This is a genomic window from Pseudomonas sp. G34 (genome assembly GCF_031119625.1).
GTDB lineage: Bacteria > Pseudomonadota > Gammaproteobacteria > Pseudomonadales > Pseudomonadaceae > Aquipseudomonas.
Map to the genome: position 1 here is coordinate 1 of NZ_JAVHZV010000026.1, position 114,442 is coordinate 114,442.

The following is a 114,442-nucleotide window of genomic DNA, read 5'->3' on the forward strand; positions in this document are numbered from 1 at the left end:
TCACGCTGTTCAGTTAGACAGCGGCATTCGTCCTCCGGTCATCTAGAGGGAGTGCTGACGTAAAATCCCTTTAAGCCAACGGCAAAACTCTCGCGCCTCTAGAACATGCTTGCTATGGGCATTGACGTATGCGAGGTAGCTTGCACCTGAGGCAACTGCTTCATCGTCTGCGAGTACCAGCGTACCGCTGTTAAGTTGATCTCTGACAACTACTCGAGGTGCGATCAACAAGCCTGTACCCCCTATGGCTGCAGCGACCGCTAGAAAAAGGTGATCGTAAACGGCGCCTACGTTTAGTCGATCGACCGATATGTCCTTCGCTACCGCCCATACGGGTATGGCATCGGGTCTGGATTTGGCCGCTATCAAGGGCCAGTTGGGCAGTGTTTGGGCTTGCTGAGCTGCGACCATGGCCGGGGACCCAACGCATACTAATTCTTCTCTGATTAGCTCCCAGCTTTCGGTGTCTGGAAGGACTAGGTCGCGTGTAATCAGAACGTCGAATTCTTCCCGCGGCTGTGGGGGAGAAAGTGAGGTAATCAGATCGACCTGTAGCTTATGGCTCTCCATGAAAATGCCTAGCACTGGCACGACGACATTCATCGCGAAGCTTGGCATTGAAGTTCTCACGGTGAGTCGATCATGTTTGATCTGGCCTTGGATCATTTGCTGGGTTGCCAGCTCAATGGTCGCCACGGCATCTCTTACGGCTTCGTAGAACTGGGCGCCTGCCGGAGTGAAAGCGATCTGCGGGCCTCGCCGCTCGAAAAGCGCTACCCCTGTCAAGCCCTCCAGCGTAGCGATGTGTCTGCTCACTGCGCTTTGAGTGATACCCAGCGCCGCGCCTGCTCGGGTGAAATTTCCATACCGACCCGCCGCAGCCAGTACTCGGATGGCCACCATTGGTATGTCAGATTTTTCTACCATGACTTTTACTCATCATTGCACTGCGTAAAACGGGTGCTGGCCGAGTTCTGAAATCTTACGTTCACTTTATGCCTACTACCATCATGGCTCAATTCAGCGATGGGGTGCGGTATGGGCAAGCGCAGAGTTTTATCATGTTTAACACTCATCCTCGGATCAATGATGCAGATGTCAGCAAATGCCGCTGATGTAGTTTTGTATTCATCGAACGATGTGCAAACGGTCAGTGCACTCGTTGATCGGTTCGAACGGGAAAACCCCGATATTCAAGTCTCGGTTGTACGGGCAGGCACCGGCGCGCTGATGCAGCGAATCAAGGCCGAGGCAGCCAACCCGTTAGCCGACGTTTTCTGGTCTGGCGGTCTCTCAACCATCGGCGCCTACACGGAGCAGCTTGAGCCTTATCAATCTTCAGAGCGAGAGGCCGTGCCCAGTGAGTATCGGAGCCCTGAAGGTGTATTCCTCGGGACCAATATTCACGTAACCGTATTGATGGCCAATGACCGCCAGGTTCCTGGTGGCGAGCTGCCAAAGGGATGGGCAGAGCTGGCCGACGAGAAGTGGAAGGGCAAAATTGTCATTCCAGACCCTAAGTTCAGCAGCGCCTCCTATGTCGCCTTGTTTGGGCTGAAGGCGCTTGTAGGCGAAAAGGTCTACGCACGGATTGTGCGTAACGCGATCATCGTCGGCACCACATCTGCTGCCTACCAGGGCGTGGCTAATGGTGAGTTTGCCGTAGCCGTCACCATGGAATATGCCGCTTACCAATATGTGGCAGGCGGGCACCGCGACGTCCACCTGGTCTACCCCGACGAAGGCACCTTCCTTTCGCCTGAAGGGATGGCGCTGATAAAAGGCGGTAAGCATCCCGCTGAGGCCCGCAAGCTTTATGACTTTCTGGCGTCGGCTCCCGTGCAGACCGAGATTTTCAAAAGTGCCTTCCGCCGCCCCGTGCGCAACGACATCGATGTAAGCACGCTATCGAAGCTGCCATCGCTCGCGGACATCAAGATCATCACGCTTGACGACAAGCGGATGGAGGCCGAGCGCGCCGAGTTCCTTTCTCAATGGAGCGAACTGGTTTCCGCCCACTAATCCACTTGGCCAGGAATCGAACATGCAGATTTCATTCGAAGGTATCGACCAGAGCTATGGTGGGCATGCCTTGTTCAAGCAGTTGGATCTGATCATACCGAGCGGGCAGTTCTTTACGCTGCTTGGTCCGTCAGGATGTGGCAAAACGACGTTGCTGCGCATGCTCGCTGGATTCGTTCGAGCGGATCGAGGCCGCATTCTATTTGGCGAAGAAGACGTCTCTAACGTGCCGGTGCACCGGCGTGATGTAGGGATCGTGTTTCAGGACTACGCATTGTTCCCGGACCGCTCGGTCCTGGCCAATGTTGCATATGGTCTGGCTGCACGGGGCATCACCAAGGCGCAGGCAAATAACCGAGCGCTCGCCATGCTCAAGCGGGTAGGGCTCGAATCGCTTGCGGACCGCCCCCCGTCAGCGCTTTCCGGGGGCCAGAAGCAGCGCGTGGCGATGGCCCGCGCCTTGGTCATAGAGCCAAGACTGCTGCTACTTGACGAGCCGTTGTCTGCACTGGACGTCAAGCTGCGTGTCGAACTACGAAGCATGATCAGGGAGCTGCAGATCGAAGCGGGCATCACCACGGTGTTCGTTACGCACGATCAGGAGGAGGCACTCGCATTATCTGACCAGGTCGCCGTCATGGACCGCGGCAGGATCATACAAATAGGCGCTCCAGATGACATCTACGGCAAGCCCAACAGCGCGTTTGCGGCGGGCTTCGTAGGCAACGCGAACCTGATTCCTATCGTCAGGGAGCTCGACGCCGACAGCCAAGGCGACCGCTGTCTCGAAACGCCTGCGGGCCTCTTGTTCACTACGTGTAGCCGGCCTCTGAAACCCGGCGCATTTCTGGCTGTACGGGGTTCAGAGATCCGGCTGCTGAACCCTTCCCTGCCGAAACCCGGCGAACTCCCCGGCGTAATCGAGCATGTTGAATATCGTGGCAATACCATCGGTTACGTCGTAAAGACAGCGCTGGGTACGGTCAATGTCGACGCGTGGACATTTTCACAAACGTCAATCCGACGCAGGGGGGACGAGGTACTACTGGAATTGCCTCGCACATCACTGATCGTGGAGGCCGGCGCATGTTAGGCACCCTACGACGCGACCCTGTCTGGCTGGCTTTGGCGATTCTGTCGGTTTCGATACTGGCCTATTTCCTCCTGTGGCCGTTGGTGACGATGCTTGGCAGGTCTCTGGTTACGGAGGGTGGGCTCGATTTCAGTGGATACATACGCTTTTTCACCCAGCGCTCATATCGAGACGCGCTGACCAATACGCTTATTCTTGGCGCAGCCGTCACGATCTGCTCGATGATCGTGGGTGGCGGGCTCGCCATAGTGGCAGCGCGGTGCAGGTTCCCTTTTGCCGGTCTCGTCACGGTATTGCCGCTGGTCACACTGGTCATTCCAGACGTCGTCGTCGCAGCAGCATGGATTCTGGTGTTGGGCAAGCAGGGGCTAGTCAATAGCTGGTTGATGCCGCTCGGTATCGAACTGCCCAGCCTTTACTCCTGGTGGGGCCTGGTTTTCGTGATGACACTCAATAACTACGTGTATGCCTTCGTAGCGGTATTCGTCGGGCTGAAATCAATGGACCGCAATCTCGAAGAGGCCGCTCAGAGCTTGGGTCGTCCCATGGCAAGGGTGATCGCCGGCGTCACGCTGCCTATGTTGATGCCGTCGATTTTTGCTGGCGCGCTGATCGTGTTCACACACGTCATCGGCAGCTTCGGCGTGCCGGCCATTCTGGGGGCGCGCACGCCAGTGCTGGCCGTCAAGACGTACCACGAGTTCATCAGCGAAATGGGCGGCAACCCGCAGATGCAGACAACCATGGCTTCGCTGTTGGTGGTGCTCGGGGCAATAGCTTTATTGATCCAAAAGTGTGTTGTGGAGCGGCGCCAATTCCAGATGGAATCAGGGCGTGCACCGGCTCCTCTGGCTATTCGTGGCTGGCTTGCATCAGCGGCAACAGGCAGCGTGTTGCTGATCGTTGCCTTGTCGACTCTGCCGGCGCTGGTGGTAATCGTTACCGCTTTTACCCCCTCGTTCGGGCCTGTTCTGCAGTATGGCGATTTCACGTTCGACCACGTTCGGCACGTCCTGCTTCGCGCCCCTCAGCCGCTTTACAACTCATTAATGCTGGCTACAGCTGCAACGATAGCCGGCACCTTTTTCGCGGTGATTTGCGCTTACCTCATCGTTAAACGGCGCTCCGCACTGACCCACACTTTGGAGGTGCTGGTCACGCTGCCATTGACGATTGCAGGCACGGTTCTCGGTATAGCCCTGATCAACACATTCGGCAGCGGCACACTGGTACTGACAGGTACCTGGATGATCATGGCCCTGGCCTACTTCCTTAGGCGGGTGCCTACCAGCGTTCGTGCGGCGATCGGACCGTTGCACAACCTTCGGGACTCGATCGAGGAGGCCTCGATGAGCCTGGGGGTCAATCCGATCCGTACGTTCTTCAAAGTGGTTTTACCGGTCGTTTGGCCATCGGTTGCCGCCGCGGCGGTCCTTATGTGGGTCACCACGTTGTCCGAGCTGTCAGCCACGATCGTCCTGTATTTCGGGGGCATGAGCACCATGCCAATCGAAATTTTCCAGCAGGTCGACAGTGACCGAATGGGCCTCGCTTGCGCCTACAGCCTGCTTTTGCTTCTCATCATCTTCGTCCCGCTGGCCATCGCCAGGTGGGGCCTGCGCCTGAAAATAGGGAATATCGAATGACACTTTCCAGTACCGCTGACAGCGAGCGCGTTTTCCTTTCACAGCGAGTTCTTGGAGCGAAATCTTCCGCTACCAAAGAAATGACGCGTCTCGCGGGGCTAATGAGAGGGCAGGGTAAAGACATCATCACGCTGAGCCAGGGAGAGCCGGATTTCCCGACGCCTCGCCATATCTGCGAAGCGGCCAAGGCGGCGATTGACCGGAATGAATCACGTTATACGGAGGTGGCTGGAACCCTAGCGTTGCGGGAGGCGGTGGTTCGCAAGTTCCAGCGCGATAATGGGCTGACCTATACCCCGGATCAAATTCAGGTGGGCTGTGGCGCCAAGCAACTGCTGTACAACGCATTGCAGGCGACAATCGATCCTGGGGACGAAGTCGTAATTCCTACCCCGGCTTGGGTGTCATACCCGGAAATGGTTTCACTGGCGCAAGGTGTTCCAGTCATCGTGCGATGTGGGGCGTCGTCCGGTTTCAAAATCACGCCTGCTCAATTGGAGGACGCGATAACGCCGCGCAGCAAATGGCTGATGCTCAACTCGCCTTCCAATCCCAGCGGTGCGGTATATAGCCGGGCAGAGTTGGAGGCGCTGGGTGAAGTGTTACTTCGCCATCCTCATGTGTGGGTCATGTCAGACGACATCTACGAGAAGATCCGTTATGACTCGGAGCCATTCGCCACCCCGGCAGCAGTTGTCCCTGCACTGGCTGAGCGGACTTTGACGATCAATGGTGTCTCGAAGGCCTATGCGATGACCGGGTGGCGTGTCGGTTTCGGCGGCGGGCCTATCTCGTTGATCAAGGCAATGAATCTGATCCAGTCGCAATCTACTTCGCATACCAGTTCAATCAGCCAGGCTGCCGCCGTCGCCGCGCTCGATGGGCCGATGGACTTCCTGCCCACATTCATCGATGCATTTCGCAGGCGTCGTGACCTTGTCGTGCAGGCCCTGCGTGCGGTCCCGGGGCTCACATGCGACCTGCCCGAAGGCGCCTTCTACACCTTTCCCAGCTGCCATGGCCTGCTAGGCACCCGGGATCAGGTGGGCACTCTTATCGAAACAGATACCGATCTTGCGATGTACCTCCTTCGTTCTGCGGGCGTCGCCATCGTGCCTGGAAGTTCGTTCGGGCTACCCGGACATTTTCGAGTGTCGTACGCGGCCTCTGATGCCGAGCTGCAAGAGGCCATGACGCGGATAACGCGAGCATGCAAGCAACTGTGTTGATAGACGCAGCACCACGATTCCGGACTGGAGTTTCAAACCATGAATAAAAATCAGCTGTTTCGCCGTGCCCTTGAAAGTGGAACCCTCATGACCGCCATGGCCGCCCACAATCCGTTGGCCGCCAAATTGGCCGAGCAAGCGGGCTTCGATGCTGTTTGGGGCAGCGGCTTCGAGCTTTCTGCCAGCTATGCCGTACCAGATGCCAACATACTGTCTTCCGGGGTGCACCTAGGCATGATGCGCGCGATTGCATCGGTGGTATCCGTTCCACTCATTGCCGATATCGACACAGGCTTTGGTAACGCCGTCAACGTGAGCTATGTCGTGCCTCAATACGAGGCGGCGGGCGCGTCGGCGGTGGTGATGGAGGACAAAACCTTTCCCAAGGACACCAGTTTGCGTGCCGACGGACGCCAGGAGCTTGTCCGCATCGAAGAATTTCAAGGAAAGATTGGCGCCGCCGTGGATTCCCGGTGTGACAAGGATTTCGCGGTAATTGCTCGCACCGAAGCCCTGATTGCCGGGCTAGGCCAGGTGGAAGCGGTCAAGAGAGCCCTGGCATACGAAGAGGCGGGCGCCGACGCGATTCTGATTCACTCCAAGCAAAAGACGCCCGACGAAATCCTTGCTTTTATCAACGCATGGTCCGGGAAAATTCCATTAGTGCTCGTACCAACAGCCTACCCGCAGCTCACCGAAGCGGACATCGCCGCGCTGGGCAAGGTGAGTATCGTGATCTATGGAAACCATGCTGTCAGGGCTGCGGTGGGCGCTATGCGCCGGGTATTCGATCAAATAAGAAAAGACGGCGGCATTCGTGAAGTTGACAAAACTCTGCCTTCGGTGAGGAACATCATTTCTTTGCAAGGTGATGATGCCATGCGCCGTATCGAGGCGAACTATCTGCGCTGAGACGGCAGGAGAGCAATGCACCATTTAGTAGTTTGCCGGCACGTGCCAGCCTATGGAGATATGCAGTGAGTTCGGACAACACCATCAGCCTTGTCCCGCCAGCTGGGCCATTAATCGGCAGCGTAACTCTGCCGGGCTCCAAGTCGATCACCAATCGTGCCTTATTGCTGGCGGCCTTGGCCGATGGGCAGAGTCGGTTGACTGGCGCGCTTAAAAGTGATGACACGATGCATATGGCCGAAGCCCTTCGGCGGATGGGAGTAGGGATTGAGGAGCCTGACGATACGACTTATATGGTCACGGGAACGGGTGGATTAACTGTCCCCGACGGGCCGTTATTTCTAGGAAATGCTGGAACTGCCATGCGATTCCTGACCGCGGTATCCGTGCTTGCGCACGGCACAGTGGTGCTGACCGGAGATGCCTATATGCAGACCAGGCCTATCCAGGCATTGGTCGACGCGTTGGCTCACGCTGGCGTGACCATCACCGCTACGAACGGGAGCCCGCCCGTTCGCATCGAAGGGGCAGGGCGGTTGGACGTAAAACGTTTCGAAATTGACGGCCAGCTTTCCAGCCAGTTCGTCTCGGCGTTACTGATGCTGGCGGCGTGCGGGGAAGAACCGATCGAGGTCAGGCTCACAGGCAACGAGATTGGCGCTCGAGGCTATATTGATATTACGCTCGCCTGTATGCGTGCGTTCGGCGCTGAGGCCGTACAGGTGGCCAAGCAAACCTGGAGGGTTTCTCCCGGAGGTTATACCGCTGGCGACATCGTTATCGAACCTGATGCGTCCGCAGCGACCTACCTTTGGGCCATGGAAGCTCTCACAAGCGGGCATATAGCTCTTGGTAACCAAGCGCTCACTCAGCCCGACGCGGCGGCCTATCCACTAATCCGCAGTTTTCCGCAGATGCCACGCAGCATAAACGGTTCGCAAATGCAGGATGCGGTGCCAACCCTCGCTGTGCTTGCTGCTTTCAACGAGTGGCCGGTGCGGTTCACGGGCGTGGCCAACCTAAGGGTCAAAGAGTGTGATCGGTTGCAAGCACTCCACGCGGGTTTGAATGCCATCAGTCCAGGTCTGGCTACGTTAGAGAACGACGACTTGATTATTGATGCGCGCCCTCAACTAGCAGGAACGAGAGTTGGGACGCTGGTCGAAACCCATGGGGATCACCGTATGGCGATGAGCTTCGCGCTTGCAGGGCTACGCGTTGGGGGGGTGCTCATCCGCGATCCCGGGTGCGTCGCCAAAACTTTTCCCGGCTACTGGGATACTTTGGTCTCGCTGGGTGTTGAACTCGTTTGAGCCAGCTAAATATTTGCGCTTCCGGGCATGGTGACAGCTAGCGTCTTGCAGACATTGCGCGCTCCGCTAAGACGTGGCGATCAAGACTATGCGGATACAAAGACAATAAACGCCATAACCCATTCATGACGTGCCGCATTGATACCTTTGGCAGCCCGTATTGGTGGCACTAAAGTCCACGGCCCGAGCGGTGTCAGCTCCTGGCCGAAAGCTGTCCTTCATAACCAGCTGCTATCGGCCAAAATCGCCCGGAAGCCATTGACAACATAGGCTGCCGGCATCGCTCTGGCGTTAGCAGCAAAGACGGCGCTGCAGGCTTGAGGATGAGGGCGGCCCATACCTCTAAACATGCAATGGCACCGGTTCGTGACGGCAATACATCCCGCCAGCGCCAGGCGAGCGGCAAGCCCTGAGGGCCTGCTGCCGTTCAGTTGACTGCCGCCACCACTTACAGCGTTGCGATGGTGCCGCCGTCGATACGGTGCTCGGACCCCGCGATCGACGCGGCTCGGGGTGAGGCAAGGAAGACGATCAGATCGGCCACCTCCTGGGGCTTGGCCGGCCTGCCCAGTGGGATGCCGCCAATCGACTCCATGACGATTCGCTTGCCGCCTTCGTAGTCGGTTCCCGCTTGTTCGGCCAGCCGCTCTGCCAGTCTTACCGATGCCTCGGTCTCGATCCATCCAGGCGCGACGCTCAGCACACGCACGCCCTTAGGCGTCACCTCCCGTGCCAGGGCCTTGCTGTAGGTGGTGAGCGCGGCCTTGGCGGCGGCGTAGGCGGTGGTGGACTCCGGCAGCGGCAGCATGCGCTGGATCGAACTCACATGGATGATCACGCCCGCACCCTGGGCCAGCATGGCTGGCAACAGGGCGCGATCCAGGCGCACGGCAGGCATCAGGTTCACGTTCAGTTCTGCCAGCCACTGCTCGTCGCTGATGGCGGCAAAGCCACCACCGGGTGTGCTTGAACCGCCGAGTACGTTGATCACGATATCCACACCGCCCCAGCTATCGAGAACGGTCCGTGCGAGCCGAGCCACGCCTTGTGCGGTGGTCAGGTCGGCGCCGATATAGGTGACGCCGTCCACCTGTGGCGCTGATACGTCGCGCGCCGAGGTCGCCACCCGGGCGCCCGCGTCCACGAGGGTTTGCACCACTGCGGCGCCAAGGCCCTGGGTGCCGCCGGTGACGACGGCGCGCAGGCCATCGAGTTGCAGGTCGAAGCTCATGCCCTGATCTCCAGCGAGGCGATCAGGCCGCGTTCGAGGCGAAAGCGGTACGCCAGGACGGTCGGGCTGCCAGGGAAGTTGCCGGTGACGGTGGCGCGCACGAGCTGGCAGCCATCTTCGCGCTCGATGGCGAAGGGCACGCTGGTGGCGTTGTACCTGGCCGATGCCTCGGCCATGAAGGCCTTGATGGCCTCGATACCCGTGTAGGTGTGGCCGACGTCGTTCATCACCGCTTGCGGCGTGAAACACTGCGCCAGGGCTTGAGGATTGTGTTCGGCGGCGAAGTAGGCAGCAATCGGTTCGGGGAGGGTGAGGGCATGCATGGTGGTCGCTCCAAGGGGTCAGTGACAGCCCTAGGATGCGCAGCGGACAGAATTAAATTAATCCCCTAGAATCAGCATTGGCTATGTAGGTAAGAATGCATAATGCGTGGATCCGATTTTGCTGAGCTGAAAGCCTTCGTGGCCATCGTCGAGCGGCAAAGCTTCGCCCGCGCGGCAGAGCACCTGGGCCTCTCGCCCTCGGCTCTGAGCCAGACCATTCGGCAGCTCGAAGCGCGTCTTGGCACACGCCTGCTCAATCGCACCACCCGCAGCGTAGCCCCTTCGGCCAGTGGCGAGCGGCTCTACGGCCGAATCGCGCCCCTGTTTCGAGAGATGGCCGTTGCAGTGGCCGAAGCCAGTGAGGCGACGGGGCAGATAAGCGGCACCCTGCGCATCAATACGCCTGGGATCGCCGCCAGAACCCTGATCGCCCCGCGGTTGGCCCGCTTTCACCAGGCGCACCCTGAGGTGCTGCTCGACATCGTGGTCGACGACGGGCTGGCCGACATAGTGCTTGGCCGGTTTGACGCGGGCATCCGGGTGGGCGGCCGGCTCGAGAAGGACATGGTGGCCCTGCGCCTCACCCCGGACCTGAACATGGTCGCGGTGGCATCCGCGGACTACCTGGCACGGCGCGGCACGCCGCAGTCACCGGCCGAGTTGCAGGATCATGCCTGCATCAACTGGCGGTTGCAGATGGACGGCAGGCCCTATCGCTGGGAGTTTCAGGCGCGGGGGCAGCCACTGGACGTGGCGGTCGACGGCCCCGTCGTCACCAACCACCCGGACATCGGCATCGCGGCCGCCCTCCAGGGGCTCGGCATTGCCTACCACTTCGAAACAGAAGGGGTGGGTGAGCTCTTGGCCCAGGGGCGGCTGGTGCAAGTCCTGGCCGACTGGTCGATCTCGCGGCCGGGGCTGTTCCTCTATTACCCGAACCGCCAACACCGACCAGCCGCCTTGGGGGCGTTCATCGACTGCCTGCTGGATAGGCCACCGTTTGCTCGGCCCTGGGTCGAAAACCCCGTTGCTGAGTAAGCGGCAGGGGAGGTGAGGGCAACGACGAAGGCAAAAGCGGATTCGCGTGACGACGCGGCATGTAGGCCAGGCACCCGGCTCTTCACCCGCGGCGCTTCACTCGAGGCCGACGGCAATCAGCAGGGAAGGGTGGCCACGAACTCGGTGCCATGGGCGTCGTTCGAGGTCACCTCGAGGGTTCCACGGTGGCCTGCACATATTTGCTTGGCGATGTAGAGCCCCAGGCCCAGGCCTTCCTGGCGGCGGCCTACTTCGAGCCGTCGGAATGGATGAAACAGGGAGGGGAGCACGCCTTCGGGGATGGCGACGCCGCGGTTGTGCACGGACAGCACCAGGCTTTGGCCGACCGTGTGGATACGCACCTCCACCGGCTCGCCCTTCGCCCCATGGGTAATGGCATTGTCGACCAGGTTGGAGAGCAATTGCGCCAATCGTTCGGGGTCGCAATGCAGCCCGGATGGAATGCACAGCGTGTCGAGGATCACCGCGCGAGGGTGCACCACCCTGAGCTCCATAAGCACGGCCTCGAGCTGCTCCTGTAGATTGTCTGTCATCACAGGTCTGACGGGGATGCCGCCGCCCAATTCGCCACGGGCGAAATCGAGTACGTCCTCGATCAGAACGCCCATGCGTATCGCGCTCTGGCGTACCGCCCGAATCAACTTCAGGCTACTTGGCTCATCGACCCTGGTTTCGAGCAACTCGGCACTTAAACGCACCGCACTCAAAGGGGTACGCAGGTCGTGCCCCAGCACCGCCACGAACTGCTCGCGCAGTAAGCCCGCTTCATTGGCCTGCGCGAGCGCCTGTTCGGAGATCAGCAAGTCCTTGTGCAGATCAAGGTTCATGGCGATCAACTGGGCGTAGAGCTCCATGGTTTTCAGCACGCTGCTTTCATCGAAGCTGGCGGGCGTCGGGTCTATCGCGCAGAGCGTGCCGAAGAACTGTCCGCCCGGGGTGACGATGGGGATGGAGACGTAACTCTCGAGGCCATACAGCTTCGGGGTGTGGTGCACCGAGAAGAGCGGGTGGGTGCTCGCTTGGGTGAAGATCACCGGCTTTCGATTCTGGCGGATCTCATGACAAATCGTGGTTTCCAGGTCGAGCTGGCTGCCAGGCATCAAGCCGAAATCAATGGAGTCATCGACCGCGCATGTCACCCAATGCTTGTCGGTAACCCGCGCAACGGCTGCGAAACCCATGCCAGTCGTTCGTTTGACCATTTCGAGGATCAGCGGCACGCACTCGATTTTCTGAACTGCTGCAATAGCCGCCGAAAAGTCTGGCGCGTCCTGATGCGTTGGGAGGGGGTCGGTCACGGGTTTGTAATCGCTGTAGGAAGGCGCATCGAGGCGGAGAAGCTGCAGCTCCCGTAAGAAGCTCCAGGCAGGGCACAGCAAGGCTTAGGCTAAGCTGCGCTGCAGGTATTGTCCACTTCGGGCGACGGTGCGCATCGGGGGCTGCAACCTTCTCGGCCTACAGGCGATGGGCAAGACAGGATCGATCAAGGCTCAGTGCGATGACACGAAGGGCGAGGCGGTTCTCGGTGCCGGAAGTGCATAGGTCTGTTTCATCCACGCCACCTCCGCTATGGGGGTGCGTCCGAAGAGGCGTTTGAAGTCGCGGCTGAATTGCGAGGCGCTTTCATAACCGACCATAAAGGCCGATTTAGCCGCTGTCAGGTCGTTACGCAGCATCAGTAAGCGTGCTTGATGCAACCGCGTCGACTTGAGGTACTGCATGGGCGAAGAATCGGTCACCTTGCGAAAATGCAGATGAAAGTTGGGAACGCTCATCTGCGCTTCCTGGGCCAGGGTTTCTACATCCAGATGCTCGTGGTAGCAGCGGTGGATCTTGTGAATGGCGCGCGTCACCTTGCCGAACTGACCCTGCTGGGCGATGGCCGCGCGTAGAGTGGCGCCCTGATCGCCGGTGAGGATGCGGTAGTAGAGCTCGCGCACCATCGCCGGACCGAGAATTTGCGCGTCGGTGCGGTCGCCCATGACTTCCAGAAAACGCAGCGTCGACTGGCGCAGCGGTTCATCCATGGGTGAAGCGTACATGCCCATAGGCTGAGCCACGCTGATGTTGCAAACCTCATCCACCTGCTGAATCAGCTCGCCGGCCAGATTGAAATCCAGGCGCATGTACACCGCCAACATTGGCTCTGCCTCGCTGGCGTCGGTCTCCATGGTAAAGGGCACTGGCACCGACACCACGAGATAGTGCTGGGCGTCATAGACGTAAACGTCATCACCCAGATAGCCGCGCTTCTGCCCCTGGCAGAGGATGACGATGCCCGGTTCATATAAAACCGGAGTACGCGACAGCGGCCGGCTGCAACGCAGAAAACGCACATCGTCCAGCGGACTCAGGTTGTAACCCTCCTGCGGTGCAAGCTGGCCCATCAACTGCACCATTCGTGCGGTACTCGGGTCCTTGGATTTCGGCATCGATTCACGTCCTCCACGTTTCATGCTCAGCCGTCGGTAGAACAGCTAAGCGCTTCCCATTGCTCAATACTCTCCGCGGTTCGGCGCAGCTTTTCACGCACCAGAGCCAGGGCGTCGCTGCCAAGCAGCAGTTGAGCCGGTGGGTTGGGGCTGGCGATGATCGTCAGCATGGCGCGTGCGGCTTTCTGCGGGTCGCCCAGTTGATGGCCGCTTTTTTCCTCACGGGCTTTTCGCACCGGGTCGAAAGTCGCATCGTAGTCACTGATGCTGCGCGGCGTACGCTGCATCGACCGACCTGCCCAATCGGTTCGGAATGAGCCCGGCGCCACGGCCGTGACGAAAATATTGAAGGGTGCAAGCTCCTTGCTCAAGGTGTCGGAGATGCCCTCCAGCGCAAATTTGCTGCCGCAGTAATAAGCAATGCCCGGCATGGTGATATAGCCGCCCATGGACGTGATATTGAGGATATGCCCCGCCCGCCGCCGGCGGAAATACGGCACGAACGCCTTGGTCACCGCTACTGCGCCGAATACGTTGACGTCGAACTGGCGGCGCATTTCTGCCAACGACGACTCCTCGAAAATCCCCTCGTGGCCATAACCCGCATTGTTGACCAGCACATCCACCGGCCCGTACTGGTCCTCAACGGCGGCGACCACGGCGTCGATGGCATCGAAGTGGGTAACGTCCAGCACCACACCCTGGGCTCGCTCAGGCAAGAGCGCCTGAAAGCTTGCCAGAGCGGCTTCGCTGCGAACGGTGCCGATCACGCGATGGCCCTGAGCGAGAGCTTCCTTGGCCAAGGCCTGGCCGAAGCCGCTGCTGACGCCGGTGATGAAAAAGGTTTTCTCCGCACGCATGGGGTGCACTCCTGAACATACAAGGTGTGGCCATGCTAGGAAGGGGAGTGCTCGGTGGGTATGCCTGATCGGATTTTAGTATTGCCTGATCCTATCGGAGTGACGGGTGAGTACCCCCTGAAGTCCACTGGCAAATACCGAGGGCAAAGGAAGAAAGGCGACGCACTCATTTGGCCTGCGCTCGCTGCCACCGCGTCGGAGCTGGGTCGTTTTTTAGCTTGCTGAAACGTTTCATCAAGTTTATAAAAATGCCACAACTTCAAGAAAGGCACCCGTTATGACCCCGCTCAAACTCTTCGTTGCCCTCAGCGCACTGTCCGCTGCCTCCCACGCCATGGCCTGGGATTACGTGCTGCTCGACACCGACAAAGCCGCCGAGAACTGGCAGATCACCAGCCAGCAACTCGGACTGAAAACCGACAAACCCTTCAGCGTAACCCTGCGTACCTTGCACGGCGGACGGCAGGAGGGCGTCAGCATCGTCGACATCGATAACGGCACGATGAAGCTTTCCGTGGTGCCGACTCGCGGCATGAACGTCTTGCAGGCCTCGGTCGGCAACGTGCGCATGGGCTGGGATTCCCCGGTCAAGGAAGTGGTCAACCCGGCCTTCATCGAACTCAATGGCCGCGGTGGCCTGGGCTGGCTGGAAGGGTTCAATGAGCTGGTCACCCGCTGCGGCTACGAGTGGGTCGGCCACCCCGGCATGGACAACGGCGAATTGCTGACCCTGCACGGTCGCGCTGCCAACATCCCGGCAAGCAAAGTCACCCTGCATATCGATGAAAAGCCGCCCTACGCCATCACCCTGCGCGGCGAACTGAAAGAACAGGCGTTCAAGAAGGTCGACTTCTCGGTGGCCACCGAACTGGTCACCGAACCCGGCAGCGTGGTGTTCGCCCTCAACGACACCCTGACCAACAACGGCGACTACCCGAAGGAATACCAGGCGCTGTACCACAGCAACTTCAGCACCCCGTTTCTGGAGCAGGGCGCTCGTTTCGTCGCGCCGGTGAAACAGGTGTCGCCGTTCAACGACAAGGCCAAGGACGATCTGCCCGACTGGCAAACCTACCGCGCACCGACCCGGGACTACGATGAAACGGTCTACAACGTGGTGCCCTATGCCGATGCCAAGGGCGATACCTTGACCGTGCTGCATAACAAGGCCGGCAGCCTGGGCGTTTCGGTCGGCTTCAATACCCAGACACTGCCGGTGTTTTCCCTGTGGAAAAATACCGATACCCAAGGCCAGGGCTATGTCACGGGGCTGGAGCCGGGCACCAGTTTTTCCTACAACCGCCGCTATCAGCGGCCACTGAACCTGGTACCGACCATTGGGCCCAAGGAACACAAGCAGTTCCGCATCAGCTACAGCTTGTTGAAGGACAAGGCGGCGGTGGACAAGGCCTTGAAGCAGGTGAGCGAGATTCAGGATGGGCGGCAGACCGAGGTGCGGCAGACGCCGTTGGTTGACCTGACCAAAGGGTGACACCCGGCTAGAGCACCGTCGGCCGACATTGCAGCCCCTCGGCCACGTGCTCGCGTCTGATCCCGGCGGCGTGTTCAAGGCCCGCCAGCGAGCGTGCGACCTTGGGCAGCCGATGGGCTGCTCGCAATGACTGGGTCAGTGCCCGCTCTTGCTCGGTAGGCGCTGTTGTCGATGGCAGCTATCGGCCAGAAGCGGACATGGGAGCCTACAAAAACTGGGCGATTCACCCATACTCGCCACGAATATAGCCTGTCACAACCCACCACGAGCCTCCTCATGCGTATTCGAGAAAAGCTGTTTCCCTGGTCACTACTCCTCATCGTGCTGGGCTCCGAGGCGGCTACGCCCGGCTCGGTCGACAAAGCGGTGAACCTTTTTGAATCGGAGCAATATCAGGCATCTATCCAAGAGGCAAATCGGGTACTGGAGGAGCACCCTGATGACAGCCAGGCCCTGAATATCAAAGCTCTGTCAGTTTCCATTCTAGGCGATGACGAGACAGCAATCCGCCTTGTGTCCCAGGCCCTTGAAGCCTCCCGTAAGAATGAACAAGCAACAATTGCTCAGCAGTCTGATTACTGGAATAACCTTGGCTACTTCAGCGAGCGACAGCGCAACTTCGAGGCAGCGCTGGGCTACCACAAGAAATCACTGGAGATGCGACTGGCTGCTTTTGGCGACAAGGATCTGCGCACTGCCGATAGCTACAACAACATCGGCACAACGCTGAGCAGATTGGGACGCTATGACGAGGCGTTTGAATACTTGAACAAAAATCTGACCTTGAGGGAGCGTTTACTCGGGCCGAATGATCACGGGGTCGCGGTCGCAGTAAACAACCTGGGTAACGTCTATAATTTGAAGGGTGACTTTGAGCGCTCTCTGCCGCTTTTTGAGCAGGCGTTGGATATTGATCTGCGCCTGTATGAGCCAGATCACCCGATCATTGCCGCGCGCTGGAACAATGTGGGCGACGCCTTGCGCGGGCTGGGCAGGCACGATGAAGCGAAGCTATTTCTGAGCAAGGCACTGGAAAGTGACCTTGCCACGTTTGGTGAGAGCCATCCGAAAGTGGTGCTGCGCTACACCAACTTGGGACGAACCAATGAGGCTCGGGGTGATACGCTCGAGGCCAGCGCCGCCTATACAAAAGCCCTGCAGATATTGCGGAATTTCTACCCTGGGGATCTAGAGCAGATTGACTTCCTCGAGTCGAAGATCAAGACATTGAAGGCTACCTCCGGCTGACTGAGATGATCGTTTCTAAGATCATCCGCTACTCAAACTGAATCGGCCCAGCATCGGTAGATACTCGATGACCGCTTTTGGCCGCAAGCAGCCCTAGCCAGAGCCCTCAGCGATCATTTACGGCCCGTTCCACCCATCGCCGATCTGATGCTTACCCGGCACCTTTCTGAGAAACTGAAAGCCGACCATACTGCAAAGACAACGTCGCGCGACAACACCTCTTTTCTCACCTTCACGTGAACGAGACTGCGGACAAGATTCCGTGGCCGTCGGGAGATCCATTTGCTTACCGTTCCTGTGGATCTGCTGGGTGATGATCATCTGTCTCATGTGCTCGATGCCAGTGAGCGGCTGGCCGGGGCGGTATCGGTCGACGAGGTCGTCGCCATATTGCGGGACACCGCGCGCGCCATGGCGGGCGCCGAGGGTATCGCGGTGGTCATCGAAAACGATGGCTGCTGCGCCTATGTAGCCGAAGACGCGGTCGCACCGCTTTGGCAGGGCCAGCGCTTCCCGGCCGAGCAGTGTATTTCCGGCTGGTCGATGCATCACCGCGAGACGGTGGCGATCCGTGACGTTCGGCTCGACCCCCGCATTCCGCAGGCGGCTTATGCCAAGACCTTCGTGCGCAGCCTGGTGATGGTGCCCATTGGCAGGCCGGTGGCGATCGCCGCGCTGGGCGCTTATTGGTCCGATGTTCGCGATCACGCCGCCGATACCATCAAGCGCCTGGAAGCCCTGGCGCAATTGGCAACCATTGCCATCGAGAACGCGCGCCTGACTCAGGCGCGCAATCGTGAGGTCGCCATTGGCGCGGCGCAGAAAAGGATCCTCGAACTGGCGGTAGAGGAAACCGCGCTGAACGTCACTCTGGATGCGATCGTTCGCGAGGTGGACGGGCTGTCCATGTCGGGCTTGCTGGGCGGCATCCTGCTGATCAGCGAGGGTGGCGGGCACCTGGAGCATTGCGCCGGGCCGGGCCTGCCGCGCGCCTACAATGAGGCCAGCCAGGGCATCGCCATCGACCCGGGCGCCGTGACCGCGCTAGCCGACATCACCCATGACCCGAGCTGGGCCGCTTTACGCGACCTGGCCCGTGGCCACGGCCTGCACATTTGCTGTTCGATCCCGATCCGGTCGGCGCAGGCCACGCTGCTCGGCGCATTCGTGTTGTACCACCACGAGCGCCGCGAACCGTTGCCGGCGGATACCGAGATCATCGACTTCGTGGCGCACACGGTGGGGCTGATCGTGCACCGTGCGCGTGCGGATTCGGCGATTCGTATCAGCGAAGCGCGGCTGCGCCTGGCCGTCGATCACGCCGATGTAGGCTTCTGGGATGTGGATCTGGTCCATAACACCCTGGTTTGGCCGGCGCAGACCAAGGCCATGTTCGGTATCTCGGCGAACGTGGATGTGACCCTGCAGGACTTTTATGACGGCCTGCATCCCGAGGATCGCGAAGCAACGATCAGCGCCTTCACCGCCGCCGCCGACCCCGAGCGGCGTGCGCTCTACGACGTCGACTACCGTACCATCGGCCGCGAGGATGGCCTCGTGCGCTGGGTGGCGGCCAAGGGGCGTGGGGTGTTCGACGCGGCCGGCCGCTGTCTGCGCGTTACCGGCACGGCGATTGAAATCACCGCCCGCAAGGCGGCCGAAGAGGAGCTGCGCGAGCTCAACGACACCCTGGAAAGGCGAATCGCCGCAGCCATCGCCGAGCGCGAGGAAGTTCAGAAAGCGTTGCGCCAGAGCCAGAAGATGGAGGCCATGGGGCAGCTTACCGGCGGCGTCGCCCATGACTTCAATAACCTGCTCACGCCGATCGTCGGCACCCTCGACATGCTCCAGCGCCGCGGCGTGGGCGGCGAGCGAGAGCAACGGCTGATCTCCGGCGCCATGCAGTCGGCCGAGCGCGCCAAGACGCTGGTGCAGCGCCTGCTGGCCTTCGCGCGCCGCCAGCCGCTGCAGACGGTACCGGTCGACGTGGCCAAGCTGGTCGCTGACATGGGCGATCTGCTGGCCAGCACCACCGGGCCGCAAATCAAGGTGATCGTCGAGGCGCCGGAGAATCTGCCCGCCGCCATCGCCGACCAGAACCAGCTCGAGATGGCTTTGCTCAATCTCTCCGTGAACGCCCGTGACGCGATGCTCGAGGGCGGCACGATTCGTATCTCGGTGAGCACCGAGCCGGTTGCCGAGGGGCACCGCTCGAAGCTGCCTGCCGATCGCTATCTGTGCCTGTCCGTGGCGGACACCGGCACCGGGATGGACGCCGCGACGCTTGCCTGCGCGGTGGAGCCGTTCTTCTCGACCAAGGGCGTGGGCAAGGGGACCGGGCTCGGGCTTTCCATGGTGCACGGGCTGGCATCCCAGCTCAACGGCGCGCTGACCATCCAGAGCTCGCCCGGGCTCGGCACCAGCGTCGAGCTGTGGCTGCCGTGCAGTGCCTCCGAGCCGGCAGCGGCGTTGCGCATCGTCGAGGCCAGCGAGCCGCAACTGACGCGCGGCATCGCCCTGCTGGTCGATGACGAGGAACTGGTGCGCGCCAGCACCGCCTACATGCTGGCCGAGCTGGGCTATCGGGTGATCGAGGCCACCTGCGGCGAGGAGGCCATGCAGCTGGTGGCTAACGGGGAGCCCTTCGACCTGCTGGTCACCGACCACCTGATGCCGGGCATCAATGGCACCGACCTGGCCCGCATGGTGCGCACCTCGCGGCCTGGCATCGCCATCCTGCTGGTCTCCGGCTATGCGGAACGTGAGGGGCTCGACCCGGAGCTGCCACGCCTTACCAAGCCGTTCCGCAAGCGCGAACTGGCGGCGAGCCTTGCCCAGCTGCACGGCGAAACCCTGGACGAGGGCGCTGAGCGCTAGCGACCTGGGCGTTGTCGTGGCAAGCGCTGCAAATGGGCAGGGGGCAGGCCTCTGCCGGTGGCGAGCAATTGGTATCGGGCGGTCGATGCTCCATACTTCGCCCTCGTCTCTGTCAGTGGAATTGATCATGCAAAAGCCTGGGGCTGGTACCCGAGCTGCTCAGGCAGACCGCACCCGCACGGCCATTCTCAAAGCCGCGGTCAAGGTGTTCAGTCGCCAGGGCTATGCCGGCGCGCGCACCGAGCAGATCGCCAGCCAGGCGCAGTGCAACGAGCGGATGATCTATTACTACTTCGGCAGCAAGGACGAGCTGTTCGTCAGCGTGCTGGAGCATATCTACGCCCAGTTCAACCGCGCTGAGGCACGCCAGCGCTTCGACCTGGCGGATCCGCGGCAGGCGATCCGCGACCTGGTGGCCTTTACCTGGAACTACTACCTCAAGCACCCGGAGTTCATCACCATCCTGGGCACGGAGAACCTGTTGCAAGGCGCCCATGCGCGCAAGTCGAGCAACCTGCGGGCGCTCTCCGGAACGGCGGTGGGCATGCTCGAACCGATCGTCAGGGCGGGCCAGCAGCAGGGGCTGTTTCGTGAGGACATCGATATCCGCCACGTGTATCTGATGATCGCCTCGCTCTGCTACTTCTATAACTCGAACCTGCACACCCTGAGCTGCTTTCTCGACGATGCGCTGGCCTCGCCGAAGGAGAAGCAGCACTGGCTGGAGTTCATCAGCGACCTGGTACTGCGCGGGTTGGCGCGAGCGGGCGAGGGCGCCTAGCTCGCCTTCGCGTCGTCAGTGGCTGCCCGGGTTGGCGCGCACGTGGGCGACCTTTTCCGGCAGGTTTTTCCAGGCCGGTTGCTCGCCGGCGAAACGCTGGCGCAGGTAGCCGGCCAGGTCCGCCACCTGGCGGTCGCTGAGGTTGTCCTTGAATGCCGGCATGTAGCCCAGATCGGGCGTGGCCGGTTTGTCGATGCCATGCAGGATGACTTTCAACAGGTTGTCGGGGACGGCGCTGTGGACGTTGCTGTTGACCGCCATCGACGGGCTGACGCCGAACAGCTGCGGCCCCTTGCCGTCGCTGTGACAGGCCTGGCAGGCACCTTCGAAGATCCGCTGGCCACGATTGAGGGACAGGGTGTCGACGCTGCTGGCGGTGACCGCTGCGTTGCTCGCGCTGGCGCCGGTATCCAGTGACACCAGATAGTGGGCGATGGCCTCCACGTCAGCCTTCGGCAGCATGGCCAGTTCGCTGACCACCGGCCCCATGGGCCCGGCTGCCACGCCGTGCTGGCTGGAGAAACCGCTGCTCAGGTACTCGCTCAGCTCGGCCTCCGTCCAGGGTACGCCACTGCTGCTCAAGGCATTCAGGGCCGGCGCCTCCCAGCCGTCGACCACGCCGCCAGCCAGGAAGGATTTGCCGGTTTTCTCCGCACCCAGCAGGTTGCGCGGCGAGTGGCAGGCGGCGCAGTGGCCCAGGCCGTTGACCAGATAGGCGCCGCGGTTCCACTGCTCGGTGCGGCGGGTGTCGGCCTGGTATTCGCCGCGACCAAGGAACAACGCGTTCCAGCCGGCCATCAGGGGGCGGATATTGAACGGGAAGCTCATCTGGTTGGCGGGGGCGGCTTGCTGCACCGGCGCCTGGGACATCAGGTAGGCGTAGAGCGACTGCATGTCGGTGTCGCTGATATTGCGAAAGGCGGTGTAGGGAAAGGCCGGGTAAAGGTGGTGACCGTCGCGGCTGATGCCTTCGCGCATGGCGCGTTCGAAGGCGCCGAACGACCAGCTGCCTATACCGGTTTCCCGATCCGGGGTGATGTTGGTGCTGTACAGGGTGCCGAACGGCGTCTCCATGGCCAGGCCGCCGGCGTTGGTGGCGCCGCCCGGGGCCGTGTGGCACACCGCGCAATCACCGGCCGCTGCCAGCAGGCGGCCGCGCTCCAGGGTTGCCGTGGACCAGGTGCCCGGCGCGGCCGGTGCCACCGGGGCGATTTCGGCGCGCCAGGGCATGGCCGTGGCGAGCAGGCCCAGGGCGGTGCCGAATACACCGGCCAGGCCGCCCAGCCACCATTTGCTGCGTTTCTTGCCGGTTGTCGTGGCCGCTGCGTCTTCACCTGGGGATCCGCCATTGAGGGCGGCGCGCACCCGTTCGGCGGTGATCGGCAGTTCGCGAAAGCGCAGGCCGGTGGCGTCATAGATCGCATTGGCGATGGCTGCGGCGCTGGGTACCGAGGCCGACTCGCCACTGCCCATGGGCGGCTCGCTCTGGCGCGGCATCATCATCACGTCGATGGCCGGCACTTCCGGGAAGGTGAGGATCGGGTAGGTGCCCCATTCGCTGCTGGCGACCTTGGACTCCTCGAACTGCACCTGCTCCTTGAGCACCCGGCTGGTGGACTGCACCACGTTGCCGTGGATCTGGTGGCGTACGCCGTCGGGGTTGATCATCATGCCGGCGTCGTGGCCGATCACCACGCGGGTCACCGCCACTTCGCCGGTGCGCTTGTCCACCGCCACGTCGGCGACCCAGGCCGCCCAGGCCGCGCCGAAGCCGGGAAACTTGCTGTGGATGTAGCGCGCGTAGGCGAAGCCGCGACCGCGCAGCACGTCGCCCTCGGCGGGTGTCTGCTGCGGCTGGGTGTGGGGTTGCCAGTCGGCGCGCCTGGCGGTGGCTTCGATCAACTCCTTGGCGCGAGGATCTTCGAGGTGCTGCAGGCGGTATTGCACGGGGTCGACGCCAGCCGCGAAGGCCAGCTCATCGATATACGACTCATGGGCGAAGCTGTTGGGCAGCGCCGACACCCCGCGCATCCACGACGCACGCACCAGCGGCGCCATGTCGTTGATGGTCACGCGCATGTGTTGGTAGTCGTAGGGCGGGATCGAGGTGCGGTCGCCCATCTCGAACATCATCGGTAGCGGCTCGACCCGACCGGTCAGCAACAAGGCCAGGGTCGGCGCGCCGTTGGACGGGTAGCTGGTCTGGAAGTCATAGGCGCTGATGCTGCCATCGGCGTTCAGGCCGCCGTCCACTTCCATCAGCTGCGCGGTGCCCTTGGGCTCCCACACGTGTTCCTGTTCGCGGGTCAGCTGCACGCGCACCGGCTTGCCCACGGCGCGCGACAGCAGCAGCGCATCGGCACAGACGTCGTCGGCGCAGTTGCGGCCGTAGCAGCCCGAGGCCTCCATGCGAATGATCTCGATCTGGCGCTCGTCGCACTCCAGCAGCCAGGCCAGGTCGGCGCGCAGCAGGTGCGGATTCTGCGTGCCAGACCAGACCCGCGAATGCTGCTCGTTGTAGTCGGCCAGGGCGCAGGACGGGCCGATGGAGGCGTGCAGCTGGTAGGGCCACAGGTAGGTGCGGGTCAGGCGTTGGTCGGCATCCTTCAAGGCCTGTTCGACGTCGCCCTTGTCGAGCACGGTGCGGGCGATGCGCGGGTTGTCGCGAATCGCCTGGGCGACATCACGCAGGTCGGGCAACTTCTGCTGCCAGGGTTTCCACTCGATGCGCAGTTGTTGGGCGGCGCGAATGGCCTGCTCCTCGCGCTCGGCGACCACACCGACGAAGTCGCGGATCACCACCACGGCGACGATACCGGGAAGCTCGGCGATGGAGCTCTCATCCACCGAGAGCAGGCTGTTGCCGACGAAATCGCCGCTGTCGTAACCGGCATAGGGTGGGCGAATGACGCGGCCGTGGAGCATGCCGGGCAGGCGCATGTCGTGCACGTAGGTCAGCTCGCCGGTGGCCTTGGCCGGAATGTCGACCCGCGCTGCGCCCTGGCCGACCAGGCGGTATTCGCTGGCGGGTTTGAGCGGCGCCGCACCACTGATTTGCAGGCGAACATGCCCGCCGGTGACCAACTCACCGAAGCCGAGCTGGCGGCCATCGGGATGGCTGAACACACCGTCCTCCAGGCTCAGTTGTTCGCCCGGCGTCTGCCAGCGTTCGCTGGCAAGGTTGAGTAGATGACGGCGCGCTTCGGCGGCGGCGTTGCGCAAGGGCACGGCGCTGATCTGGATGGTCGCGCTGGCGATGGTGGCGCCCTGGTTGGGCGCGCGCTCGGTATCGCCCAGCACCATCTCGACCTGGTCCAGTTGCAGGTACAGCTCTTCGGCGACGATCTGCGCCAGGGAGGTGCGAATACCCGTGCCCAGGTCCACGTGGCCGTTGAAGGCGTACACCTTGCCGGCCCCGGTGATGGCCAGGAACAGGCCCAGCTCCTCTGGTTTGAGCGTGGCGCTCTGGCCCTTGGGCATCGGGCCGGACGGTGGCTGGATGGTGTCGACGACCAGCAATACGTCGGGCTGGGCCAGCCATTGCTCGAGGGTCAGCTGCATGGGGTGTCTCCGTACGGGGCGGCCGGGCGGCCAGCGGCGCGCAGGGCGGCGCGCATGATTTCGACGTGGGTGCCGCAGCGGCACAGGTTGGCGGACAGCTCGCGGCGCAGCTGGTCGTCACTGGGGTTGGGGTCGCGCAGTAGCAGGGCCTTGATGGTCATGATCATGCCGTTGAGGCAGTAACCGCATTGCGCTGCCTGCTCGGTGATGAAGGCTTGTTGCACCGGATCAGGGCATTGCCGACTGCCGAGGCCTTCCAGCGTGGTAACGCTGCGGCCTACGGCGCCGCCGACGGGGAATACGCACGAACGGGTAGCGCGGCCATCGACGATGACCGTACAGGCGCCGCATTCACCGAGGCCGCAGCCGTACTTGGGGCCATTGAGGGCCAGATCGTTGCGCAGGATGTACAGCAGTGGGGTCTGCGGTTCAGCGCTGAGCTGCACCGCCTGGCCATTCACCTGCAGGTTCAGGGTCTTTTCCATGGATGCCTTGCTGCCTTGTGTGCCCGATCCCGGCGTTACCGCAATACTCAGGAAATCGGCTTTTTGTTCGTTAAGTGCTTACTTCATGAAAAGTGCTTTGTGCTACGCAAGGAATGGGCCAGGAGGGTGGTTGCGGGGAAATCGGGGGGAGGGCGTCAGCTATATGCTGGGAGCTGCCTTGGGAGATTTGCGTGCAGTGGCTGCAAGGCAGGGGGTAGCGGCGGGCTCGCTATTGTGGGAGTGCGCCATGTGCACGAATCGCGGGCATGGCCCGCTCCCACAGGGATTGCTGTGCAGCTACCCGAAGGTGTGCGGCTGTAGGGTGGGGCGGGCGGCGATCCGCTTCAGCCCAGCAGAATCGAATGGACACCACCGCCTCACTATTGTCTCACCAGCAGGGGCGTGGACGGCCTGCAGCCTATTCGCCGCTGTCGTTCATCTTGCGCAGCAGGTAGAGAATGGCCACGCGTTCGCCGGGGTTGAGGCTGCCCATGGTCAGCTCGCTGATCTGCTGGGCGCAGGGGATCATGTCGGCGAGCAGCGCGCTGCCGGCGGCGGTGAGTTCGACGATGACCTTGCGCTTGTCGCTGGGGTCTGGCGACAGGGCGATCAGGTCGCGGGCCTTGAGGCGCTCGACGATGCCGCGAATGGTGGCCTGATCCACCGCCGTGGCCTTGATCAGTTCGGCTTGCGAACTGGGGCCATGGTCGCGCAGGGCGCACAGGGTGACGAACTGGATGGAGGTGAGCTGGGCGTCGCAGGCGTTCTGCTGGAAGATCGCGGTATGACGCTGGTAAGCCTTGCGCAGCAAGTGGCCGATCTGTTCGGTGACCTGATAGGTGTTGGCGGATGAATCGTCGATCGACATGGGCAGATTTCGCTTCCAGGCGCAGGGCGCCGAGTATAACCGCGCAAGCCGGCGAGGTGTTCGCCGCGCCGGCTTGCGGGCATGCAGGAGCGGCAGATGAGGCTGCCGTGGGGCGCTGTCAGCTGGCCATGGATTGCGGCGGGTAGACCACGTCGCCGGCCAGTACCACGGCCTGGTCATCGAGGTAGATGTCGCAGCCACGCAGCGGGATATCCAGATGGCATGGCGTCTTGCGGGTGCCACCGACTTCGGTGTTCGGCCCGGTGGAAAACAGGAAGTTGCCATAGAAGGCGCGGGCGTCCATGCACATGCCGTCGTTGCGGTCGTGCAGGCCCATGGCGGTCCATTGGGCGCGGGGCTGCAGGCCCCAGCCGATATGGGAAATGCCGTAGACCTCGGGGTCCTTGAAGTACTTCAGGTAGTCACGCAGGTACTCGGCCTCGAAACCGCCGTGGATGCCGGTGATAAAGCCCTTGTCGATCTCCAGGGTGATGCGCTCGCGGCAGTAGTTCTTGAACGGCAGCACGATGTCACCGACATCCAGCACCAGGGTGCCCTGGGCGGTTTCCTCGTTGGGCCAGCTGAACAGAAAGCCGCTGGGCCAGTGGTCCCAGCGCCCCGGCTCGTCGGCGAAGCCGTATTCGGTCACTGCCGGGTACTGCCCCAACTCGGCGTGGAAGTCGCTGCCCGCCGCCGAGCGCACGTGCAGGCTGCGCGCCTGCTTGAGCAGTGCCTCGCTGGCCAGCACACGGCGCTTGTCGTCCTCGGTCGGCAGCATGCGCGCCAGCACCTCGGGTGGCTCCACGGCCAGCAGGATGCGGGTGCCGGTCTTGAGGATCTGCTCCTGCTCGGGCGAGTGCAGCAGCATCATGGTGTCGACCACCAGGTCGGCCGCTTCCAGTGCGCGCTGCGCCGCCAGGTTGCCGGTCAGGGCGGTGTCGCCGCAGTAGGCCGTCATGTCGTTGCCCATCGCCCGCGGGTGATTGAAGGAGGGCAGCTCGACCGCATACACCTTGGCTTTCAGGCGTTGCGCGGCGTCCATCGCCGCACGCACGGTGCGCGGGTTCGAGTAATGGCTCTTGAGAATGGCCACGCTCTGGGTCTCGTCGACCCGCGAGAGGGTCAGCACCTGTTCGAACATCTGGGTCAGTTCACTATCGCTTACCGGCATGGCAGGTCTCCTGTCGCTCTGCGCTGGGTGTGCACCATCGTGGATCGGGCTGCTGAGCTTTGGTGCGCTTTTATAGAGTGTTCGCTCTATTTGCTTAGATAAAACCCTATGCGGAAGCGCTTGGCAATCTTTCTATTCAAGCGTTACCAATCTACACAAATGCCGTTTTGTATGGGATTTATAGGGTTTTTAGTCTTTTTTTGGATTTTACAAAATAGTTTTTGCGCCCTCTTCACATTACAAAAATATAGTGCATACACTGTAATTGTCCTGCGGGGTTACTCCCGTGTCGTAGCCAAGAAGAGGAGAGATGCCCATGGGCGCTCAACAGAAAATTGCCATCGTCGGTGCCGGGCTGGGTGGCGCCGCAGCCGCCACCTTGCTGCAGCAGGCTGGCTTCGAAGTGACCGTTTACGAACAGTCGCCGGAGTTCTCCCGCCTGGGGGCCGGTATCCATGTCGGCCCGAACGTGATGAAGATCTTCCGGCGCATGGGGCTGGAGCAGCCGCTGGAGCAGATGGGCTCGCACCCGGATTTCTGGCACAGCCGCGACGGCATCAGCGGCGACTACCTGTCGCGCATTCCCCTGGGTGAATTCGCCCGTCGCGAGTACGGCGCGGCCTACGTCACCGTGCACCGCGGCGACATGCACGATTTGCAGATCAACAGCATCGCGCCGGGCTCTGTGCAATTCGGCAAGAAGCTGGAGACCATCGTCGACGAGGGCGACCAGGTGCGCCTGACCTTCACCGATGGCAGCCAGGCCACGGCCGATATCGTGATCGGCGCCGACGGCATTCATTCGAAGATCCGCGAAGAGTTGTTGGGCGCCGAAGCGCCGATCTACAGCGGCTGGGTCGCGCACCGGGCGTTGATCCGTGGCGAGAGCCTGGTACGCCATGCCGACGTGTTCGAGCCCTGTGTGAAGTGGTGGACCGATGACCGCCACATGATGGTCTATCACACCACCGCCAAGCGTGATGAGTACTACTTCGTCACCGGTGTGCCCCACGAGGCCTGGGACTTCCAGGGCAACTACGTGGACAGCAGCCAGGAGGAAATGCTGGCGGCGTTCGAGGGCTATCACCCGACGGTGCAGAAGCTGATCCGCTGCACCGAAGACATCACCAAGTGGCCGCTGCGCAACCGCAACCCACTGCCGCTGTGGAGCCGTGGCCGGCTGGTGCTGCTGGGCGACGCCTGCCACCCGATGAAGCCGCACATGGCCCAGGGCGCCGGCATGGCCATCGAAGATGCGGCGATGCTCACCCGCTGCCTGCAGGAGACCGGGCTGACGGACTACCGCACCGCGTTCGAACTCTACGAGGCCAACCGCAAGGAGCGTGCGTCGCGGGTGCAGGCGGTGTCCAACGCCAACACCTTCCTGCGCACCCAGGAAGACCCGGCCTGGGTCTACGGTTATGACGTGTATGCCCAGCCGCTGAAAAGCGGGGTAGCGGCATGAGCACCCTGATTGGCGGCGGCAACGTGCAGGCCAACGGCATTCGCCAGCACTACCTGCGTTATGGCGGCAAGGGGCCGGTGCTGTTGCTGGTGCCCGGCATCACCAGCCCGGCGATCACCTGGGGGTTCGTCGGCGAGGTATTGGGCCGCCAGTTCGATACCTACATCCTCGATGTGCGCGGCCGTGGCTTGTCCTCCAGCGGGCCGCAACTGGCCTACGACACCGACACCTGCGCGGCGGATATCATCGCCTTCGCGGCCGCCCTGGGTTTCCAGCGCTACAGCCTGCTCGGCCACTCGATGGGTGCGCGCTTCGCCATCCGCGCTGCGGCAATGGGCGCCACTGGGCTGCAGCGCCTGGTGCTGATCGACCCGCCCGTGTCCGGGCCGGGCCGCCGCGCTTACCCGAGCAAGCTGCCCTGGTACGTCGACTCCATCCGCCAGGCGGAGCAGGGCATGGACGCCGAGGCGATGAAAGCCTTCTGCCCGAGCTGGACCCCCGAGCAACTGCAGTTGCGCGCCGAATGGCTGCACACCTGTTACGAGCCGGCCATTGTGCAGGCCTTCGAAGAGTTTCACAGCGTGGACATCCACCAGTACCTGCCCGCCGTGCAGCAGCCAGCGCTGCTGATGGTGGCCGGGCGCGGCGGGGTGATCGAGGCGGTCGACGAGGCCGAGCTGTGCGAGCTCAAGGCGGACTTGCAGATCGCTCGGGTCAGCGCTGCCGGGCACATGATTCCCTGGGACGACCTGGCTGGGTTCTTCGCCGCTTTCGGCGATTTCCTCGGCCAACCCATTCACCACGAGGTGCTGCCATGAACAGGCTCTATCGCATCGGCCAGATCGTGCCGAGCTCCAACACCACCATGGAAACCGAGATCCCGGCGATGCTCACCGCCCGCCAGGCCATCCGCCCGGAGCGCTTCACCTTTCACTCGGCGCGCATGCGCATGAAGCAGGTGAAGAAGGAAGAGCTGGCGGCCATGGATGCCGAGTCCGATCGCTGCGCGCTGGAACTGTCCGATGCCAAGGTCGACGTGCTCGGCTATGCCTGCCTGGTGGCGATCATGGCCATGGGCCTGGGCTACCATCGCCAGTCGGAAAAACGTCTGCGCCAGGTGACCGCCGACAACGACGCCAACTCGCCGGTGGTCACCAGTGCCGGTGCGCTGGTCGAGGCGCTCAAGGTGATGAAGGCCAAGCGCATCGCCATCGTCGCGCCCTACATGAAGCCGCTCACCGAACTGGTGGTCGACTACATCCGCGAGGAAGGTTTCGAGGTGGTCGACTGGCGGGCCCTGGAGATCCCCGACAATCTGCAGGTGGCGCGCCACGACCCGGCCAACCTGCCGGACATCGTCGCCGGCATGAACCTGGAGGGCGTCGATGTGGTGGTGCTGTCGGCCTGCGTGCAGATGCAGTCGCTGCAGGCGGTGGCCAAGGTCGAGGCGCTGACCGGCAAGCCGGTGGTCACGGCGGCCATCGCCACCACCTATTGCATGCTCAAGGCATTGGACCTGGAGCCGATCGTGCCCGGCGCCGGCGCGCTGTTGTCCGGCGCCTACTGAGGAGATCGCCATGAGCGGGCAGAGCCTTAGCGACAACTACCAGGGCGTTTGGGGCCAGCGTATCGGTTTCGGTGCGCGGCCGGCACTGCTGATGATCGACTTCATGCAGGGCTACACCACGCCGGGCGCGCCGCTGTATGCGCCGGGTGTGGTCAGCGCGGTGGAGCAGTCGGTGGCCTTGCTGGACGCGGCGCGCCAGCGGGGCATCACCCTGGTGCACAGCAATATCCGCTACCAGGCCGCCGATTGTGCCGACGGCGGCATGTGGGTGCGCAAGGCGCCGGTGATGAAGGACATGGTCGAGGGCAACCCGCTGGCCGAGTTCTGTGTGCCGGTCGCGCCGCTGCCGGGGGAGCAGGTGGTCACCAAGCAGTACGCCAGCGTGTTCTTCGGTACCAGCCTGGCTGCACAGTTGCATGCCCAGGGCATCGACACCCTGATCCTGGCCGGCTGCTCGACCAGTGGCTGCATTCGCGCCAGTGCGGTGGATGGCGTGCAGCATGGTTTTCGCACCATCGTCGTGCGCGAGTGCGTCGGGGATCGCCACCAGGCGCCCCACGAGGCCAACCTGTTCGATATCGACAGCAAGTACGGCGATGTCGTGAGCCTGCAGGAAACCCTCAGCTATCTGCAGGGGCTCGCCCGCTGATTCACCCATAAGGAGCTGGCGGTACGCTGCCTGCTCCATTGGTCGCTCCACAGAGGGCGATCGCCATGCATTGCATGGCACTGACGCTGCCTTGGGAAGTCGCCGCTGGCGACGCTCAACGCGTCGACAACTGCTGGCTTCAACAAAAACCACAAGTCACCGCCAGGAGACAACGCAATGCCTTACGTACCCGCTACCAGCACCGCCATGGGCAGTGCTGCCGACAGCTCCAACGAGCTGTACCGCAAAGTGACCTGGAAACTGATCCCCTTCCTGTGCTTCTGCTACCTCGCCGCTTACCTGGATCGCATCAACGTCGGGTTCGCCAAGTTGCAGATGCTCAGCGACCTGCAGTTCAGCGAGGCGGCCTACGGCTTCGGTGCCGGGCTGTTCTTCGTCGGTTACATCCTCTTCGAGGTGCCCAGCAACCTGGTGTTGGAAAAGGTCGGCGCCAAGGTGTGGATCGCCCGCATCATGATCACCTGGGGCCTGCTGTCGGCGTGCACCATGTTCGTCACCACCACCACCGAGTTCTACATCATCCGCTTCCTGCTCGGCGCCGCCGAAGCCGGCTTCCTGCCGGGCGTGCTGTACTACCTGACCACCTGGTACCCGACCTACCGACGCGGGCGCATCATCGCGCTGTTCATGATCGGCCTGCCGCTGTCCAGCGTGATCGGCGGGCCCATCTCCGGCTGGATCATGAACCACTTCGATCAGGTCAACGGCCTGCGTGGCTGGCAGTGGTTGTTCCTGCTCGAGGCGATCCCCAGCGTGCTGCTCGGCATCCTCACCTTCTGGGCGCTGCCCAACCACTTCAATCAGGCCAAGTGGCTGAGTACCGAGGAGAAGGCGCAGCTGGCCAGTGACCTGGCGGCCGATGACGCGGAAGGCAAGGACAGCAAGCACAGCTTTCGCGACGGCTTCTTCAACCTCAAGGTGTGGATGCTCGGCGGCATCGACTTCTCGATCCTGCTCAGCGCCTACGCCATGGGCTTCTGGATGCCGACCTTCATCCGCAACACCGGGGTGGTCGACACCTTTCATATCGGCCTGCTGACCGCCATTCCCAGCCTGGCGGCGCTGGCCGGCATGCTGCTGATCGGCGCCAGCTCGGATCGTCATCGCGAGCGGCGCTGGCACATCATCGTGCCGTTCATCGTCGGCGCTGCGGCGATGGCCAGCAGTACGCTGTTCAGCCATAACCTGGTGATGACCGTGACCCTGTTCGCCATCGCTTCGACGGCGATCATCGGCGCCGTGCCGGTGTTCTTCAGCCTGCCGGCGACCTTTCTCAAGGGCACGGCGGCGGCCACCGGTTTTGCGCTGGCCTGCTCGCTGGCCAATATCGCCGGCCTGGTGAGCAACTCGCTGATGGGCCTGGTCACCGACCTGACCGGCACCAGCCACGCGGCGCTGTGGTTCTTTGCCGGTTGCCTGCTGCTCAGCTGCTTCCTGGTCATCGCCCTGCCGGCCAAGCTGGTCAACCGCTAGCCGGAACCCCCTCCTGGCCCTGCCGGGGCGTGAGCTCTCACGCCTCGGCGCTGTTCATCACTGACCCCTTCGTCAGCGCTTCGAACGGCTAATCAACGCCCGCTCCTCGGCGTTTTTCCTGGTAAAGCGCTTCATTGGCACCTTCACTCGGGGCGGGCTGCTACATCTTGTACGTGGAGAGCAGGATGCTGGTTTCCGTGTGCTCGATATGGGGTATCGAGCGGATGCTGTTCAGCACCTTGTCGAAGGCCTCCAACGACTCGGCGCGCAGCTCTGCCAGCAGATCCCAGCGGCCGTTGGTCGTGTGAATCGCCACGACGTTGGGATGCCCGCGCAGCGCTCGCCTGACCTCTGCAGCATGGTGACCGCTGATTCCGATGCCGGTAATCGCGCGGACACCTTGCTCGATCGCATCAGATTGCAGACGCAGCGTGTATCCCATGATGACGCCTTGCGCCTCCAGCCTGGCGAGCCGGTTCTGTACGGTGGCGCGCGCAACTTTGAGTTTCCTGGCCAAGGTCATGACCGGAATTCGAGCGTTGTCACGCAGGAGGGAAATGAGTTCTCTGTCGACGTTATCCATGAGCATTTCAACCGTACTTATTGCCGTTTTTATTGATCAGATTGCGCAAAAAAGGCGCCAACTCGAACAATCTGTAGCCTTCAGGTTGCCTCCCCAGCCGGTCAGAATTTACCGGCGTTAAGGCTTCATATTCTGTGTGGGCCATTCGCCTGCTAATGACGGCACGCTTTCATAAGGGGAACACAATGACTCTTTTTATCGACGTTCCAACGATGTCGGATTTGGTTCACGGCATCGGCGTCGTTCCATTTCTTGGCGAGTTGGCCAGTGTGATTCGCGACGACTTCAAACGCTGGTCCGAGTTTGACAAATCGGCCCGTGTCGCCAGTCATTCGGATGTCGGGGTCATTGAATTGATGCCGGTGGCAGACACCAGCCGATACGCCTTCAAGTACGTAAACGGTCATCCCGCCAATACCTTCAAGAATCTCCACACCGTCATGGCCTTCGGGGTGCTGGCCAACGTCGAAACCGGCTACCCCATTCTGCTCTCCGAACTGACTATCGCGACCGCGCTGCGCACCGCAGCGACCTCGCTGATGGCGGCGCAAGCCTTGGCCCGGCCTGACTCGAAACGTATGGCATTGATCGGAAATGGCGCGCAAAGCGAATTCCAGGCGCTGGCGTTTCACAAGCACCTCGGTATTAACGAAATCGTTGCCTACGACGTTGATCCTCTCGCAACGGCGAAACTGATCCGCAATCTTCAGGAGTATCCCGAGCTGAAGATCATTCGTGCGTCGAGCGTGGCTGACGCAGTCCGCGGCGCTGACATCGTTACAACCGTTACGGCTGACAAAGCCTATGCAACGATCATCACGCCCGACATGCTTGAACCCGGCATGCACTTGAACGCTGTGGGAGGGGATTGCCCTGGCAAAACGGAACTGCATGCCGATGTGCTGCGCAACGCACGGGTGTTCGTAGAGTACGAGCCGCAAACCCGTATCGAGGGCGACATTCAGCAACTTGAGGCTGACTTCCCGGTGGTTGATCTGTGGCGCGTGCTGGTTGGCCAGCAGGAGGGCCGTCAGGGCCCGGAGCAAATCACCGTATTTGACTCGGTTGGTTTCGCGCTCGAGGACTATTCGGTGTTGCGCTATGTGCTGCAACAAGCCGAGGCGCGCCGGGCAGGCAGCAAAATCGACCTCGTCCCGCAGGTCGAGGACGACCCCAAGGACCTGTTCAGGCATACCCGCGGCAGCGGCGCCAGGAAGCGTATCCGACGCGTTGCGTGATCCCATACTGGCTCCCACCTCGGTAATCTGTGATGGCATTTTCAACCTGTCTCATTCAAGCGCCTGCGGCTGTGGTCATGGTCAGGCCGCACGCTTTTGCGCCAAACCCAGCAACGGCTGCGGACAACTCGTTCCAGCGCGCCAGCCCCGCTATCGCCGCGCAAACCCTGGCCACAGCTGCTCATGACGAGGTTACCCAGGCCGTGGCGCGGCTGGAGGCAGAGGGCATAAGGGTTCACCTCTTCGAGGACTTCGGCGAGTACGGCACCCCGGATTCGGTATTCCCGAACAACTGGTTCTCGACGCACGCCGGTGGGCATGTCGCGATCTACTCGATGTATTCGCCGAGCCGACGTCGGGAGAGGCGTCACGATGTCATCGAGATGCTCAAACAGGAGTACCGCGTTCAGGATGTGATCGACTACTCGGGGCTCGAACCAGACGAACTGTTCCTCGAAGGAACAGGCGCCATGGTGTTCGATCACCTGTCGCGGGTGGCTTACACGGCGCGATCCAATCGAGCCGACCCTATTGTCCTGGAGCGTTTCAGCACGCATTTCAACTTTGAACCCATGGTATTCGACACGGCGGATGAGAACGGCTTGCCGATCTACCACACCAACGTTTTGATGTGTGTGGCGACCGAGTTCGCACTGGTTGGTTTTGAGGCATTTACCAGCCAGGCACGGGCCAAGGACGTTCGTGTGCGTTTGATCGAGTCAGGCCGAGAGGTAATCGAGTTGTCCCCCCAACAGATCCGCGAGTTTGCTGGCAACGCCATCGAGCTTTCCGGCCGTGACGGGCGAATTCTGGCGCTATCGCGCAGAGCGCTTGCCAGCCTCACCGGGGAGCAGCGCGAGCGAATCGAACGGTCTGCCAGGCTGGTGGCGCTGGACGTGCCGACCATCGAAATGGCCGGAGGCTCGGTTCGCTGTATGATCGCCGGCATTCACCTGTCGCCACGAAAATAGCTGACCGTTCTCCTGCACCCCACGCGGATTGTGTGGGGCTTGTCCCTTAGCGAACCAGGCTGTCGTACCCCTGCAGCGTATTGACGGCATTGATGCCGATTTCGTCGACCATGTAGCCACCTTCCATCACGAACAGGGTCGCTATGGCAGCCCTGGCGATGGCTTCGCCCATCTGGATGAAGTTGTCGCTGGTCAGGCGGAAGTGGCTGATCGGATCATGCTCAAAGGTGTCCACGCCCAGGGAAATGATCAGAAAATCCGGCTTGTATGCCTGCACGCGCCTCAGCGCGTTTGCCAGGGCGATGCTGTACGTGTCCCATTGAGTGCCGGCTGGCAGCGGGTAGTTCGCGTTGTAGCCTGCACCTGCGCCGACCCCGGTCTCATGGGCGAAGCCTGCAAAGTAGGGATAGGAAACCGATGGGTCGCCATGGAGCGACACGAAGAGCACGTCACTGCGGTCGTAGAAGATGTTCTGCGTACCGTTGCCATGGTGGAAATCCACGTCGAGGATCGCAACCCGCTCGGCGCCACGGCTTAGGCAGCGCTCAGCGGCAATGGCCGCGTTGTTCAGGTAGCAGTAGCCGCCCATGTATTCGCGAGCCGCGTGATGCCCTGGTGGGCGGCACAGTGCGAAGGCACCCTTGGCACCGTCGATCACATGCTGGGCGCCCGTCAGCGCGACATCTGCGCTGCTGCGCACCGCCTCCCAGGTTCCGGGGGTGATGGGGGCGCCGGCATCCATCGCGTAGAAGCCAAGCTTGCCGTCAATGAAGTCTGGTTCCTGATCGATGGCCAGGTCGCGAACTGGCCAGACCAGCGGCAATGCGTCATGGGTCTTGCCGGTGGCAGCCCACTCCTGCCAGGCATTTTCCAGGAACGAAACGTAGCGTTCACTGTGCGCCGCCACATAGTTCGAGCGGTCGTAACGCTGCTGCGCAATGATATCGCCGAGCCCTTCGCTCCTGACCTGGGCCAGGACCGTGTCCGCCCGTTGCGGGTTCTCGAAGGAAGGCTTGAGGGAACCGTCTTTGAGTTCGGAGCCGTGGTGGAGCCGATGATTGGAGCTGAAGATGGTAAGCACGTCGTGGTTTTCTCGAGGCCGTGTTCGTCTCGAAAATCTTCCGCCTTCTGCATGAGAAATGCTTTGCTTTAGGGCCGCCAGATCAGGGCATGCATGGAAAGAAATATTCCCCAGGTTCTGATCGCTAGCAAGAATTTGCGCAAATGCCGCCAAGCGCAGGATGCTCTGCGCATGGCGCCTCCACCATTGAGCCTGGCGTCATGGTGGGCAATCGCTGCCAGTGCCTGCTGGCAAGGCCGCACGGCACACTTCGATGCTCCGCGGTCTCAACCCGAGCCGGTCGCTGCCAAACCGCTATTGCCGACTCGCTGGCGGCAGGCTGGGGAGCAGACGCTGAGCTGGCGTGTATTGCTCGATATGGGCCTTGAACGCGTCGAGGAACACTCTTTCCGCTGCAGTTCGGTGGGCATCCTCATGCCACAGCAGATAGAGATTGGCCGAACACACCCCTTCTTCCGGAGGCAGTCGCCACAACTTCCCTTCATCCAGGTCGTGCTGAACACTGTGTTCGGGCAAACAACCGATACCAAACCCGGCCACCAAAAGGCGCTTGACCTCATCGTGATGGGATGAGGTGGCCACCACCGTCCCGGAGAAGCCCCGCTGGTCACGAAAAATGGTTAGCGGCGACAGGCTGTCGCCTAGCGCATCACTGGTAAAGGACACGAAGTTCTCACCCAGCAGGTCGTCCATGGTGAGATCGGACTTCCCGAACAGCGAGTGATATTGGCCACAGAACAACGAGTACGTTTGTTGCAGAAAAAGGCTGTGTTCAAGGCGCTTGGGCATCTGCTTGCACAGCGCAATTCCGGCTGTGGCGCCCTTTTGTTGGATTATTTTCACAATCTCGCTGCTTGGCATCACTTCAAGCTCAACTTCGACCCGTGGGTGCGCGCGATGAAAGGTGGCCCAGAACGCATCGTAAACGGCTGAGTGAATCCGGCTGGCTACCAGCACATGGATTCGCCCCACGGTTTGTTCGTCGGCATCGGAGACGCTACTCGCCAGTTGAGCGACGTTGCCATAGATGGTGTCGGCGGCCGCCAGCACCTCCTCGCCAGCAGGGGTCAGGCAGAAACGACTGTGATGACGTTCTATCAATCTTCGCCCGAACTGCTCTTCCAGCCGGCGCAAGGCCTGGCTTACCGCCGACTGGGTGACATGCAGCTTCACAGCGGCGCCGCTGATGCTTTTCTCCTGCGCGATCACCAGGAAGGTTCGGAGAAGATTCCAGTCGAGGCGGTCACTTATGCGCTGAGTTTTTTCTTTCATGTGGCAGTTTTCGTGGCGTTCCGAGGAGAGAGGTTCTAGCAGAACCCATGCTGCGCCCATGGCGCAAGACATTAGGTGGATTAATGTCTTGATTAAGAATTGAGAAATTGACCGAATGTCGAGCGGGGCGCATAAATTTCCCGACAACTCTAAGAGGTGCTTCACCCATGACCGGGAAATCCCCTGCGCCGGCTGCGAAACAGCCGATCCGCGCCGCTACCGCAGCTTTCATTGGTACGACCATCGAGTGGTACGACTTTTACATCTATGCAACCGCTGCAGCCCTGGTATTCGGGAAGGTCTTTTTCCCGACCGGTGATGCGTTTCTGAGCACCATGGCCGCTTTCGGTACCTTCGCAGTTGGCTTCTTCGCTCGTCCGTTGGGCGGGTTCGTATTCGGTCACCTCGGCGACCGTGTGGGCCGCAAGAAGGCCCTGATGGCGACACTGGTGATCATGGGGGTCGCAACGGTGGGCATCGGCCTGCTGCCCAGCTACGAGCAGGCCGGTGTGCTGGCCCCCGTGCTGCTCATCGTCTTGCGCCTGGCCCAGGGCCTGGCCGTAGGGGGGGAGTGGGGCGGTGCGGTACTGATGGCGGGTGAACACGCCTCTGCCAAGCGCCGTACCTTCGCAGCCTCATTCGCGCAACTGGGTAGCCCTGCCGGGCTGATTCTCTCGCTATTGGCTTTTCGCCTGGTCACCTCCATGGATGAGGCCGACTTCCTCGCCTGGGGCTGGCGAATCCCTTTCCTGATCAGCGCGGTGCTGTTGCTGGTGGGCTATTTCATCCGCATTGGCGTGAGTGAGTCACCGGACTTCGCCAAGGTACTGGCCGACAAGCAAACCACCGACATCCCCGCCAAGGAGGTCTTTCGCACTTCCTGGCGCACCCTGCTGCTGTGCATGGGCGTGTGTACGGTTGCCATCGGCGGGATCTACTTTACCAACACCTTCATGCTGTCGTATGCCACCCAGACCCTGGGCCTCGATCGCCGAATGATCCTGGATTGCCTATTCGTGGTGGCGATCATCCAGTTCTTCATTCAGCCCCTGGCCGCATGGTTCGCCGAAACCATAGGAACGGCCCGGCTGCTGATCTTTGCCTCGGCAGCCTCGGTGGCCGCGCCGTATCCCATGTTCATCCTGGTCAGCAAAGGCACCAGCGCGAGCATCATTGCCGGCATCGCGATCGTGTTGGTGTTCATGGCGGCGATTTACTCAGCAATGGCGGGGTTCATCAGCTCTGCCTTTGCAACACGCATTCGCTACACCGGCATCTCGCTCTCCTACCAGTTTTGCGGGGCCTTGGCAGGAGGGCTCACTCCCCTGATTGGCACCTGGCTTACCCACATCTATCCCAACCAATGGTTGCCGCTGGCAGTTTTCTACTCGGTGCTTTCGACCATCACCCTGGTTTGCGTGATAGGCCTGGCGCTGCATAAAAGACGCCAGGAGTCGGCGCTCAGCGCCGTGACGGCACCCTAAGCCTGAGCCCGCCATTCTTGATAAAAACCCTGATTAGGAACAGACCATGACCAGTCATCTCGGCCAGAACCAACTGACGCCTGAACACATCCAGCGTGTTCTCCAGGCAGTCGATGACAACTTCGAAGCCCAGTTGCGATTCACCCAGGATTTAGTGCGTATCCCTTCGCTCCGCGAGCAGGAGCACACCGCCCAGGACTTCCTTTACGAGGCGATGCACAAGCGCGGCTTGTCGATGGATCGATGGAAGATCGATGTCGAGGACATCAAGTCCCACCCGGGCTTCGGCCCTGTTACCGTCTCTTACGAGAACGCTTTCAACGTGGTGGGTACCTATCGGCCAGAACGGCAGACCGGGCGTTCGCTGATCCTCAACGGGCATATCGACGTGGTGCCGACCGGCCCTGTCGAGAGGTGGACGCGCTCGCCCTGGGACCCAGCCATCGTTGACGGTTGGCTGTATGGCCGTGGCTCTGCCGACATGAAAGCCGGGCTGGTGGCCAACCTGTTCGCATTCGATGCGATCAAGGCTGCCGGCTACGCGCCCGGTGCTCCGATCTACTTCCAGTCCGTGGTCGAGGAAGAGTGCACGGGCAATGGTGCCCTGGCCGCTCTGCTACGTGGCTACAAGGCAGACGCAGTGATCATTCCGGAGCCGGAAGAAAACATGCTGGTTCGCGCCAACGTCGGCGTGCTCTGGTTCAAAGTCAAAGTACAGGGCCGGCCAACCCATAACCGCGAGATGGAAACGGGGATCAACGCGATCGATGCGGCCTACGCTGCCATGCAAGCGCTGCGTAAAATCGAAGCGAAATGGAATGGCCAGCACCAGTGTCACCGGCACTTCGAACACCTCGAGCATCCCATCAACTTCAACATTGGCAAGATCGTTGGCGGGGATTGGCCGTCGACGGTACCGCCATGGTGCGAATTCGAGGTGCGGGCCGCGATCTATCCCGGCACCACGGCGGACCAAGCACGGGCCGAAATCGAGGCTTGCCTGGCCGAGGCCGCAGCGGATCCTCGCCTCGGCGGTATGCCTGTCCAGGTTGAATTTACCGGCTTCTACGCCGAGGGCTACGTGCTTGAAGAGGGCTCCGATGCGGAAAACACCCTGCGCGATTGCCACCGCATTGCGTTCGAAAGCGAGCTGCAGTCGTTCACGACTCCCGGCTACCTCGACGCTCGCGTTTTCGTGATTTACGGCGATATGCCGACATTGGTATATGGGCCTAAATCACTGGACATCCACGGGTTTGACGAAAGGGTGCACATCGAGTCGCTGCGCTTGATCACCAAGAGCATCGCGCTGTTCATCGCCCAGTGGTGCAACTTGCAGGCAGCCGTGAAGTAAGCGGAACACGCAGCCTCACAAAAGCCATCTGACTTTCCCGACCGGCCAGCGGCCTGTCGGGTTTTTCAATGCAGACATTCTGAGCGGGCTGTGATGCAGAGGCTGCCCACCAACTGTGCTCTGCCCACATGCAAGTCATCGAGGCTCGTTACGGGGGCTCAGCATGGGCCGTTGGATGGAGCTGGCGACGTCCGAGATGGCGCCATGCCCCGCCGCTGGCGCGTGACGCTGCACGGGCAGTTGCCTGCCTGGAACGAGCAGCAGCCCAGCTTCGCCGTATGGGGGCATTCGCCCGGCCACGTTCACAAGCGCGGTCTCCCTGCTTGTACCCACGGCGTTGAAGTTGCCAGACAGCCCCCGCTGACGGGGGCTTGTCGTTACGGGGTGATTCGCGAAGCCACTGGGTTCGAAGCGGCCTTTCTAGGTCGATAGGACACGAACAGAAAGAGGAACCAGAACGGCATCACGTACAGCGCGAGTCGCGTGTCTGCCTGAAGTGACAATACCCAGAAACCGGCAAGCAGGAAGCCGAGGCAGGCGACCGAGGTGACACGTCCGCCAGGCAGTTTGAAGAGGCTGGATTGATGGAGTTCAGGCGCTTTTTTCCTGTAGGCCAGGTAGCCCAGCATGATCATCGTCCAGATATACAGGTTGAGGATGGTCGCCACCGTTGAGACAACAGTGAACAGCTCCATGACGTCAGGAAAGATGGTCAGCAGGCATAAGCCGCAGAACATGGCGATGCCGGAGAACGCAACGGCCATGACCGGAACCCCGGAGCGGGACAGTTTGGCGAAAAAGCTTGGCGCACTGTTACGCCGGGCCAGCCCGAACAACATCCGGCAACTGGCGTAGACCCCGCTGTTCGCTGACGAGGCAGCGGAGGTCAAGACTACAAAGTTGATTATCCCGGCAGCAGCTGGGAAGCCGGCGAAAAGAAACAGCTCGACGAAGGGGCTGCGGTCAGCCGGGACATGGCTCCAGGATGTCACGCTGATGATGCAAGCGAGGGCGAGCACATAAAAAATCAGGATTCGGAACGGAATGGTGTTTATCGCCTTGGGAAGGTTGCGCTTCGGGTTTTCTGCTTCCGCGGCGGTTGTGCCGATCAGTTCGGTGCCCGCGAAGGAGAAGATTGCGATCTGAAAGCCTGCCAGGAAGCCACTGATCCCGTGAGGAAGCATCGTTCCTTTTTCGAACAGGTTATTTAGCGAGGCGGTGACGCCCTCCGGGGATTGATACGACATGCCAATCAGGATGAACGCCGTCACGATGAGGGCAACAATGGCAACGATCTTGATGATCGCGAACCAGAATTCAACCTCGCCGAAAAGCTTGACCGCCATCATGTTAAGGGCCAGAAGCAGCAGCATCGTGAAGCTGGCGGTTGCCCAGATGGGCACATCAGGAAACCAGAACTGGAAGAACCCGGCGACGACAATCACGTCGGCAATGATGGCAACGCTCCAACTCAGCCAATATGACCAACTGAGCATGTACCCGGCTCTGAGCCCGAGGTAGTGAGCCACCACGTCTGCGAACGACCTGAACCGTAGGTCTGTAAGCAGCAGTTCACCCATGGCGCGCATGATGAAGAACAGGAAGAAGCCAACGATCATGTAAACCAGAATGATCGATGTGCCTGACAAGGCTATGGCTTTTCCAGAGCCCATGAACAAGCCGGTTCCTATTGCGCCGCCAATGGAAATGAATTGAATGTGGCGGTTCTTTAGTGCGCGTTTCAGGTGGGGTTCGCCGGGGGGCACTGCTTCATCGTGCAGAACGGAAAGGTTTTCCATGCTCAGCCTCTTTGTTGTCGAGTTTTTGATAGGCGGGCTAAAAAATGCAGCTCATGTTTTTTGTGCTGATTTACAGCGTTAGTTGTTATTTGCAACGCCCTATGCTCGCTTAGCTTTCGCGGAAATACTTTGCTAAGTGCAGAGCCGTACATGGGCATAAAGCAAAGTTTTTTCTGCTCAATAGCACTGTCGGGAAAGTTATTGCCGGCGATCCGCGGGGCAGCAAGACGCCATCCTTCAGTTCAGGGCTGAGGGCCGATCACGAGGCTTGACGAAAGGTATTTTTTGCGCGATACGGGGGTGTGCAGGAATGATTAACTATTGATGGGCAAAAATATGAATCGGGTTTCGCTCGATAGCGCTGATAGATCAATGCTGCGCCTGCTACAAGCAGACGGTTCCATGTCCAGCATTGCGGTAGGCGAGCAACTTTCGCTGAGTACTACGCCGACCTGGCGGCGCAGAAAGCGTTTGGAGGAAGAAGGCGTAATTACCGGTTATGAAGCCATCATCAATCGGCGGGCAGTCGGGCTTAATCTGACGGCCTTTGTTCAAATCAGTTTTAACATGCATTCCGATAAGGCAGCGGATGTATTTGAATCCGTGATGCGCAGTAACCCTTATGTGTTGTCATGCCACAAGGTGACTGGAAGTGCAGATTACATACTGCAGATTGTCGCGGCAGATCTGGATGCGTATGGCGAGTTTGTCGAAAAGGTGTTGCGCACCCAGCCAGGTATCTCCTCTATCCATTCCAGCCTTGCGCTGAGGGAAATCAAGGACACGCATCGCCTGCCAATCCCGGATAATTGAGGCGCATACCGGTGTTGTATGCGCCTGCTCGACGCGTTACTCGTTGCGCTGGATACGGCTCAATGCCTGGTTGTCCTCTTTCAGCAGCCCCAGTACCTGACGATGATCCAGCGGGGTGCAGAATTCGCCATTCATGCTGGTGATCGACAGGTTGTGAATGGTTTCCGGGTCATGATCGACGCCGTCGATACCGATCTGGTTGGTGGTCGCGCACCCGTCATGCATAAGGTAAGTGTCGAAACCCATATTGCCGGCCATGCGGATGGTGGTTTCCACGCAGTAGTTGGTGAAGAAGCCTGTCACAACCAAACGGCTGATACCGCGCCGACGCAGTTCCAGTTCCAGGGTCGTACCGATAAAGGAACTGTTCACATCTTTCCAGATGATCAGCTCACCTGGATTTGGTAGCAGTTCATCCATGAAGGCACCCCCTGGCTGGCTGATCTTCAGGGGCGATACTTTCTGGCGGGAGTCGTGTTGGGTGTAGATCACGGTCAGGCCCGCTTTACGCCACTCGGCCAGAACCGCAGCCATGTTTTGCTCTGCTTCTGGATTATTGCGGCGGCCGGTTGGGCCGCCCCAGTGGCTCAGTTCGTTCACGCCCTTTTGAACGTCAATGAGTAGATAAGCGGTGTCGTTCCCGAATTGTTTAATCATGATGGTTGTTGACCCTGCATAGTGTTTTTGTACAGGCCAATTACTTGCCCATATAAGTTGAAACGGAGTGAGTCGCTTCGAAGAAAATATATGGGCAAGCTCATAGGGTTGCTTTGCTTTATTGGCGCTGCATGCGGGGTGTTTTAGGAAGCTTTTGCGCGGATACTGGCTTGAGGGAAAAAAATTCCCGAGTCGGTTGCGCGGTGGCCAACCACACCGGAACACTGGATTAACGTTGCTTCGCGGCAGCGGCGGGCGCGATGTAGCCGTTGCCAGGGGGTAGCCTCGCAGCTAGCTGCCGAGCGGCGCTGCCGTTCAGTACTGGCGTTTGAAGTTGAGCGTGAGCGTTACGACTTCGTTCGGCCAGCAGACGCCTCATGCTCGCCTCGAATCAGTGCCCGGGTTTGCTAGACACGACCCTCGGCCAACCCCTTCGCAGCGCTGCGAAGGCTAATCAGAGCCCGGCTAGGGTGCCAGCAGCAGACGGCTTCTCCGCTTGGCCTGTCGGCACGAAACGCTCCACGTCGATGGTATCGATCTGGTCGGGGTGAAGGTGGCGTTCGGCGTAGCGCATCGGCATTTCGCTGCGCAGGAACAGGGCGAACAGGTCGGCATCGATATGCCCGTTATCGCGCAGCCTGGCGAGGATCTCGATGGATTCGGAGAGGGTCTTGGCCTGCTTGTAGGGGCGGTCGGAGGCCGTCAGTGCTTCGAAGATATCGGCGATCGCCATGATGCGCGCCGGGATCGACAGCTGGCTCTTGTCCAGCTTGCGTGGATAGCCGGTACCGAGCAGGGTTTCGTGGTGGGTGCCGGCGTACTCCGGCACGCGCTTGAGGTTCGAGGGCAGCGGCAGGTTTTCCAGCATGACGATGGTCTGGATGATGTGCTCGTTGATCTTGAAGCGCTCTTCGGCGGTCAGCGTGCCCTTGCTGATGCTCAGGTTGTAAAGCTCGCCGTGGTTGTAGAGGTGTTCCGGCACACTGATTTGGAAACCGTACTTGGGGTCGAAATCCTTGGTCTCGGGGCGCGGGAAAATGTGCTGTGGCTTGTCGGCAAGCAGTCGCTCGCGTGCTGGCAATTGCGCCGCGGGCAGTTCGGCAACGCGCAGCAGCTCGGCCTGGGAGAGCCCCAGGCGATCATCGAAATGCCGTAGCCAGGTGCGTTCTGCCGCTTTGTGCAGAGTGCCGACGTGCTCGGGGTTCATCAGTTCGCTGCCGATGTTGCAGCCGGCGATGAAAGTGAATTCGTCCTGCAGCGCCTGGGCGGTGGCCTGGTACTGCGCGTCGGCCTGCGCCCGCTCGTGGCCGTCGAGCAACTGCTGCAGGCGTTCGAGCTGGGCATCACGCAGCAGCACCTCGAAGCGCATGCGCACCTCGTGGATGCGGTTGTAGATGGTCTCCAGCTTGGTGGCCTTGTCGACCACGTGCTCGGGCGTGGTGATCTTGCCGCAGTCGTGCAGCCAGGCGCCGATCCGGAACTCGCGCCATTCGTCGGCGGTGGTGAAGCGAAAGTTCGCCAGTGGGCCCTCGCTCACCTCACTGGCCGCCTCGGCGAGCATCATCGCCAACTCCGGTACCCGTTCGCAGTGGGCGCCGGTGTAGGGGCTCTTGGCATCGATGGCGCCGGCGAGAATCTCGATCATGCCGTCGATCAGGGCGCGCTGGGAATCGATCAGGTTGTGGTTCTCGAGGGCAACGGCTGCCTGGGAGGCGAGGGCGCCAATAAAGGCCACCACCGAGGGCGAAAAGGCGATGACCTTGCCGGTTTCCACGTCCAGGGCGTTCATGAACTGCAGCACGCCGATCACTTCACCGCCGCGTGGCGCCAGTGGCACGGTCAGCATGGAGACGGTGTGAAAACCCGATTCGCTGTCGAAGCGGCGGGTACCGCTGAGGTCGAAGCGGCTTTCGCCGTACACGTCGTCGATCACCACGGTTTCGTTGTGCAGCGCCGCATAGGTCGACACGTGCCGTTCGTTGGGCTGGCCGGTGTGCGGGTCGTGCAGGGGAATCTCGACCGTCGGCAGCTCGTCGTCCATGGAGCGCAAGGCGAAGCGCAGCGTGCCGTGCTCGGTCTTCAGGTACATGGTGGCGGCCTGGGCATTACAGGTGCGCTTGCCCTGCATGAGGATATGGCGCAGCAGCGCGTCGCGGTCGCGCTCGGCCGACAGCAGCAGGCCATTCTCGACCAGGCTGGCAAGCTTGAGCTGGGAGGCCTGCAGCGCCTGGGTCTGGTTTTGCAGGGCTGCCTTCATCTCGATGTGGTTGCGATTGAGGGTTTCCATCTCGGCGAACAGCGAGGCCGGCGGCAGTTCGCCGGAGAAGTCCATCTGGCGGATTCTTTGCGTGTCCTGCACCAGCAGGTCGATGGTGCGATCTATGCTCTGCATACCGCCCAGCACCAGCGGCATGCTGCACAGCAGGATGCCCACGGACAGGCACAGCACCAGCAGGGGCGGGGCGCCCAGGGTCAGGGCGAGCAGCGGTGCCAGCTGCAACAGCAGGAACAGGGTGACCACCAGGTTCCTGCTTCTGAAGCGTAGTCTGAATCGCTGCTTGATTTGCCCTGATGACATACTGCAACCTGCGTTACGGTCCCGCCGCGTACTTCACGTACCATCCGACCGCGCAACGGTGCTGCGGCTGGATGTGCAACGCTCAGTTCGACTCAGGGAATGAGATTAAATAAGGAGAGTACTGTGTTTGCACCTTTCAGGATATGGGCACTTGCTGGCGTATTGCTAGCAACTTCGGTTTTTGCCGCTGAACCGAGCTCGTCGATCGGCTACGTGATGAAGGTACAGGGTGAGGCTAGCGTCACTCAGGGCGGCGCGACCCAGGCTGCGACGATCGGCACGCCGCTGTACGTCGGCAGCACGGTGAAGACCGGCCCGGCAGGCTCCATGGGCGTCACGCTGAAGGACAACACGGTGATGTCCTTCGGCCCCAACAGCGAGCTGAGCCTCGACGAATTTCTCTTCGAGCCGGCCCAGGACGACCTGAAGCTGAGCGCCAAGATCACTCACGGCACGCTCGACTACATTTCCGGCACCATCGCCAAGCTCAAGCCGGAGGCCGTCGAGATCAATACCCCGACCGGCACCATTGGTGTGCGTGGCACCCACTTTCTCGTCAAGGTTGATTGAGTGCGACACGGCATGTTTTCCAAGCGCATGGGCGCCATCGCCATTCTGTTCTGCGCCTTGCTCGGTAGTGGCTGCGCATCGAAGTCCTACGTGGTGCTGATGGAAAGCCCCGATGGCAGCACGGGGGCCATCGAGGTCAAGACCGCCAAGGGCATGGCCCGCGTCGACCAGAAGGGCTATGCAGTCAACCTCGACGGCAGCAGCGCCAGGCCGTTCCAGGTCGAGCCGCCCAGGCTCGAAAAGGATTTCTCCGCCGCGCGGGCTGCCCAGCCGGCGCTGCCGAAAAGCTATCTGCTGTATTTCAGGACCGGTGGCACCAAGCTGACCCGCAAGTCCCAGGCGGAAATTCCCGAGGTGCTGCAGACCGTTCGCGACCGCGGGCCGTCGGCGGTTTCGGTGATCGGCCATACCGACACCGTTGGCAGCAAGCGGGATAACCAGGACCTTGGGCTGTTGCGCGCCCGGGCCATCGCCCGCCAGTTGCAGGACAATGGCCTGCAGGCACTGGAGCTGGTGGTCACCTCCCACGGTGAAGGCAACCTGTTGGTGAAGACCCCGGACAACACGCCGGAACCCGCCAACCGCCGGGTGGAAATCACCGTTCGCTAAGAGCCTGTTCAAAGGCTCGCGAGCTAGAGCAATGCAAGGCCTAGGCGGCCCCGCAAAAACAGGCGAGGACGCGGAGTTTACGAGCTGTAAATGAGCAGTCCGACTGGGCTGGCAATCCAGCCTGTTTTCAACGCCGCAGTGCCGACGCGCAGCAGACTTTGAACAGGTTCTAAGGCCCGCCTTACTTGCTGGCCATCACCAGCCGGTTGCCGCGCTCGCCGTTGCGCAGGCGCTGCAGGTGGTAGGCCACCAGGCCATCCCAGGGGCGCTGCTGGCCGAGTGTCTCGAATGCGCCGAGCGCCTCGTCAGCGCCGCTCGCCAACAGCTGGTAAGCCCCTTCGTAGGCTTCATCGCGGTCAGTTGCCGGCACGGCCATCGCCTCCAGCGGCTCGAACACCTGCACGGCCTCGGCCTTGCCCTTGAGCAGCACCTCGCCAACGGGGCGCATCGGCACCTCGGGGCAATGCTCGCGAATCGCGGCCGATACGCAGACCAGGGTGCCGATCTGGCCGTTCAGGCTTTCCAGGCGCGAGGTGGTGTTCACCGGATCACCCAGCGCGCGGTAATCGAAGATCACCGAGCCGCCGAAATTGCCCACCACCACTTCACCGCTGTGCACGGCGATGCGGGTCTGGCCGAAGGCGACGCCTTGCTCGTGCAGGGCGGCGACGTAACCCTGGGCGAAGCGGTTGATCTCCAGGGCGCAGGACAGGGCGCGCTGCTGATGGTCGGCCTGGGGAATCGGTGCCGAGAACATGATCGCCACCGCATCGCCGACGATGCGATCGAGCGTGCCTTCATGACGAAAGGCGATGGCGATCACCTGTTCCAGGTACTCGTTGAGCAGGCTGACCGCGGCCTCCGGTTCCTGGCGCTCCATCATCGCGGTGAAGCCGGTGATGTCGGTGAACACGAAACTGCAGGTTTGCCGCTGCCCGCCGAGCGCCAGCTGCTCCGGGTGGGCGACCAGGTGATTGACCAGGTTGGGTGACACGTAGCGCGAGAAGGCTGCCTGGATCCAGCGTTGTTCGCGCTCGGCCGCCATGTGCCGGACGATGCTGGCGGCACCGTAGACCAGCATCAGGCCGAGCGACGGGGTGAACAGGTCGAGCAGCACCCGGTGAATCGCGAAGCCGTACCAGGCCGCCGCGTTCAGCGCCGCCACCAGCACCAGCATCAGCACGGCGGACACCAGGGCGCGGGCGTACAGCGCCAGTAAGCCCAGTGCCAGGCCACCCAGCAGCAGCGCCAGGCCCTCCACGGCCAGCGCCCAGCCGGGCCGCAGCAGCAGGCTGTCGGTCAGCACCTGTTCCAGGGCCTGGGCGTGTACCTCGACGCCGGGGATGATCCCGCCCAGGGGGCTGAAGCGCAGGTCCTGCAGGCCCTGGGCCGAGGTGCCGACCAGGATGATGCTGCCGGCGACCGGCGCCGCCGAGCCGTCCAGTACCTGCCAGGCGGGGATGCTGCGGCTGGCCTGGGGCCGGGTGAAATACACCCATAGCTCGCCGCTGGCCGCCGTGGGGATCTGCAGGCGGCCGATATCCACCCGCTGCACCCCGGAATCGCTGCTGATGATCCGGTAGCGCCCCGTGCGCTGCGCCACGCGCAGTGCCTCGGCGACCAGCGATGGGCGCAGTTCCCCGGCCAGCGACACGAACAGCGGCACCCGCCGCACCACGCCATCGGCGTCGGGCCGGAAGGTCATGGCGCCGAGGCCACGGGCGGCCTGTTCGAGCTGCGGCAACGGGCGCGCCGCGCCCTGGAAGGCGGGTAGGAAAGCCAGCGGCGAGGGGCCCTGTTGCACCAGGCCGAAACGGCTCAAGGGTGGCCCGCCGGCGGCCGCACTCTGCTCGGCGGCAAAGCCGAGCACCACATTGCCGCGCGAAAGTACCTCGGCGAATTGCCCGTCGTGGCTCGGCAGCGCGGCCAACTGCGTGGCCAGGGCCGGTGGCAGCAGGTTGCCGCGCAGCAGTTGTTCGGGTGAGGTGCGATCGGGCTCGGCGAACAGCACATCGAACACCACCGCCGCGGCGCCGGCCTGCTCGAGCCGCTGCACCAGCTCTGCCACCTGGGTGCGCGGCCAGGGCCACTGGCCAATGCGCTTGAGGCTCTCCTCGTCCAGGTCGACGACCCGCACCGGCGCCTCCTGATAGGGCCGCGGCTGCCAGCGCTGGTACTGATCGAACACCGCGTGGCGAGCCTTCTGCACCGGCATCGGGTCGAGCAGAAACACCACGCAGAGGCCCAGCAGGATGGCCAGGCAGAAGGCGCCACCGGAGGAGGTCAGGCGAGGTCTAGGCACGCGGCAAGGCTCCGGGCGGGGTGGAAAACGGCAGGGCGGGCATGGACGTCACCTGAGTACGGGGCTGATCGAGCGTAGCATTTCGCACTGCCGTGCCATCGGCCTGCCCTGACCCTGCGCGCCGCGGTTGTGGCCACCAGGCATGCAGCGGGTCAGCCGTCGGGGTTACAGTATCGGCGAACGGTTATTGAGGTGAGGGATTGTGCGGCAAGCCCGCCCCGCCTGGATAGACCTGGCCAGCAGGGCCGCTGAACAGCGAAACCTTCCAGCGACCCGCCCAACCACCCGCAGCAGGAGTACCCGCAATGAACCAGCCCCTCTCCACAGGCATCCGCATGGAGGGAGGCGTGCTGGCCTTTCCCGTGCACTTCATGCGCGGCGGCACCTCCACCGGCCTGGTGATCGACGAACGCGTCGCGCCCCAGGACATCGTCCTGCGCGAGGAGCTGCTACGCCATCTGATGGGCGTGCCGCTGCACGGTGAGCTGCCTGGCAACCGCCAGCTCACCGGCCTGGGCCGCGGCCCGGCGACCAGCAACAAGGTGTTCTTCGTCGAACTGGAAAATGCCGAGGGCAAGCGGCGCCTGGTCAGCACCCTGGCGCAACTGGCCGCCAGCCACTCGGCCATCGACTGGAGCGTGAACTGCGGCAACATGTCCTCGGCGCTGCCGCTATGGGCGCTGGACGTGGGGCTGGCCGAGGGCACGAACGGCGATTTCGAGATCGATATCCGCAACACCAACACCGGGGTGATCACCACCGGCCGGGTGCTGCGCGAAGCCGACAACGCCCTGCGCAAGGTGGCGATCCCCGGCGTGCCGGGACAGTTTCCCGGAGTCGATCTGTTCCTCCATCACCCGGTCGGCGCCAAGACCGGTGCCTTGCTGCCCACCGGCAATGTGCTGGATGTCATCGATGGCCACCCGGTGTCCTGTGTGGATGTGGCGGTGCCGATGGTGATCATCGAGGCGGCGTCTTTCGGCAAGACGGCGCGCGAGCCGCTCGCCGAGCTGGAGGCCGATGGCGCCTTCATGCAGGCGCTGCGCGAGGTGTGGATCGAGGCGGGGCTGCGCATGGGCCTGAAAAAACGCAGTGGCGAGCCGATGAGCCGCGAGGACATCAGCCGCAGCGAAACCATCCCCAAGGTGTGCATCGTCGGCCCGGCTGCAGCCGGCGGCACGGTGTCGGTACGCTACTTCACCCCGCAGACGCTGCATGCCTCCATGGCGGTATCCGGTGGCTGCTGCCTGGCTGCCGCCACGCTGATTCCGGGCACCGTCGCCGCCCGCCTGGCTGCCGCGAAAGCGGCTGTGGGCGAGCAATTCGGCGAATATGCGGTGGCCATGGAAAACCCTGCCGGCACCCTCGACGCCACCGTGGTGGCCCGCGACCTCGGCGCCGGCCTGGAGGTGAAAACCGTGGCCTACCGACGCAGCGCCCAGGTGCTGCAACGCGGCCATGTGCCGCTGTACAACGCTTCGGATGAGTTGGTGGCGGCGCTGGTGGCGTTGATCTAGCGGCGGCGGGCAGGGGGCAGCGGTGCGTTGTCCCGGATCTTGTCGGCACGGTGTGTTAACGCACCACCAACCGCTCCGGCGCTTGCCAACCGCCACCCAGCGCCCTGAAGGCCGCGATGGCGGCGCGGGCCGATTCGGTCTGGGCTTGCGCCCGGGCGTCTGCGGTGCGCAGCAGGGTCTGGTCGGCGTTGAGCACGTCGATCAGGCTGGCAGCGCCGCTCTGATAGGCGGTGAATGACGACTGCCTGGCGCTTTCCAGCGAGGCTTCACCGGCTGCCAGGGTGTTTGCCTGGGTCTCGCGGTTGACCAGCGCCGAAAAGGCGTTCTCCACATCCTCACTGGCGCGCAGGACCGACTGGCGATAGGCCGCCAGCGCTTCGGCTTCGCGGCCTTTGGCCTGAGCGATCTGGGCGTTGATACGGCCGAAATCGAACAGCCGCCAGCGCAGGCCCAGCGCGCCCGCCGATTGCGCGGCACCACTGCTGAACAGGTTGCCACTTTGCGTGGTGGCGCTACCGAGCAAGGCGCTGAGCGAGAATTTCGGGTAGTACTCGCTGATCGCCTCGCCGATGCGCGCATTGGCGGCGACCAGGCGCTGCTCGGCAGCGATCAGGTCGGGCCGGCGGCGCAGCAGGTCAGCGGGGGTGCCCGTCGCCGCGAGTTGCGGCGCACGTGGAATGGCGTTTGCGGCAGCGAGTTCGGCGCGGTGGGTGCCCGGCGCACTGCCGAGCATCACATCCAGCGCATTCATGGCCGCATCGAGGCCCGCCAGCAGGACCGGCACGCTGGCCCTCACGTGCGCGAGCTCGCCTTCGGCCTGCTGCACCTGATACTCGGCGGCCAGGCCCCGGGCGTGCAGCAGGCGCACCTTGTCCAGCAACGCCTGCTGGGTATCGGCCTGCCGCCTGGCAATCGCCAGCCGCGCCTGCAGGCCGCGGATGCTGGTGTAGACATCCGCGGTCTGCGCGGCGACCGCCAGCCGCGTGGCGACAGCGCCGGCTTCGGACGCCTGGTAGTCCGCCAGGGCGGCTTCCTTGGCACTGCGCAGGCCGCCAAATACATCCAGCTCCCAGCCGGCTTCGAGGTTGGCCTCGTAGCTATTACCATAGCGGTCGTAGCCAGGCGCGGCGTCCAGCACCCGGCCCAGCGGCGTTTCCACCGATTGATAGGCACGTGCGGCCTGACCGTTGACCGTGGCCGAGGGCAGCAGCGCCGCATTGGCGGCGCCCAGGCCGGCACGGGCTTGCGACACCCGGGCTAGGGCCTGGGCGATGTCGAGGTTCTGTGCCAGGGCCTTGTCGACCAGGGCGCTCAGCTGGGCGTCGCCAAAGCCCGCCCACCAGCGGGCGAAACTGGCCGGTGCCACCGCGGCTCGCCGTTCCACGGCGGCCTGACCCAGGTAACGGTCGGCTAGCGGTGCGTCCGGGCGATGGTAATCCGGGCCGACTGTGCACCCCGCTGCCAGGCTGGTGCTGATCACGAGGGCAAGGGTGCGCATGGCAGGCATGGGAATTCTCATTGGCGAAAATACATAGTGACCATATTATAGATTGGTCACTTTCTGTCAATCAGCTCACCGTGGAGTTAAGCTCTAGGCATGAACGACGACAAGAACACCTCGACCACACGTGGGCCGCAGGATCACGAGATCCGCGACCAGATCATCAACGCCGCGACCCAGCATTTCGGCCACTACGGCTACGAGAAAACCACGGTTTCGGATCTTGCCAAGGCGATCGGTTTTTCCAAGGCCTACATCTACAAGTTCTTCGATTCCAAGCAGGCGATCGGTGGGGTGATCTGCACCAATCGCCTGGCCATGATCATGGCCATCGTCGAGGCGGCACTGGCCGATGCACCGAGTGCTTCGGAGAAGCTGCGGCGCCTGTTCCGCTCGATTTCAGAGGCTGGCAGTGATCTTTTCTTCCACGACCGCAAGCTCTACGACATCGCCGCGGTGGCGTCGCGCGACCAATGGCCATCGGTCAAGGCGCACGAGCTGCGCATTCGTGAGCTGATTCAGCAGATTCTCCTCGAGGGCCGTGAAACCGGCGAATTCGAGCGCAAGACGCCGCTGGACGAAACCACCAATGCGATCTTTCTGATCTTGCGGCCCTACGTCAATTCCGCCCAGCTGCAATACAACCTGGACAACGCCGCCGAGGCCGCCGCGCACCTGCCGGCGCTGATATTACGCAGCCTGGCTCCATAGCCTTTCGATTGTGACCATTGACAGATTTGGTCACTGGTTTAAGAATGAGGTTCCTGAATTGCTCTTGAGTGATGGAACCCATGCGCCTAGTGCCCGCCGCTTTTGCCGTTTGCCTGCTGCCTCTCGTCCTGGTGGCGTGCGGCGATTCGTCAGTCCAGAAAGACCCACGTAGCAAGCCGCCGCTGGTGCGGGCGGCAGTGGTCGAACACTCATCCGAGGCTGGCCGTTCCTTTACCGGCGTGGTGGTGGCGCGCACCCAGAGCGACCTCGGCTTTCGCGTGTCAGGCAAGGTGCTGGAGAGGCTGGTCGACACCGGCGAGCCGGTCAGGCGCGGCCAGCCGCTGATGCGCCTCGATCCTATCGACCTGCAGCTGCAGGCGAGGGCGCAGCAGGAGGCGGCGGCATCCGCTCAGGCGCGGGCCAGGCAGACGGCTGACGATGAGGTCCGTTATCGTGGCCTGGTGGCGGCCGGTGCGGTGTCGGCCTCGGCTTACGACCAGATCAAGGCGGCCGCGGATTCCGCCAGGGCGCAGCTCAGGGCAGCCCAGGCCCAGGCCGATGTGGCGCGCAACGCCACCGGCTACGCGGTATTGCAGGCTGATGCCGATGGCGTAGTGATGGACACCCTGGCCGAGCCCGGCCAGGTGGTCAGCGCCGGGCAAGCGGTGGTGCGGCTGGCGCGGGCGGGGCAGCGTGAAGTCATCGTGCACCTGCCGGAAACCCTGCGCCCGACGCCGGGCTCGAGCGCCCAGGCTGCCCTGTATGGCAGCCGTGGCGCCTCCGTTACGGCCAAACTGCGCCTGCTCTCCGAGGCGGCCGATGCCACCACCCGGACCTTCGAGGCCCGCTATGTACTCGACGGTGCGTTGGCCCATGCGCCGCTCGGTGCCACCATCACCCTCGATATCGCCGCAGCGAACAGTGCTGCTCAGGTGCTGCAGGTGCCCGTCGCCGCGCTCTACGATCCGGGTACCGGCCCTGGCGTGTGGGTGATCGCTGGCGAGCCGGCGAAAGTCGCCTGGCGCCCCGTTCAGGTAATAGGCATCGGTGATGAGGCGGCGCGTGTCGCCGGCCAGCTCAATGCCGGCGAGCACGTAGTGGCCCTCGGTGCCCACCTGCTACGTGATGGCGACGAAGTACGGTTTGCCCAGGCGCCAGCAGTCGCCGGGAGCCAGCCATGAGTGAGGGACGTTTCAACCTGTCGGCCCTGGCGGTCCGCGAGCGTTCCATCACCTTGTTCCTGATCCTGCTGATTGCGGTGGCCGGCACCCTGGCGTTCTTTAAGTTGGGCCGCGCGGAAGATCCACCCTTCACCGTCAAGCAGATGACCATCATCACTGCCTGGCCGGGCGCCACCGCCCAGGAAATGCAGGACCAGGTCGCCGAACCGCTGGAAAAGCGCATGCAGGAGCTGAAGTGGTACGACCGCAGCGAAACATACACCCGCGCCGGCCTGGCATTCACCCTGGTGTCGTTGCTCGATAGCACGCCGCCGTCGCAGGTACAGGAACAGTTCTACCAGGCCCGCAAGAAGCTGGGTGATGAAGCCAAGACCTTGCCGGCCGGTGTCATCGGGCCAATGATCAACGACGAGTTCTCCGATGTGACTTTCGCGGTCTATGCCCTGAAGGCCAAGGGCGAACCACAGCGCCAACTGGTGCGTGATGCCGAGTCGCTACGCCAGCGCCTGCTGCACGTGCCGGGGGTCAAGAAGGTCAACATCATCGGCGAACAGGCCGAGCGCATCTTCGTGTCCTTCTCCCATGACCGCCTGGCGACCCTGGGCATAACGCCGGCGGACATCTTCGCCGCGCTCAACAGCCAGAACGCGCTGACGCCCGCCGGCTCGGTGGAGACCAGTGGCCCGCAAGTGGTGATGCGCCTGGATGGCGCCTTCGACAAGCTGGCGAAGATCCGTGAGACGCCGATCACCGTGCAGGGCCGGACCCTGAAGCTTGCCGATGTGGCAACCGTGGAGCGCGGCTACGAGGACCCGGCGACCTTTCTGGTGCGCAACGGTGGCGAGCCTGCGCTGCTGCTCGGTGTGGTGATGCGCGAGGGCTGGAACGGCCTCGATCTTGGCGCGGCGCTGGATGCGGAAACGGTGCGCATCAATGACGCCATGCCGCTGGGCATGACGCTGGACAAGGTCACCGACCAGGCGGTCAACATCAGTTCGTCCGTCGATGAGTTCATGGTCAAGTTCTTCGTCGCCCTGCTGGTAGTGATGCTGGTCTGCTTTATCAGCATGGGCTGGCGCGTGGGTGTGGTGGTGGCTGCCGCCGTGCCATTGACCCTGGCCATCGTCTTCGTGGTGATGGCGGCCACCGGCAAGAATTTCGACCGCATTACCCTGGGTTCGCTGATTCTCGCTCTGGGCCTGCTGGTGGACGACGCCATCATCGCCATCGAAATGATGGTGGTGAAGATGGAGGAGGGCTACGACCGCTTCAAGGCATCGGCCTATGCCTGGAGCCACACCGCGGCGCCGATGCTCGCCGGCACGCTGGTTACCGCCATCGGCTTCATGCCCAACGGCTTCGCGCAGTCCACGGCCGGCGAGTACACCAGCAACATGTTCTGGATCGTCGGCATCGCGCTGATCGCCTCCTGGGTGGTGGCCGTGGCGTTCACCCCCTACCTGGGCGTGAAGCTGCTGCCCGACATCAAGCAGGTCGAGGGCGGTCACGCGGCCATCTACAACACCCGCCCCTACAACCGCTTCCGCAACCTGCTGGGGCGCGTCATCGCTCACAAGTGGCTGGTGGCCGGCGTGGTGATCGCCGCGTTCGTAGTGGCTGTATTGGGCATGGGGCTGGTGAAGAAGCAGTTCTTCCCGACCTCTGATCGCCCCGAGGTACTGGTCGAACTGCAGATGCCGTACGGCACCTCCATCGAGCAGACCAATGCCACGGCAATCAAGGTCGAGTCCTGGTTGCGCGAACAGGAAGAAGCCAGGATCGTTACCTCTTACATCGGTCAGGGCCCACCGCGGTTCTTTCTGGCCATGGCGCCGGAGCTGCCTGACCCGTCGTTTGCCAAGATCGTGGTGCTGACGGACAGCCAGGAGGCCCGCGAAGCGCTGAAACTGCGCATCCGTGAGGCGGCCTCCGAAGGGCTGGCGCCCGAGGCCAAGGTGCGCGTGACGCAACTGGTGTTCGGCCCGTACTCGCCATACCCGGTGGCCTATCGGGTGATGGGGCCCGAGCCCATGCAACTGCGCGAGATCGCCAGCCGCGTGCAGGCGGTGTTGCAGGCCAGCCCGATGATGCGCACGGTGAACGCCGACTGGGGCCCATTGGTACCCACGCTGCATTTCTCGCTGGATCAGGATCGCCTGCAGGCCGTTGGCCTGAGCTCAAGCGCGGTGGCGCAGCAACTGCAGTTCCTGCTCAGCGGCGTGCCGATCACCTCGGTGCGCGAGGACATCCGCGCCGTGCAGGTGGTCGGTCGCGCGGCCGGGGATATCCGTCTCGATCCGGCGAAAATAGAGGGCTTTACCCTGGTTGGCTCAACTGGTCAGCGCATTCCGCTGTCCCAGGTCGGCGACGTGGATGTGCGCATGGAAGACCCGATCCTGCGCCGCCGCGACCGCACCCCGACCATCACCGTGCGCGGCGACATCGCTGAAGGGCTGCAGCCGCCGGATGTGTCCACGGCGGTGTGGAACGAGCTGCAACCGATCATCGCGACGCTACCGGCCGGCTACCGGATCGAGATGGCCGGCTCCATCGAGGAGTCCGGCAAGGCCAGCAAGGCGATCGCGCCACTGCTACCGATCATGATTGCCCTGACGCTGCTGATCATCATCCTGCAGGTGCGGTCGATCTCGGCCATGGTCATGGTGTTTCTCACCTCGCCGCTGGGCCTGATCGGTGTGGTGCCGGTGTTGTTGCTGTTCCAGCAGCCGTTCGGCATCAATGCCCTGGTCGGCCTGATCGCGCTGTCGGGAATCCTGATGCGCAACACGCTGATCCTGATCGGGCAGATCCACCACAACGAGCAGGAGGGCCTTGACCCGTTCAGCGCGGTGGTCGAAGCCACCGTGCAGCGCGCCCGACCGGTGTTGTTGACGGCGCTGGCGGCGATCCTAGCCTTCATCCCCCTGACCCATTCGGTGTTCTGGGGAACCCTGGCCTACACCCTGATCGGCGGCACCTTCGTCGGCACCATCATGACCCTGGTGTTCCTGCCGGCGATGTACGCCATCTGGTTCAGGATCCGCCCGAACGACGCAACCAAGGACGCGCACGCGTGATCCCTGGCGAGCAGTGTTCGGCTGTTCGCCGCCAACCTGGCTGAGAGGCTGCAATGATCAATTTTCACAAGCACAAGCGCATCGTGGTAACCGGTGTCGGCATCGTCGGCCCGCTGGGCTGTGGTACCGAGACGACGTGGCAGCGCCTGCTGGCCGGGCGCTCGGGCATCCGCACACTGCCGGCAGCCATCGGCGATGGCACCGGGGTGACGGTCGGCGGGCAAGTACCCTCGTTCGAGGAGGATGGGGTTGCCGGCTATCGACCCGAGCTCGTTATTGCGGCCAAGGAACGCAAGAAGATGGATCGCTTCATCGAATTCGCCCTGGTAGCCGCGCACGAGGCATTGCAGCAAGCGGGCTGGCAGCCTGGCACGGAGGAGACGCGGCAGCGTACGGCGACGATCATCGCCTCGGGGGTGGGCGGTTTCGGTGCGCTGGCCGAGGCCGTACGGGTTACCGACGCGCGTGGGCCACGCCGGCTATCGCCGTTCACCGCGCCGTCGTTTCTCGCCAACATGGCAGCGGGGCACGTGTCGATCAGCCATGGCTTCAAGGGCCCGCTCGGCGCGCCGGTGACTGCCTGCGCGGCAGGTGTGCAGGCGATTGGCGATGCGGCTCGGCTGATCAGAAGTGGCGAGGCCGATATCGCCATCTGCGGTGGTACCGAGGCAGCTATCGACCGCGTCACCCTGGGCTGCTTCGCGGCTGCGCGGGCCCTGTCGACCGGCTTTGCCGGGCAACCGCAAGAGGCGTCGCGGCCCTTCGACCGTGACCGCGACGGGTTCGTGATGGCCGAAGGTGCCGGGCTGCTGGTGATCGAGTCACTCGAGCATGCGCTGGTGCGAGGCGCTAGGCCGTTGGCTGAACTGGTGGGCTATGGCACCAGTGCCGATGCCTATCACCTTACCGCCGGCCCCGAAGATGGCAGCGGTGCGCGCCGCGCCATGCAACAGGCGCTGCAGCAGGCAGGCCTGAGCCCGGGCGATGTGCAACACATCAATGCCCATGCCACCTCGACCCAGGTCGGCGACAAGGGCGAACTGGCCGCTATCGGCTCGCTGTTCGGTCATGACTCGTCTGTGGCGATCAGCTCGACCAAGTCCGCTACGGGCCACCTGCTGGGCGCCGCTGGCGGCCTCGAAGCGATCTTCACGGTGCTGGCACTGCGTGACCAGATCGTGCCGCCGACTCTGAACCTCAGCAATCCGGACGCAGCCGCAGCGGGGCTCGATCTGGTCGCGCTGAATGCCCGTCCGATGCCGATCACCCACGCACTCTCCAATGGCTTCGGCTTTGGCGGCGTGAATGCCAGTGTGTTGTTTCGTCGCTGGGAGGGAGCGTGATGAATGCGCAGCCTGGAACCGCGGCAAGCGCCAGCGTGGTTTTCTGACCATGGGCGCGGCAGCGATCACCACCTTGCTGGTCTCGGTGCTGGAGTTCGCCCCCGTAACCACCCTCGGCGCTACTCAGACCGTGGTTTGCCTGATCGGCCTGGGCTTGTTCGTGGTGGCCAATCGCTTGGCGACGGTAGCGAGTCACCAGTAACGGGCAGTGGCCCGTGCTGAAAATCAGCCGCACTCGCCACCACTGGCTACACCGTCGAGCAACCACTGCCGAAACACCCCCAGGGCCGGCAGCACGGCATTGCGTTTGGGGTAGGCGAGAAAATAGGTGCGGCCGCTGGAAACCGGCGTGCCGGTGGTGCGCAGCTGGCCCTGGCGCAGTTCTTCCTCGACCAGCACCTGGGGCACCAGGCCGACGCCGATGCCGGCGCGCACGGCCTGGATCAGGTGCGAGGTCAGCTCGAAGCTGGGGCCAGCCTGCAGCTGCGCGCTGCTCACGGCGTGCTTGGCGAACCAGGTCGACCACATCGGCGGGTGGCTGGCGACCTGCAGCAGCAATTGCCCGGCCACCCGCTCGGGCGTCAGCGGCTCGCCGGCGTCGAGCATCGCCGGGCTGGCGATCAGCACCATGGATTCGTCGAGCAACGGGTGGGCCAGCAGGTCCGGCCAGGCGCCGTCGCCCACGCAGATCGCCGCGTCGAGCTGGCCGTCGCTGAAATCGGCGTGGATGCGCGAATGGATATGCACCTGCACGCCCGGGTTGGCGGCGTAGAACTCGTGCAGCCGCGGCAGCAGCCATTTCGAGCCGAAGGTCGGCAACAGGGCCAGGCGCAGGGTGCCGCCGCCGGAGCCGTAGTCGATGGCCTGCAGGGTCGCATTGCGAATGCTTGCCAGGGCGTCGGAGAGGGTGTCGGCGTACAGCCGGCCCACATCGGTGAGCACCACGTTACGGCCTTCGCGCTGGAACAGGGTGATGCCCAGAAAGGCTTCCAGCGCCTGCACCTGGCGGCTCACCGCACTCTGGGTCAGCGACAGCTCGGCGGCCGCACGGGTATAGCTCTGGTGGCGCGCCGCCGACTCGAAGGCCAGCAGCAGGGACATCGACGGCGTCAGTCTGCGCAGATTCATTCATAAAGCTCATGGATTGCTACGGCAAATACCCTTGTAGCACAGGCGCATGCTGCCGAAAATGGGCGCATTAGAAGCCTGATGCAATCGCCCGCTAGCAGGCGTGTAGGTGTCCACTTGGAAATATACCGATGATCGCCAGCCTGAGTGCCCCGCAACCGACCCAGGCCCATTACCTGGCCTTTCTCGACGCGCTCGGCGCTGCCGGCTTTCGTGGCGAGATCGCCCGTGACCACGCCAGCCGCACCGTGCTGGCGACCGACAACTCCATCTACCAGCGCCAGCCCCAGGCGGCGGTGTTCCCCCTCGATGAAGACGACGTGCAGGTGCTCGCCCGGGTGGTCAGCGAGCCTGCGCACCGCAGCGTCAAGCTGACGCCACGCGGCGGCGGCACCGGCACCAACGGCCAGTCGCTCACCGACGGCGTGGTGGTCGACCTGTCGCGGCACATGAACCGCATCCTGGAGATCAATGCCGAACAGCGCTGGGTGCGGGTGCAGGCCGGGGTGGTCAAGGATCAGCTCAACGCGGCGCTCAAGCCCCATGGCCTGTTCTTCGCCCCGGAGCTGTCGACCTCCAACCGGGCGACCATCGGCGGCATGATCAACACCGACGCCAGCGGCCAGGGCAGCTGCACCTACGGCAAGACCCGCGACCACGTGCTGGAGCTGACCACCATCCTGCTCGGCGGCGAGCGCCTGCACAGCCACCCGCTGGACGAGTCGACCCTCAGCGAACAGCTGGCCCGCAGCGACCGTACCGGCCAGGTGTACCAGTGCGCCGAGCAGATCCAGCGCGAGAAGGCGGCGCTGATCGAGGCGACCTTCCCCAAGCTCAACCGCTGCCTGACCGGCTACGACCTGGCGCACCTGCGCGAGGCGGACGGGCGCTTCAACCTCAACAGCGTGCTGTGTGGCTCCGAGGGCTCCCTGGGCTTCATCGTCGAGGCGCGCCTCAACGTACTGCCGATCCCCAACTATTCGGTGCTGGTCAACGTGCGCTACGCCGGCTTCATGGATGCGCTGCGCGATGCCCGCTCGCTGATCACCCTGCAGCCGCTGTCCATCGAAACCGTGGATTCCAAGGTGCTGCTGCTGGCGATGAACGATATCGTCTGGCATGGCGTCGCCGAGTACTTCCCCGAAGATCCCGGGCGGCCGACCCTGGGCATCAACCTGGTGGAATTCAGCGGCGACGACCCCGATGAGGTCAACGGTCGTGTCGAGCACTTCATCCAGCATCTCCAGCAGGACACCGGCGTGGTGCGCCTCGGCCACACCCTGGCGAGCGGGCGGGCGGCGGTGTCGCGGGTTTACGCGATGCGCAAGCGTGCGGTGGGCCTGCTCGGCAACGTCGACGGCGAAGTGCGCCCCCAGCCATTCGTCGAGGACACCGCGGTGCCGCCGGAAAACCTCGCCGACTTCATCGCCGAGTTCCGCGCGCTGCTCGACGGCCACGGCCTGACCTACGGCATGTTCGGCCACGTCGATGCCGGCGTGCTGCACGTGCGCCCGGCGCTGGACATGAAGGACCCGAAACAGGCCGCGGCCATTCGCCCGATTTCCGACGCGGTGGCGGCCCTGACCCAGCGCTATGGCGGCCTGCTGTGGGGGGAGCACGGCAAGGGCGTGCGTTCGGAATACGCACCGGCATTCTTCGGCGAGCTGTATGCCTCGCTGCAGGCGCTCAAGGGCGCGTTCGACCCCTACAACCAGCTCAACCCCGGCAAGATCGCCACGCCCCTCGGCAGTGACGAGGCGCTGCTAAAGATCGACGAAGTGACCCTGCGTGGCGACCTCGACCGGCAGATCGACGAGCGGGTGTGGCAGAGCTACGGCACCGCGGTGCACTGCAACGGCAACGGTGCCTGCTACAACTTCGACCCGGACGACGCCATGTGCCCGTCCTGGAAGGCCACCCGCCAGCGCGTGCATTCGCCGAAGGGCCGTGCCTCGCTGGTACGCGAGTGGCTGCGCCTGCAGGGCCAGGCCGGGGTCGACGTACTGGCGCCGATCGCCAGCGGCCCGCTGGATTTCCTGCGCAGCCTGCCGAGCCGCTGGCGCCATTCCCGGGCCGGCGAGGGCGACTTCTCCCACGAGGTCTACGAGGCGATGGCCGGCTGCCTGGCGTGCAAATCCTGCGCGGGCCAGTGCCCGGTCAAGGTCAACGTGCCGGAGTTTCGCTCGCGCTTTCTGGAACGCTACCACCAGCGTTACCTGCGCCCGCTGCGCGACTACCTGATCGGCTCGCTGGAATTCAGCCTGCCGCTGTTCGCCCGTGTGCCGCGGCTGTACAACGGGGTGATGGGCTCTCTCTGGGTAACGCGCCTGCTGGCCGAGCGCATCGGTATGGTCGACAGCCCGCTGCTCAGCGACTTCGACTTCAAGGCCCTGGCGGCGCGCCATCGCCTGACGGTTGCCACGCCGGCCGAGCTGCGACGGCTGAGCGCAGCGGAGCGGGGCAAGAGCCTGATCCTGGTGCAGGACGCCTTCACCCGCTATTTCGAGACCCCGGTGTTCGCCGCCTTTATCGAGCTGGCCAGCCGCCTGGGCTATCGCGTGTGGCTGGCGCCGTTCATGGCCAATGGCAAGCCGCTGCACGTGCAGGGCTTTCTGCCGGCTTTCGAACGCACCGCCCGGCGTACCGCCAAGGGGCTGCAGGCGCTGGCCGGCTTCGACATCCCGCTGGTGGGGCTGGATCCGGCGATGACCCTGGTCTACCGCCAGGAGTACCGCAAGGTCGCCGGCCTCGAATGCCCGGACGTGCTGCTGCCCCAGGAATGGCTGCTCAAGGCCCTCGACGGCCAGCCCACACAGCCAGGCAAAACCGTGGCGTTCCGGCTGCTGGGCCACTGCACCGAGAAGACCAACGCGGCGCCCAGTGCGGCGATGTGGGTACAGGTGTTCGAGCAGGCCGGGCTGCAGGTGACGGCCGAGGCCACGGGCTGCTGCGGGATGTCCGGCACCTACGGGCACGAGGCGCGCAACCTGCAAACCTCACGGACGATCTTCGCCCAATCCTGGGCGCCAACGCTGGACTCCGGCGCCGCCGCCGAGCCCCTGGCAACCGGCTATTCGTGCCGCAGCCAGGTGGCGCGGATCAAGAACGCCACGTTGCGGCACCCGATCCAGGCATTGCTGGAGCATTTGCGGTAAGGGCTGGTTTGTGGTGCTTCCTGCCACGAGGTAGGGCAGGGAGCACCGGTTCAACTTCGCGATTTTCGCGGGCATGGCCCGCTCCCACAAACGGTAGGATGGGTGACGAGAGCGGCGTTGCGTAGGGTGGACGACGCTTCACCCGTCCACCGCTCTGTGATCGCAATGGTGGATGAAAAGAGCGTCATCCACCCTACGTAGCGAACGGCCGCTTCTGCTAGTTGCCGCTTGATGCGCATAAAGGCCGTAGGATGGGTGAAACCCATCAAATTGCGATGGGTTTCACCTACGCGGCCCGACCCATCCACGGTTAAGTGACGAGAGCGGCTTTTCGTAGGGTGGACGACGCTTCATCCGTCCACCGCTCTGTGATCGCAATGGTGGACAAAAAGAGCGTTGTCCACCCTACGTAGGGCGCGGCTGCTTTTGCCTTGTAGTTGCCGCTTCATGCGCATGAAGACCGTGAACAGGTTCTAGAGGATCACCCGCAGGCACTGGCCGGCGTGGTAGAGCGAGAAGCCCGCTTCGTAGTAGCAGCTGCGCAGCCCGGCGCTGCGCAGTGCCGTCATCGGCGACAGGGGAATGGGCAGCGCGCTGGTGTCGCTCTTGAGCAGGTAGTCGGCCAGGGCATGGCCCACCACGGTGCCGGTGGTGTTGCCGCGGCCGTTGTAGCCGGTTACCGCGACCACGCCGGGTGCCGGCTCGAACAGCTTCATCAGGTGGTCCGGGGTGAAGTCGATGCAACCGGTCCAGTGCATTTCCCAGTCGACCTTGCCGAGCTGCGGGAAGTAATGCCCCTGGATGCGATCGGCCCAGCTGCGCACGAACCAGTCCGGCTTGTTGTTCGACTTGCCCAGGCTGCCCAGCAGCAGGCGGCCCTGATCATCGCGGCGGATGCTGCTCAGCACCGCGCGGGTGTCCCACGAGCCCTGGCCGTGGGGCAGCACGGCGTCGGCCGCCGCACCGCTCAGGGGCACGGAGGCTACCTGGTAGTAATAGCCGCGGAAGAAGCTGCGCTGCACCTCGGTCCAGTCGCCTTCGGTGTAGGCGCCGGTGGAAATCACCACCTTCTCGGCCATGACCGTGCCCTGGGCGGTGCGCACCCGCCAGCCATCGGCCTGCCTGTGCAGCTCGCTTACCGGCGATTGCTGGTGCAGCAAGCCGCCCAGGCGCAGCACGGCCGCGGCGAGGCCCTTGGTGTAGCCCATGGGGTTGATGGTGCCGGCGCGCCGATCCAGCAGCGCGCCGGTGATCTTGTCGGTGCCGCAATATTCCACGCAGCTCGCGCCGGTCAGCAGCTCGACATCCGCGCCACGCCGGCGCCATTGCGACTCGCGGGCCTTGAGGTCTTCCAGGCCGGCGGCGTTGTGGGCCATGTGCAGGGTGCCCTCATGGCGCGCCTGGCAATCGATCCGGTAGCGCGCGATGGCCTCGAACACCTTGGCCGGGGCGTCGCCCAGCACCTTGTTGAGGCGGCTGCCGACCTGTTCGCCGAGGGTGGCCTCCACGTCGTCAGGCTTGATCCAGGTGCCGGCATTGACCAGCCCGACGTTGCGCCCGGAACCGCCATGGCCGACCTCGAAGGCTTCCAGCACACACACGCTCTTGCCCGCCTCGAGCAGCTGCAGTGCCGCCGACAGTCCGGTGATTCCGCCGCCGATCACGCACACATCGACCTTCACCTCGCCACCCAGCGCGCCAGTGCCGATCCGTGCGGGCGTCGCCTTTTCCCAGAGGCACTGTTGATGGAAAACCGTCATTTCACCTACCCCTTCAACATCAGTTAGCGCGGTAACCAGGCCATCCCCGGGCAGACCGGAATTGGCTTGCTCTGTAACCTTTTGCTGTCGCACCCGCTATCACCAGGGGCGGTTATTTTCTGCACTCGGATTGGGCTGAAAAACACCGTCGGTTTCAACTGGTGACGGCGACTCGACCCGCGGCATGAACTTGCCGGTGGCGGCCCAGATCAGCCCGATCACGGGCGACAACCAACAGGCGAACGCGACGGGTGCATAGAGCAGGGTCGGCACGCCCAGCGAGGAGGAGACGAATGCCCCGCCCATGTTCCAGGGAATCAGCGGCGAACACAGGGTGCCGCAATCCTCGATGCTGCGCGATAGAACCGTCGGCTTGTAGCCCATGGCCGCGTACTTGTCCTTGAGCAGTTGCCCGGGCAGCACCAGCGAGGTGTACACGTCGCCTACCAAGGTGCCGACACCCAGCACGCTGGTATAGCTGCTCAGCACCAGGCCGAAGCGACCTTTGATCACCTGGTCGAGCTTCTTGCGTAGGGAAGCGAGCGTGCCGTGGGCCTCCAGGGCGCCGACGAAGGCGAGGGCGATCAGCGTCAGGGTGATGACCCAGGTCATCGACATGATGCCGCCCTTGGAGAGCAGCTTGTCCACCGAGGCGATCCCGGTCTGGCTGACGAAGCCGTTGTGCAGGATGCTGGTCAGCTCCCTGGGCGCGACGCCCTGGTAGAACACCGCCACAACAGCGGCCAACATTACCCCAGCGAACATCACCGGCAGGGCCGGCGCTTTGCGCATGGCCAGGACGATCACCACCAGTGGCGGCAGCAGGGTCAGCAGGCCGATCCGGTAATGCTGCTCGACGCTGGCGCGCATCAGCTCGATACCGCTGGCATCCACCACGTGATCCGCGTAGCTGGAACCGATCCAGGCATAGAGCACCAGGGAAATCAGCATGGCCGGCACGGTGGTCGGCAGCATGCCCTTGATGTGGCTCCACAGGTCGGTGCCGCACACGGCCGGGGTCAGGTTGGTGGTTTCCGAGAGCGGCGACATCTTGTCGCCAAAGAACGCGCCGGAGACGATCGCACCGCCGGTCAGGTAGGCCGGTACGCCCAAGCCCTCGCCCACCCCCATCAATGCCAGGCCCACGGTGCCGACGGTGCCCCACGAGGTTCCGGTCATCAGCGAGATCAGCGAACAGAGCAGGCACGTCAACACCAGGAAGCTGCCGCCAGACAGGTAGGCGAAGCCGTAGTAGAGCAGCGTGGGCACGGTTCCGGAGGCAATCCACGAGCCGATCAGCATGCCGATGCACATCAGAATGAAGATGGCCGGGATGCCGATGCGCACCACCTTGAACATCGAGGCTTCGATGCTGAACCAGGGCGTGCCCCGGCTCACCGCGAACAGCCCACACACCAGCACACCGAGGGCGAGCGGCACATGGGGGGTGAAATCCTCGAAAATGAAGAACTGAACCATCAGCAAGATGGCGGTAATTACCAGGGGCGCCACTGCCACGGCAAAGGACGGTGCCTCCCTGGTCACGTCTTTACGAGCGTCCAAGGCCGAACTCCTCGATTTTTGGGGGGCAGTACGCGAAAAAGCGGGTAGCACTCATGGCGAGCCTCTGTTGTTTTTATTGTGCGGTATTCACGGGGCTGCTCTGCCTTTGCTGCGCGCAGGCAGAGGCCGCTGTGTAACGGTCGACAGCTACTGATTCTGCGTTTTCATGGGAAGCGCCATGCCGATTCAGGTCGGCATGGCGGGCGCCGCTCAGTCGAACACGATGCCCTGGGCCAGCGGCAGTTCGCGGGAGTAGTTGACGGTGTTGGTCTGCCGGCGCATGTAGGCCTTCCAGGCATCGGAGCCGGATTCGCGACCGCCGCCGGTTTCCTTCTCGCCGCCAAACGCGCCGCCGATTTCCGCACCGCTGGTGCCGATATTGACGTTGGCGATGCCGCAGTCGCTGCCGGCCGCGCCCTGGAAGGCTTCGGCTTCACGCACGTCGGTGGTGAAGATGCACGAGGACAGGCCCTGGGGTACCTCGTTGTTCAGGCGCAGCGCCTCGTCGAAGTCATCGTAGGCGAGTACGTAGAGGATCGGCGCGAAGGTCTCGTGGCGCACCACGGCGGTCTGGCCCGGCATCTCGACGATGGCGGGGCTCACGTAGTAACCGTTGGGGAAGCTGTCGGCCAGCTGGCGCTCGCCGCCGAACACCTGGCCGCCTTCGTCGCGGGCCTTGGCCAGGGCGTCCTGCATGGCGCTGAACGCCTGCTTGTCGATCAGCGGGCCGACCAGGTTGCCCTGGCGCGGGTCGCCGATGCGCACCTTGGCGTAGGCAGCCTTGAGCCGGGCAACTACTTCATCCTTGATCGAGCGATGGACGATCAGCCGGCGCAGGGTGGTGCAGCGCTGGCCGGCGGTGCCGACGGCGCTGAACAGGATGCCGCGCACGGCCAGGTCGAGGTCGGCGCTGGGGGCGAGGATCATCGCGTTGTTGCCGCCCAGTTCCAGAATGCTGCGGCCGAAGCGGGCCGCCACCCGGGGGGCGACTTCGCGGCCCATGCGGGTGCTGCCGGTGGCGCTGATCAGCGGTACGCGCGGGTCATCGACCAGCACTTCGCCGGCTTCACGGTCACCGATGACCAACTGCGCCAGGCCCTGGGGCGCGTCATTGCCGAAGCGTGCGAGGGCCTTGTCCAGCAGCGCCTGGGAGGCGAGGGCGGTCAGCGGAGTTTTCTCCGAGGGTTTCCAGATCACCGCGTTGCCGGCCACCAGGGCCAGGGTGGTGTTCCAGGCCCAAACGGCGACCGGAAAGTTGAAGGCGCTGATCACCCCGACCACGCCCAGCGGGTGCCAGGTTTCCCGCATATGGTGGCCGGGGCGCTCCGAGGCGATGGTCAGGCCGTAGAGCTGGCGCGACAGGCCGACGGCGAAGTCGCAGATATCGATCATCTCCTGCACTTCGCCCAGGCCTTCCTGGGTGATCTTGCCGGCTTCGATGGACACCAGCTCGCCGAGGTCGGCCTTGTGCTCGCGCAGCACTTCGCCGAACAGGCGCACCAGCTCACCACGGCGCGGCGCCGGCACCTGGCGCCAGGCCAGGAAGGCATCGTGGCCTGCAGCGATCTTGGCACGTACCGCGTCGGCGCCCTCCAGGTTCAGGCTGCCGATCTGGCTGCCGTCGATGGGGGTGTACACGGCATGGTTGCCGCTCTGGTAGGCGCTGGCGCTGACACCGAGGCGTTCGAGTAGCTGGTTGACCATGGTGATCTCCTGAGTCGTGAAGTTGAAATCCGCGATGAGGATCAGTATTAATCCCGAACCCGCGCTCAACAAACGACGTTTACGCACCATGTCATTCCGTCATGGAATCAAGTTGCCCCGTCTGAACCCGAGAAGCCCATGTCCAAACGCTTGTTGCCGACCATGACCGCCCTGCAATGTTTCGAGGCCGCGGCCCGGCACCTGAGCTTCACCCGCGCCGCCCAGGAGCTGCACCTGACGCAAAGTGCAGTGAGCAAGCAGGTGGCCCAGCTCGAGGACATGCTCCAGCACCCGCTGTTTCACCGCGTGCGCCGCCGCTTGCAGCTGGCACCGGCGGGGGAGCTGTACCTGGCGGAGGTGAACAGGATTCTCACCCAGGTGGACATCTCCAGCCGCTACATCCTCTCCTACGGCGGCGAGACCGAGGTGCTCAAGGTGGCCACCCAGCCGACCTTCGGGGCGCGCTGGCTGGTGCCCAACCTCAAGGGTTTTTCCCGCCGCCACCCGAATATCCACCTGGACATCAAGAACGAGCTGGAGCCCTTCGACCTGGTGCAGGCCAAGGCCGACGTGGCGTTCTTCTACGGCACCGGCTCCTGGCCGGGCGCCACCTGCATCGAGTTGTTCGGCGAGGACGTGATCCCGGTGTGCGCCCCGGACCTGCTGCCCGAACAGCCGTTGCTCGATGCCGGCGACCTGACCCGCCTGGTGCTGCTGCAATGCACCTCGCGGCCCAGTGCCTGGCACGAGTGGTTCGAGGAGCAGGGCATCAGCACCGAAAACAGCTACCACGGGCCGCGCTTCGACACTTTCTACATGTGCATCCGCGCCGCCGAGTCCGGCTGTGGCGTGGCCCTGGTGCCGCGCTTCGTGGTGCTCGACGAATTGCAGGAAGGCAAGCTGGTGATCCCCTGGCAGCACTACAAGCCCAGCCAGGGTGCGCACTTCATCGCCTTCGCCGAGCAGTCCGCCGAGGTGCCGAAGGTCAGGGCGCTGATCGACTGGATTCTCGGAAAGGCCCGGGCCGGCACCGGCGCGGTTCAGCCAGTTCCTGAATTTAAGGAATGACGGCAGCACTTTATTTCGCTTGTGGCCGGCCCGCCTGACTCGCTTTGATAGGCGCATCTCGTTTCCAGGCACTGCCGCCTGTCATCGTGGCTCGCCCGATGATGGTCTGCATGCCCGCCGGCCCAGGTAGGTAATCCATGAGTGCTTCGCCCATCAGCTCGTCCCTTTCCGTGGTGCATCCCATCACCCTGTCCCACGGCCTGAATGCCCAGGTGTGGGACACCGAAGGCCGCACGTACATCGACTTCGTCGGCGGTATCGGCGTGCTCAACCTCGGCCACTGCAACCCGCAGGTGGTCAGCGCCATCACCGAGCAGGCCGGGCGGCTGACCCACTCGACCTTCAATGCCGTGCCGCACCAGGGTTACCGTGAGCTGATGGACGCCCTGGCGGCCTTCGTGCCGGTCAGTTATCCGCTGGCGGGCATGCTCACCAACAGTGGCGCCGAGGCCGCCGAGAATGCCTTGAAGGTAGTGCGCGCGGCGACCGGCCGTACGGTGGTGATCGCCTTCGACGGTGGCTTCCACGGTCGCACCCTGGCCACCCTCAACCTCAACGGCAAGGTGGCGCCCTACAAGCAGAAGGTCGGCGTGTTGCCCGGCCCGGTCTATCACGTGCCGTACCCGAGCGCGGATACCGGGGTGACCGCGGACGAGGCCTTCAAGGCCATTGACCGGTTGTTCAGCGTCGAGGTGGACGTCAACGATGTCGCCTGTTTCATCATCGAGCCGGTGCAGGGCGAGGGCGGTTTTCTGGCCCTGGATGGCGAGTTCGCCAAACGCTTGCGCCGCTGGTGCGACGAGCACGGTGTGCTGCTGATGCTCGATGAAATCCAGTCCGGCTTCGGCCGCACCGGGCAGCGTTTCGCCTTCAGCCGCCTGGGCATCGAGCCCGACCTGCTGCTGCTCGGCAAGAGCATCGCCGGCGGCCTGCCATTGGGTGCGGTGGTCGGCCGTGCCGAGCTGCTGGGCGCATTGCCCAAGGGCGGGCTGGGCGGTACCTACTCGGGCAACCCTATCGCCTGTGCGGCGGCCCTGGCCAGCCTGCGGCAGATGACCGACGCCAACCTGGCCACCTGGGGTGAAGCCCAGGAGCAGGCCCTGCTGCGCCGCTACGAGCAGTGGCGCGCCAAGGGCCTGTCGCCGTACCTGGGGCGGCTGACCGGTGTCGGCGCGATGCGCGGTATCGAGCTGCTCACTCGCGACGGCCAGCCCGGCACCGCGCAGCTGGCCGAACTGCTGGAGGCGGCGCGGGGCAAGGGGCTGCTGCTGATGCCCAGCGGCAAGAACCGCCATATCGTGCGCCTGCTGGCGCCGCTGACCATCGAGCCGGCGCTGTTCGAACAGGGCCTGGATATCATCGAACACTGCCTGGCCAACCTTGGCTGAGCGCGATCGGCCCCCTTCAAGGCCGGTGAGCGCCGCCACGGCCAACCAACAAGCGCGACAGGAGATTCGCCCGCTATGAACACCTCAGGATTCGTCGACCCTTCTGCAATCCGTGCGCAGTTTTCCAGCGCCATGTCCGCCATGTACCGCGCCGAAGTGCCGCTGTATGGCGACCTGCTCGAACTGGTGGCGGACATCAACGCCCAGGCGCTGGCGGGCAGCGAGGCGCTCCGCCAGCAGCTCGAATGGACCGGCGAGATCGAGCGCCTGGGCATGGAGCGCCACGGCGCAATTCGCGTCGGCACTGCCGAGGAGCTGTCGACCATTCGCCGTCTGTTCGCGGTCATGGGCATGCAGCCGGTCGGTTACTACGACCTCAGCTCGGCCGGCGTGCCGGTGCATTCCACCGCCTTTCGCGCGGTGCATGAAGCGCAGCTGCAGGTCAGCCCGTTTCGCGTGTTCACTTCGCTGCTGCGCCTGGAGCTGATCGAGGACGATGCGCTGCGTGAGCGGGTCGCCGAGATTCTCGCCAAGCGCGACATCTTCACCCCACGGGCGCGGGCACTGATCGAGCAGTGCGAAGCCCAGGGCGGCCTGAATGCCGCCGATGCCGAGGCGTTCGTCAGTGAAGCCCTGGAAACCTTCCGCTGGCACACCCAGGCCACGGTAACCGCCGCCGAATATGATCGCCTGCATGGCCAGCACCGCCTGATCGCCGACGTGGTGGCCTTCAAGGGCCCGCATATCAACCACCTGACGCCGCGCACCCTGGACATCGATGAAGCCCAGGCGGCCATGCCCGGGCGCGGCATCACGCCCAAGGCGGTGGTCGAAGGGCCGCCCCGTCGGCAGTGCCCGATCCTGTTGCGCCAGACCAGCTTCAAGGCCTTGCAGGAGCCGGTGGCATTCGTCGGCCAGGGCGGCGCGGCCGGCAGCCATACCGCGCGCTTCGGCGAGATCGAGCAACGCGGTGCGGCGTTGACCCCCGCCGGCCGCGCGCTGTACGACAGGCTGCTCAACGAGGCCCGCGAGGATCTGGGCGAATTCCCCAACGAGGCCAATGCCCAGCGCTACGCCGATTTGCTGCAACAACGCTTCGCGGCCTTCCCGGACAGCTACCCGGCCATGCGCCGCGAGGGCTTGGCCTACTTCCGCTACTTCGTCACCGAGGCCGGCAAGGCCGTGCGTGCTGAGCAAAACAGGCTGTGCAGCCTGGAGGCGCTGATAGAGGCTGGCCTCGTGCATTTCGAGCCGCTGGTCTACGAGGATTTTCTGCCGGTCAGCGCTGCCGGCATCTTCCAATCCAACCTCGGCGATGATGCCCAGGCCAGCTACGACGCCACTTCCAATCAGCAGGCCTTCCACGCCGCCCTCGGCGCCACGGTGCACGACGAGCTGGCGCTGTACGCGGAGACCCAGCGTCGTTCGCTGGCCGCATGCGCGCGCGAGCTGGGGCTGGAGTCGCTGGGCTGATTCGCAGCGGGCAGCGCATTAGCGACCCTGGCCAGGCCCCCTGCGCGGATCCTGGTCAGCGGTTGCCAGACCCAGCTCGCTATCGACGCTGACGGACTGCTCGCTGACCACCGCCAGCACGGCGGTGGTCAGGGTGTAATACATCTCCGGGCTGGTCACCTGGCGGCCATCGGCATAGGTCACGCTGAAGCTGATGCCACCCTCGCCAGGCACCTTGAAGGCCACTGTCTGGCCAGCCCGGATCGAGCCCAGATCGCGGCTTTGGTCACGCCACCGGGCCACCACCTGCACGGCTGCGGCAGCCTCGTTGCGCACCTGGGCGGTTGGCACGGCCCAGTAAGCGGTGGCGACGAACAGAGCACTCAGCGCCGCCAAAATGACCGCCAGTGCAATCGCCAGTTGTTTGAGTCTGTGCTTCATGGGATTTCCAGTGCCCTTGGCCGATTCGGTTGGCGCTTTTGCTGGCAGCGCTAGCCGCCTGTACGGCATTGTAGGTCGGCCGCGGCGTTGCCTGGTGTGAAGCGCCTGGCTAATCGGCGCGCCCGGCACATTTCAATCAGGAGAGATCAGAACATTCATGGAAATCCGCGCCACGCAAAAAGAGGACTGGCAGCTGCTGAAGCAGATCCGCCTGGCCGCCCTGCAGGACACGCCGACCGCCTTCGGTGTGAGTTACGAGACGGCAGCGGCCGACAGCGATGCCCAGTGGCAGGTGCGGGCAGCGGGCGAGAGGACGCGGTTCTGGTTGGCATTCGACGATGACAGGCCGGTGGGCCTGGTGGGTGGTGGGTTTCGGGATGCCATCCGCTATGAGCTGATCGCCATGTGGGTCGAGCCGGCGGCACGGGGTGCAGGCGTGGCGGACGCGCTGGTGACGGCGGTGAAGTCGCGCGCCGTGGCACTGGGGCTGGAGGCGCTGTTTCTCGAAGTCGCTGCCGAGAACGTCAGGGCCGTGCAGTTCTACCTGCGGCACGGGTTCGTGTTCATGGACGAGTGGGAGCCCATCGACAGCCACCCGCATATCCTCGCGCAGAGCATGCGCTGGCGTTGCGGTTAGCGGTGGGAGAGGCGAGGCACCTGGGGGCAGGTGCCTGGTGGTTCGATCAGCCGATGATCAACGTCGAGACGTAGAACAGGCCGGCGGCCAGGGCCATGGAGGTGGGCAGGGTGAGCACCCAGGCCAGCAGGATATTGCTGATGGTGCTGCCCTGCAGGCCGCTGCGGTTGGCGACCATGGTGCCGGCCACGCCCGAGGACAATACGTGGGTGGTCGACACCGGCAGGCTGTAGACGTTGGCCAGGCCGATGGCGCAGGCCGCGGTGATCTGCGCGCTCATGCCCTGGGCATAGGTCATGCCCTGCTTGCCGATCTTCTCGCCGACGGTCTTCACCACGCGTCGCCAGCCGACCATGGTGCCGATGCCCAGGGCCAGGGCCACGGCAATGATCACCCAGAAGGGCGCGTACTCGGTGGTGGCGGTCAGGTCCTTGCGCAGCTTGTCGAGGTCGGCCTTCTCCCGCGCCGGCAGGTCCGGCAGCTTGCCGACCTTCTTCGCCGAGTCGTCGAGGCACAACAGGTAGCGGCGGATGTCGATACGCGCTTCTTCGTTGAGGTCACGGTAGTCGTTGACGCCATCGAGGGTGCGCAGCAGGCCGTTGATGGTCGGCTCGGTGAGTTTGGGGTCGCAGCGGAACTGCTTGGGCAGCTCGGTATTGGCGGATTTACCCAGGGCCAGGAACTCGTTCAGGGTCGGCGCGTTGCGCTGGTAGAACTCGCCCAGGTGAATGGCTGCATCACGGGTACGGGAAATCTGGTAGGTGGTGCTGTTCAGGTCGAGCACGAACTTGGCCGGCACGATGCCGATCAGTACCAGCATGATCAGGCCGATACCTTTCTGGCCGTCGTTGGAGCCGTGCACGAAGCTCACCGCCATGGCGGAGACGATCAGCACCAGGCGGTTCCAGAATGGCGGCTTGTTCTTGCCCTTGGTTTCCTTGCGCAGCACCGGCGTGCTGTGCACCTTGGGGGTCGGCATCCAGTACTTGAGCGCCAGGAACAGCAGGGCGGCGACCACGAAGCCGGCAACCGGCGAGAACACCAGCGACAGGCCGATATCGATCGCCTTCTGCCAGTTCACCCCATCACCCAGGGGGATGTCGGTGAGCAGCGCGTTGGCCAGGCCGACGCCAAGGATCGAGCCGATCAGGGTGTGCGAGCTGGACGCCGGAATGCCGAAGTACCAGGTGCCCAGGTTCCAGGTGATGGCCGCGGCCAGCAGCGAGAACACCATGATCAGGCCACGGCTGGTGTTGACGTTGATCAACAGCTCCACCGGCAGCAGGTGGACGATGGCATAGGCCACGCCGACGCCACCGAGCAGCACACCGAGGAAGTTGAAGATGCCGGACATGACCACCGCCAGGTTCGGCGGCATGGCCTTGGTGTAGATGACCGTGGCCACGGCGTTGGCGGTGTCGTGGAAACCGTTGATGAATTCGAAGGTGAGGACGAAGAGCAGGGCGAGTGCGAGGCTCAGCGCCAACCAGGCATCAAGCCCGCTGAATAGTTCGAACATGGGGGGTACGTCTGGCTCATGGAAGAGGTGGGTTGTTCCGGGCAACGCTTGCGGGAGGCGATCGATTGCCGCGCCGGGCAGGGTGCGGCCAGGGTCAGCATGCGCCTGCGGGGCGGTAGCCGAATCGGCTCACGAACCTGCTTTTTGCGCTGCCGGCCCAGGCGTCGAACCTGCCGCCTGAAATATCTGGACGCGATTTACCGCGAAAATCGATCCGGAAACAACTGGTGGCACATAAAGAATTCATATTTTTTTGATCTGACTCAGGGCCGTTCGGCTGCCAGGCAGACCGTGGCAGCGCGTCTACAGCATGCGTTTGAGCACGTTGTCGCGGCGCAGGAAGTGGTGCCAGAGCACCGCGGCGATATGCAGGCCGATCACGTAGTAGAACGCGCTGCCCACCGTGATGTGCAGGTCCTCGATGCGGTGCGCCAGGTGCGGGTTCAGCTCGAAGGGCGAGGGCAGCATCAGCCCGCCCAGGGGAATGCCGCCGCGTTCGAGAAACACCACCAGCATGCCCATCAGCGGTTGCAGCAGCAGGAAGGCGTACAGGGCGATATGGGTAACTTGCGAGGCCAGCCGGGTCAGCGGATTGAGCGCCGGCATGATTGCTGGCGTCGGGCTTGCGAAGCGCGCCAGCAGGCGCGGCAGCACCAGGGCGAAGACCGCGATGCCGACCCAGAAGTGGCCCTGCACCACCAGCAGGCGCGGGTCGCTGCCTTTCTCGAACCAGCTGCGGCTGGTGATCAGCACGTAGGCCAGCACCACCAGGGCGGCCATCAGCCAGTGCAGGCGGCGGCTGGTGGCGCTGTAGCGGAACGCTGCCGGCGCGGCGGTGGGGTGGGGGTTTGTGCTGCTCATCGTTGACCTCTGTGGGTGACTGGCCGGGGCCGGATTGTTAAGTGGCGTTCAGGGTTGCTGCTGTGGTGCGCGTGGTAGCGACAGGGTGGCGAGCAGGCCGCCGTCGGGGTGGTTGCTCAGGGCGATGCTGCCGCCCAGATGGCTGGCGATCATCTCCACGATGGACAGGCCAAGGCCCGCGCCGCCCGGGTTGTCGCGGCTGTAGAAACGCTCGAAGAGGCGTTCGATCTTTTCTTCGTCGATACCTGGCCCGTGGTCACGCACGCTGAGGGTCAGGTGCTGCTCACCGTCATCACCGAGGCGCACCTCGACCTCGGCGCCCGCGGGCGAGAAGTTGGCGGCATTGGTGACCAGGTTCTGCAGGGCGATCTCCACCAGTGGCCCGTCGCCGTGGATCAGGTAGCGGCCGGGCTGCACTTCCAGGGCCAGCTCCAGCCCCTTGCCGAGCATCCACGGGGTCAGCTCCACCAGGGCCTGGCGTACGGTGGCCTCGAGGTCGACGGGCTGCCAGGCCTGGCGGGCGATTTCCGGCTCGACACGGGCCAGGGTCAGCAACTGGTTGACCACCCGGGTCAGGCGGTCGACGCCGCCGACCAGATGGTTCAGGGCCTTGTCGCGGGGCTCGGCCTGGCTGGCCTGCAGGGCGTTCTGGGCGTGAATGCGCAGGGTCGCCAGGGGTGTACGCATCTCATGAGCCGCATCGCCGATAAAGCGCCGTTCACGTTGCAGCAACTGCTCGATCTGCGAGAGCAGGCGATTGAGCGCCGCCTGCATCGGCTCCAGCTCGCGGGGCAGGGGCGTCAGTTGCAGCGGCTCCAGGGAACCGCCGTGGCGCTTGCGAATGATCTGCGCCATGTTCTGCAGCGGCCGCAGGCCCCAGCCGATGGCCAGCCAGATCAGCGCCGACAGCACCACGATGCCGATCAGGTTGGGAATCAGGGTGTGGCGCACGATGCGGTTGACCAGATCCTGGCGCACGTCCTCGCGCTCACCCACCCAGATCAGCAGGCCGTGGCGCTCATCGGGCAGCAGGAAGCCGTGCCAGTTGACGTCGTAGAGGGTCTGGTCGGAAAAGCCGGGCGTGGTGACCGGCTGCTCGAAGGCTGGTGCGCTGGAGGAGCGGATCAGGCTGTGACCCTGCTTGTCCCACACCTGGAAGGCCATCTTGCCTTCGTAGGGGTGGCCGATGCGGTGGCTACCCGCCTGGCTCAGCGCGGCATTGAAGGCCCGGTACAGCGCCTGGCGCTGTTCGTCCGGCAACTGGGCATGGATGGCGCCCTGCAGCAGCCGGGCGCTTTGCGCCAGCTGGGCGTCGTAGATCTCGCCGATCTCGTGGCGGCTGTCGTGGAAGTTGTAGAGGCTGATGGTCAGGGTGCCGAGCAGCAACAGGCCCAGCACCAGCACCAGGGTACGGCGTCGCAGTGAGGTCATCTCAGGCCTCCACCAGGTAGCCGATGCCGCGCACGGTTCTGATCAGCTCGCTGAACAGCTTCTTGCGCAGGTGCGAGATGTGCACTTCCAGGGTGTTGCTTTCCGCTTCCTCGTCCCAGCCGTAGAGTAACTGCACCAGACGCTCGCGGGTGAACACCTTGCCCGGGTGGGCGAGCAGCTCGTGGAGCAGCAGGTATTCCTTGGGCGTCAGCGCTACCAGGTTGCCCTGAAAATGCACCTGCTGGTTGGCCGGGTCGAGGCTGATGCCGGCATGCTCGATCAGCGCGCGGCCACGGCCGGCGCTGCGGCGCAGCAGGGCACGGATGCGCGCCTTGAGTTCGTTGAGATCGAACGGCTTGGCCAGGTAGTCGTCGGCGCCGGCATCCAGCCCGGCGACCCGGTCGCGGGGCTCGTCGCGGGCGGTGAGGATCAGCACCGGCAGGTGCGAGCCGCTGTTGCGCAGTTGCTGCAGCACGCCGATGCCGCTCAGCCGGGGCAGGCCGAGGTCGAGCACCAGCAGGTCGAAGGTTTCGCTGCGCAGCGCATGCACCGCACTGGCACCGTCATGCAGCCAGTCGACGGTGTAGCCCTCGGCCTGCAGGCCGGCGCGCAGGCCTTCGCCGAGCGGCAGGTCATCCTCCACCAGAAGCAGTCGCATGGGTGTCCTCGAGCAAATGGTGGCGATCAGTCGAGCTTGTGCTCGACCTCCTCCAGTAAAGCAGCGATTTCGCGCTTGCGGCCCTGGTCGGCGAGTTCGCGACCGGGGCGCGGCGCGGCCTGCTGGGCCTTGAGCAGTGCTGCCTTGGCCTCGGCGTACTTGCCTTCGCGGGCCAGATGATCGCCCCAGAAGTACAGGCTGTCGATGCCGTTCGGGTTGATCAGCAGCGCCTGCCTGAGCAGCTCGTCGGCCTTCTTGGCATCGCCGAAACCGATGGGCCAGCCGGGCACCCGGTCGTACAGCGCCGCCAGGCTGGTGTAGGCCGAACCCTGCAGGGCGTCGGGGTCGAGCTGCAAGGCCTTTTCCAGGTCGCTACGCGACTGCTTGGCCTTGCCCAATGCACCGAGGCCGCCCTGGGCGCCGGCCCAGCTGCTGGTGACGATGCCTTTCCAGATCCACGCCTCGGCGGCTTTCGGCTGGGCCGTGGTGAACGCCTCGGCCTGGGCGGCCAGTTTCTCGAACTCGGCGACCTTGCGCTCTTGCGGGGTGTCGTACTGGATCTGCGCCCAGCGTTGCTGGATGGTTTGCAACTGCTGGGTAGCGGCGGCATCCAGTGCCCAGGCGCCGGTGTGGATGCCCAGGGCGGCCAGGGCAACGGCGAGGTGAATCAGGGATCTTTTCATCGTGGAGGCGTCTCGGATACATGGGTGAAACGGCGAATGGTCGGCAGTTGCTTGCGGATCGCCCGGTCGACCAGGCCCGGCAGCAGGCCGTTGAGGCGTACCAGGAGTTTTTCCGGCCAGCCCAGGTACAGCTCGGCGAGGTTGCGCTCGATGGCGCTGGTCACCTGCCAGGCCACGCGCTGGGGGGCGTCGACCTTGCTGTTGAGCGCCTCGTTGAGGGCCATGGCGGCGCTGCTGTTCATGCCGGTGCGGGTCGCCCGCGGGGCCACGTAGAGCACGTCGACCTCGGTGTCGGCCAGCTCGCGGCGCAGGGCTTCGGAGAAACCGCGCAGGGCGAACTTGCTCGCGCAATACACGGCGTAACCCGGATAACCGATGGAGCCATAGGTGGAGCCGACGTTGACGATCAGCGCGTGGGGCTGGTCGCGCAGGGTCGGCAGCAGGGCGCGGGTCAGTTGCAGGGTGGCCACCAGATTGATCGCCAGGAGGTCGTCGATCTGTTCATCATCGACCTGCTCGAACAGCGCGAACCGGTTGACGCCGGCGGCGTTGAGCAGCAGGTTGATGCCGCCCAGGCGCCGCGCCGCGTCGAGCACCGCGTGGCGGCCGTCAGCGCTGCGCAAATCGGCCTGTAGCGGATGAAGGCGGTTGGGATAGAGGTGCTGCAGGGCTTCCAGCGCTTGTGGCTGGCGGGTTACCGCAATCACCTGGGCACCTTCGGCGCAGAGTTGTTCGGCCAGGGCCTGGCCAATGCCGCCGCTGGCGCCGGTCAGCACCACACGGCAATCACACAGCCGCATGGCTGAGCTCCCGGCGCTGTTGCGTTTCGAGGCGCGGCAGGCCGCGGAACATGTCGGCGTAGAGCTGATAGACCACCTTGCTGGCGTGGATTACCGCCAACTGGTCGGCGCGGTCGTCGAGGCGGTCCATCAGGCTGCGGTAGGTGTCCATATGGCCGAGGTCCAGCGAGCCGTGGGTGGACAGGTAGTTGAACGCGGTGTGCGGCAACTGCAGGCCCTGGCGGATCGCCTCGGCAGCCTGGGTGGCCAGGGCGATGCTGGTGCCTTCGAGCACGTTGACCATGCCGAACAGGCCGACCGGGTTGCCGCGGGCGATCAGGTCGTAGAGAAAGCTCACCATCAGCTCGATGGGCAGCGATGGCTGGCCGTCACGTACCTGTTCGGCGTCGCCGCCGCAGGCGCTGATGTCGTTGAGGATCCACTTCTCGTGGCCGTATTCCTCGTCGATGTATTCGCACACCGCCGCGCGCAGCCATTCCAGCCGTGCCGGCAGGCGGGCGCCGCAGGCCATCATCAGCGGCACGGTGTGGCGCACGTGGTAGTAGGCCTGGGTCAGGAAGGCGCGATAGGCCTGCAGGCTGACCTGGCCGGCCAGCGCGTCACGGATCACCGGCGTGGCGAACAGCGCCTGGCGCTCGGCGGCGGTGGCGTCCTGCAGTTCGTCGAAGAAACTCATGGCTGCTCCTTGGGGGCAACGGGGGTTGAGAAACGGTAGGCATGGCGTGCCAGGATGGCCTCGCGGCGCAGGCGACCATTGCTGGTCAGCAGGCCGTTGGCCGGGGTGAAGGGTTCGGACAGGCGCTGCCATTGGTGCACCCGGGCGTAGTCGGGCAGCTCGATGTTGGCCCAGGCGACGCTGTGCTCCAGGGCCTCGTCGCTGCAGTCCGGGTCGACGGGCCAGAGCAGGGCGATGTTGTGCTCCATGGCCTCGCCGTACACGAACGCCTGGGCGATCACCCCGCGCTGGGTGAGCTCGGCCTCGACCCAGTCGGGATTGACGTTGCGGCCGAAGCTGGTGGTGAACTGGTGTTTCTTGCGGCCCTTGAGAAACAGGTAGCCGTCGGCGTCGAGCGCGCCGATATCGCCGGTGGCCAGCCAGTCGTCGGCGAACGGTGCCTCGCCCAGGTAACCCAGCAGCGCCGAGCCGCGCACCCACACTTCACCGTCTTCGGCGATGCGCACCTCGACGTGGGGCAGCGGGCGGCCGACGCTGCCAAGGCGGTTGTATGCCGGGGTGTTGAGGCACACCACCGAGGCGCATTCGGACAGCCCGTAACCCTGGTAGACCGGCAGGTTCAACTGCGCGGCGCGCTCGAGCAACTCGTCGCTGACCCGCGCGCCACCAACGGCCACGAAATGAAATTGGCTGGCGTCCAGCTGCCCATGCTCGAGGGCGATGATCAGGCCGAGCAGCAGCTGCGGCACCAGGATCAGGCTCTGGGTCTGCTGGCGTACCAGCTGGCCGAGCAGGCGCGGCCAGTCGACCCGCGTCGCACCCTCGATACCCAGGCTCTGCTGGGGCAGCAGGGTGACGCTGGCGCCGGCCAGCAGGGCAGCGTATACGCCAAGGTTTTCCAGCAGCACGGCCAGTGGCAGCACCGCCAGATACTGCCTGGGCGCCGCCGGGCGGCTGGCTGCATGCAGCTCATGGGCGACCCGCAACAGGGCCTCGGCGCTCAGGCACACGCCCTTGGGAGCGCCAGTGGTGCCCGAGGTATAGGTGATTTTCGCGGTGCCTGCCGGCAATGGCTCGCCAGCAGAGGCGTCGCGCACCCAGAAGCCGCCAGCCTGGCGAAAGCCCGCTTCGCCCAGTTGCTCGGCCAGCGGGGCGTCGCTCAGCAGCAGGTCGACGCCGCTCTGCTGCAGGCAATGGGCGGTCTGCGCCCAGGTGAAGAACGGCGGCAGGGTCACGCAGGGGATGCCGGCGAACAGCGCGGCCAGGTCCCAGAGCGCCATCTGCGGGCCGTTGTCCATGATCAACGCGAAGGTCTTGCCGGGCTGGGCGAGCAATAGCGCCTTGCGCGTTTCTATCTCGCTCCACAGCTGGGCGTAGTCGATGCTCTCGGTGTCGTCGCGCAGTGCCGGGCGCGACGGCTGGCGATGGGCGTGGAGCAGCAACAACGCCTTGAAGTCATTCAGCTCAGGCGGCATGGCTGTGCTCCATGTCGAAAGCCGGCAAGCCCAGGCGCGCCGCGATACCACTGACCTGCAAGTGGGCGAGGCCGGCGCGGATGCTGCCGGCGAACACCTGGGGGCGCTGCGCGTAGTAGCTGCCCCAGCGGTGCTGTTCGGCGCCCAGGCGCTGCGGGTCGGCGTCACCGAGCAGCAGCGGGTTGAGGCCCAGGCGCTGGAAGCTGTTGATCAACGACGCCGCGCCGGTGAACACCACCCAGTCGAGCTTGCGCCGGGCCAGCAGCCAGGTCATCACCACGATGATCAGCCGTGCGCTGCCGCCACTGCGTGCCGCCAGGTTGCCGACCTCGACGATCTGCCGGCGCTCCACCGGGGCGCCGGCGAGCCGCGACACCACGCGCTCGATCGGCTGCGGCAGGTACTGCTCGAGAAACAGCGCGCCGCTGTCGGCGGTGCGCACGCCGGCAGCGGCGCAGAACGCCCCGTGCGGGTCACGCAGGGCCAGCAGGGTGGGCATGAAATGGCGGATGTCGGCGTGATGCACGGTGGCGAAGCATTCGCGAACGAACCACTCCAGCGATTCGCGATCGGCATGTTGCTGCGGCACCAGGGACAGCGACAGGTTGCGCCCGGCGTACGGGCCAACAGACTGCGCAAGGGCAAGGTTGCATTCGGTATCGATCATTGGCAGCGCTCCAGCGACTAGGCGATGGAGACACTATCGGGGCCGAACCTTAATGAAGTCTGAAGGCCATCACGCCGGCAACGCGCGCATCCCTTCGAAGATCAGCCGCGTGGTGGCGCGCACGTTGGCGGCGTGGGCCTGGCGGTCGAGCTGGTCACTGGCGGTCAGGCGCAGCAGCTGCAGGTGGGAGTAGTCGTTGAGCAGGAAGGCGGCCAGCTCGACGTCGAGGTCGGCGCGCAGCTTGCCAGCGGCCTGCAGTTCGCGCAGCAGCTTGGCGATCTCGCCCTGCAGGCCGCGGTTCATCTGGCGGTAGGCCTCGGGCAGGCCGCTGTCGCCGCCCACCAGCACCAGTGGCAGCAGCTCGCGCCAGAGCGCGGCGGGCAACACCTCCAGGGCGTAGCTGACCAGCAGGTGTTCCAGATGGCAGAGCGCGTCGACGGGGTCGTCGAAATCGCGGATGCGCTTGCGCACATCGACCAGGGCGCGGTGATCGGACTCCTTGATCATCTCCAGAATGATCTCGTGCTTGCTGCCGAAATACTTGAACACCGTGGGCGCCGAGACGCCGGCATCGCGGGCGATCTGCTCGACCGTGGTCTCGCGAAAGCCGAGGCGCTGGAACAGTGCCACGGCCGCTGCCGAGATGGCCGCGCGGCGTAATTGTTTCTGACGTTCGCGTAATCCGCTCACCGTCGCTCCTGGGCATTGGGGGTAATGGCAATGATAGCTGGCTATGTTTTATGGGGAAAATATTTTATTGACTAAAGAAATTAATAGGATTAATTATTTCCCCGTACCTGCCGTACGCAGGGCCATTTCCAGGATGAGTCAGATGAACCAGATTCTCGACCGCTCCCTGGTTTCCCGTCATACGGAAGTCAGCGAGATGTACGACCAACAACAACAAGAGCCCGTACTGATGCAGGGTTTCCCTGCCGAGCCGGAACAGCGCGTGACCTGGGCCAACTGGATGTCGCCGCCGTTCAATCGCTGGGGCTTTCGCAACCTGGCGCGCCTGCGCCCCAGCATCGATGTGGCCGTCGGTTCGCGGCCGAGTTCGGTGCTCGCCCATGCCCCGGTAGCGCTCGAGCGTCTGAGTTTCACAAGCACCTGCGGGCGCACCGTCAGCGTGCTCGACAACCTGCGTGCCAGCAAGACCGACGGCTTCCTGGTGCTGCACAAGGGCCGGGTGGTCTACGAGAACTACTTCAACGGCCAGGTCGCCAGCGACCGCCACATCATGTTCTCGGTTACCAAGTCGCTGATCGGCGTGCTCGGTGAGCAGCTGATCCACGACGGCGTGCTCGATCCCCAGGCGCAAACCCAGCGCTACGTGCCGGAACTGGCCGGCAGCGCCTTTGGCGATGCCAGCGTGCGCCAGCTGTTGGACATGGCGGTGGGCGTTCACTACAGCGAGATCTACGACGATCCCGCCTCGGAAAGCTCCCAGTACGGTTACGCCTGCGGCTTCAAGCCGGCGCTGCCCGAATATGCCCAGTACGAGTCGCTGTACCAGTACCTGCCGTCGCTGCGCAAACGCTGCGAGCATGGCGGCCTGTTCCACTACGTGACCGCCACCACCGAGGTGCTGGCCTGGGTGATGGAGCGCGCCAGCGGCGTGGCCTGCGCCGAGCAGCTGCAGGCGGTGTGGCAGCAACTGGGTTGCGAGCGCGACGCCTACTTCATGGCCGACCCCTGGGGCCGCAGCGTTGCCGGTGCCGGCTTCAACGCCACCCTGCGCGACATGGGCCGCTTCGGCCTGATGCTCGGCAACGGCGGCCAGGTCGACGGCCGCCAGGTCATCGACAAGGCGGTGATCGAGGCCATCGCCAAGGGCTCGGACCCGGCCATCTACGGCGTCCACAAGGACTTCTCCGACTGGACGCCGGGCGCCTCCTACCGCAGCCAGTGGTACGTGTTCAACGACCACAGCCCGGCGATCATGGCCAGCGGTATCCATGGCCAGTACCTGTTCGTCGACTTCGACGCCGAGGTGGTGATCGTCAAGCAGTCGTCGCTGCCCGATGCGGTCACCGAGCTGGATATCGACACCGTGCAAATGCTCAGGACCATCGCCGCTCATCTGCGCGGCTGATTCAACGCAGATTCGACAAATACAAGATCCAAGAGCGCTGGTTGGCCAGCGCTCCAGCCTGCTGCGTCAGGTAATCGGTGGTCGATTTGGCCACCACTCGCTGCCCTGTAATACAAAAAAAATACACAGGAGCTTCATATGTACAGGTCCAAGCGCATCCCCTGCGTGTTGCTCGCATTCGGCATTCCGTTGGCCAGCCAAGCGGCCCTGGCGGGTTACCCGTTCGAATACGAGAATCTCAAAGGCGAATTCAACCTGGCGGCTGGCGCCGCCTCCGTCTCCACCCGCGGCGCCAACTTCGGTGCCGGTGCGGTAGACGTCCGCAGTCTTGAAAACAAGGGTTCCAAAGTTGCCTGGCAGGAGGCCTTCTTCAAGCCGGGCATCACCCTCGACTATTCCCTCAGCGACACCGTCAGCCTGCTGGCGGGCGCCTCGGCGATAGCCGCCGCTACCTACGGCGACGGCGATGCGGGAGGGTTCACGCGCAGCGGCGACAACCGCATCAACAGCGAAGAGGCCTACGTCGGCGTGCGCGCCGGCGACTGGAAGCTCACCGCCGGCCGACAGAACTACATCATCGGCAGTGGCTTCATCGTCATGGATGGCAACCTCGACCTGTTCAGCGACGGTGCCTACTGGCTCGGCCCGCGCACCGCCTTCAAGGATTCGGCGATCCTCGACTGGAGCCATGGCCCAGTCAAAACCCAGGCCTTCACCCTGCGCACCGACGACCACTACGGCGACTACCGCCTGACCGGTGCCAACCTGGACTACGACCTCGACGGCCAGGTGACCCTCGGCGCCATGGCCATGAAGGTCGACACCCTGGCCAGCAAGAGCAGCAATGCGGCGCGCCGCGACGGCATGCAGGTCTACAACCTGCGCGCCCTGCGTGGCCAGCTACCGGGCCTGCCGAACCTGACCCTCAATGGCGAATACGCGGTGCAGCGTGGTGGCGACTCGGGGCGTGAATTCGCTGCCAAGGCCTGGTACGCGCAAGCCGATTACCAGTTTCAGGATCTGCCGTTCACCCCGACGCTCGGCTACCGCTACGCCGTGTTTTCCGGTGACGACAACCTGGCTGACAACACCCAGAAGGCCTGGGACCCCCTCAACAAGGGGTTCGTGGACTGGAGCAACTGGCTGGTCGGCGACGTGGTGGGCAACTACCTGCTGTTCAACAGCAACGAACGGGTTCAGCAGCTCTCGCTCAGGAGCCGGGTGACCGACACCGTGGCCGTGGGCACCATCCACTACCAGTTCTGGCTCGACGAGAAGAACTTCAACGGCCAGGCCGTGGATGATCGCCGCTTCGCCGACGAGACCGTGGTGTTCCTCGACTGGACGCCCACGCCGAGTTTCACCGGCTCGGTGGCCTACAACTGGGTGACCGCCAAGTCGGCGGCCAAGCAGTTCTTCGGCGACGACGAGCGGTTCAGCGCCCTCGAACTGTACATGACCTATCGCTACTGAAACCGAGCCAGCAGCGCCCTGCGGGGCGCGGGAGTGGGTGATGACAAGCACAGCGCAAACCGGGCTCGGCGTGCCGAGTCTTGAGTGGGTGATGAGCATCCAGGTGGCGATCGCCGCGGAAGATAGGTTGGGCGTCTGCACGGACGGCCAGCGCAGCAACTACCGGATACTCGGCGGGCATTTCCAAGGCCTGGAGGTGCGTGGCGAAGTGGTCGCCGGCGGCGCCGACTTCTACCTGCAGCGCAGCGACGGCGTGGGTGAGCTGGACGCCCGCTACAGCCTGCTCAGCGACCGCGGCGAACTGATCAACATCCACAACAGCGGCCTGATCGTGCTCAGCGACAGCGGGCGCGAGTTGCAAGCGCAGGGTATCTGGCCGCTTCCCGAACACCATTACCGCTGCAGCTGTTCGCCGCGTTTTCAGGTGGCCAGCGGGCGGCTCGACTGGCTGACCCGCAGCGTGATGATCGGCAAGGTGAGCTATCCCGCTGCCGATCAGGTGGCCATTCACTGCTACCGAATCGCCTGAGCGGCTTCCCTTATCGCCATCAATGAATTCCACTGAAGCGGCAGGCCACCCCGTGGCCGAGCCGGCGGGTAACGACCATGAACATCGCTAATCAAAACCTGGTACGCGCTGCGTGCATCTTCATTGCCGCGGCCTCGATTCTGGTCATCGGCGTGCAACCGATCTTCATCGGTCTGTTGACCGAGCGCCTGAGCATGACCCTGGTCCAACAGAGCTGGACCATGTCCGCCGAAATGTGCGGCTCCATCGTCGGTACCCTGTTGTACCTGCCGATGATCCGCTTTCTCGGGCCACGCACCATCGCCCTGAGCACGGCCCTCGTGCTGCTGTTCGCCAACGCCGCCACCGCCAGCGTCACCGAGCTCGACATGCTGCTGGTGCTGCGCTGCATCTCGGGCATCTGCTCGGGCATCCTGTATTCCTACGCCATCTATTGCCTGGGCCGCATGAACGGACCGGATCGCTCCTTCGGCATCCTGCTGTTCGTGCAGACCGCGCTGTTCGCCAGCAGCGCCGTGCTGCTGCCGATAGTCGCCGAATGGCAGGGCTTCTCGGGGGCGATCTACTACCTGGCTGCCTGGTTCGTACTGGTCTGCCTGGTGTGCTTCTGCCTGCCCGTCAGGCAGGGTGTGGAAGAGCAGCAGCACGCCAGCGCGCCGGGGCTGTCCGGGCTCACCCTGATCGGTGTGTGCTCGCTGCTCGGCATGCTGTTCATGCAACTGGCGATCTATTCGCTGTGGGGCTTCGTCGAAGGCATCGCCAGCGACGCCGGCGTGGCGCCGGTGGATATCGGCTGGGCGATCAGCATCGGCCTGCTCGGCGGCCTGCCGGGTGCGGCGCTGCCGAGCATCGCCGGTCGGCACCTGGGGCGCATGCCGATGATCCTCACCGGGTCACTGGCCGTGCTCGCCGCCATCTACATGCTGGCCACGCGCATCCATACGGCGTCGGACCTGATGATCGCGGTGTTCCTGATGAACTTCGGCTGGAACCTGGCGCTGTCCTACTACATGTCCTCGGTGGTGAGCCACGACCCGAACGGCCGCCTGACCAAGCTGGTCGGCGTGGTGCAGGTCGCCTCGGCCGCGGCGGCGCCGACCTTGCTGAGCCTGTTCATCGAAGGCAACGACCGGCACAGCATCTTCGTGCTGTCCTCGGGTGCCATCCTGGTCGGCTGCCTGCTGGTGCTGATCATGCTGACCTTCGGGCGCCGCAAGGTGCACGGCAAGCCACTGGACTCCCCGGCCTGAGGCCAGGCCGGCAGCGAGGGCGCATGCCGCTCGGCGCTCAGCTTGAATGCGCAGTGGCCGAGGGGAGAGGGTGCTTGGCACCTCAAGAGGGGCTGAGTGGCGAGCTTTTTTGTCGCCGAGGGTTTACCGTATCGCCTGCTGGGTGGCGGCACGGGGAACCACGACATGGAAAAATCGACAGGCCGCAGCGACTGGGTGCTGCGCAGCCCTGAGCAGGGGCGGGTGGAGCGCATCGAGGCGTATTTCAGCGGCCACGGCTACGACCCGCATCGCCACGACTCCTACGCCATCGGCCGCACCTTGGCCGGCGTACAGAGCTTCCGTTATCGGCGCGCCATGCGCCACAGCCTGCCCGGCGGCACCCTGGTGCTGCACCCGGACGAGCTGCACGACGGCATGGCCGGCACCGACGCCGGTTTTCATTACCGCATGCTGTATATCGACCCGGTGCTGATCCAGCAGGTACTCGGCGGCCAGCCGCTGCCGTTCATCCAGGGCGGTTTGAGCGATGACGCACGGCTGCGCGGCGCTACCGAATCGTTCATGCAGGCGATGGACCACCCGCTGGAGGCGCTGGAAGAAGACGATGCGATCTTCGACCTGGCCCACGCCCTGCAGGCGGTTGCCGGCAAGCCCCGCGGTCGCCGCGCCTTCGATTACCCCGCCACGCAGCGGGCGCGCGAGTACATCCACAGTCGCAACGGCGCGAGCATTACCCTGGACGAACTGGAGCAGGTCAGCGGGCGTGATCGCTGGAGCCTGTCGCGGGATTTTCGTGCGCTGTTCGGCACCAGCCCCTATCGCTACGTGACCATGCGCCGCCTGGCGCGCTGCCGTGAACTGGCCTTGTCGGGTATCGGCCTGGCCGATGCGGCGCTGATCGCCGGGTTTTTCGACCAGAGCCATATGACCCGGCATTTCGTGGCCAGCTTCGGCCTGTCTCCGGCGCGCTGGTTGAGCATGGTGAAGTTGCAGGATCGTACAAGATAGCGCCCGGGGTGCCTCGCTAGAGTGGTGAAAACCAACCGAGGAGCCTCTTGTGAACCAGCCAACTCCATCCACCAAGCAAGCCGTCAACCTGATCCGCAAACTCGAACTGCTCGCCGAGCAATGGCAGCCTCGTGTGGTCGCGGAAATGAACGACTACCAGTTCAAGGTGGCGCGCCTGCAGGGCGATTTCATCTGGCATGCCCATGCCGAAACCGACGAAGCCTTTCTGGTGCTCGACGGCCAGTTGCGCCTGGATTTTCGTGACGGCTCGGTAACCCTGGGCAGTGGCGAGCTGTACGTGGTGCCCAAGGGCGTGGAGCACAAGCCCTATGCCGAAGAGGAAGTGAAGTTGCTGCTGATCGAGCCGCGCGGAGTACTGAATACCGGGGCCGAGGGCGGCGAGCGCACGGCGCTCAATGATCTGTGGATCTGACTGCAGGGCTGGCGTTCAGGGACGCCAGCCCTGCGCGGTGCTGTCAGGTGCCGCTCTTCACCTTGGTCCAGATCCGCGTGCGGATGCGGTCGATGGTCAGCGGCATGGCTTCCAGGGCGTAGAGCTTTTCCATCACCTCATCGGGCGGGTAGACGGTGGCGTCGGCCTTGAGCGCCGGGTCGACCAGGCCGTCGGCCTGGCTGTTGCCGTTGGCGTAGTGCACATGGTCGCTGATGGCGGCGATCACCTCTGGCTCGAGCAGGTAGTTCATGAAGGCGTAGGCGGCCTTTTCGTTCGGCGCATCCTTGGGCATGGCGACCATGTCGAACCACATCGGCGCGCCTTCCTTGGGAATCACGCAGGCGATGTTCACGCCGTTGCCGGCCTCCTTGGCGCGGGCGCTGGCCTGCATGATGTCGCCGGAGAAACCGACCGCCATGCACACGTCGCCATTGGCCAGCTCACCGACGTATTTGGAGGAGTGGAAGTAGGCGACGTTCTTGCGCATCTCCATCAGCAGCGCTTCGGCCTTCTTGTAGTCCTCGGGCTTCTGGCTGTGGTGCGGCAGGCCCAGGTAGTGCAGGGCGATGGGCAGCATCTCCGGGCCGTTGTCGAGAATCGCCACGCCGCACTTGCTCAGCTTGGCCATCAGCTCGGGCTTGAAGATCAGGTCCCAGGAATCCAGGGGCACGTCGCTGCCGAGCACCGCCTTGACCTTCTCGACGTTGTAGCCGATGCCGGTGCTGCCCCACAGGTAGGGGAAGCCGTGCTGGTTGCCCGGGTCGTTACCCTCCAGGGCCTTGAGCAGCGTCGGGTTGAGGTTCTTCCAGTTCGGCAGCTGGCTCTTGTCCAGCTCCTTGAGCGCACCACCCTGGATCTGCCGGGCCATGAAGTGGTTGGAGGGGAACACCACGTCATAGCCGGAGCGCCCGGCCATCAGCTTGGCGTCGAGGGTTTCGTTGCTGTCGTAGACGTCGTAGTGGGGCGTTACACCGCTGGCCTGCTGGAAGTTCTTCAGCGTGTCGGGGGCGATGTAGTCGGTCCAGTTGTAGATGCGCACGTCCTGCGCCGCCTGGCTGACCGAGGCGACGAGCATCAGCGGGATAAGCGTTTTCAGCATGGGAGACCTCAACTGTTGTTGTCGATGTTGTGGAGGCAGCACAGGACCTGTTCAAAGTCTGCTGCGCGTCGGCACTGCTGCGTTAAAAACAGGCTCAGAATGCTCATTTACAGCGCGTAAACTGCGCTTCTTCGCCTGTTTTTGCCTTGCATTGCTCTAGCTCGCGAAACTTTGAATAGATCCTCAGAAAATCAGTACATAGGTCTTGCGCAGCGTTTCTTGTATGTCCCAGACGCCTGTGGTGTTGGCCGGCAACATCAGTGCGTCGCCCGCTTTTATCTCGATGGGCTCGCCCGCGTCGGGGATGAAGGTGCAGCGCCCGGCGATGAAGTGGCAGAACTCCTGTTGCACGATCTGCCGGCGCCAACGGCCAGGGGTGCATTCCCAGATGCCGGTTTCCACGCCGTCGTCGCGCTCCACACAGGTCACCGAGGTGATGGCCGCGGGCTCGCTGAGTGGCACGGCGACCGGGTTGTGTTCGTCGAGTGCGACGCTGGCGGTATTGCGAAAGTGGGTGATGGTCATGGCTTGCAACCTGGCGTTGAGAAGAGGGCGTTCACTTCATGAAGCCTTCCATCAGGCTGGCGATGCGCTGCGCCATGTAGCGCTGCCAGGGCCGGCTGGATGGGTCGGCGAGCAGTTTGTCTTCACGCACGAAGCTGCGGATGATCGCGTTGTAACCCAGCCAGCGGCAGGGCTCCGGCTCCCAGCGCGGCAGGTCCTGCACGCGGGTGTCGTGGCGCACCCAGGGCTGGCGGGTGAGCAGGCTGTCGTTGCCGAGAATCAGGTCGGCCAGGGTGCGCCCGCCGAGGTTGCTGGCGCCCACGCCTTCGCCGCCGTAACCGCCGGACAGGGCGATGCCGTTGCCGCGGTCGCACAGCATGTGCGGGTGGAAGCGCCGCGCCATGCCCAGGTTGCCGCCCCAGGCGTGGGTGATGCGCACATTGCGCAGCTGCGGGAACAGCTCGCTGAACAGGTAGCGGCGCAGGCCGCGCTCTTCGTCGTTGAGGTTGAAGTCGCTGCGCAGCTTGCTTCCGAAGCGATAGCCGCCGCGGGCGCCGAAGATCAGCCGGTCATCAAGGCTGCGCTGGCCGTAGGTGACCTGGCGGCTGGCTTCGCAGAATGCCTGGCCGCGCTCCAGGCCGATTTCCGCCCAGGTCGAGGCCGGTAGCGGTTCGCTGGCGACGATCAGGCTCTGCACCGGAATCTGGTGGCGACCCAGCGGCGGCAGGTTCGGCGAGTAACCCTCGACGGCCGGAACGATCCAGTCGGCACGTACTTCGCCGGCCTCGCAGCGCACGCTGCCGGCCTGCCAGCTCAGGGCTGGGGTGCCTTCATAGATGCTCACGCCCATGGCTTCGACGCAGCGCGCCAGGCCGCGCACCAGGCGGGCCGGCTGGATGGTCGCGCAATGCGGGCTGTGAATCGCCCCGTAGGCGCCGGGAATACGCAGCTGCTGGGCCAGCTCTTCGGCGGGCAGCCAGCGGTAGTCGTCCTCGTTCAGCCCCTCATCGCGGTAGCCGCGCAGGTACTCGCGCAGGCGCAGCTCCTGTTCCGGGTAACGGGCCGCGCAATACAGCACGCCGCCCTTGCGGTAGTCGCAGTCGATCGCTTCGCGTTGCAGCACCAGGCCGACCTCATCGGGAATGCCGTGCAGCAGGTCGTAGGATTCGCGCCGCGCCTCGGCGGTGAGGCCGGCGAGCAGGCGGTCCTCGCCGAGCAGGTTGCCCATCAGCCAGCCGCCATTGCGCCCGGAGGCGCCGAAACCGGCGATCTTCGCCTCGAGGATGACGATGCGCAGCTCGGGGGCCTGGCGCTTGAGGTAGTAGGCCGTCCACAGCCCGGTATAACCGGCACCGATGATTGCCACGTCGGCCTGCAGGTCGCCGGGCAGCGACGGGCGCGGTGTCAGCGGCTCATCGAGTTGATCCATCCACAGGCTGATGTTGCGCCAGTCGTTCATGCACCGCTTCCACACAAGATGTATGGGGCAAGCCTAGAGGCCTGCTCAGCGGTTGTCTTGCGTGCGTGCCCGCGCGTAAAGGTCTTTCAGGTAGGCCTTGGGCGTCATTCCGGTATGCCGGCGGAAGGTGCTGTAGAAGGCGGTCAGGGAGTTGAAGCCGGCCTCGAAGGCCAGCTCGTCCATGCGCCGCAGGTCGTTGCCGGCCTGCAGGCGTTCGAGCAGGTGCTGCAGGCGCGCCTGGTTGACGTAGCGGTAGAAGCTCTGGCCGAGCACCTGATTGAGCAGGTAGGACATCTGGTTACGGCTGTAGCCGGTGGCGCTGGCCACTTGCTGCAGGCTCAGCGCCGGGTCGAGAAAGGGCTGGCGGCGCTGGAAGTAATCCTGCAGATCCTGGGCCATGAAACCCAGCTGGCGGGTCGACAGGCCCAGCTTGCTGATCGCCGCGCTGCTCTGCATCGGCGCCCGGGCATCCGGCCCTTCGTGCACCAGCGAGGCGTATTCGTTGACCCGCCAGATCAGCCCGTCGCGCACGGTGATGGCCTCGGCGGTACGAAACGACACCAGGCCTTCGCCGCCATGCAGCGTGGTGCGGTACTGGATGAACGCGGTGTGGCCGTCGATGCGGATGCGGTCGGTGTGCTCCAGCGCCTCGTCCGGGTGGCGCGGCATGGTGCTCAGTACGTAGTCGCGCAGCTCGGCCAGGCCCATGGCACGGTTGAGGAAGAAGTCGTGGTACTCGACCTCGGGGTGATAGAGCGCCATCACCGCGTCCAGGTCGCGGTACTTCCAGCTGTAGTGGTAACGCAGCACGGTTTCGCGGGTGCGTTCGGTCTGGGTGAAGTCGTCGGGAAGCTCAGGCATGCCGGTTGGGTCCAGAGGGCTGCGGCCAGCTTGCCCGACTGCGCCAGCCACCTCAAGCCGAGTAGCAGAGCTCATGAGGTGGATTTTCGGAACATGAGGGAAACTTGTTTTTAACGTTAAAAGGTTGAGTTTGTTTCACTCGCCTGGGGCCTCGACAATGCACGCCATCATTTATATGCATTGGAGATATCGCCATGGCCCTGGCACACAGCCTCGGATTCCCCCGAATCGGACGTGACCGCGAACTGAAGAAAGCCCAGGAGGCGTTCTGGAAAGGTGAGCTGGACGAAGCCGGCCTGCGTGCCGTGGGCCGTGAGCTGCGGGCTCGCCACTGGCAGGTGCAGAAGGATGCCGGCATCGACCTGCTGCCGGTCGGCGACTTCGCCTGGTACGACGGGGTGCTGGCCCATTCGCTGACCTTCGGGGTGATACCCGAGCGTTTCCGCCCGGCGGATGGCAAGCCAACCCTGGACACCCTGTTCGCCATGGCCCGTGGCGTGAGCAGCGACACCTGTTGTGGCGGTGCCCATGCGCAAGAGATGACTAAGTGGTTCGATACCAACTACCACTACCTGGTACCCGAGTTCACCGCCGACCAGCAGTTCGCCCTCAGCTGGGAGCAGCTGTTCGAGGAAGTCGCCGAAGCCCACGCGCTCGGTCATAGCGTCAAACCGGTGGTGATCGGCCCGCTGACCTACCTGTGGCTGGGCAAGCTCAAGGGCGACGCCCAGGGCTTCGACAAACTGGAGCTGCTCGAACGCCTGCTGCCGCTTTATGGGCAGATCTTCCAGCGCCTGGCCGCGCAGGGCGTGGAGTGGGTGCAGATCGATGAGCCGATTCTGGTGCTCGACCTGCCCCAGGACTGGAAGAACGCCTTCGAGCGCGCCTACAACATTTTGCAGCGTGAGCCGCTGAAGAAGTTGATTGCCACCTACTTCGGTGGTCTCGAAGAGAACCTCGGCCTGGCTGCCAACCTGCCGGTGGACGGGCTGCATATCGACCTGGTGCGCGCCCCGCAGCAGTACCCGACCATCCTCGATCGTCTGCCGGCCTACAAGGTGCTGTCCCTCGGCGTGGTCAACGGCCGCAACGTGTGGCGCTGCGATCTGGAAAAGGCCCTGGCGGTGATCGGCCATGCCCACAGCCGCCTTGGCGAACGCCTGTGGGTGGCGCCGTCCTGCTCGTTGCTGCACAGCCCGGTCGACCTGGCCCGTGAAGAGGGGCTGGATGCCGAGCTGAAAAGCTGGCTGGCCTTCGCTACCCAGAAGTGCGCCGAAGTGGCGCTGCTGGCGCGCGCCGTCAATCAGCCGGATGCCCCCGAAGTACGCACCGCACTGGCTGAAAGCCGTGCCGTGCAGGCCAGCCGGGCGGCCTCGCCACGCATCCACAAGCCACAGGTGCAGGCACGCCTGGCCGCGGTGCAAGCCAGCGATAGCCAGCGCCGCTCGCCGTTCGCCAAGCGCATCGCCAGGCAGCGTGTCGGCCTGGCCCTGCCGCCATTCCCGACCACCACCATCGGCTCCTTCCCGCAGACCTCGGCGATCCGCCTGGCGCGCCAGGCGTTCAAGCAGGGCAAGCTGTCGCTGGGCGACTACACCGACGCCATGCACAGCGAGATCCGCCATGCGGTGGAGATTCAGGAGCGCCTGGGGCTGGACGTGCTGGTGCACGGCGAGGCCGAGCGCAACGACATGGTCGAGTACTTCGCCGAGCAGCTCGACGGCTACCTGTTCACTCGCTTCGGCTGGGTGCAGAGCTACGGTTCGCGTTGCGTGAAGCCGGCGATCATCTATGGCGACCTGAGCCGCCCCAAGGCCATGACCGTGGAGTGGATCCGCTATGCCCAGAGCCTCACCGGCAAGGTGATGAAGGGCATGCTCACCGGCCCGGTGACCATGCTGATGTGGTCATTCCCCCGTGAAGACGTCAGCCGTGAGATGCAGGCCCGGCAACTGGCCCTGGCACTGCGCGACGAAGTGCTGGACCTGGAAGCGGCCGGCATCAAGATTATCCAGATCGACGAGGCGGCGTTCCGCGAGGGCCTGCCGCTGCGCCAGGCCGAGTGGCAGCGCTACCTGGACTGGGCGACCGAGTCGTTCCGCCTGTGTGCCAGCGGGGTGCGCGACGAAACCCAGATCCACACCCACATGTGCTACAGCGAATTCAACGACGTGATCGAGTCCATCGCCGCCATGGATGCCGACGTGATCACCATCGAGACCTCGCGCTCGGACATGGAGCTGCTGCAGGCGTTCGAGGCTTTCGAGTACCCCAACGAAATCGGCCCGGGCGTCTACGATATCCACTCGCCGCGGGTGCCGGACACCGCCGAGATGGTCAAGCTGATGCGCAAGGCGGTGCAGCGCATCCCGGCCGAGCGCCTGTGGGTCAACCCGGACTGCGGCCTGAAGACCCGCGGCTGGCCGGAGACCGAGGCGGCGCTGGTGAATATGGTCGCGGCGGCGCGCCAGTTGCGCAGAGAGCTGGCGTGATTCTGGTCGCGGGATTGCCTATTCGGTAGCCCGGCGTCGAGCGCAGCGACACCCGGGAAGGTTGCCCTGGGTATCGCTGTGCTCAACACAGGCTACGGGGTGACGTTTAGCCGGCCAGGTACTGCTCGGTCGACACCACGGTCGCATAGGCAAACGCCAGTGCGGCCATATAGGCGGCCTGCACCTGTGCGGCGGGCACCTGTTTGCCCTCGAATTCCTGATCGCGGGTCGCGCAGGCGTCGTGGATCACCGTGGTGGCGTAGCCGAAGTCGGCGCTGGCGCGGGCGGCGGCGTCGATGCACATATGGCTCATGGCGCCGACCAGGGTGAGGTTTTCAACGCCGGCCTTGTCCAGCAGCGCCTTGAGATCCGTGCCGAGAAAGGCATTGACCTTGTGCTTGAGCACCATCGCCTCGCCGGCCAGCGGCTGCACGCTGGCGTGGATCTGCGCGCCCGGCGAGCCGGGAGTAAAGAACGGCGCGTCCAGGCTTTCGAACTCATGGTGCACGTGTACCACGGTGTCACCCGCAGCGCGGGCGGCGGCCAGCACGCGGGCGGCGTTGGCGGTGGCGGCGTCCATGCCATGCAGCGGCCATTTGCCGTCAGCGAAATAGTCGTGCTGGATGTCGATCAGGATCAGTGCGCGCTTGCTCATGATGGTTTCCGTGATGAGGGACGTCCCCCACATTAACCCGCCTGCCGATAAAGCGGGAGGTTGAAGAGGTGGGCGCCCGGCAGGATTTCACACCGAATCTTCGGCGGCCTTGCCCGCGGGGTTGTCGCGGGTCGGCATGGCGAGAATTTCCGGCAATACCTCGCGGGCGAACACGGCGTGCAGGCGCCACAGTTCGGCAACCGGGTCGCGGTGATGGTCGACGCGGATGTCCCAGAGCGGATATTCCTCGCGGTCGACGATATAGATGACCGCCGAAGATTCGCCTTCGCGGTCGCCGCCGCGGTCATCACCGGCTTCCAGGGCATCGATCAGGCGCTCGACCAGGGGGCGCTCCTCACCGAGGCGAAAGGCATCGGCGACCGCATCCAGCACCTGCGGGCCGGCCAGGCGATTGCCCTGCACCGAGAACTGCTCGCCGGACAGCGAGCCGGCCCAGGGAATGCACTCGCTACCGGTCCAGCACACGCTGTCGCCGTTACGGTCGATCAGCGCCAGCTGGCGCAATTGCATGCACGGGTCGGTGTCCATCAGCTGCTTCAGGGCGGCGGGTGCCGAATGGCCTGCGCGCAGCAGCGCCAGGCCGTCGAGCCCCAGGTACGGGTTGACCTGGGCCTGGGTCGCCACGGCCCCTGCGCCGGCGGCGGCGTGGCTGAGCAGTTTGCCCACGGCGGGCATGGCGGTAGCGGCGGCAACGCCGAACTGGCCGGTTCTCGGGCAGCGGGCAACGATGGAAAAAGTCATGGCGGCTCCTCTGTGCGCGTGTGGCTTAGGCCCCGTGGCCCGCGTGATCGTTCCGCTTGTCGTGCTGCTATCGGGATTGGTTGATAAGCATTATCATTCTCTGCTTTGCCGTCTCGCTTCCAGCCGTATCGCCACGAGCAGCCCGTTTACATGGTCTATCTCCCGTCGTCGCCCGAACCTCGCCAGCCCGATCCCTCCGTGACCGAGGCGCTGCAAGGGGAGGCCTTTCTGCGCACCTTTCTCGCCCGTCGCGAACAGATGGAGGCGGTGCTGCGCCGCCGCGTCGGCTGTCGGGCGACGGCCGCGGACCTGCTGCAAGAGCTGTTTCTGCGCTTCTGGCGACGGCCCAGCGCGCCGCTCGAAGATATGGGCAGTTACCTGATTCGCAGCGCCCATAACCTGGCCATCGACCACCTGCGCAGCGAGGGCGCACGCAGCCGTCACGAGGCGGGCCTGTTGCCTGAGCAGCGTGGTGATTCGAGCGTTTCGCCAGATGCAGCGCTGGAGGCGGGCAGCGATCTGCGCCGTGTCGAGGCCGCCTTGCGGGCGTTGCCGGAGCGCACCCGGCACATCTTTCTGCTCAATCGCATCCACGGCCAGACCTACGGGCAGATCGCCCGCAGCATGGCGCTTTCCCAGAGCGCGGTGGAAAAACATATGATGCGCGCCCTGCAAGTCTGCAAGGCCAGCGTCGTCGATACGCCGGTCGTTCATCCACACGGAAGCGCTACGCCATGAGCCACGAGTCAGATCCACAGCCGCCGCTGTCGCGCGCCGAGCAGGACGCCTGGCTGTGGCTCGGCCGCCTGCAAGGGCAGCCGGGCGATGCCGTGCAGATGGCTTTCGAGCGCTGGCTGGCTGCTGCCCCCGAGCATGTCGACACCTACGTGCGCATGCAGGCGCTCTGGCACCTGAGCCGCCCAGCGGCCCAGCGCCTGGCCGATGAACAAGCCGCTGCCCTGCAGCAGTACCTGCACAAGCCCGTGAGCAAACGCCGTTACTGGGCCTCGGCACTGGCGATGGCCGCCTGCCTGCTGGTGGTGGTGTGGGGCGCGGGTTGGCAGCCACTGCGCTGGGTGGATGACCTGGGCGCGGATATGGTTTCGGCGCCCGGCCAGGTGCGTAGCGTGACCCTGAGCGATGGCTCCAGCGTGGTGCTGGATGCCGACAGCGCCATCGCTGTGCGCTACAGCGCGGGCGAGCGGCATGTCGAGCTGCGCCGCGGGGCGGCGTACTTCAGCGTGCTGCCGGGGGAGATTCCCTTTACCGTCGCTGCAGCCGGTGGCGAGGCACGGGTGCTCGGCACGCGCTTCGAAGTGCGCCGTCTGGGCGAGGGCGCCCGGGTGTCGGTGCTGCAGGGGCGGGTGGCGGTACGCGGCGGGCCGTTGGAGGCGGCGCGGGTGCTTACTGCCGATCAACAGGTCAGCTATGCCGCTGGCGTCAGCGGCAATCTCCAGGGCGTCGACGCTGGTGCGCTGACTGCGTGGCGCGATGGCCGCCTGAGTTTCTACCGTGCGCCGCTGGGCGAGGTGCTCGACGAGCTGCGCCGCTATTACCCGGGGCGCATCGTGCTGCTCAATGATGAGCTGCGAGCCAAACGGGTCAGCGGCAGCTTCGCCAGCCAGGATCCCGGGGCGATTCTCGATGCCCTGCAGGGCGTGGTCGGCTTCGAGCAGCACAGGCTGCTGGGCCGGCTGATCATCCTGCGCTGAGAAATATTTTTCAGGCCGGGGTGAGGTATGTCCCAGCGGCATCCGTGTAGTGCTGTGAATGCGACTTTTTCGCACTGATAGCCAGCGCCCGGGATGAAGACAACCATGAACCACCGCATCAAGCGCCAACAGCAAGCTGCCTTGAAACACCTCGGCCTGGCCACCTGGCTGTTGGGCACCTCGCTGCTGCCCCTGGCACCCACCGTGCTGGCCCAGGCTGCTGGCGATCAGGCCGCTACCTACGCTTTCACTATTGCCGCCCAGCCGCTGCCCCAAGCGTTGGATGCCTTCAGCCGTACCACCGGGCTCAACCTGGTGTACACCGACGAAGCGCCTTACGCCGTGCAGGCTCCTGCCGTGCAGGGGCGGATGAGCGCCGAGCAGGCGCTGAGCCGCTTGCTGGCCGGCTCCGGCTTCACCTTCGCCCGGGCGGGCGCCACCACCGTCACCCTGCAGGCGCTGCCCGCCGACGGCGCCCTGAGCCTCGGCGCGGTGAACATCCAGTCGCAGCGTACGCCGAGCACCAACTACCAGCCGCCGGAAACCACCTCGCTGACGCGCAGCGACACGCCACTGCTGGAAATCCCCCAGGCGGTAGCCGTGGTGCCGACCCAGGCGCTGCAGGATCAACAGCCGCAGACGCTCGACGAGGCGCTGGTCAACGTCAGCGGCATCACCCAGTCCAACACCCTGGGCAGCACCCTGGATGCGGTGATGAAGCGCGGCTTCGGCGACAACCGCGACGGCTCCATCCTGCGTGACGGCATGCGCACCATCCAGGGCCGCAACTTCACCGCCACTGCCGAGCGCGTCGAGGTGCTCAAGGGGCCGTCGTCGATGCTCTACGGCATTCTCGATCCGGGCGGAGTGATCAACGTGGTCAGCAAGAAACCGCAGCTGGAGAGCTACCGCGCCATCACTGGCCGCGCCTCGACCTACGGCCATGGCAAGAACGGCAGTGGCGGCACCCTGGATGTTACCGGCCCGCTGGGCGAAACCGGGCTGGCCTACCGGCTGGTCGCCGATTATGACGACGCCGACTACTGGCGCAGCTTCGGCACCAACCGCGACAAGACTTTCGCGCCCTCGCTGGCCTGGTACGGCGAGGACACCACGGTGACCCTCAGCCATGAGTACCGCGAGTATTCGGTGCCGTTCGATCGCGGCACGGTTTTCCGTAACGGCAAAGCGCTGGACATTCCCGCCGAGCGCCGGCTGGACGAGGCTTACAACATCACCGATGGCCGCTCGCACCTGACCATCTTCGACCTGTCGCACCAGCTCAACGACGACTGGAAGGCGCACTTCGCCTACAGCTACAACCGTGATCGTTACGACGATTACCAGGCACGCATCTTCCGTGAGCCCGCCGCACAAAACAGCAACGCCTACACGCGCCGGCTGGACGGCACTCAAGGCGCGGTCAGCACCTCGCACTTCGCCACCGTCGACCTGGATGGCAAGGTGCAACTCGGCGGTATGCAGCACGACCTGCTGATGGGCGTGGACCACGAATACCGCAAGTTCTACCGCGAAGACCTGCTGCGCCAGAACACCGCCATTCGTTTCGATCCATTCAACCCGGTCTACGGCAATGTGCCGGTGCCCACCACCGTGGTGGCCAGCGACAGCGACCAGACCGATCGGGTGGTCACCCAGTCGGCGTTCTTCCAGGATTCGGTGCACTTGAGCGAGCAGTGGATCTTCGTCGCGGGTGCCCGCTATCAGCTGTATGACCAGATGTCCGGGCGCGGCCGGCCGTTCAGCAAGAACACCGATATCGACGGTCAGGTCTGGGTGCCGCGGGTGGGCCTGGTGTACAAGCTCAACGACGAGCTGTCGCTGTATGGCGGCTACACCGAGTCGTTCAAGCCCAACTCGACCATCGCGCCGCTGAGCAATGGCGCCTCCATCAATGGCGTGCCGCCGGAGGAGGGCAAGAGCTGGGAGATCGGCGCCAAGCTGGATAGGCCCGGACGCATCACCGGCACCCTGGCGCTGTTCGATATCGTCAAGGAAAACGTGCTGGTGACCCAGACAGACAGTGCAACGGGGCTCACAGTGGCGACTGGCGCCGGTGAAGTGCGCTCGCGCGGCGTCGAACTGGACGTGACCGGGCAGCTTACCGACGACCTCAGCCTGATCGGCACCTATGCCTTTACCGATGCCGAGGTAACCAAGGACCCGGAGCTCAAGGGCAATGGCCTGCAGAACGTCGCCCGGCATACCGCGTCGCTGTACGGTGTGTATGACTTCGGCCAGCTGTTCGGCGGTGACCGCGTGCGCGCCGGTGTGGGGGCTCGCTATGTAGGGGATCGGGAGGGCGATGCCGCCAACAGCTTCACGCTGCCGTCCTATACCGTGGCCGATGCATTCACCAGTTACGACACCCGCCTGGGCGACAACAAACTCAAGCTGCAGCTCAACGTGAAGAACCTGTTCGACAAGACCTACTACAGCTCGGCGGTGAACAACCTCGCCGTTTCCGTCGGTGAGCCGCGCCAGGTGCAGCTCTCCAGCACCCTGGAGTTCTGACTGGGTAGCCGACCTGGGTATCGCTGCGCTCAACCACAGGCTACGCACTTATCACCTGTAGCCCGGCGTCGAGCGCAGCGATACCCGGGGACGGTTGACGCTCGCCCCCCCCAGAACGCAAAAGCCCGGCACTAGGCCGGGCTTCTTTTTACCGCAGGGCGATGCTTACTGCACTTCCACCGCCAGGCTTTCGGCGATCTTCTTGTTCCAGATCGCAGGGCCCGTGATGTGCACCGACTCGCCGTTGCTGTCGACGGCCACGGTAACGGGCATGTCCTTGACCTCGAACTCGTAGATCGCTTCCATGCCCAGCTCGGCGAACGCCAGCACCCTGGACTTCTTGATCGCCTGGGCCACCAGGTAGGCGGCGCCGCCGACGGCCATCAGGTACACGGCCTTGTTGTCCTTGATCGCTTCGATGGCGGTCGGGCCGCGCTCGGATTTGCCGATCATGCCCAACAGGCCGGTCTGCTCGAGGATCTGCCGGGTGAACTTGTCCATCCGCGTGGCGGTGGTCGGGCCAGCGGGGCCTACCACTTCGTCGCCGATCGGGTCGACCGGGCCAACGTAATAGATGAAGCGGCCTTTCAGGTCGACCGGCAGCTGTTCACCCTTGTTGAGCATCTCGACCATGCGCTTGTGCGCGGCATCGCGACCGGTGAGCATCTTGCCGTTGAGCAGGATGGTTTCGCCCGGCTTCCAGCTCTGCACGTCTTCCGGGGTCAGGGTGTCGAGGTCGACGCGGCGCGCGCTCGGGCCGGCTTCCCAGACGATTTCCGGGTAGGCGTCCAGGGGTGGCGCTTCCAGCTCGGCCGGGCCGCTGCCATCGAGCACGAAGTGGGCGTGGCGGGTAGCGGCGCAGTTGGGGATCATGCACACCGGCAAGGACGCCGCGTGGGTCGGGTAATCCATGATCTTGACGTCGAGCACGGTGGTCAGGCCGCCCAGGCCCTGGGCGCCGATGCCCAGCTGGTTGACCTTCTCGAACAGCTCCAGACGCATCTCTTCGATCTTGTTCCGCGGGCCGCGAGCCTGCAGTTCATGGATGTCGATGTGCTCCATGAGTACTTCCTTGGCCATCACCGCGGCCTTTTCGGCGGTACCGCCGATGCCGATGCCGAGCATGCCCGGCGGGCACCAGCCAGCGCCCATGGTCGGCACGGTCTTGAGCACCCAGTCGACGATCGAGTCGGACGGGTTGAGCATGGCCATCTTCGACTTGTTCTCGGAGCCGCCGCCCTTGGCTGCGACGTCCACCTCCACCTTGTCGCCCGGGACGATGGAGTAGTGGATCACCGCCGGGGTGTTGTCCTTGGTGTTCTTGCGGGCACCGGCCGGGTCGGCCAGGATCGAGGCGCGCAGGACGTTTTCCGGCAGGTTGTAGGCGCGGCGCACGCCTTCGTTGATCATGTCGTCCAGGCTCATGGTGGCGCCGTCCCAGCGCACGTCCATACCGACCTTGACGAATACGGTGACGATGCCGGTGTCCTGGCAGATCGGGCGGTGGCCGGTGGCACACATGCGCGAGTTGATGAGGATCTGCGCCATGGAGTCGCGGGCGGCCGGCGATTCTTCACGCAGATAGGCCTCGTGCATCGCCTGGATGAAGTCGACGGGGTGGTAGTAGGAGATGAACTGCAGGGCGTCGGCGACGCTCTGGATCAGGTCGTCTTGCTTGATCACGGTCATGTGGGGGCGCTCCCTTGTAGGGCAGGAACTGCAAATGCCGGGACGTTGCCGGCTCGTTCTAAAAGGCGCGGCAGTATACCGCGGGGGCAGCGCCCGGGACACCCGTTGGACGGCCACGATAACTACCCTAGGCTTTTTCATGGCGCACGGTTAGAGTGGAGGCCAGTTGCCACTATGGGAGGGAGCCCATGACCTCCAGCAACCAGCCATTCAATAAAAACACTCTGCAGCGCCTGCTGATCAAGCGCTTCGGAATGGCCGTGGCCACCTACCTGACGATCTCCGCCATCGTGGCGGTCGCCTATTGCTGCGATCTGTTCAACGTGCCCGGACGTTCGGTCATGCTGCTGCTGGCGGCCACCGCCATCAGCCAGATGGCGTTTCTCGGGATGTTCGTCAGCGGCCGCAATCTGGGCTTCGAGGATCCGAGCCTGACCGAAGTGCAGATGCTGGTCGCCCTGGGGCTGACCACGGCGCTGGTCGCCATGCTCGACCAGGCGCGCGGCACCCTGCTGGTGGTGTATCCCATGTTCATGCTGTTCGGCCTGTTCCAGCTGCGCACCTGGGTGTTCTTTCGCTGTGCGTGCCTGGCCTTCGCCGGTTTCCTGGCCATCAACCTCTACGAGTTCCTGGCGGGCATCGGCCGCGACATCGGCCTGGTGGTGCTGCAGACCTGCGTACTGGGCGTGGTGCTGGCCTGGCTGAACCTGTTCGCCTGGTACATGCAGCAGATGCGCCAGCGCATGCGCAAACGCCGCTTCGCCCTGCAGGCGCACCAGGAAACCCTGCGCGGCATGATGCGCCAGCTCGAAGATATGGTGGCCACCGACGAACTCACCGGCCTGTGCAACCGCCGCCACTTCCTGCGCATGGCCGCCCAGGCGCTGGAGACGCTGACACCCGGGCGCCAGCACGGCCTGGCCCTGATCGACCTGGATCACTTCAAGCGCATCAACGACCGTTACGGCCATGCCGCTGGCGACCGCGTGCTGCAGGCGTTCGCGGCCGTGGCCAGTGGCTGCCTGCGTGACGGCGACATGATCGCGCGGTATGGCGGCGAGGAGTTCGTGCTGCTGATACCCGATACCGATGCCGAGGTCTTCCATTCCTGTTGCGAGCGCCTGCGCGTGGCATTCAGTGAGTGCAAGCCGGTTAATGTTAAGGTGCCCAATCTCAGTCTTTCCGTGGGGATGACCCTGGTGACCCTGCACGACAATCTCGATGAGGCCCTGCACCGGGCCGACCAGGCGCTCTATCAGGCCAAGCGCAGCGGCCGCAATTGCAGTGCCGCGACCTGGGATCTGGCCGATGCCTGAATTATGCGTGGCTGAGCGGCGCTGGGAAGTCGCCGCGGCCAGCAACCTGCTCGATGCGCTGCTCGGCGCTGGCATCGCGTTGCCCTACAGCTGCCGCGCCGGCAGTTGCCAGGCCTGCCTGGTGCGCTGCGTAGCGGGCGAGCCGGAGGATGCCAAACCCGATGCACTCGATGCCGTGCGCCGCCAACAGGGCTGGCGCCTGGCTTGCCAATGCCGGGTGAGCGGGCCGCTGCAGCTGGAAGTTTTCGACCCAAGCAAGGATGCGCTACCTGCGCAGGTGCAAGCCTGCGACTGGTTGAGCGAGCGCGTGCTGCGCCTGAGGCTGCTGCCGCAACAGCCGCTGCGCTACCGGGCTGGCCAGCATCTGCTGTTATGGACGGCGGCCGGTGTCGCGCGGCCTTACTCGCTCGCCAGCCTGCCGGGGGAAGATGCCTGCCTGGAGTTTCACATCGATTGCGGCCGCCCCGGCGCGTTCTGCGATGCCGCCCGCCAGCTCCAGGTCGGTGACGGCCTGCGCCTGGGCGCGTTGAGCGGCGCAGCCTTGCACTACGACCCCGACTGGCAGGAAAAACCCCTGTGGTTGCTGGGGGCCGGAACCGGCCTGGCACCCTTGTGGGCAGTGCTGCGCGAGGCGCTGCGCCAGGGCCACCAAGGGCCGATCCGCGTCGTGCATGTGGCCAGCAGCAGTGCCGAGCATTACCTGGCGGGCGCATTGCTGGCGCTTGCCGAGCGGCATCCTCACGTACAGGTCGAGCTGGTCGAGGGGCCGCAATTGCCCGCGTTGCTGGCGACCCTGCGCCTCGCTTCACGACAAACCGTGGCCTTGCTGTGTGGCGGCCCCGAGATCGTGAAAGTAGTGTCGCGACGTCTGTACCTGGCCGGCCTGCCGCGCAGCCAGCTGCTCAGCGACCTGTTTCTGCCCCACGCCTGATCATCCGCCAGCAATGAAAAGGCCCGCATCAACGCGGGCCTTGGTATCGCGGCGTCAGTCGTCAGACCAGTGCGTCACCGACATGCAGGATCTTCATGCCGTTGGTGCCACCGATGGTGTGGTAGCTGTCGCCCTTGGTGAGGATGACCCAGTCGCCTTGCTCGACCAGACCGCGCTTGAGCAGTTCGTCCACGGCCGCCTGGCTGACTTCGCCCGGTGGCAGGGCCGCCGGGTCGAAGGGGATGGTGTACACGCCGCGGAACATCGCCGAACGCGCCTGGGTATCGCGGTGCGGGGAGAACGAGTAGATCGGCACCGAGGAGCGGATGCGCGACATGATCAACGGCGTGTAGCCGCTCTCGGTCAGGGCGATGATCGCCTTGACGCCCGGGAAGTGGTTGGCCGTGTACATGGCCGCCAGGGCGATGCTCTCGTCGCAACGCTCGAAGGTCTTGCCGATGCGGTGGCTGGAGCTCTTGCCGGTGGGGTGACGCTCGGCGCCCACGCAGATGCGCGCCATGGCTTCCACGGCTTCCAGCGGGTAGGCGCCGGCGGCGCTCTCGGCCGACAGCATGACCGCGTCGGTGTAGTCGAGCACGGCGTTGGCTACGTCGGAAACCTCGGCGCGGGTCGGCATCGGGTTCTGGATCATCGACTCCATCATCTGGGTGGCGACGATCACCGCCTTGTTGTGGCGACGTGCGTGCAGGATGATCTTCTTCTGGATGCCGACCAGCTCGGCATCGCCGATTTCCACACCCAGGTCACCACGGGCGACCATCACCACGTCGCTGGCCTTGATCAGGCCGTCGAGGGTTTCGTCATTGGCCACCGCTTCGGCGCGCTCGATCTTGGCAACCAGCCAGGCCTTGCCACCGGATTCATCACGCAGCTGGCGGGCGTATTCCATATCCGCGGCATCGCGCGGGAAGGATACGGCCAGGTAATCCAGGTCCATTTCCGCCGCCAGCTTGATGTCGGCCTTGTCCTTTTCGGTCAGTGCCGGTGCGGTCAGGCCGCCGCCGCGACGGTTGATGCCCTTGTGGTCGGACAGCGGGCCGCCGATCAGCACGACGCATTCCAGGGTATCGGGGGTGGTGCTTTCCACGCGCATGACCACGCGGCCATCGTCGAGCAGCAGCTCGTCGCCCACGCCGCAGTCCTTGACCAGGTCCGGGTAATCGATACCCACGACGTTCTGGTTGCCGTCAGTCAGCGGATGGCTGGTGGAGAAGGTGAAACGATCACCGACCTGCAGCTCGATACGCTTGTTGGCGAACTTGGCGATACGAATCTTCGGCCCCTGCAGGTCACCCAGCAGCGCGACGTGACGGCCGTGCTTGGCGGCGATGTCGCGTACCAGCTGGGCGCGCGCCTTATGGTCTTCCGGCGTGCCATGGGAGAAGTTCAGACGGGCGACATCCAGCCCGGCCAGGATCAACTTTTCCAGCATCTGCGGCGAGTTGCTGGCTGGGCCGAGGGTGGCGACGATTTTGGTGCGGCGAACGGTCATGCGCGGACTCCTAGATTGAAGCAGACCGCGAGGCTACTACGCCGCCGCGCTGTAGTCATTGTTCCGCTGCACTACTTTTCGGCCGGCAACTTGACCACCAGCAGGTCGCAGTCCACCGATTCGAGCAGGCGCTCGGCGGTGTGACCGATGAGGATGCTGTCCAGGCGGCCGCGGGCAATGGCGCCCATCACCAGCAGGTCGATTTCGTGCTTGTGCACGAAACGCGGCAGCATGTTTTCCGGGGCACCCTCGAGCAGGTGGGCGGCGTCCGGCGCGATGCCGTGCTGGCGAACCAGGTCATCGAAGGCCTGGTGATGCTGCTGCGCATCGTCGCTGAGGTACTGCTGGTAGGTGGCCAGCAGCTCAGTGTTGTTGAGCAGGGTGCGCGGCAGCGGCGCATGGCAATGCACGACATCGGCGTGCATGCCGAGGGCCGTGGCAAGCGCCTGGCTGGTGTCTATCAGGTGGTGATCGAGGGCTGCCGGCTTGTCGTCCTTGTGCAGCGGGTCGACGGCGGTGCACAGGTTGTGCCCGCGCCATTCGGCGTGGTGCACCAGCCACAACGGGAACGGGCAATGGCGCATCAGTTGCCAGCAGCTGTCGGTCAGCAGCAGGCGGCGCAGCAGGTTGTTGTGGCCGGCGGATTTGAGCACCAGATCCGGCTGCAGCTGTGCGGCGGTTTCCAGCACCGTCTCGTGCAGGCGCTTGCCCCAGCGCACCTCCTGCGCAAGGCGCAGCCCTTCACGCTGCAGGGGCGCCAGCAGCTCCTGCAACCAGCTGCCGCGCTGCTCCAGCAGCGCCTCCCGGGCCTTGGTCTGCAGGCTGTTCTCCAGCATGCTGCCATCCAGCGCGGCGCTATACTCGACCAGCAGTACGTGCAGGCGCGCCTGGGTACGGCGGGCCAGCCAGGCGGCGCGCTCCAGGGCCGGGTGGCTGGGTTGGCTGGCGTCGATCACGACCAGTAGGGTTTCGAGTTTCATGGGGGCGACCTCGCGAGGTAAGTAACCTGCATTGCAGCCCATCGATGGATGGGCTGCGTTGACCTGCATCAGCCTAGAGGATTACCGCCGCTTTGTTCGCCACCCAAGGCAATGCAGCATGTTGCGACTGTTCAGTTTTTCCGGGGCGCGCCGATACGCTGCTCATTGGAGGAGAAACCCATGCGTATTCTGTTACTGCTTTGCTGTGTTCTGGCCCTTGGCGGGTGCTCCCGCATGTCGCTCGACCACCATCTGAACAAGGCCTACCAGGCCTATGACCGGGGCGATTGCGAAGACGCCTTGCTGTACCTGTCCCAGGCCGAGCGGGTGAGCCGTTCGCGCAGCTATATACAGCCGGAGATTTCCCTGTTGCGCGGGCAATGCCTGGAACGGCAGAACCTGTACCTGGATGCGGCGCAAACCTACCAGTTCATCATCGGCCGCTACCCGGCCAGCGAATATGCGTTTCGTGCCCGTGCGCGGCTGGAAACCCTGCGTCAGCTCGGCCATCATGGTGCGTCGGAGCCGGCCAAGGTGTCGCCTGCCGGAACGCTCTGACGGCGTACACATGTCCACCGAGGGATTGCCGCAATGCGCGCCTGGATAGGCCTTCTGTTGTTACCGCACCTGGCCTTTGGGCAGGTGTATCGCTGGGTCGACGAGCAGGGCAGGGTGCATTATGGGCAGCAGCCGCAAGGTGCCCATGCGCAGGCCGTCGAGGTTCGCCCGCAGGTGGTCGAGCGTGATGCGGCCACCCAAGAGCGTGAGCAGCGCGCCGAACGCTACTTTCAGGCCCGCCGCGACGAACAGGCCCAGGCGGCGCAGGCCCGCCGCGAGCGGCAGTCGCAGCTGGCCAGCGAGTGCGCCCAGCTGCGCGCGCACCTGGCCTCGATGCCCGAGGGGCGTCGCTACTACCAGCCGGGCAGCAATGGCGAACGCCATTACTACAGTGACCAGCAACTGGACGCCGCGCGGGCGCAACTGGCCAGCCAGTTGTCAGGCCGCTGTCAATGAGCGCTGGTCAGTTCGCCAGGTAGGCGGCATACTCGGCTGACACTCATAGCCTTCTGCCATCATGAACGCCAATCGCCATATCGAGCGGCATCAGTTGCCGTACTACCTGAACGTCTTCAATGCCTTTACCGACAAACCGATCGGTCATCTGGGCAATGTGTCGGCGGATGGCATGATGCTGATCAGCCAATTGCCGGTGTTGGTGGGCGGCTGCTTCGAGCTGCGCTTGAAGATTCCAGGTTGCGACGGCTTTCGCTATATCGACTTCACCGCCACCTGCCTGTGGTGCCAGGAAGACGTGACCCCCGGCAGTTTCGATTCGGGCTTCGCCCTCGAAGCGCCGCCCGGGGACTACCTCGAGATGGTCGAAGCGCTGCGCTACTACTTCAGCTTCCATCCGCTTGCCGCTTCGGTATGACCGCCTGCCCGGCCTGATCCCGCAACGCCGCTGTGGTTCCGCATGTTTTCTCCCTGCCCATGTAAGCCATTGCTTACAAGCGCTGTAAGCCGCGATGCAGGTTTTGCGCTGGAAAACTGACGTTCGAGAATTCGAGTAATTCAAGCTATTGAAAATAAAGGATTTATTTATTGTGATGGTTTGCGGTCAGGTCGTCGGCAGCTGTTGGCAGGGCGTTGTGATAAATCCGTGGGCCGTTAATATCTGAACCGTGCTTAGGGACAAGCGCAGGTCGTAAGGGAAAATGACCAGGACATCGCGGGATGCGATTCATCAGGATGATGAGTTGGGAGTTTCAGGGAATAGGGACAAAAGAGTGGGCGGGTAAAACCGCCCCTTTTTTTTGCCTGCAGAAAAGCATCCGCCGCGCGGCCTGCTGCTCGATCACTGCAGCCACCCCTGCCAAGCGCCCATGAAAAATGCCGCGCCCTTTCGGGTAGCGGCATTTTTGTTGGCGGCCAGTGCCGCCTTGCTCAGCGCTCGAGGTGCTGCAGCTTGTCTTTCACACCATCCCACTCTGCCGCATCGGGCAGGGCGTCTTTGCGCTCGGTGATGTTCGGCCAGACTTCCGCCAGCTCGGCGTTGAGCTCGATGTATTCCTGCATGCCATCGGGTATCTCGTCTTCGGAGAAAATCGCCTGCGCCGGGCACTCGGGCTCGCACAGCGCGCAATCGATGCATTCATCCGGGTGGATCACCAGGAAGTTCGGGCCCTCGTAGAAGCAGTCCACCGGACAGACTTCCACGCAATCGGTGTACTTGCACTTGATGCAGTTGTCGGTGACGACGAAGGTCATTTCTAGTTTTCTCCTCGGGCTACGGCAGCGAGCGGTTTCTGAATCGGCCGCTCTTAGGCTCTGAAATGGGCTGCGGGCCAGGCTAACAAGCCGTCGAAAACTACCTGCGTTGGCAATACTGCGTTAAAAACGGCCAAAAAATGCTCATTTACAGCCTGTAAACTGCGCTTTTTCGGCCGTTTTTGCCTTGTCTTGCCTGCCTCGCCTATGTTTTCAACGGCCTGCTAAAGGCTGCAGCGCTCCCGGAGCGCGCGGGATTCTATCAGCTAGTTGGCGCCGGCGTTAGACCCGCGCCTTCCATGCATATAACAGTTCGAGTGCCTTGCGCGGGCTAAGGTCATCCGGATTGACCAGCTGCAGCTCCTCCAAGACGGGATGCGGCAGGCTGGCGAACAGATCGCTTTGCAGTGGTGCGGCGGATTTTTCGGCGCCTTGCGGCGGCAGATCGTGGGGCAGGCTGGTGGTTTCCAGCCGCGCCAGATGCTCGCGGGCACGCAGGATCACCGGGGCCGGTACGCCCGCCAGTTGCGCCACCGCCAGGCCATAGCTCTGGCTCGCCGGGCCGGGCAGCACGTGGTGCAGGAAAACGATGCGCTCGTTGTGCTCGGTGGCGTTGAGGTGCACGTTGGCCACCGCCGGCTGGCTTTCCGGCAATACCGTCAGCTCGAAATAATGGGTGGCGAACAGCGTGTAGGCGCGCAGGCTGGCCAGTTGCTCGGCGGCCGCCCAGGCCAGGGACAGGCCGTCGAAGGTGCTGGTGCCGCGGCCCACTTCATCCATCAGCACCAGGCTGCGATCGCTGGCGTTGTGCAGGATGTTGGCGGTTTCGCTCATCTCCACCATGAAGGTCGAGCGGCCACCGGCCAGGTCGTCGCTGGAGCCGATGCGGGTGAAGATGCGGTCGACCATCGACAGCTCGCAGCGCGCCGCCGGCACGAAGCTGCCGATATGGGCGAGCAGCACGATCAGGGCGGTCTGGCGCATGTAGGTCGACTTACCGCCCATGTTCGGGCCGGTGATGATCAGCATCCGCGTGGCATCGTCGAGCTTCAGGTCGTTGGCGACGAATGGCGTGGTCAGCACCTGCTCGACCACCGGGTGGCGGCCCTGTTCGATCAGCATGCAAGGCTCGTCGACGAAGCGCGGGCGGTTGAGATCCAGGTTCAGGGCGCGCTCGGCCAGGTTGCTCAGCACGTCCAGTTCGGCCAGCGCCGCGGCGCTGTCCTGCAGCGGGCCAAGGTGGCCGATCAGCTGCTCCAGCAGCGCTTCGTACAGCTGCTTTTCACGGGCCAGGGCACGGCTCTTGGCCGACAGCGCCTTGTCCTCGAACTCCTTGAGCTCGGGGGTGATGAAGCGCTCGGCGCCCTTGAGCGTCTGCCGGCGGATGTAGTCGGCCGGTGCCGACTCGGCCTGCTTGCTTGGCAGTTCGATGAAGTAGCCATGCACACGGTTATAGCCGACCTTGAGGTTGGCCAGGCCGGTGCGGGCCTTCTCGCGGGCCTCCAGATCCATCAGGTACTGGCCGGCGTTCTCGCTCAGCGACTGCAGCTCGTCGAGTTCGGCGTCGTAACCGGTCTTCAGTACACCGCCGTCACGGATGACCGCCGGCGGGTTGTCGATGATCGCCCGCGACAGCAGTTCGGCCAGCTCCGGGTAGGTGCTGATGGTCTCGGCCAGCGACACCAGGTGCGCGCAGTCGAGTTGCGCCATGGCCTGCTGCAGCTCGGGCAGGGCGGCGAGTGCGTCACGCAGGCGGGCCAGGTCCCGCGGGCGGGCATTGCGCAGGCCGATACGGGCGAGAATGCGCTCCAGGTCGCCGATTTCCTTGAGCTGCGGCTGCAGGGTTTCGAAACGGTAACGGTCCAGCAGGCAGGCGATCGATTCCTGGCGCGCTTCGAGCACCGCGCGGTCGCGCAGCGGGCGGTTCAGCCAGCGGCCGAGCAGGCGGCTGCCCATGGCGGTCTGGCAGCGGTCGATCACCGATTGCAGGGTGTTGTCGCGGCCCCCGGCGAGGTTGACGTCCAGCTCCAGGTTGCGCCGGCTGGCGCCGTCGAGGATCACCGTGTCGTCGATGCGTTCATGGCGCAGGCTGCGCAGGTGGGGCAGGGCGGTACGCTGGGTTTCCTTGGCATAGGCCAGCAGGCAGCCGGCCGCGCCAATGGCCAGGGTCAGGGTTTCGCAGCCGAAGCCCTTGAGGTCCTGGGTGCCGAATTGCTGGCACAGGCTCTTTTGCGCGGTATCGCGCTCGAAATCCCAGGGCGCCCGGCGACGCGAGCCACGACGCTTCTCGGCCGGCAGGCCCTGGGGCCAGTCATCGGGGATCAGCAGCTCGGCGGGGTTGAGGCGCTCGAGTTCGGCCAGCAGGTTTTCCCAGCCTTTTATTTCCAGCACGCTGAAGCGGCCGCTGGTGATGTCCAGCACGGCCAGGCCGAACAGGCGCTCGTCACCCAGTACCGCCGCCAGCAGGTTGTCGCGGTGCTCGTCGAGCAGGGCCTCGTCGCTGATGGTGCCGGGGGTGATGATACGCACCACCTGGCGCTCCACCGGGCCCTTGCTGGTGGCCGGATCGCCAATCTGCTCGCAGATCACCACCGACTCGCCGAGCTTGACCAGCTTGGCCAGGTAGCCCTCGACGGAGTGAAACGGAATGCCGCACATCGGAATCGACTGGCCCGCCGACTGGCCGCGGGCGGTCAGGGTGATGTCCAGCAGCTTGGCGGCTTTCTTGGCGTCCTCGTAGAAGATCTCGTAGAAGTCACCCATGCGATAGAACATCAGCTGATCCGGGTGCTGATTCTTCAGTCGCCAGTATTGCTGCATCATCGGGGTGTGAGAACTGAGGTCGCTTTGGCTCATCGTGTCGAGTGTCCGGCTGAATCGCAAAAGCGCGTAGTGTACGGTATCGACACCCCCCGCTTTAACCCCGCAACGCAGATGAATCACTGGCCATGGTATCGGGCCGGCTGATACTCATGCGGCCCGCGCCGGCAATCGCCGAGCGTGCGTTGCCGCGAGGGCGCGGCGGCTCGATGGCGGGATTTGCAATGCACACCGGGCATGGCCGAAAATATCGCGCTCATGGAGAACCATCTCATCATTAAGGAAACATCGACATGCGTTTGCTGATTGCCCTGATCCTGCCCTGGCTTACTTTCTTCACCATCGGTCGCCCCATTGCAGGAATCATCTGCCTGATTCTTCAAATAACCCTGATTGGTTGGCTGCCAGCGACCATCTGGGCTGTTTATGCGCTGAGCCAATACAGCACCGACAAGAAGATTGAAAAAGCGCTCGCGCAAAGAAACTGATCGAGCGCAGCGGCGCCGGGCCTGCACCCGGGGCCGTGGTACGAGCCCATCAGCAAAGCCGTGGAACTGAAGGTTTCGCGGCTTTTTTGTTGGCGGCGCTAGTGCATTTCGCCTGGGCGATGGGCAACGCATGGCTGCTGCGCTGGGGCCCTGAGGCAAGTGCTAATCTTGCGGATTTGAGCGGAGGTATGCCGTGAACGTAGATGATTCCCAGCTGACAGACCTGGCCGCCCGCCTTGGCGAACGGCTGCTGGCCCAGGGCGCCCAGGTAAGCACCGCCGAGTCCTGCACCGGCGGCGGCATCGCCGAAGCCATCACCCGTATCGCCGGCAGCTCCGCCTGGTTCGAAGCAGGCTTCGTGACCTACTCCAATACCCAGAAGACCCGCCAGCTGGGCGTGCCCGAAGCGTATTTCGCCAGTGTCGGTGCGGTCAGTCGCGAGGTGGTCGAGGCCATGGTGCAGGGCGCCCAGGCGCAGAGTGGTGCGCGCTACGCCACCGCGGTCAGCGGCGTGGCCGGGCCGGGCGGCGGTAGCACGGACAAGCCGGTCGGCACCGTGTGGATCGCCTGGGGTGATGGCGACACGCGGTACAGCCGGCGCTTGCAGTTCTCCGGTGACCGCGATGCGGTGCGCCGGCAAACCGTGGAAGCCGCCCTGCAGGGGCTGTTGCGACTATTGGTCGAAGAAAATCCTGTTGCGGGGTAGGCGAGTGCCGAGCCCTGTGGAATAATACTGGCTACTTATACAGTTATTGGCCGTCAGGCCCTTCTGATCACGTGAGGAATACAATGGACGAGAACAAGAAGCGCGCATTGGCGGCTGCCCTGGGCCAGATCGAGAAACAGTTCGGCAAGGGTGCGGTCATGCGCATGGGCGATCATGATCGCCAGGCCATTCCGGCCATTTCCACCGGCTCCCTGGGCCTGGATATCGCGCTGGGCATTGGCGGCCTGCCGAAAGGCCGTATCGTCGAGATCTACGGCCCGGAATCCTCGGGCAAGACCACCCTGACCCTGCAGGTCATCGCCGAAGCGCAGAAGGCCGGCGCCACCTGTGCCTTCGTCGACGCCGAGCACGCCCTGGACCCGGACTACGCTGGCAAGCTGGGCGTCAATGTCGACGACCTGCTGGTCTCGCAGCCGGATACCGGTGAGCAGGCCCTGGAAATCACCGACATGCTGGTGCGCTCCAACGCCATCGACGTGATCATCGTCGACTCCGTGGCGGCCCTGGTGCCGAAGGCGGAGATCGAAGGCGAGATGGGCGACATGCACGTCGGCCTGCAGGCGCGTCTGATGAGCCAGGCGCTGCGCAAGATCACCGGTAACATCAAGAACGCCAACTGCCTGGTGATCTTCATCAACCAGATTCGCATGAAGATCGGCGTGATGTTCGGTAGCCCGGAAACCACCACCGGTGGTAACGCCCTGAAGTTCTACGCATCGGTTCGCCTCGACATCCGCCGTACCGGCGCGGTGAAAGAGGGCGACGAAGTGGTCGGCAGCGAAACCCGCGTCAAGGTCGTCAAGAACAAGGTGGCACCACCGTTCCGCCAGGCCGAGTTCCAGATTCTCTACGGCAAGGGCATCTACCGTAACGGCGAGATCATCGACCTCGGTGTGCAGCAGGGTCTGGTCGAGAAGTCCGGTGCCTGGTACAGCTACAAGGGCAATAAGATCGGTCAGGGCAAGGCCAACGCCGCCAAGTTCCTGGAAGACAACGTGGAAGTGGCTCGCGAGATCGAAGGGCAGATTCGCGACAAGCTGCTGGTGGTTTCCGCGCCTACCAAGGCCAATGTAGCGGCCAATGATCTGGTGGATACCGAAGCCGACTTCTGATGCCCGCCGTTCTGGATAACACCGTTGCGGTACGCCATGCCGCCATGGATCTGCTGGCGCGCCGTGAGCATGGTCGGGTCGAGCTGGCGCGCAAACTGCGCCAGCGCGGCGCCAGCGATGAGCACATCGAAACCGCCCTCGATCGCTTGAGCGAGGAAGGGTTGTTATCCGAAGCGCGTTATCTGGAAAGCTTCATCAGTTACCGCGCGCGCTCGGGCTTCGGCCCGCAGCGCATCCGTGATG

Annotated in this window: 97 protein-coding genes and 1 pseudogene (1 of these 98 cut by a window edge); 53 read left to right on the top strand and 45 right to left on the bottom strand. The window is 63.9% G+C overall.

Annotation, left to right across the window (positions count from 1 at the left end):
- Positions 1–42 precede the first annotated feature (42 nt).
- Complete coding sequence (locus QYS36_RS24030) at positions 43–927, bottom strand: LysR family transcriptional regulator (RefSeq protein ID WP_374990466.1); 885 nt, start codon at positions 925–927, stop codon at positions 43–45.
- A 111-nt stretch (positions 928–1,038) separates the two neighbouring features.
- On the opposite strand from QYS36_RS24030, the gene QYS36_RS16195 reads away from it, so the two are divergent.
- The 6 genes from QYS36_RS16195 to QYS36_RS16220 all read left to right on the top strand — a co-directional run bounded on the left by QYS36_RS16195 (position 1,039) and on the right by QYS36_RS16220 (position 8,215).
- Positions 1,039–2,022: an ABC transporter substrate-binding protein gene (locus QYS36_RS16195; RefSeq protein WP_308840453.1), complete on the top strand. Its 984-nt coding sequence runs from the start codon at positions 1,039–1,041 to the stop codon at positions 2,020–2,022.
- A 22-nt stretch (positions 2,023–2,044) separates the two neighbouring features.
- On the top strand, positions 2,045–3,115 hold the full coding sequence (locus QYS36_RS16200) for an ABC transporter ATP-binding protein (protein WP_308840454.1): 1,071 nt from the start codon (positions 2,045–2,047) through the stop codon (positions 3,113–3,115).
- Positions 3,109–4,761 (top strand): iron ABC transporter permease, encoded by a 1,653-nt coding sequence (locus QYS36_RS16205; protein WP_308840455.1) that lies wholly within the window; start codon positions 3,109–3,111, stop codon positions 4,759–4,761. Before QYS36_RS16200 ends, QYS36_RS16205 begins: the two co-directional genes overlap by 7 nt.
- The gene (locus tag QYS36_RS16210) at positions 4,758–5,990 is read left to right on the top strand and encodes a pyridoxal phosphate-dependent aminotransferase (protein WP_308840456.1); all 1,233 of its coding nucleotides are present in this window, start codon (positions 4,758–4,760) and stop codon (positions 5,988–5,990) included. Before QYS36_RS16205 ends, QYS36_RS16210 begins: the two co-directional genes overlap by 4 nt.
- Positions 5,991–6,029: 39 nt before the next feature.
- Positions 6,030–6,902 (top strand): phosphonopyruvate hydrolase, encoded by an 873-nt coding sequence (locus tag QYS36_RS16215; protein WP_308840457.1) that lies wholly within the window; start codon positions 6,030–6,032, stop codon positions 6,900–6,902.
- Positions 6,903–6,967: 65 nt separating this feature from the next.
- The gene (locus QYS36_RS16220; protein WP_308840458.1) at positions 6,968–8,215 is read left to right on the top strand and encodes a 3-phosphoshikimate 1-carboxyvinyltransferase; all 1,248 of its coding nucleotides are present in this window, start codon (positions 6,968–6,970) and stop codon (positions 8,213–8,215) included.
- Between the two features lie 448 nt (positions 8,216–8,663).
- Here the strand turns inward: QYS36_RS16220 and QYS36_RS16225 are convergent, their stop codons facing one another.
- Both QYS36_RS16225 and QYS36_RS16230 read right to left on the bottom strand, forming a co-directional pair.
- Positions 8,664–9,446 (bottom strand): SDR family oxidoreductase, encoded by a 783-nt coding sequence (locus QYS36_RS16225; RefSeq protein WP_308840459.1) that lies wholly within the window; start codon positions 9,444–9,446, stop codon positions 8,664–8,666.
- A complete protein-coding gene (locus QYS36_RS16230; protein WP_308840460.1) occupies positions 9,443–9,769 on the bottom strand; it encodes a nuclear transport factor 2 family protein in 327 nt (108 codons plus the stop codon). The genes QYS36_RS16225 and QYS36_RS16230 overlap by 4 nt, the downstream gene beginning before the upstream one ends.
- Positions 9,770–9,871: 102 nt before the next feature.
- Between QYS36_RS16230 and QYS36_RS16235 the strand changes: the two genes are divergently transcribed.
- Positions 9,872–10,807, top strand: coding sequence for a LysR family transcriptional regulator (locus QYS36_RS16235; RefSeq protein ID WP_308840461.1), 936 nt, complete (start codon positions 9,872–9,874; stop codon positions 10,805–10,807).
- A gap of 116 nt (positions 10,808–10,923) precedes the next feature.
- Here QYS36_RS16235 and QYS36_RS16240 read toward each other — a convergent pair whose 3' ends face one another.
- The 3 genes from QYS36_RS16240 to QYS36_RS16250 form a co-directional block, all read right to left on the bottom strand.
- On the bottom strand, positions 10,924–12,126 hold the full coding sequence (locus tag QYS36_RS16240) for a GAF domain-containing sensor histidine kinase (RefSeq protein WP_308840462.1): 1,203 nt from the start codon (positions 12,124–12,126) through the stop codon (positions 10,924–10,926).
- Positions 12,127–12,318: 192 nt separating this feature from the next.
- On the bottom strand, positions 12,319–13,260 hold the full coding sequence (locus tag QYS36_RS16245) for an AraC family transcriptional regulator (RefSeq protein WP_308840463.1): 942 nt from the start codon (positions 13,258–13,260) through the stop codon (positions 12,319–12,321).
- Positions 13,261–13,286: 26 nt separating this feature from the next.
- The gene (locus QYS36_RS16250; RefSeq protein ID WP_308840464.1) at positions 13,287–14,120 is read right to left on the bottom strand and encodes an oxidoreductase; all 834 of its coding nucleotides are present in this window, start codon (positions 14,118–14,120) and stop codon (positions 13,287–13,289) included.
- Positions 14,121–14,397: 277 nt separating this feature from the next.
- On the opposite strand from QYS36_RS16250, the gene QYS36_RS16255 reads away from it, so the two are divergent.
- A complete protein-coding gene (locus tag QYS36_RS16255; protein ID WP_308840465.1) occupies positions 14,398–15,612 on the top strand; it encodes an aldose 1-epimerase family protein in 1,215 nt (404 codons plus the stop codon).
- A gap of 7 nt (positions 15,613–15,619) precedes the next feature.
- On the opposite strand, the pseudogene QYS36_RS16260 reads toward QYS36_RS16255, so the two are convergent.
- Positions 15,620–15,751 (bottom strand): annotated as a pseudogene (locus tag QYS36_RS16260) (Mg chelatase-like protein); the annotation flags it as partial.
- Between the two features lie 137 nt (positions 15,752–15,888).
- On the opposite strand from QYS36_RS16260, the gene QYS36_RS16265 reads away from it, so the two are divergent.
- From QYS36_RS16265 to QYS36_RS16275, 3 genes are all read left to right on the top strand, one after another.
- Entirely contained in the window at positions 15,889–16,860 is a 972-nt protein-coding gene (locus tag QYS36_RS16265; RefSeq protein ID WP_308840466.1) for a tetratricopeptide repeat protein, read from the top strand.
- Positions 16,861–17,142: 282 nt separating this feature from the next.
- Complete coding sequence (locus tag QYS36_RS16270) at positions 17,143–19,737, top strand: ATP-binding protein (protein ID WP_308840467.1); 2,595 nt, start codon at positions 17,143–17,145, stop codon at positions 19,735–19,737.
- A 127-nt stretch (positions 19,738–19,864) separates the two neighbouring features.
- Positions 19,865–20,518 (top strand): TetR/AcrR family transcriptional regulator, encoded by a 654-nt coding sequence (locus QYS36_RS16275; protein ID WP_308840468.1) that lies wholly within the window; start codon positions 19,865–19,867, stop codon positions 20,516–20,518.
- Between the two features lie 15 nt (positions 20,519–20,533).
- On the opposite strand, the gene QYS36_RS16280 is transcribed toward QYS36_RS16275, so the two are convergent.
- The 4 genes from QYS36_RS16280 to QYS36_RS16295 all read right to left on the bottom strand — a co-directional run bounded on the left by QYS36_RS16280 (position 20,534) and on the right by QYS36_RS16295 (position 26,603).
- The gene (locus tag QYS36_RS16280; RefSeq protein ID WP_308840469.1) at positions 20,534–24,079 is read right to left on the bottom strand and encodes a molybdopterin cofactor-binding domain-containing protein; all 3,546 of its coding nucleotides are present in this window, start codon (positions 24,077–24,079) and stop codon (positions 20,534–20,536) included.
- Positions 24,070–24,564 carry a 2Fe-2S iron-sulfur cluster-binding protein gene (locus tag QYS36_RS16285; protein ID WP_308840470.1) on the bottom strand — a complete coding sequence of 165 codons (495 nt, stop codon included), beginning with the start codon at positions 24,562–24,564 and terminating at the stop codon, positions 24,070–24,072. Before QYS36_RS16285 ends, QYS36_RS16280 begins: the two co-directional genes overlap by 10 nt.
- A gap of 418 nt (positions 24,565–24,982) precedes the next feature.
- A complete protein-coding gene (locus QYS36_RS16290) occupies positions 24,983–25,432 on the bottom strand; it encodes a MarR family winged helix-turn-helix transcriptional regulator (RefSeq protein ID WP_308840471.1) in 450 nt (149 codons plus the stop codon).
- Between the two features lie 118 nt (positions 25,433–25,550).
- Positions 25,551–26,603, bottom strand: a complete 1,053-nt coding sequence (locus tag QYS36_RS16295) for a 2,5-dihydroxypyridine 5,6-dioxygenase (protein WP_308840472.1) — start codon at positions 26,601–26,603, stop codon at positions 25,551–25,553.
- Positions 26,604–26,919: 316 nt separating this feature from the next.
- On the opposite strand from QYS36_RS16295, the gene QYS36_RS16300 reads away from it, so the two are divergent.
- From QYS36_RS16300 to QYS36_RS16320, 5 genes are all read left to right on the top strand, one after another.
- Positions 26,920–28,068: an FAD-dependent monooxygenase gene (locus QYS36_RS16300; RefSeq protein ID WP_308840473.1), complete on the top strand. Its 1,149-nt coding sequence runs from the start codon at positions 26,920–26,922 to the stop codon at positions 28,066–28,068.
- Positions 28,065–28,886, top strand: a complete 822-nt coding sequence (locus tag QYS36_RS16305; RefSeq protein WP_308840474.1) for an alpha/beta hydrolase — start codon at positions 28,065–28,067, stop codon at positions 28,884–28,886. The genes QYS36_RS16300 and QYS36_RS16305 overlap by 4 nt, the downstream gene beginning before the upstream one ends.
- Positions 28,883–29,635, top strand: a complete 753-nt coding sequence (locus tag QYS36_RS16310) for an Asp/Glu racemase (protein WP_308840475.1) — start codon at positions 28,883–28,885, stop codon at positions 29,633–29,635. Before QYS36_RS16305 ends, QYS36_RS16310 begins: the two co-directional genes overlap by 4 nt.
- A 10-nt stretch (positions 29,636–29,645) precedes the next feature.
- Entirely contained in the window at positions 29,646–30,284 is a 639-nt protein-coding gene (locus QYS36_RS16315; RefSeq protein ID WP_308840476.1) for an N-carbamoylsarcosine amidohydrolase, read from the top strand.
- Between the two features lie 177 nt (positions 30,285–30,461).
- Positions 30,462–31,778 (top strand): MFS transporter, encoded by a 1,317-nt coding sequence (locus QYS36_RS16320; RefSeq protein ID WP_374990467.1) that lies wholly within the window; start codon positions 30,462–30,464, stop codon positions 31,776–31,778.
- A gap of 160 nt (positions 31,779–31,938) precedes the next feature.
- On the opposite strand, the gene QYS36_RS16325 is transcribed toward QYS36_RS16320, so the two are convergent.
- Complete coding sequence (locus QYS36_RS16325; RefSeq protein WP_308840477.1) at positions 31,939–32,361, bottom strand: Lrp/AsnC family transcriptional regulator; 423 nt, start codon at positions 32,359–32,361, stop codon at positions 31,939–31,941.
- A 185-nt stretch (positions 32,362–32,546) separates the two neighbouring features.
- Here QYS36_RS16325 and QYS36_RS16330 point away from each other — a divergent pair, with 185 nt between their 5' ends.
- The gene (locus tag QYS36_RS16330) at positions 32,547–33,599 is read left to right on the top strand and encodes an ornithine cyclodeaminase (protein ID WP_308840478.1); all 1,053 of its coding nucleotides are present in this window, start codon (positions 32,547–32,549) and stop codon (positions 33,597–33,599) included.
- A 32-nt stretch (positions 33,600–33,631) separates the two neighbouring features.
- Positions 33,632–34,570, top strand: a complete 939-nt coding sequence (ctlX, locus tag QYS36_RS16335) for a citrulline utilization hydrolase CtlX (RefSeq protein WP_308840479.1) — start codon at positions 33,632–33,634, stop codon at positions 34,568–34,570.
- A gap of 46 nt (positions 34,571–34,616) precedes the next feature.
- Here ctlX and QYS36_RS16340 read toward each other — a convergent pair whose 3' ends face one another.
- Together QYS36_RS16340 and QYS36_RS16345 are read right to left on the bottom strand one after the other, a co-directional pair.
- The gene (locus tag QYS36_RS16340) at positions 34,617–35,651 is read right to left on the bottom strand and encodes a histone deacetylase family protein (protein ID WP_308840480.1); all 1,035 of its coding nucleotides are present in this window, start codon (positions 35,649–35,651) and stop codon (positions 34,617–34,619) included.
- A gap of 294 nt (positions 35,652–35,945) precedes the next feature.
- Positions 35,946–36,923 (bottom strand): LysR family transcriptional regulator, encoded by a 978-nt coding sequence (locus QYS36_RS16345; protein WP_308840481.1) that lies wholly within the window; start codon positions 36,921–36,923, stop codon positions 35,946–35,948.
- 167 nt (positions 36,924–37,090) lie between these two features.
- On the opposite strand from QYS36_RS16345, the gene QYS36_RS16350 reads away from it, so the two are divergent.
- Complete coding sequence (locus QYS36_RS16350; protein ID WP_308840482.1) at positions 37,091–38,407, top strand: MFS transporter; 1,317 nt, start codon at positions 37,091–37,093, stop codon at positions 38,405–38,407.
- A gap of 46 nt (positions 38,408–38,453) precedes the next feature.
- Positions 38,454–39,761, top strand: coding sequence for an ArgE/DapE family deacylase (locus QYS36_RS16355; RefSeq protein WP_308840483.1), 1,308 nt, complete (start codon positions 38,454–38,456; stop codon positions 39,759–39,761).
- 377 nt (positions 39,762–40,138) lie between these two features.
- Here the strand turns inward: QYS36_RS16355 and QYS36_RS16360 are convergent, their stop codons facing one another.
- The gene (locus tag QYS36_RS16360; protein ID WP_308840484.1) at positions 40,139–41,560 is read right to left on the bottom strand and encodes an amino acid permease; all 1,422 of its coding nucleotides are present in this window, start codon (positions 41,558–41,560) and stop codon (positions 40,139–40,141) included.
- A 324-nt stretch (positions 41,561–41,884) separates the two neighbouring features.
- Between QYS36_RS16360 and QYS36_RS16365 the strand changes: the two genes are divergently transcribed.
- A complete protein-coding gene (locus tag QYS36_RS16365; RefSeq protein ID WP_308840485.1) occupies positions 41,885–42,373 on the top strand; it encodes an Lrp/AsnC family transcriptional regulator in 489 nt (162 codons plus the stop codon).
- Positions 42,374–42,409: 36 nt separating this feature from the next.
- Here the strand turns inward: QYS36_RS16365 and QYS36_RS16370 are convergent, their stop codons facing one another.
- A complete protein-coding gene (locus QYS36_RS16370; RefSeq protein ID WP_308840486.1) occupies positions 42,410–43,030 on the bottom strand; it encodes a cysteine hydrolase family protein in 621 nt (206 codons plus the stop codon).
- A gap of 454 nt (positions 43,031–43,484) precedes the next feature.
- Positions 43,485–45,551, bottom strand: coding sequence for an HD domain-containing phosphohydrolase (locus tag QYS36_RS16375; protein ID WP_308840487.1), 2,067 nt, complete (start codon positions 45,549–45,551; stop codon positions 43,485–43,487).
- Positions 45,552–45,824: 273 nt separating this feature from the next.
- On the opposite strand from QYS36_RS16375, the gene QYS36_RS16380 reads away from it, so the two are divergent.
- Entirely contained in the window at positions 45,825–46,178 is a 354-nt protein-coding gene (locus QYS36_RS16380; protein ID WP_308840557.1) for a FecR domain-containing protein, read from the top strand.
- A 12-nt stretch (positions 46,179–46,190) separates the two neighbouring features.
- Positions 46,191–46,787: an OmpA family protein gene (locus QYS36_RS16385; RefSeq protein ID WP_308840488.1), complete on the top strand. Its 597-nt coding sequence runs from the start codon at positions 46,191–46,193 to the stop codon at positions 46,785–46,787.
- A 181-nt stretch (positions 46,788–46,968) separates the two neighbouring features.
- On the opposite strand, the gene QYS36_RS16390 is transcribed toward QYS36_RS16385, so the two are convergent.
- A complete protein-coding gene (locus QYS36_RS16390; RefSeq protein ID WP_308840489.1) occupies positions 46,969–49,089 on the bottom strand; it encodes an adenylate/guanylate cyclase domain-containing protein in 2,121 nt (706 codons plus the stop codon).
- Positions 49,090–49,394: 305 nt separating this feature from the next.
- On the opposite strand from QYS36_RS16390, the gene QYS36_RS16395 reads away from it, so the two are divergent.
- On the top strand, positions 49,395–50,606 hold the full coding sequence (locus QYS36_RS16395) for a PrpF domain-containing protein (protein WP_308840490.1): 1,212 nt from the start codon (positions 49,395–49,397) through the stop codon (positions 50,604–50,606).
- A 55-nt stretch (positions 50,607–50,661) separates the two neighbouring features.
- Here QYS36_RS16395 and QYS36_RS16400 read toward each other — a convergent pair whose 3' ends face one another.
- Positions 50,662–52,113 (bottom strand): efflux transporter outer membrane subunit, encoded by a 1,452-nt coding sequence (locus tag QYS36_RS16400; protein WP_308840491.1) that lies wholly within the window; start codon positions 52,111–52,113, stop codon positions 50,662–50,664.
- Between the two features lie 90 nt (positions 52,114–52,203).
- Between QYS36_RS16400 and QYS36_RS16405 the strand changes: the two genes are divergently transcribed.
- The 5 genes from QYS36_RS16405 to QYS36_RS16425 all read left to right on the top strand — a co-directional run bounded on the left by QYS36_RS16405 (position 52,204) and on the right by QYS36_RS16425 (position 58,621).
- Positions 52,204–52,818, top strand: coding sequence for a TetR/AcrR family transcriptional regulator (locus QYS36_RS16405; protein ID WP_308840492.1), 615 nt, complete (start codon positions 52,204–52,206; stop codon positions 52,816–52,818).
- Positions 52,819–52,898: 80 nt separating this feature from the next.
- Positions 52,899–53,999, top strand: a complete 1,101-nt coding sequence (locus QYS36_RS16410) for an efflux RND transporter periplasmic adaptor subunit (RefSeq protein WP_308840493.1) — start codon at positions 52,899–52,901, stop codon at positions 53,997–53,999.
- Complete coding sequence (locus QYS36_RS16415; RefSeq protein ID WP_308840494.1) at positions 53,996–57,076, top strand: efflux RND transporter permease subunit; 3,081 nt, start codon at positions 53,996–53,998, stop codon at positions 57,074–57,076. The genes QYS36_RS16410 and QYS36_RS16415 overlap by 4 nt, the downstream gene beginning before the upstream one ends.
- A 53-nt stretch (positions 57,077–57,129) precedes the next feature.
- Positions 57,130–58,419, top strand: a complete 1,290-nt coding sequence (fabF, locus tag QYS36_RS16420; protein ID WP_308840495.1) for a beta-ketoacyl-ACP synthase II — start codon at positions 57,130–57,132, stop codon at positions 58,417–58,419.
- 49 nt (positions 58,420–58,468) lie between these two features.
- Positions 58,469–58,621, top strand: a complete 153-nt coding sequence (locus QYS36_RS16425) for a hypothetical protein (RefSeq protein ID WP_308840496.1) — start codon at positions 58,469–58,471, stop codon at positions 58,619–58,621.
- Between the two features lie 23 nt (positions 58,622–58,644).
- On the opposite strand, the gene QYS36_RS16430 is transcribed toward QYS36_RS16425, so the two are convergent.
- A complete protein-coding gene (locus tag QYS36_RS16430; RefSeq protein ID WP_308840497.1) occupies positions 58,645–59,547 on the bottom strand; it encodes a LysR substrate-binding domain-containing protein in 903 nt (300 codons plus the stop codon).
- 131 nt (positions 59,548–59,678) lie between these two features.
- On the opposite strand from QYS36_RS16430, the gene QYS36_RS16435 reads away from it, so the two are divergent.
- Positions 59,679–62,702 (top strand): FAD-binding and (Fe-S)-binding domain-containing protein, encoded by a 3,024-nt coding sequence (locus QYS36_RS16435; protein ID WP_308840498.1) that lies wholly within the window; start codon positions 59,679–59,681, stop codon positions 62,700–62,702.
- Positions 62,703–63,175: 473 nt separating this feature from the next.
- Here QYS36_RS16435 and QYS36_RS16440 read toward each other — a convergent pair whose 3' ends face one another.
- The 3 genes from QYS36_RS16440 to QYS36_RS16450 all read right to left on the bottom strand — a co-directional run bounded on the left by QYS36_RS16440 (position 63,176) and on the right by QYS36_RS16450 (position 67,729).
- On the bottom strand, positions 63,176–64,462 hold the full coding sequence (locus tag QYS36_RS16440) for an FAD-binding oxidoreductase (RefSeq protein ID WP_308840499.1): 1,287 nt from the start codon (positions 64,460–64,462) through the stop codon (positions 63,176–63,178).
- Between the two features lie 99 nt (positions 64,463–64,561).
- Complete coding sequence (nhaC, locus tag QYS36_RS16445; protein ID WP_308840500.1) at positions 64,562–66,025, bottom strand: Na+/H+ antiporter NhaC; 1,464 nt, start codon at positions 66,023–66,025, stop codon at positions 64,562–64,564.
- A 210-nt stretch (positions 66,026–66,235) separates the two neighbouring features.
- Positions 66,236–67,729 (bottom strand): aldehyde dehydrogenase family protein, encoded by a 1,494-nt coding sequence (locus QYS36_RS16450; protein ID WP_308840501.1) that lies wholly within the window; start codon positions 67,727–67,729, stop codon positions 66,236–66,238.
- A gap of 138 nt (positions 67,730–67,867) precedes the next feature.
- On the opposite strand from QYS36_RS16450, the gene QYS36_RS16455 reads away from it, so the two are divergent.
- From QYS36_RS16455 to QYS36_RS16465, 3 genes are all read left to right on the top strand, one after another.
- Entirely contained in the window at positions 67,868–68,797 is a 930-nt protein-coding gene (locus tag QYS36_RS16455; protein ID WP_308840502.1) for a LysR substrate-binding domain-containing protein, read from the top strand.
- A 137-nt stretch (positions 68,798–68,934) separates the two neighbouring features.
- Positions 68,935–70,185, top strand: coding sequence for an aspartate aminotransferase family protein (locus tag QYS36_RS16460; RefSeq protein ID WP_308840503.1), 1,251 nt, complete (start codon positions 68,935–68,937; stop codon positions 70,183–70,185).
- A gap of 75 nt (positions 70,186–70,260) precedes the next feature.
- Positions 70,261–71,658 carry a VOC family protein gene (locus tag QYS36_RS16465; protein ID WP_308840504.1) on the top strand — a complete coding sequence of 466 codons (1,398 nt, stop codon included), beginning with the start codon at positions 70,261–70,263 and terminating at the stop codon, positions 71,656–71,658.
- An 18-nt stretch (positions 71,659–71,676) separates the two neighbouring features.
- Here the strand turns inward: QYS36_RS16465 and QYS36_RS16470 are convergent, their stop codons facing one another.
- Positions 71,677–72,078 (bottom strand): hypothetical protein, encoded by a 402-nt coding sequence (locus QYS36_RS16470; RefSeq protein WP_308840505.1) that lies wholly within the window; start codon positions 72,076–72,078, stop codon positions 71,677–71,679.
- A 157-nt stretch (positions 72,079–72,235) separates the two neighbouring features.
- On the opposite strand from QYS36_RS16470, the gene QYS36_RS16475 reads away from it, so the two are divergent.
- Positions 72,236–72,715 carry a GNAT family N-acetyltransferase gene (locus QYS36_RS16475; protein WP_308840506.1) on the top strand — a complete coding sequence of 160 codons (480 nt, stop codon included), beginning with the start codon at positions 72,236–72,238 and terminating at the stop codon, positions 72,713–72,715.
- Between the two features lie 46 nt (positions 72,716–72,761).
- Here QYS36_RS16475 and QYS36_RS16480 read toward each other — a convergent pair whose 3' ends face one another.
- The 10 genes from QYS36_RS16480 to QYS36_RS16525 all read right to left on the bottom strand — a co-directional run bounded on the left by QYS36_RS16480 (position 72,762) and on the right by QYS36_RS16525 (position 82,175).
- Complete coding sequence (locus tag QYS36_RS16480; protein WP_308840507.1) at positions 72,762–74,234, bottom strand: inorganic phosphate transporter; 1,473 nt, start codon at positions 74,232–74,234, stop codon at positions 72,762–72,764.
- Between the two features lie 303 nt (positions 74,235–74,537).
- Entirely contained in the window at positions 74,538–75,095 is a 558-nt protein-coding gene (locus tag QYS36_RS16485) for a cytochrome b (RefSeq protein WP_308840508.1), read from the bottom strand.
- Positions 75,096–75,143: 48 nt separating this feature from the next.
- A complete protein-coding gene (locus tag QYS36_RS16490; protein WP_308840509.1) occupies positions 75,144–76,526 on the bottom strand; it encodes an ATP-binding protein in 1,383 nt (460 codons plus the stop codon).
- A gap of 1 nt (position 76,527) precedes the next feature.
- On the bottom strand, positions 76,528–77,184 hold the full coding sequence (locus QYS36_RS16495; protein WP_308840510.1) for a response regulator: 657 nt from the start codon (positions 77,182–77,184) through the stop codon (positions 76,528–76,530).
- Between the two features lie 26 nt (positions 77,185–77,210).
- Positions 77,211–77,867: a hypothetical protein gene (locus QYS36_RS16500; protein ID WP_308840511.1), complete on the bottom strand. Its 657-nt coding sequence runs from the start codon at positions 77,865–77,867 to the stop codon at positions 77,211–77,213.
- The gene (locus tag QYS36_RS16505; RefSeq protein ID WP_308840512.1) at positions 77,864–78,667 is read right to left on the bottom strand and encodes an SDR family oxidoreductase; all 804 of its coding nucleotides are present in this window, start codon (positions 78,665–78,667) and stop codon (positions 77,864–77,866) included. Before QYS36_RS16505 ends, QYS36_RS16500 begins: the two co-directional genes overlap by 4 nt.
- Positions 78,654–79,343, bottom strand: a complete 690-nt coding sequence (locus QYS36_RS16510) for an iron-containing redox enzyme family protein (RefSeq protein ID WP_308840513.1) — start codon at positions 79,341–79,343, stop codon at positions 78,654–78,656. Before QYS36_RS16510 ends, QYS36_RS16505 begins: the two co-directional genes overlap by 14 nt.
- Positions 79,340–80,818, bottom strand: coding sequence for an AMP-binding protein (locus tag QYS36_RS16515; RefSeq protein ID WP_308840514.1), 1,479 nt, complete (start codon positions 80,816–80,818; stop codon positions 79,340–79,342). The genes QYS36_RS16510 and QYS36_RS16515 overlap by 4 nt, the downstream gene beginning before the upstream one ends.
- Entirely contained in the window at positions 80,808–81,485 is a 678-nt protein-coding gene (locus QYS36_RS16520; RefSeq protein WP_308840515.1) for a thermostable hemolysin, read from the bottom strand. Before QYS36_RS16520 ends, QYS36_RS16515 begins: the two co-directional genes overlap by 11 nt.
- A gap of 69 nt (positions 81,486–81,554) precedes the next feature.
- Positions 81,555–82,175, bottom strand: coding sequence for a TetR/AcrR family transcriptional regulator (locus QYS36_RS16525; RefSeq protein ID WP_308840516.1), 621 nt, complete (start codon positions 82,173–82,175; stop codon positions 81,555–81,557).
- 142 nt (positions 82,176–82,317) lie between these two features.
- On the opposite strand from QYS36_RS16525, the gene QYS36_RS16530 reads away from it, so the two are divergent.
- The 6 genes from QYS36_RS16530 (at position 82,318) to QYS36_RS16555 (ending at position 88,255) form a co-directional block, all read left to right on the top strand.
- Positions 82,318–83,580, top strand: a complete 1,263-nt coding sequence (locus QYS36_RS16530; protein ID WP_374990468.1) for a serine hydrolase domain-containing protein — start codon at positions 82,318–82,320, stop codon at positions 83,578–83,580.
- A 138-nt stretch (positions 83,581–83,718) separates the two neighbouring features.
- Positions 83,719–85,053, top strand: coding sequence for an alginate export family protein (locus QYS36_RS16535; RefSeq protein WP_308840517.1), 1,335 nt, complete (start codon positions 83,719–83,721; stop codon positions 85,051–85,053).
- A gap of 40 nt (positions 85,054–85,093) precedes the next feature.
- Complete coding sequence (locus QYS36_RS16540; protein WP_308840518.1) at positions 85,094–85,582, top strand: DUF3237 domain-containing protein; 489 nt, start codon at positions 85,094–85,096, stop codon at positions 85,580–85,582.
- Between the two features lie 77 nt (positions 85,583–85,659).
- Positions 85,660–86,832 (top strand): MFS transporter, encoded by a 1,173-nt coding sequence (locus QYS36_RS16545; RefSeq protein WP_308840519.1) that lies wholly within the window; start codon positions 85,660–85,662, stop codon positions 86,830–86,832.
- 165 nt (positions 86,833–86,997) lie between these two features.
- Entirely contained in the window at positions 86,998–87,822 is an 825-nt protein-coding gene (locus QYS36_RS16550; protein WP_308840520.1) for an AraC family transcriptional regulator, read from the top strand.
- Positions 87,823–87,871: 49 nt separating this feature from the next.
- Positions 87,872–88,255, top strand: coding sequence for a cupin domain-containing protein (locus QYS36_RS16555; protein ID WP_308840521.1), 384 nt, complete (start codon positions 87,872–87,874; stop codon positions 88,253–88,255).
- Between the two features lie 43 nt (positions 88,256–88,298).
- Here QYS36_RS16555 and QYS36_RS16560 read toward each other — a convergent pair whose 3' ends face one another.
- From QYS36_RS16560 to QYS36_RS16575, 4 genes are all read right to left on the bottom strand, one after another.
- Complete coding sequence (locus tag QYS36_RS16560; RefSeq protein WP_308840522.1) at positions 88,299–89,375, bottom strand: polyamine ABC transporter substrate-binding protein; 1,077 nt, start codon at positions 89,373–89,375, stop codon at positions 88,299–88,301.
- Between the two features lie 183 nt (positions 89,376–89,558).
- Positions 89,559–89,900, bottom strand: a complete 342-nt coding sequence (locus QYS36_RS16565) for a cupin domain-containing protein (protein WP_308840523.1) — start codon at positions 89,898–89,900, stop codon at positions 89,559–89,561.
- A gap of 31 nt (positions 89,901–89,931) precedes the next feature.
- Positions 89,932–91,338, bottom strand: coding sequence for an FAD-binding oxidoreductase (locus QYS36_RS16570; protein ID WP_308840524.1), 1,407 nt, complete (start codon positions 91,336–91,338; stop codon positions 89,932–89,934).
- Between the two features lie 45 nt (positions 91,339–91,383).
- Positions 91,384–92,199, bottom strand: a complete 816-nt coding sequence (locus QYS36_RS16575; protein ID WP_308840525.1) for a helix-turn-helix domain-containing protein — start codon at positions 92,197–92,199, stop codon at positions 91,384–91,386.
- A gap of 194 nt (positions 92,200–92,393) precedes the next feature.
- Here QYS36_RS16575 and metE point away from each other — a divergent pair, with 194 nt between their 5' ends.
- Positions 92,394–94,691, top strand: coding sequence for a 5-methyltetrahydropteroyltriglutamate--homocysteine S-methyltransferase (metE, locus tag QYS36_RS16580; RefSeq protein WP_308840526.1), 2,298 nt, complete (start codon positions 92,394–92,396; stop codon positions 94,689–94,691).
- Positions 94,692–94,797: 106 nt separating this feature from the next.
- Here metE and QYS36_RS16585 read toward each other — a convergent pair whose 3' ends face one another.
- Together QYS36_RS16585 and QYS36_RS16590 are read right to left on the bottom strand one after the other, a co-directional pair.
- A complete protein-coding gene (locus tag QYS36_RS16585) occupies positions 94,798–95,346 on the bottom strand; it encodes a cysteine hydrolase family protein (protein ID WP_308840527.1) in 549 nt (182 codons plus the stop codon).
- Positions 95,347–95,433: 87 nt separating this feature from the next.
- Positions 95,434–96,108, bottom strand: a complete 675-nt coding sequence (locus tag QYS36_RS16590) for a DUF1028 domain-containing protein (protein ID WP_308840528.1) — start codon at positions 96,106–96,108, stop codon at positions 95,434–95,436.
- Between the two features lie 150 nt (positions 96,109–96,258).
- Here QYS36_RS16590 and QYS36_RS16595 point away from each other — a divergent pair, with 150 nt between their 5' ends.
- From QYS36_RS16595 to QYS36_RS16605, 3 genes are all read left to right on the top strand, one after another.
- Positions 96,259–96,846, top strand: coding sequence for a sigma-70 family RNA polymerase sigma factor (locus QYS36_RS16595; RefSeq protein ID WP_308840529.1), 588 nt, complete (start codon positions 96,259–96,261; stop codon positions 96,844–96,846).
- A complete protein-coding gene (locus QYS36_RS16600) occupies positions 96,843–97,820 on the top strand; it encodes a FecR family protein (protein ID WP_308840530.1) in 978 nt (325 codons plus the stop codon). The genes QYS36_RS16595 and QYS36_RS16600 overlap by 4 nt, the downstream gene beginning before the upstream one ends.
- Positions 97,821–97,925: 105 nt before the next feature.
- Entirely contained in the window at positions 97,926–100,355 is a 2,430-nt protein-coding gene (locus tag QYS36_RS16605; protein ID WP_308840531.1) for a TonB-dependent receptor, read from the top strand.
- Positions 100,356–100,520: 165 nt separating this feature from the next.
- Here QYS36_RS16605 and QYS36_RS16610 read toward each other — a convergent pair whose 3' ends face one another.
- Positions 100,521–102,044 (bottom strand): fumarate hydratase, encoded by a 1,524-nt coding sequence (locus tag QYS36_RS16610; protein ID WP_308840532.1) that lies wholly within the window; start codon positions 102,042–102,044, stop codon positions 100,521–100,523.
- Positions 102,045–102,232: 188 nt separating this feature from the next.
- Here QYS36_RS16610 and QYS36_RS16615 point away from each other — a divergent pair, with 188 nt between their 5' ends.
- Together QYS36_RS16615 and QYS36_RS16620 are read left to right on the top strand one after the other, a co-directional pair.
- A complete protein-coding gene (locus tag QYS36_RS16615; protein WP_308840533.1) occupies positions 102,233–103,360 on the top strand; it encodes a GGDEF domain-containing protein in 1,128 nt (375 codons plus the stop codon).
- A complete protein-coding gene (locus QYS36_RS16620; protein WP_308840534.1) occupies positions 103,353–104,291 on the top strand; it encodes an iron-sulfur-binding ferredoxin reductase in 939 nt (312 codons plus the stop codon). Before QYS36_RS16615 ends, QYS36_RS16620 begins: the two co-directional genes overlap by 8 nt.
- Before the next feature lie 61 nt (positions 104,292–104,352).
- On the opposite strand, the gene pyk is transcribed toward QYS36_RS16620, so the two are convergent.
- Both pyk and QYS36_RS16630 read right to left on the bottom strand, forming a co-directional pair.
- Positions 104,353–105,804 carry a pyruvate kinase gene (gene pyk, locus QYS36_RS16625; protein ID WP_308840535.1) on the bottom strand — a complete coding sequence of 484 codons (1,452 nt, stop codon included), beginning with the start codon at positions 105,802–105,804 and terminating at the stop codon, positions 104,353–104,355.
- A gap of 71 nt (positions 105,805–105,875) precedes the next feature.
- On the bottom strand, positions 105,876–106,784 hold the full coding sequence (locus QYS36_RS16630) for a universal stress protein (RefSeq protein WP_308840536.1): 909 nt from the start codon (positions 106,782–106,784) through the stop codon (positions 105,876–105,878).
- Between the two features lie 180 nt (positions 106,785–106,964).
- On the opposite strand from QYS36_RS16630, the gene QYS36_RS16635 reads away from it, so the two are divergent.
- The 3 genes from QYS36_RS16635 to QYS36_RS16645 all read left to right on the top strand — a co-directional run bounded on the left by QYS36_RS16635 (position 106,965) and on the right by QYS36_RS16645 (position 108,216).
- A complete protein-coding gene (locus tag QYS36_RS16635) occupies positions 106,965–107,342 on the top strand; it encodes a tetratricopeptide repeat protein (RefSeq protein WP_308840537.1) in 378 nt (125 codons plus the stop codon).
- A 33-nt stretch (positions 107,343–107,375) separates the two neighbouring features.
- A complete protein-coding gene (locus QYS36_RS16640; RefSeq protein ID WP_308840538.1) occupies positions 107,376–107,798 on the top strand; it encodes a DUF4124 domain-containing protein in 423 nt (140 codons plus the stop codon).
- A gap of 61 nt (positions 107,799–107,859) precedes the next feature.
- Positions 107,860–108,216, top strand: a complete 357-nt coding sequence (locus tag QYS36_RS16645) for a PilZ domain-containing protein (RefSeq protein WP_308840539.1) — start codon at positions 107,860–107,862, stop codon at positions 108,214–108,216.
- A 512-nt stretch (positions 108,217–108,728) separates the two neighbouring features.
- Here QYS36_RS16645 and fdxA read toward each other — a convergent pair.
- Together fdxA and mutS are read right to left on the bottom strand one after the other, a co-directional pair.
- A complete protein-coding gene (fdxA, locus tag QYS36_RS16650) occupies positions 108,729–109,052 on the bottom strand; it encodes a ferredoxin FdxA (RefSeq protein ID WP_308840540.1) in 324 nt (107 codons plus the stop codon).
- 282 nt (positions 109,053–109,334) lie between these two features.
- Entirely contained in the window at positions 109,335–111,908 is a 2,574-nt protein-coding gene (mutS, locus tag QYS36_RS16655; RefSeq protein WP_308840541.1) for a DNA mismatch repair protein MutS, read from the bottom strand.
- Positions 111,909–112,165: 257 nt separating this feature from the next.
- On the opposite strand from mutS, the gene QYS36_RS16660 reads away from it, so the two are divergent.
- From QYS36_RS16660 to recX, 4 genes are all read left to right on the top strand, one after another.
- A complete protein-coding gene (locus QYS36_RS16660; RefSeq protein WP_308840542.1) occupies positions 112,166–112,360 on the top strand; it encodes a YqaE/Pmp3 family membrane protein in 195 nt (64 codons plus the stop codon).
- 193 nt (positions 112,361–112,553) lie between these two features.
- Entirely contained in the window at positions 112,554–113,066 is a 513-nt protein-coding gene (locus tag QYS36_RS16665) for a nicotinamide-nucleotide amidohydrolase family protein (RefSeq protein ID WP_308840543.1), read from the top strand.
- Positions 113,067–113,149: 83 nt separating this feature from the next.
- Positions 113,150–114,199: a recombinase RecA gene (gene recA / locus QYS36_RS16670; protein ID WP_308840544.1), complete on the top strand. Its 1,050-nt coding sequence runs from the start codon at positions 113,150–113,152 to the stop codon at positions 114,197–114,199.
- Positions 114,199–114,442 carry the 5' portion of a recombination regulator RecX gene (gene recX, locus QYS36_RS16675; protein WP_308840545.1) on the top strand. The gene runs 221 nt beyond the window's last position, so only the first 244 of its 465 coding nucleotides appear in the window; it begins with the start codon at positions 114,199–114,201; its stop codon lies off the right edge, out of view. Before recA ends, recX begins: the two co-directional genes overlap by 1 nt.

Excerpts from the sequence above, each read along its gene's own strand:
- QYS36_RS16230 (WP_308840460.1), bottom strand. The coding sequence starts at position 9,769 with ATGCATGCCCTCACCCTCCCCGAACCGATTGCTGCCTACTTCGCCGCC.
- QYS36_RS16380 (WP_308840557.1), top strand. The coding sequence starts at position 45,825 with ATGAAGGTACAGGGTGAGGCTAGCGTCACTCAGGGCGGCGCGACCCAG.
- QYS36_RS16280 (WP_308840469.1), bottom strand. The coding sequence starts at position 24,079 with ATGCAGCTGACCCTCGAGCAATGGCTGGCCCAGCCCGACGTATTGCTG.
- QYS36_RS16590 (WP_308840528.1), bottom strand. The coding sequence starts at position 96,108 with ATGACTTTTTCCATCGTTGCCCGCTGCCCGAGAACCGGCCAGTTCGGC.
- QYS36_RS16265 (WP_308840466.1), top strand. The coding sequence starts at position 15,889 with ATGCGTATTCGAGAAAAGCTGTTTCCCTGGTCACTACTCCTCATCGTG.
- QYS36_RS16480 (WP_308840507.1), bottom strand. The coding sequence starts at position 74,234 with ATGTTCGAACTATTCAGCGGGCTTGATGCCTGGTTGGCGCTGAGCCTC.
- QYS36_RS16370 (WP_308840486.1), bottom strand. The coding sequence starts at position 43,030 with ATGATTAAACAATTCGGGAACGACACCGCTTATCTACTCATTGACGTT.
- QYS36_RS16660 (WP_308840542.1), top strand. The coding sequence starts at position 112,166 with ATGCGTTTGCTGATTGCCCTGATCCTGCCCTGGCTTACTTTCTTCACC.
- QYS36_RS16610 (WP_308840532.1), bottom strand. The coding sequence starts at position 102,044 with ATGACCGTGATCAAGCAAGACGACCTGATCCAGAGCGTCGCCGACGCC.
- QYS36_RS16485 (WP_308840508.1), bottom strand. The coding sequence starts at position 75,095 with ATGAGCAGCACAAACCCCCACCCCACCGCCGCGCCGGCAGCGTTCCGC.
- QYS36_RS16205 (WP_308840455.1), top strand. The coding sequence starts at position 3,109 with ATGTTAGGCACCCTACGACGCGACCCTGTCTGGCTGGCTTTGGCGATT.
- QYS36_RS16315 (WP_308840476.1), top strand. The coding sequence starts at position 29,646 with ATGAGCGGGCAGAGCCTTAGCGACAACTACCAGGGCGTTTGGGGCCAG.
- QYS36_RS16600 (WP_308840530.1), top strand. The coding sequence starts at position 96,843 with ATGAGCCACGAGTCAGATCCACAGCCGCCGCTGTCGCGCGCCGAGCAG.
- QYS36_RS16545 (WP_308840519.1), top strand. The coding sequence starts at position 85,660 with ATGAACATCGCTAATCAAAACCTGGTACGCGCTGCGTGCATCTTCATT.
- QYS36_RS16435 (WP_308840498.1), top strand. The coding sequence starts at position 59,679 with ATGATCGCCAGCCTGAGTGCCCCGCAACCGACCCAGGCCCATTACCTG.
- QYS36_RS16515 (WP_308840514.1), bottom strand. The coding sequence starts at position 80,818 with ATGCCGCCTGAGCTGAATGACTTCAAGGCGTTGTTGCTGCTCCACGCC.
- QYS36_RS16440 (WP_308840499.1), bottom strand. The coding sequence starts at position 64,462 with ATGACGGTTTTCCATCAACAGTGCCTCTGGGAAAAGGCGACGCCCGCA.
- QYS36_RS16410 (WP_308840493.1), top strand. The coding sequence starts at position 52,899 with ATGCGCCTAGTGCCCGCCGCTTTTGCCGTTTGCCTGCTGCCTCTCGTC.
- QYS36_RS16565 (WP_308840523.1), bottom strand. The coding sequence starts at position 89,900 with ATGACCATCACCCACTTTCGCAATACCGCCAGCGTCGCACTCGACGAA.
- QYS36_RS16425 (WP_308840496.1), top strand. The coding sequence starts at position 58,469 with ATGGGCGCGGCAGCGATCACCACCTTGCTGGTCTCGGTGCTGGAGTTC.
- QYS36_RS16330 (WP_308840478.1), top strand. The coding sequence starts at position 32,547 with ATGACTCTTTTTATCGACGTTCCAACGATGTCGGATTTGGTTCACGGC.
- mutS (WP_308840541.1), bottom strand. The coding sequence starts at position 111,908 with ATGAGCCAAAGCGACCTCAGTTCTCACACCCCGATGATGCAGCAATAC.
- QYS36_RS16630 (WP_308840536.1), bottom strand. The coding sequence starts at position 106,784 with ATGAAACTCGAAACCCTACTGGTCGTGATCGACGCCAGCCAACCCAGC.
- metE (WP_308840526.1), top strand. The coding sequence starts at position 92,394 with ATGGCCCTGGCACACAGCCTCGGATTCCCCCGAATCGGACGTGACCGC.
- QYS36_RS16210 (WP_308840456.1), top strand. The coding sequence starts at position 4,758 with ATGACACTTTCCAGTACCGCTGACAGCGAGCGCGTTTTCCTTTCACAG.
- QYS36_RS16640 (WP_308840538.1), top strand. The coding sequence starts at position 107,376 with ATGCGCGCCTGGATAGGCCTTCTGTTGTTACCGCACCTGGCCTTTGGG.
- QYS36_RS16490 (WP_308840509.1), bottom strand. The coding sequence starts at position 76,526 with ATGACCTCACTGCGACGCCGTACCCTGGTGCTGGTGCTGGGCCTGTTG.
- QYS36_RS16385 (WP_308840488.1), top strand. The coding sequence starts at position 46,191 with ATGTTTTCCAAGCGCATGGGCGCCATCGCCATTCTGTTCTGCGCCTTG.
- QYS36_RS16310 (WP_308840475.1), top strand. The coding sequence starts at position 28,883 with ATGAACAGGCTCTATCGCATCGGCCAGATCGTGCCGAGCTCCAACACC.
- QYS36_RS16325 (WP_308840477.1), bottom strand. The coding sequence starts at position 32,361 with ATGGATAACGTCGACAGAGAACTCATTTCCCTCCTGCGTGACAACGCT.
- QYS36_RS16350 (WP_308840482.1), top strand. The coding sequence starts at position 37,091 with ATGACCGGGAAATCCCCTGCGCCGGCTGCGAAACAGCCGATCCGCGCC.
- QYS36_RS16465 (WP_308840504.1), top strand. The coding sequence starts at position 70,261 with ATGAACACCTCAGGATTCGTCGACCCTTCTGCAATCCGTGCGCAGTTT.
- QYS36_RS16540 (WP_308840518.1), top strand. The coding sequence starts at position 85,094 with ATGACAAGCACAGCGCAAACCGGGCTCGGCGTGCCGAGTCTTGAGTGG.
- QYS36_RS16245 (WP_308840463.1), bottom strand. The coding sequence starts at position 13,260 with ATGCCGAAATCCAAGGACCCGAGTACCGCACGAATGGTGCAGTTGATG.
- QYS36_RS16400 (WP_308840491.1), bottom strand. The coding sequence starts at position 52,113 with ATGCCTGCCATGCGCACCCTTGCCCTCGTGATCAGCACCAGCCTGGCA.
- QYS36_RS16300 (WP_308840473.1), top strand. The coding sequence starts at position 26,920 with ATGGGCGCTCAACAGAAAATTGCCATCGTCGGTGCCGGGCTGGGTGGC.
- QYS36_RS16605 (WP_308840531.1), top strand. The coding sequence starts at position 97,926 with ATGAACCACCGCATCAAGCGCCAACAGCAAGCTGCCTTGAAACACCTC.
- QYS36_RS16320 (WP_374990467.1), top strand. The coding sequence starts at position 30,462 with ATGCCTTACGTACCCGCTACCAGCACCGCCATGGGCAGTGCTGCCGAC.
- QYS36_RS16200 (WP_308840454.1), top strand. The coding sequence starts at position 2,045 with ATGCAGATTTCATTCGAAGGTATCGACCAGAGCTATGGTGGGCATGCC.
- QYS36_RS16405 (WP_308840492.1), top strand. The coding sequence starts at position 52,204 with ATGAACGACGACAAGAACACCTCGACCACACGTGGGCCGCAGGATCAC.
- QYS36_RS16450 (WP_308840501.1), bottom strand. The coding sequence starts at position 67,729 with ATGGTCAACCAGCTACTCGAACGCCTCGGTGTCAGCGCCAGCGCCTAC.
- QYS36_RS16615 (WP_308840533.1), top strand. The coding sequence starts at position 102,233 with ATGACCTCCAGCAACCAGCCATTCAATAAAAACACTCTGCAGCGCCTG.
- QYS36_RS16595 (WP_308840529.1), top strand. The coding sequence starts at position 96,259 with ATGGTCTATCTCCCGTCGTCGCCCGAACCTCGCCAGCCCGATCCCTCC.
- QYS36_RS24030 (WP_374990466.1), bottom strand. The coding sequence starts at position 927 with ATGGTAGAAAAATCTGACATACCAATGGTGGCCATCCGAGTACTGGCT.
- QYS36_RS16395 (WP_308840490.1), top strand. The coding sequence starts at position 49,395 with ATGAACCAGCCCCTCTCCACAGGCATCCGCATGGAGGGAGGCGTGCTG.
- QYS36_RS16495 (WP_308840510.1), bottom strand. The coding sequence starts at position 77,184 with ATGCGACTGCTTCTGGTGGAGGATGACCTGCCGCTCGGCGAAGGCCTG.
- QYS36_RS16235 (WP_308840461.1), top strand. The coding sequence starts at position 9,872 with ATGCGTGGATCCGATTTTGCTGAGCTGAAAGCCTTCGTGGCCATCGTC.
- QYS36_RS16575 (WP_308840525.1), bottom strand. The coding sequence starts at position 92,199 with ATGCCTGAGCTTCCCGACGACTTCACCCAGACCGAACGCACCCGCGAA.
- QYS36_RS16225 (WP_308840459.1), bottom strand. The coding sequence starts at position 9,446 with ATGAGCTTCGACCTGCAACTCGATGGCCTGCGCGCCGTCGTCACCGGC.
- QYS36_RS16360 (WP_308840484.1), bottom strand. The coding sequence starts at position 41,560 with ATGGAAAACCTTTCCGTTCTGCACGATGAAGCAGTGCCCCCCGGCGAA.
- fdxA (WP_308840540.1), bottom strand. The coding sequence starts at position 109,052 with ATGACCTTCGTCGTCACCGACAACTGCATCAAGTGCAAGTACACCGAT.
- QYS36_RS16345 (WP_308840481.1), bottom strand. The coding sequence starts at position 36,923 with ATGAAAGAAAAAACTCAGCGCATAAGTGACCGCCTCGACTGGAATCTT.
- QYS36_RS16365 (WP_308840485.1), top strand. The coding sequence starts at position 41,885 with ATGGGCAAAAATATGAATCGGGTTTCGCTCGATAGCGCTGATAGATCA.
- QYS36_RS16255 (WP_308840465.1), top strand. The coding sequence starts at position 14,398 with ATGACCCCGCTCAAACTCTTCGTTGCCCTCAGCGCACTGTCCGCTGCC.
- QYS36_RS16500 (WP_308840511.1), bottom strand. The coding sequence starts at position 77,867 with ATGAAAAGATCCCTGATTCACCTCGCCGTTGCCCTGGCCGCCCTGGGC.
- QYS36_RS16455 (WP_308840502.1), top strand. The coding sequence starts at position 67,868 with ATGTCCAAACGCTTGTTGCCGACCATGACCGCCCTGCAATGTTTCGAG.
- QYS36_RS16620 (WP_308840534.1), top strand. The coding sequence starts at position 103,353 with ATGCCTGAATTATGCGTGGCTGAGCGGCGCTGGGAAGTCGCCGCGGCC.
- QYS36_RS16520 (WP_308840515.1), bottom strand. The coding sequence starts at position 81,485 with ATGATCGATACCGAATGCAACCTTGCCCTTGCGCAGTCTGTTGGCCCG.
- recA (WP_308840544.1), top strand. The coding sequence starts at position 113,150 with ATGGACGAGAACAAGAAGCGCGCATTGGCGGCTGCCCTGGGCCAGATC.
- ctlX (WP_308840479.1), top strand. The coding sequence starts at position 33,632 with ATGGCATTTTCAACCTGTCTCATTCAAGCGCCTGCGGCTGTGGTCATG.
- QYS36_RS16510 (WP_308840513.1), bottom strand. The coding sequence starts at position 79,343 with ATGAGTTTCTTCGACGAACTGCAGGACGCCACCGCCGCCGAGCGCCAG.
- QYS36_RS16195 (WP_308840453.1), top strand. The coding sequence starts at position 1,039 with ATGGGCAAGCGCAGAGTTTTATCATGTTTAACACTCATCCTCGGATCA.
- QYS36_RS16215 (WP_308840457.1), top strand. The coding sequence starts at position 6,030 with ATGAATAAAAATCAGCTGTTTCGCCGTGCCCTTGAAAGTGGAACCCTC.
- QYS36_RS16635 (WP_308840537.1), top strand. The coding sequence starts at position 106,965 with ATGCGTATTCTGTTACTGCTTTGCTGTGTTCTGGCCCTTGGCGGGTGC.
- QYS36_RS16470 (WP_308840505.1), bottom strand. The coding sequence starts at position 72,078 with ATGAAGCACAGACTCAAACAACTGGCGATTGCACTGGCGGTCATTTTG.
- QYS36_RS16430 (WP_308840497.1), bottom strand. The coding sequence starts at position 59,547 with ATGAATCTGCGCAGACTGACGCCGTCGATGTCCCTGCTGCTGGCCTTC.
- QYS36_RS16505 (WP_308840512.1), bottom strand. The coding sequence starts at position 78,667 with ATGCGGCTGTGTGATTGCCGTGTGGTGCTGACCGGCGCCAGCGGCGGC.
- QYS36_RS16585 (WP_308840527.1), bottom strand. The coding sequence starts at position 95,346 with ATGAGCAAGCGCGCACTGATCCTGATCGACATCCAGCACGACTATTTC.
- QYS36_RS16475 (WP_308840506.1), top strand. The coding sequence starts at position 72,236 with ATGGAAATCCGCGCCACGCAAAAAGAGGACTGGCAGCTGCTGAAGCAG.
- QYS36_RS16275 (WP_308840468.1), top strand. The coding sequence starts at position 19,865 with ATGCAAAAGCCTGGGGCTGGTACCCGAGCTGCTCAGGCAGACCGCACC.
- QYS36_RS16295 (WP_308840472.1), bottom strand. The coding sequence starts at position 26,603 with ATGCCGGTAAGCGATAGTGAACTGACCCAGATGTTCGAACAGGTGCTG.
- QYS36_RS16355 (WP_308840483.1), top strand. The coding sequence starts at position 38,454 with ATGACCAGTCATCTCGGCCAGAACCAACTGACGCCTGAACACATCCAG.
- QYS36_RS16250 (WP_308840464.1), bottom strand. The coding sequence starts at position 14,120 with ATGCGTGCGGAGAAAACCTTTTTCATCACCGGCGTCAGCAGCGGCTTC.
- QYS36_RS16560 (WP_308840522.1), bottom strand. The coding sequence starts at position 89,375 with ATGCTGAAAACGCTTATCCCGCTGATGCTCGTCGCCTCGGTCAGCCAG.
- QYS36_RS16305 (WP_308840474.1), top strand. The coding sequence starts at position 28,065 with ATGAGCACCCTGATTGGCGGCGGCAACGTGCAGGCCAACGGCATTCGC.
- QYS36_RS16415 (WP_308840494.1), top strand. The coding sequence starts at position 53,996 with ATGAGTGAGGGACGTTTCAACCTGTCGGCCCTGGCGGTCCGCGAGCGT.
- QYS36_RS16570 (WP_308840524.1), bottom strand. The coding sequence starts at position 91,338 with ATGAACGACTGGCGCAACATCAGCCTGTGGATGGATCAACTCGATGAG.
- QYS36_RS16460 (WP_308840503.1), top strand. The coding sequence starts at position 68,935 with ATGAGTGCTTCGCCCATCAGCTCGTCCCTTTCCGTGGTGCATCCCATC.
- QYS36_RS16290 (WP_308840471.1), bottom strand. The coding sequence starts at position 25,432 with ATGTCGATCGACGATTCATCCGCCAACACCTATCAGGTCACCGAACAG.
- pyk (WP_308840535.1), bottom strand. The coding sequence starts at position 105,804 with ATGACCGTTCGCCGCACCAAAATCGTCGCCACCCTCGGCCCAGCCAGC.
- QYS36_RS16530 (WP_374990468.1), top strand. The coding sequence starts at position 82,318 with ATGAACCAGATTCTCGACCGCTCCCTGGTTTCCCGTCATACGGAAGTC.
- QYS36_RS16285 (WP_308840470.1), bottom strand. The coding sequence starts at position 24,564 with ATGGAAAAGACCCTGAACCTGCAGGTGAATGGCCAGGCGGTGCAGCTC.
- fabF (WP_308840495.1), top strand. The coding sequence starts at position 57,130 with ATGATCAATTTTCACAAGCACAAGCGCATCGTGGTAACCGGTGTCGGC.
- QYS36_RS16645 (WP_308840539.1), top strand. The coding sequence starts at position 107,860 with ATGAACGCCAATCGCCATATCGAGCGGCATCAGTTGCCGTACTACCTG.
- QYS36_RS16535 (WP_308840517.1), top strand. The coding sequence starts at position 83,719 with ATGTACAGGTCCAAGCGCATCCCCTGCGTGTTGCTCGCATTCGGCATT.
- QYS36_RS16550 (WP_308840520.1), top strand. The coding sequence starts at position 86,998 with ATGGAAAAATCGACAGGCCGCAGCGACTGGGTGCTGCGCAGCCCTGAG.